This is a genomic window from Tenacibaculum litoreum, from assembly GCF_964513915.1.
Taxonomy (GTDB): domain Bacteria; phylum Bacteroidota; class Bacteroidia; order Flavobacteriales; family Flavobacteriaceae; genus Polaribacter; species Polaribacter litoreum.
This window is the reverse complement of sequence record NZ_CAZEQS010000003.1, coordinates 1,151,371-1,243,151: the sequence shown is the minus strand read 5'-3', so window position 1 is coordinate 1,243,151 and position 91,781 is coordinate 1,151,371. Positions and strand designations below refer to the sequence as shown.

Annotated in this window: 61 protein-coding genes and 3 tRNA genes (1 of these 64 running past the window's edge); 28 read left to right on the top strand and 36 right to left on the bottom strand. The window is 32.5% G+C overall.

Features of this window, described 5'->3' with window-relative positions:
- The first annotated feature begins 14 nt into the window (after positions 1-14).
- From ACKTTR_RS11590 to ACKTTR_RS11570, 5 genes are all read left to right on the top strand, one after another.
- Positions 15-6,587: an amino acid adenylation domain-containing protein gene (locus ACKTTR_RS11590; RefSeq protein WP_408028009.1), complete on the top strand. Its 6,573-nt coding sequence runs from the start codon at positions 15-17 to the stop codon at positions 6,585-6,587.
- A gap of 90 nt (positions 6,588-6,677) precedes the next feature.
- Complete coding sequence (locus tag ACKTTR_RS11585) at positions 6,678-6,860, top strand: hypothetical protein (protein ID WP_408027988.1); 183 nt, start codon at positions 6,678-6,680, stop codon at positions 6,858-6,860.
- Positions 6,861-7,005: 145 nt separating this feature from the next.
- Positions 7,006-10,065, top strand: a complete 3,060-nt coding sequence (locus ACKTTR_RS11580; protein WP_408027987.1) for a cyclic peptide export ABC transporter — start codon at positions 7,006-7,008, stop codon at positions 10,063-10,065.
- A gap of 8 nt (positions 10,066-10,073) precedes the next feature.
- Positions 10,074-10,790, top strand: coding sequence for a thioesterase II family protein (locus tag ACKTTR_RS11575; protein WP_408027986.1), 717 nt, complete (start codon positions 10,074-10,076; stop codon positions 10,788-10,790).
- A gap of 31 nt (positions 10,791-10,821) precedes the next feature.
- Positions 10,822-11,529, top strand: a complete 708-nt coding sequence (locus ACKTTR_RS11570; protein WP_408027985.1) for a 4'-phosphopantetheinyl transferase family protein — start codon at positions 10,822-10,824, stop codon at positions 11,527-11,529.
- Here the strand turns inward: ACKTTR_RS11570 and ACKTTR_RS11565 are convergent.
- Complete coding sequence (locus tag ACKTTR_RS11565) at positions 11,518-12,867, bottom strand: sensor histidine kinase (RefSeq protein WP_408027984.1); 1,350 nt, start codon at positions 12,865-12,867, stop codon at positions 11,518-11,520. The two genes, ACKTTR_RS11570 and ACKTTR_RS11565, sit on opposite strands and share 12 nt — an antisense overlap.
- Positions 12,857-14,236: a sigma-54-dependent transcriptional regulator gene (locus ACKTTR_RS11560; RefSeq protein WP_408027983.1), complete on the bottom strand. Its 1,380-nt coding sequence runs from the start codon at positions 14,234-14,236 to the stop codon at positions 12,857-12,859. The genes ACKTTR_RS11565 and ACKTTR_RS11560 overlap by 11 nt, the downstream gene beginning before the upstream one ends.
- 200 nt (positions 14,237-14,436) lie before the next feature.
- Here ACKTTR_RS11560 and ACKTTR_RS11555 point away from each other — a divergent pair, with 200 nt between their 5' ends.
- The 5 genes from ACKTTR_RS11555 to ACKTTR_RS11535 all read left to right on the top strand — a co-directional run bounded on the left by ACKTTR_RS11555 (position 14,437) and on the right by ACKTTR_RS11535 (position 21,174).
- Positions 14,437-15,804: a TolC family protein gene (locus ACKTTR_RS11555; RefSeq protein ID WP_408027982.1), complete on the top strand. Its 1,368-nt coding sequence runs from the start codon at positions 14,437-14,439 to the stop codon at positions 15,802-15,804.
- On the top strand, positions 15,804-17,057 hold the full coding sequence (locus ACKTTR_RS11550) for an efflux RND transporter periplasmic adaptor subunit (RefSeq protein ID WP_408027981.1): 1,254 nt from the start codon (positions 15,804-15,806) through the stop codon (positions 17,055-17,057). The genes ACKTTR_RS11555 and ACKTTR_RS11550 overlap by 1 nt, the downstream gene beginning before the upstream one ends.
- 23 nt (positions 17,058-17,080) lie before the next feature.
- Positions 17,081-17,788: an ABC transporter ATP-binding protein gene (locus ACKTTR_RS11545; protein WP_408027980.1), complete on the top strand. Its 708-nt coding sequence runs from the start codon at positions 17,081-17,083 to the stop codon at positions 17,786-17,788.
- A 21-nt stretch (positions 17,789-17,809) separates the two neighbouring features.
- Positions 17,810-20,167: an ABC transporter permease gene (locus ACKTTR_RS11540; RefSeq protein WP_408027979.1), complete on the top strand. Its 2,358-nt coding sequence runs from the start codon at positions 17,810-17,812 to the stop codon at positions 20,165-20,167.
- A 68-nt stretch (positions 20,168-20,235) separates the two neighbouring features.
- Positions 20,236-21,174, top strand: a complete 939-nt coding sequence (locus tag ACKTTR_RS11535) for an ornithine carbamoyltransferase (protein WP_408027978.1) — start codon at positions 20,236-20,238, stop codon at positions 21,172-21,174.
- A gap of 133 nt (positions 21,175-21,307) precedes the next feature.
- Here the strand turns inward: ACKTTR_RS11535 and ACKTTR_RS11530 are convergent, their stop codons facing one another.
- From ACKTTR_RS11530 to ACKTTR_RS11440, 19 genes are all read right to left on the bottom strand, one after another.
- Positions 21,308-21,985 carry an SGNH/GDSL hydrolase family protein gene (locus tag ACKTTR_RS11530; RefSeq protein WP_408027977.1) on the bottom strand — a complete coding sequence of 226 codons (678 nt, stop codon included), beginning with the start codon at positions 21,983-21,985 and terminating at the stop codon, positions 21,308-21,310.
- 18 nt (positions 21,986-22,003) lie between these two features.
- Complete coding sequence (locus tag ACKTTR_RS11525; protein ID WP_408028008.1) at positions 22,004-22,654, bottom strand: ArsR/SmtB family transcription factor; 651 nt, start codon at positions 22,652-22,654, stop codon at positions 22,004-22,006.
- 61 nt (positions 22,655-22,715) lie between these two features.
- Positions 22,716-23,186, bottom strand: coding sequence for a DinB family protein (locus ACKTTR_RS11520; protein ID WP_408027976.1), 471 nt, complete (start codon positions 23,184-23,186; stop codon positions 22,716-22,718).
- A 178-nt stretch (positions 23,187-23,364) separates the two neighbouring features.
- Positions 23,365-24,000 (bottom strand): nitroreductase family protein, encoded by a 636-nt coding sequence (locus ACKTTR_RS11515; RefSeq protein ID WP_408027975.1) that lies wholly within the window; start codon positions 23,998-24,000, stop codon positions 23,365-23,367.
- An 11-nt stretch (positions 24,001-24,011) separates the two neighbouring features.
- Positions 24,012-24,434, bottom strand: a complete 423-nt coding sequence (locus ACKTTR_RS11510) for an organic hydroperoxide resistance protein (protein ID WP_125344596.1) — start codon at positions 24,432-24,434, stop codon at positions 24,012-24,014.
- Positions 24,418-24,864 (bottom strand): MarR family winged helix-turn-helix transcriptional regulator, encoded by a 447-nt coding sequence (locus tag ACKTTR_RS11505; protein ID WP_408027974.1) that lies wholly within the window; start codon positions 24,862-24,864, stop codon positions 24,418-24,420. Before ACKTTR_RS11505 ends, ACKTTR_RS11510 begins: the two co-directional genes overlap by 17 nt.
- Positions 24,865-24,981: 117 nt before the next feature.
- On the bottom strand, positions 24,982-25,674 hold the full coding sequence (locus ACKTTR_RS11500; protein WP_408027973.1) for a hypothetical protein: 693 nt from the start codon (positions 25,672-25,674) through the stop codon (positions 24,982-24,984).
- Between the two features lie 172 nt (positions 25,675-25,846).
- Positions 25,847-26,317, bottom strand: coding sequence for an OsmC family protein (locus ACKTTR_RS11495; protein WP_408027972.1), 471 nt, complete (start codon positions 26,315-26,317; stop codon positions 25,847-25,849).
- Between the two features lie 8 nt (positions 26,318-26,325).
- The gene (locus tag ACKTTR_RS11490; RefSeq protein ID WP_408027971.1) at positions 26,326-26,805 is read right to left on the bottom strand and encodes a MarR family transcriptional regulator; all 480 of its coding nucleotides are present in this window, start codon (positions 26,803-26,805) and stop codon (positions 26,326-26,328) included.
- 218 nt (positions 26,806-27,023) lie between these two features.
- Positions 27,024-30,860, bottom strand: a complete 3,837-nt coding sequence (locus ACKTTR_RS11485) for an nSTAND3 domain-containing NTPase (RefSeq protein ID WP_408027970.1) — start codon at positions 30,858-30,860, stop codon at positions 27,024-27,026.
- Between the two features lie 242 nt (positions 30,861-31,102).
- The gene (locus ACKTTR_RS11480; protein WP_408027969.1) at positions 31,103-33,433 is read right to left on the bottom strand and encodes a discoidin domain-containing protein; all 2,331 of its coding nucleotides are present in this window, start codon (positions 33,431-33,433) and stop codon (positions 31,103-31,105) included.
- Positions 33,434-33,641: 208 nt separating this feature from the next.
- Positions 33,642-34,610 carry an aldo/keto reductase gene (locus tag ACKTTR_RS11475; protein WP_408027968.1) on the bottom strand — a complete coding sequence of 323 codons (969 nt, stop codon included), beginning with the start codon at positions 34,608-34,610 and terminating at the stop codon, positions 33,642-33,644.
- A 12-nt stretch (positions 34,611-34,622) separates the two neighbouring features.
- Positions 34,623-35,435: a hypothetical protein gene (locus tag ACKTTR_RS11470; RefSeq protein WP_408027967.1), complete on the bottom strand. Its 813-nt coding sequence runs from the start codon at positions 35,433-35,435 to the stop codon at positions 34,623-34,625.
- Between the two features lie 14 nt (positions 35,436-35,449).
- On the bottom strand, positions 35,450-36,352 hold the full coding sequence (locus ACKTTR_RS11465) for a PhzF family isomerase (RefSeq protein ID WP_408027966.1): 903 nt from the start codon (positions 36,350-36,352) through the stop codon (positions 35,450-35,452).
- An 18-nt stretch (positions 36,353-36,370) separates the two neighbouring features.
- Entirely contained in the window at positions 36,371-37,372 is a 1,002-nt protein-coding gene (locus ACKTTR_RS11460; RefSeq protein WP_408027965.1) for a zinc-dependent alcohol dehydrogenase family protein, read from the bottom strand.
- A 92-nt stretch (positions 37,373-37,464) separates the two neighbouring features.
- Positions 37,465-37,992 (bottom strand): sigma-70 family RNA polymerase sigma factor, encoded by a 528-nt coding sequence (locus ACKTTR_RS11455; protein WP_408027964.1) that lies wholly within the window; start codon positions 37,990-37,992, stop codon positions 37,465-37,467.
- Positions 37,993-38,114: 122 nt separating this feature from the next.
- Entirely contained in the window at positions 38,115-38,735 is a 621-nt protein-coding gene (locus tag ACKTTR_RS11450) for a hypothetical protein (protein ID WP_408027963.1), read from the bottom strand.
- A gap of 17 nt (positions 38,736-38,752) precedes the next feature.
- Positions 38,753-39,130: a nuclear transport factor 2 family protein gene (locus ACKTTR_RS11445; RefSeq protein WP_408027962.1), complete on the bottom strand. Its 378-nt coding sequence runs from the start codon at positions 39,128-39,130 to the stop codon at positions 38,753-38,755.
- A 27-nt stretch (positions 39,131-39,157) separates the two neighbouring features.
- Positions 39,158-39,643 (bottom strand): GNAT family N-acetyltransferase, encoded by a 486-nt coding sequence (locus ACKTTR_RS11440; RefSeq protein ID WP_408027961.1) that lies wholly within the window; start codon positions 39,641-39,643, stop codon positions 39,158-39,160.
- 184 nt (positions 39,644-39,827) lie between these two features.
- On the opposite strand from ACKTTR_RS11440, the gene ACKTTR_RS11435 reads away from it, so the two are divergent.
- Together ACKTTR_RS11435 and ACKTTR_RS11430 are read left to right on the top strand one after the other, a co-directional pair.
- Positions 39,828-40,427: a leucine-rich repeat domain-containing protein gene (locus ACKTTR_RS11435; protein ID WP_408027960.1), complete on the top strand. Its 600-nt coding sequence runs from the start codon at positions 39,828-39,830 to the stop codon at positions 40,425-40,427.
- Between the two features lie 208 nt (positions 40,428-40,635).
- Positions 40,636-40,815: a hypothetical protein gene (locus ACKTTR_RS11430; protein ID WP_408027959.1), complete on the top strand. Its 180-nt coding sequence runs from the start codon at positions 40,636-40,638 to the stop codon at positions 40,813-40,815.
- Positions 40,816-40,988: 173 nt separating this feature from the next.
- Here ACKTTR_RS11430 and ACKTTR_RS11425 read toward each other — a convergent pair whose 3' ends face one another.
- The 11 genes from ACKTTR_RS11425 to ACKTTR_RS11375 form a co-directional block, all read right to left on the bottom strand.
- Entirely contained in the window at positions 40,989-41,138 is a 150-nt protein-coding gene (locus ACKTTR_RS11425; RefSeq protein WP_408027958.1) for a hypothetical protein, read from the bottom strand.
- Positions 41,139-41,345: 207 nt separating this feature from the next.
- Positions 41,346-41,507, bottom strand: a complete 162-nt coding sequence (locus ACKTTR_RS11420) for a hypothetical protein (protein WP_408027957.1) — start codon at positions 41,505-41,507, stop codon at positions 41,346-41,348.
- Positions 41,508-41,738: 231 nt separating this feature from the next.
- Entirely contained in the window at positions 41,739-42,323 is a 585-nt protein-coding gene (locus tag ACKTTR_RS11415; protein ID WP_408027956.1) for a hypothetical protein, read from the bottom strand.
- Between the two features lie 133 nt (positions 42,324-42,456).
- A complete protein-coding gene (locus tag ACKTTR_RS11410) occupies positions 42,457-43,209 on the bottom strand; it encodes a hypothetical protein (RefSeq protein WP_408027955.1) in 753 nt (250 codons plus the stop codon).
- A gap of 471 nt (positions 43,210-43,680) precedes the next feature.
- Positions 43,681-44,631, bottom strand: coding sequence for a cation diffusion facilitator family transporter (locus ACKTTR_RS11405; RefSeq protein WP_408027954.1), 951 nt, complete (start codon positions 44,629-44,631; stop codon positions 43,681-43,683).
- Positions 44,632-44,642: 11 nt separating this feature from the next.
- Entirely contained in the window at positions 44,643-44,864 is a 222-nt protein-coding gene (locus ACKTTR_RS11400; protein WP_408027953.1) for a heavy-metal-associated domain-containing protein, read from the bottom strand.
- Between the two features lie 156 nt (positions 44,865-45,020).
- On the bottom strand, positions 45,021-47,438 hold the full coding sequence (locus tag ACKTTR_RS11395) for a heavy metal translocating P-type ATPase (RefSeq protein ID WP_408027952.1): 2,418 nt from the start codon (positions 47,436-47,438) through the stop codon (positions 45,021-45,023).
- 86 nt (positions 47,439-47,524) lie between these two features.
- A complete protein-coding gene (locus tag ACKTTR_RS11390; RefSeq protein ID WP_408027951.1) occupies positions 47,525-48,085 on the bottom strand; it encodes a helix-turn-helix domain-containing protein in 561 nt (186 codons plus the stop codon).
- A gap of 51 nt (positions 48,086-48,136) precedes the next feature.
- Positions 48,137-49,093 carry an MBL fold metallo-hydrolase gene (locus ACKTTR_RS11385; protein WP_408027950.1) on the bottom strand — a complete coding sequence of 319 codons (957 nt, stop codon included), beginning with the start codon at positions 49,091-49,093 and terminating at the stop codon, positions 48,137-48,139.
- A gap of 188 nt (positions 49,094-49,281) precedes the next feature.
- A complete protein-coding gene (locus ACKTTR_RS11380) occupies positions 49,282-50,319 on the bottom strand; it encodes a methyltransferase (RefSeq protein ID WP_408027949.1) in 1,038 nt (345 codons plus the stop codon).
- A gap of 141 nt (positions 50,320-50,460) precedes the next feature.
- The gene (locus tag ACKTTR_RS11375) at positions 50,461-53,022 is read right to left on the bottom strand and encodes an ATP-dependent Clp protease ATP-binding subunit (RefSeq protein ID WP_408027948.1); all 2,562 of its coding nucleotides are present in this window, start codon (positions 53,020-53,022) and stop codon (positions 50,461-50,463) included.
- 307 nt (positions 53,023-53,329) lie between these two features.
- Here ACKTTR_RS11375 and gyrA point away from each other — a divergent pair, with 307 nt between their 5' ends.
- The gene (gene gyrA, locus ACKTTR_RS11370) at positions 53,330-55,831 is read left to right on the top strand and encodes a DNA gyrase subunit A (protein WP_408027947.1); all 2,502 of its coding nucleotides are present in this window, start codon (positions 53,330-53,332) and stop codon (positions 55,829-55,831) included.
- 17 nt (positions 55,832-55,848) lie between these two features.
- Positions 55,849-57,087, top strand: a complete 1,239-nt coding sequence (locus ACKTTR_RS11365; RefSeq protein ID WP_408027946.1) for a tetratricopeptide repeat protein — start codon at positions 55,849-55,851, stop codon at positions 57,085-57,087.
- A gap of 68 nt (positions 57,088-57,155) precedes the next feature.
- Here the strand turns inward: ACKTTR_RS11365 and ACKTTR_RS11360 are convergent, their stop codons facing one another.
- Positions 57,156-57,929 (bottom strand): C40 family peptidase, encoded by a 774-nt coding sequence (locus ACKTTR_RS11360; protein WP_408027945.1) that lies wholly within the window; start codon positions 57,927-57,929, stop codon positions 57,156-57,158.
- Positions 57,930-57,954: 25 nt separating this feature from the next.
- Positions 57,955-59,130 (bottom strand): acetyl-CoA C-acyltransferase, encoded by a 1,176-nt coding sequence (locus ACKTTR_RS11355; RefSeq protein ID WP_408027944.1) that lies wholly within the window; start codon positions 59,128-59,130, stop codon positions 57,955-57,957.
- Between the two features lie 207 nt (positions 59,131-59,337).
- On the opposite strand from ACKTTR_RS11355, the gene ACKTTR_RS11350 reads away from it, so the two are divergent.
- The 7 genes from ACKTTR_RS11350 (at position 59,338) to ACKTTR_RS11320 (ending at position 68,809) form a co-directional block, all read left to right on the top strand.
- Positions 59,338-61,380 carry an HD family phosphohydrolase gene (locus ACKTTR_RS11350; protein ID WP_408027943.1) on the top strand — a complete coding sequence of 681 codons (2,043 nt, stop codon included), beginning with the start codon at positions 59,338-59,340 and terminating at the stop codon, positions 61,378-61,380.
- Between the two features lie 91 nt (positions 61,381-61,471).
- Positions 61,472-61,553, top strand: a tRNA-Ser gene (locus ACKTTR_RS11345).
- Positions 61,554-61,578: 25 nt separating this feature from the next.
- Positions 61,579-61,653 (top strand) — tRNA-Pro (locus ACKTTR_RS11340).
- 6 nt (positions 61,654-61,659) lie between these two features.
- A tRNA-Arg gene (locus tag ACKTTR_RS11335) sits at positions 61,660-61,733 on the top strand.
- 387 nt (positions 61,734-62,120) lie between these two features.
- The gene (locus tag ACKTTR_RS11330; protein ID WP_408027942.1) at positions 62,121-66,641 is read left to right on the top strand and encodes a beta strand repeat-containing protein; all 4,521 of its coding nucleotides are present in this window, start codon (positions 62,121-62,123) and stop codon (positions 66,639-66,641) included.
- Between the two features lie 10 nt (positions 66,642-66,651).
- On the top strand, positions 66,652-67,881 hold the full coding sequence (locus tag ACKTTR_RS11325) for a gliding motility-associated C-terminal domain-containing protein (protein ID WP_408027941.1): 1,230 nt from the start codon (positions 66,652-66,654) through the stop codon (positions 67,879-67,881).
- A gap of 4 nt (positions 67,882-67,885) precedes the next feature.
- Positions 67,886-68,809, top strand: coding sequence for a PorP/SprF family type IX secretion system membrane protein (locus ACKTTR_RS11320; RefSeq protein ID WP_408027940.1), 924 nt, complete (start codon positions 67,886-67,888; stop codon positions 68,807-68,809).
- Positions 68,810-68,892: 83 nt separating this feature from the next.
- On the opposite strand, the gene ACKTTR_RS11315 is transcribed toward ACKTTR_RS11320, so the two are convergent.
- Positions 68,893-69,060, bottom strand: a complete 168-nt coding sequence (locus ACKTTR_RS11315; RefSeq protein WP_408027939.1) for a hypothetical protein — start codon at positions 69,058-69,060, stop codon at positions 68,893-68,895.
- A 323-nt stretch (positions 69,061-69,383) separates the two neighbouring features.
- Between ACKTTR_RS11315 and ACKTTR_RS11310 the strand changes: the two genes are divergently transcribed.
- The 5 genes from ACKTTR_RS11310 (at position 69,384) to ACKTTR_RS11290 (ending at position 86,072) form a co-directional block, all read left to right on the top strand.
- Positions 69,384-69,743, top strand: coding sequence for a hypothetical protein (locus tag ACKTTR_RS11310; protein ID WP_408027938.1), 360 nt, complete (start codon positions 69,384-69,386; stop codon positions 69,741-69,743).
- A complete protein-coding gene (locus ACKTTR_RS11305; RefSeq protein ID WP_408027937.1) occupies positions 69,700-70,137 on the top strand; it encodes a hypothetical protein in 438 nt (145 codons plus the stop codon). The genes ACKTTR_RS11310 and ACKTTR_RS11305 overlap by 44 nt, the downstream gene beginning before the upstream one ends.
- 114 nt (positions 70,138-70,251) lie before the next feature.
- A complete protein-coding gene (locus tag ACKTTR_RS11300; protein WP_408027936.1) occupies positions 70,252-73,935 on the top strand; it encodes a hypothetical protein in 3,684 nt (1,227 codons plus the stop codon).
- A gap of 3 nt (positions 73,936-73,938) precedes the next feature.
- A complete protein-coding gene (locus ACKTTR_RS11295) occupies positions 73,939-75,300 on the top strand; it encodes a hypothetical protein (RefSeq protein ID WP_408027935.1) in 1,362 nt (453 codons plus the stop codon).
- 20 nt (positions 75,301-75,320) lie between these two features.
- A complete protein-coding gene (locus tag ACKTTR_RS11290) occupies positions 75,321-86,072 on the top strand; it encodes a LysM peptidoglycan-binding domain-containing protein (protein WP_408027934.1) in 10,752 nt (3,583 codons plus the stop codon).
- A gap of 60 nt (positions 86,073-86,132) precedes the next feature.
- Here ACKTTR_RS11290 and ACKTTR_RS11285 read toward each other — a convergent pair whose 3' ends face one another.
- Complete coding sequence (locus ACKTTR_RS11285; protein ID WP_408027933.1) at positions 86,133-86,309, bottom strand: hypothetical protein; 177 nt, start codon at positions 86,307-86,309, stop codon at positions 86,133-86,135.
- A 271-nt stretch (positions 86,310-86,580) separates the two neighbouring features.
- Between ACKTTR_RS11285 and ACKTTR_RS11280 the strand changes: the two genes are divergently transcribed.
- Positions 86,581-90,291 (top strand): two-component regulator propeller domain-containing protein, encoded by a 3,711-nt coding sequence (locus ACKTTR_RS11280; protein ID WP_408027932.1) that lies wholly within the window; start codon positions 86,581-86,583, stop codon positions 90,289-90,291.
- 176 nt (positions 90,292-90,467) lie between these two features.
- Positions 90,468-91,781: the beginning of a SusC/RagA family TonB-linked outer membrane protein gene (locus ACKTTR_RS11275; RefSeq protein WP_408027931.1), read on the top strand. 1,755 nt of this gene lie beyond the right edge of the window; the window shows 1,314 of its 3,069 coding nt (coding positions 1-1,314); it begins with the start codon at positions 90,468-90,470; its stop codon lies beyond the right edge, outside the window.

Here is a 91,781-nt window from a genome sequence, read left to right as displayed (position 1 = left end):
GAGTTTCCCATAGTATCTTGTTAGAAGAGTTTGCTTGTTTATACGAAGGAGAAGCTTTACCAGAAGTATCGTTACACTATAAAGATTATGCAGAATGGCAACAGAGTGAGGTTCACAAAGAACAACAAGCAAAAGACAAGGAGTATTGGTTGTCGTTATATTCAGAAGAAGTAAGTGTTTTAAACTTGCCGTATGATTATGATAGGCCTCAGGTAAAAGAAACTTTAGGCTCTCATGTATCCATAGACTTAAGTGCATCACAGTTATCAGGATTACGTTCTTTAAGCTTAGCAGAAGATAGTACGATTTATATGATTATGCTATCACTTTATAAGATACTGCTAAGTAAGCTAAGCAATCAAGAGGATGTTATAGTTGGAACGCCTACCTCAGGAAGAAGCAATGCGTCTGTAGAGCAAATGGTTGGGATGTTTGTCAATACCTTGGCGCTTCGCAGTACTCCAAGTGGAGAAAAACGTTATGTAGATTACTTATCGGAAGTAAAGGAATTGGTTTTATCAAGTTTTGAACACGAAGGGTATCAGTATGAAGATTTGATAGATAGCTTATCAATAGAGCGCGATACAAGCCGCAATCCTTTGTTTGATGTAATGTTCTCTTACTTTAAAGGAGAAAATTTAGAAGCTAAAACATTAAATACTCTAATCAGCTCTTATGAAGATCCAGAACGAGCTGTGGTTTCGAAGTTTGATATGACAATGGTTGTTGTAGATAGTTCAGAAGGCATGAGTGTTGCATTAAACTACAGTACAGGCTTGTTTACCGAGTTAAGAGCAAAACAATTCTTAGGTTATTTCGAGCGTTTAATAAACGCAGTACTCTTAAATTTAAATGTTGCTATAGGTAGTATAGGTTTATTGAATAAAGAAGAGGAAGAATATCAAGTATCAGCACTGAAAGGGGACTTGATAGGATACGATAGCACGATGACATTTTTAGATTTGTTCCGTACACAAGTAGCTAATCATCCTGAAGGAGAAGCAATAGTAATAGACGAAGAAACACTAAGTTACTCAGAGTTAGATAGGCTTTCAGATACAATGGCAAGCTATTTAATAAAACGAGAAGGACTCACAGCAGGGAAGAGTGTAGGAGTATCACTAGCTCGTGGAAGTTGGCTTATTGTAAGTTCGTTATCAATTTTAAAAGCAGGAGGAGTTTATGTTCCAGTAGACCCATCACTTCCAGAGCAACGTAAATCCTATATTGCTAAAGACAGTGGTTGTCGTGTTTTAATAGATGAGAAATATATAAGAAAGTATAAAGCAGTAGGCAACTTAGAAGAAGCGGTTGGAGCTGGTTTTATAGAACCTTTAGTAAAAGAAGAGGATATAGCCTATATCATTTATACCTCAGGCTCAACAGGGAAGCCTAAGGGAGTAAAAGTCAGCCATGGAAACTTATTACATTTATGTATTTGGTTTAAGGGGTATTATGAATTGAACAAAGAAACACGAAGTACCTTGTATTCAGGTATTGGTTTTGATGCATCGATATTCGAGATTTATCCACAGCTTTCAAGTGGATCAAGTATTTACCCTATAAACAGAGACTCTATTCGTTTGGATGCAGATCGTTTATATGACTTTTTACAAGAGCATAAGATTAGTCATAGTTTCTTACCAACAGTAATGTGTCATGAATTTATAGATAAAGAAAAGAGACTAGAGAATATAAAAATTCTTACAGGAGGAGAAGCGTTGAACTTACAAAAAGAGGCCTGTTTTAAACTATATAATAATTACGGTCCTACAGAAGCTACAGTAGTAGCTACCAATTACGCTTTACAAGATGGAGATATAGGAAAGATATCGATAGGAAAAGGAATACCAAATTCAGAAATTTATCTACTAGACCCTTATGGGAATATGGTTCCTCAAGGAGTTGTAGGAGAGCTTTATATAGGAGGTTTAGGAGTTGCTAAAGGGTATGTAAACAGACCAGAGCTAACCAAAGAATACTTTGTGTCGAATCGTTTCAGAGCAGGGGAAACGATGTATCGAACTGGAGATCTAGGTAAATGGTTGCCAGATGGAAATATAGAGTTCTTAGGTAGAAAAGATACGCAGGTTAAAATTCGTGGATACCGTATAGAGTTAGGAGAGATTATCAACCAAGCGACATCTTATCCAGAGGTAGCACAGAGTGTAGTTCAGGTACAAGGAGCAGAAAATGACAAGTACCTAGTTTGTTATTATACGAGTCCAGCAGGGATAGAGTCGAGAGAGTTAGAGGAGTATTTACAAGGAGTTTTACCAGAGTACATGGTTCCGAGTGTGTATGTTTTACTAGAGAAGTTTCCACTTACTCCAAATGGTAAGATAGCTTATAGAAGTTTACCAGCAGCTAGTAGAGTATCAACAGCTTCTTATGTCCCTGCTTCTGGCTCATTAGAAAACTCATTGGTTGGAATTTGGTCATCAATATTACAAGTTGCAGAATCAGAGTTAAGTGTTACAGAGAGTTTTTTCCGTATGGGAGGTCACTCATTAAAGGCAATAAGTTTGATTAATAGCTTGAATAAGGAGTTGGATTTAGGTCTAAGTCTTCGAGACATTTTTACCTATCAAGACATTCGATCATTATCACGTTATATAAACGGTATTGAAAAAGCAGGAGTTAGTTATAAGAGCATTCCGAGAACAGAAGAGAAGGAGCAATATGTATTATCATCAGCTCAAAAGCGTATGTACTTTTTATATGAGTTTGATAAGGGGTCAACGAGCTACAACATGCCGTCTTTTTATCGATTGGATTCAAGCTTGGAATTAGACCGATTATCCTCGGTTTTCAAAGACTTGGTTGCCCGTCATGAGAGTTTACGTACCCGTTTTGTACTTGAGGGTAGCGAAGTGTATCAAGAGGTATTGGAGGGATCAGATTTTGAGGTATCCTATATAGAAGGCAAGGAAACGATAGGAGGGTATATTGAATCATTTGTACGTCCATTTGATTTAAACAAAGATTATCCTTTTAGAGTAGGTATTGTACGAGATATAGAGGGAGGTCATTTGTTGTTGATAGACATGCACCATATAATTAGCGACGGAGTTTCCCATAGCATCTTGTTAGAAGAGTTTACTCGTTTATACGAAGGAGAAGCTTTACCAGAAGTATCGTTACACTATAAAGACTATGCAGAATGGCAACAGAGTGAGGTTCACAAAGAACAACAAGCAAAAGACAAGGAGTATTGGGAGAAAATGTATGTAAATAAAGTAACACCATTAACGTTGTCTTATGATTATATGCGACCAAGGGTTAAAAACGATCTAGGATCCTCTACAGGTATAACTCTTACGGCAGAATTGACAAAAAAGATAAGAAACTTATTAGAGTCAAAAGATGTAACGATGTTTATGTTTTTACTGTCTATTCACAAAATAGTATTGAGTAAATTAAGTGGTCAAGAAGACATAGTTATAGGTACTCCTACCTCAGGAAGAAGCCATGCAGATGTAGAGCAAATGGTTGGGATGTTTGTCAATACCTTGGCACTTCGCAGTACTCCAAGTGGAGAAAAACGTTATGTAGATTACTTATCGGAAGTAAAGGAATTGGTTTTATCAAGTTTTGAACACGAAGAATATCAATATGAAGATTTGATAGAAAGCCTTTCGTTATCTAGAGATGCTAGTCGTAATCCGTTATTTGATGTGATGTTTACATATCAATACGAAGAGGAAGTAGGAGACAAAGTAGAAAAAGGAGCAATTGAGTCATACCAATCAGGCAAAAATACAGTCTCTAAATTTGATTTAGAATTTAATGCTTCAGACAACGGGAAAGAAATAGCTTTATCCGTTACCTATTGTACAGCTTTATTTAAAGAAAGCACCATTCAAAATTATATAAAATATGTTGAAAATTGTATTCATCAGGTTTTAAATAGTGCGGAAAAGAAGCTTATAAATCTTGAAATTATAACTCAAGAAGATAAGGAAAGACTGGTAAATAATGTAGGAAAAGGTATTGTAAATACTTATTATAAAGAGAGTTCTTTCTTAGAGTTATTTAAAAAACAAGTTAAGTTAAACCCCGATTCTATAGCAATAGCTTATGAAGAAAAAGAATTAAGCTATAAAGAATTAGATTATTGTTCAACAGAGGTCGCATTAATGCTACAAGAACAAGGAATAAGACCTCATGATTTTGTAGGACTTTATGTAGAAAGAAATATCTCTATTCCTATAGGTATTTTAGGGATTTTAAAAGTGGGAGGAGTATATGTGCCAATAGACATAGAGTATCCAGAAGAAAGAGTAAACTTTATAATTTCGGATTCTCAAATAAAATGTTTAATTGCGAATGATTCTAAAAAATTGGAAGCGCTCAGTTTAGAAAAAACAAAAGTTCTTTCAATTGCAACCGACAAACAACACTCTCTTCTAAAAATAAAAAACTTTAATGTACCTAACATAGTTAATGAGGACTTAGCTTATATGATTTATACCTCAGGAACAACAGGAAGACCAAAAGGAGTAATGACTTCACATAGAGCCTTGTCAGATTATGTACATACAGTGATTGGATATTTTGGGTTAAAACCAACAGATAGTATTTTACAACAATCCAGTATTTCGTTTGACACTTCAATAGAAGAAATATTTCCAATATTAGGAGTTGGAGGAAAGCTAGTTATTACAGAAGAACGAAGAGATTTTGAAAAAGTGTTGTTGGATTGTTTAAAGCATAATATTACTGTTCTAAGTACTAACCCATATTTATTAGAGTATGTAAATGAAAATATAGAAGATTATGAACTTTCGTTAAGAATTTTAATAAGTGGAGGAGATACGTTGAAGTGGAGCCAAGTAAATAACCTGATTTCTAAATTTTCGGTATATAATACCTATGGACCTACAGAAACTACAGTATGTGCAACGTACTATAAAGTAGAAAAACAATTAGAACGTCTTCCTATAGGTAAACCTATATGGAATAGGGAAGTATATATTTTAGATAAAAACTTAAAGTTACAACCAGAAGGAGTTGTAGGGGATATTTATATTGGAGGAGCAGGAATTGCAGAAGGTTATTTAAATAGGCCTGAGTTGACAGATAAACATTTTGTAGTTAATCCATTTAGAGAAAAGAAGAAAATGTATCGAACTGGAGATGTAGGTAAATGGTTGCCAGATGGAAATATAGAATTTTTAGGTAGAAAAGATACTCAGGTTAAGATTCGAGGGTATCGTATAGAGTTGGAAGAAATAGAAAACAAGCTCATTGAAATTGAAGGAGTAAGACAGGCGAAAGTTATTGTTGTAAACCATAAGGAAACAAAACAATTAGTTGCTTATGTAGTTTCAGAAAATCTAAATAAAGAAACAATAAGAACAGAATTAGTAAATCATTTACCAAACTATATGATTCCTGTAAGGTATCATTTCATAGAAAATATTTTATTAACAGAAAATGGAAAAGTAGATGTAAAAGCATTACCAGCTCCTGAAATTAATGAAAAAAAATCTGAATACATCGCTCCTAGAAATGAAAATGAACGCAAGCTTGCTACTATATGGGAAGGTCTTTTGCATTGCGATAAGATTAGTATAAAAGACAACTTTTTTGAGTTAGGAGGTCACTCATTACTACTAATAAAACTTAAAGTAGCAATTAAAAAAGAATTAGGCTTGCAAGAGTTAGAACTTCAGATGTTATTTAAGTATCCAACGATTGAAGAGTTTAGTAAAGCTGTGAGCCAATATGTACCTAGTACCAAACAAAAGAATAGTAGGCTAAAGCAATTAAGTTTGGGAGGAGAGTGGTCTCCAATTTACATTATACCAGGGCTATATGGTATGGTTGACTATTATTATGATTTGGCACAAATGTTAGGAGAAAACAGAGCCGTTTATGGAATAGAAGCTTATGGTATGCAAGGAGAGGAAATACCTCTGTCAAGTGTTGAAGAAATTGCACGAAAAAACATTGAAGAAATTCGAAAAGTACAATCTAAAGGACCGTATGCTATTGTAGGACATTCGGATGGTGGAATCATAGCCTTAGAAATGAAAAGACAATTGGACGCAGAAAAGGAACCAGTAATTTTAACAATGTTAGATTCTCAATTAGGAATTCAACCAGTGAAAGAAGAACAAATAGGGAAACATCTGTTTTTCTTATTAGAACGTTATTTACTAGAAGAATTCTTTACCCCTAAAGAAGGGTACAAAAGAGAGAATATTGAAAAAGAGTTTTTTAAAATGAAAAATAATATTTCTAAAAAAGGAATTAGCTCAGTAGTATTTAATTTTTTAGAAACTTATTTTGAAATTGATGATTACATGGAAACCTTTAAAAAATTATTTAAGGTGTGCTTAACAAACTTAAAATTAGATTATGAAATAGTAAATGATAATTATGAAGCACTTTTAATACAGGCAGAATCACATAATCATGAGTTTAAAGATAGAAATGTAAAGCGCTGGAAATCAAGGAATAAAAAAATAATCTTTGAAACAAGTTCTGGAGATCACTTTACTATGGTTCAGAAAGAAAATGTAGAGGAACTTTCCAAGAAAATTCTGGCTTTTATGACCACAGAGATTATCATTGAGTAAAAAATTGAGAAAACTAAAGAAAAACAATTAAAAAATAGTGGAAGCCGAAAAGCTATACGAGTAGGCAATAATTTAAATAATTAAAAAACTATGTGTAAATCAACTTTAAAAGAATTAAAAAAAGGAAAAAATGAAATACTTCCTAACGAAAAAATGAAATCTATTTCAGCAGGTTCTCTATCTATTTCAGGAGATTCTAATTGGTGTGAAATTTGTTACCCAGCATGTTGTAGTCAAATAGCGCATGATCTTGCAGAAGGGAAGAAAAATTAAATTTAATAATGGTGTCTTAACTAAAATTAGTAACTATTTTAAGCGTGTAAAACACTTACTTAATGTTGTATTTTATAGCTTAAAATAGTTATTATTAATAAATCAAAAACTCTTAATAAATCTACACCAAATAACTAGAATTCAGATGTACAAAAAAAACATACGTTATGCTATTACCTTATTAGTCATTTTTTTATATTCAGGAATTATATTTGGACAAAAAGAATCTCTTTTTTCTAAAGAAATGATTTCTGAAATAGAAACATTAATAGAAGATGGAGATATTCCAGGTATAGCTATTGGTATTGTCAAGGGCAATCATAAAGAAATAAAAACATTAGGGTATCAAACTACAAATAATGATAAAGAAATAACCAATCATACCCTTTTTGAACTGGGTTCTACTACAAAGGCATACACAGCTTTGGCTGTACTAAAATTAGTTGAAGAAAAGAAAATAGATTTAGATAAAAATGTATCAGATTATTTTCCATGGTTCATTGTTACTTTTGAAGAGAAAGAAACACCAATTACAATAAAACAATTACTTCACCATACAAGTGGAATACCTTGGGAAACATTATCTCTAATTCCTGAAGATAGAAGTGAAAAAGCATTAAGAAATACTGTAGATAAAATTAATGGAATTGAGTTAAATACGGCTCCTGGAACTAGTTATGAATACGCTACAATAAACTATGACATCTTAGGGTTATTAATTGAGAAAGTATCAAAAATGCCTTACGATGTGTATGTTGAAAATGAGGTGTTGTTTCCCTTAGAACTCAAAGATACGTATGTAGGTTCTGATGAAGTTAAAGACAGAATGAGTATTGGAAATAAAATTAGTTTCTTTAAAGCCAGACCTTATGAAGCTCCAATTTATAAAGGGAATGAGCCTGCTGGGTATATTGTTTCCGATATTGACGACATGACGAAATGGTTGCAATATCAAATGGGGATAAAGAATAACCAATTTCAAGATATAATTACAAAATCGCATACAAGGGATCAATCGGTAAAACCACACGGATTAGCATCTTATGCTTATGGTTGGGAAGTTTCTTTAAGAGGAGATGATGCAGTTTATCATGGGGGAATGAATCCTAACTTTTCTTCTTTTGTAGGTTTTAGAAAAAGAGAAAATGTTGGAATTGTATTGCTAGCGAATGCAAATAGTGATTATACACAAATTTTAGGAGATCGTTTACTTAAATTAGCAGCAGGAGATAAAATTAACTCATTAGAACTGCAGGCATCACAAGATAAAAGTTTTTCTGTAGTATCAATTTTAATAGGAATATATCTTTTGGGAGTATTATTTTTTATAGGATATATTCTTTATGATATCCTTAAAGGAAGACGCTCTTTTGAGAAGGTAACCCTAAGAAAAGTTAAAGATTTATTAGTATCGTTACTAGCTTTTATTCCATTTTTAGCAGGAATTTATTTACTGCCAACCGCTATGGCTAATTTCACATGGGAATCTGCCTTGGTTTGGACCTCTTTTAGTTTTGCAGCAGTAGCTTTATTGGCAGTAACAGGTATGCTGTTAAGTTATATAGCACTAATAATGGCTACTATTTTTCCTGAAAAAAATGAGTACAAAAGAGTGGCCCCTAAGGTAATTGTTCTGAGTGTAATTTCAGGTTTAGCAAATATGGTAGTTATCGTACTAATTACATCTTCTTTTCAAAGTAATATGGAATTAAAATATATGCTGTTTTATTTTGCTTTGGCTGCTGGTACTTATTTGTTAATGAGGAAGATAGTCCAAGTTAGGATGGTTTATGTTACTAAAAATATCATTTACGATTTGCGTATAAGTATGATAGATAAAGTTTTTCTCACTTCTTTTGAAAAATTTGAAAAAATAGATAGAGGTAGGGTGTATTCTGTAATGGATGATGATATTGGCACAATTGGTCAATCTGCAGATACATTTGTAAGTATTACAACAAACATAATTACAGCTTTTGGAGCGTTTACTTATATGGCAATTCTGAATATGTGGATAACCTTAGTAACTGTTTTAATGATTGGTGTTATTACTTCAATTTATTATGTAGTTAGTAATAGAGCCAAAGGGTTATTCGATATCGCAAGAGAAACAAAGACGGTTTATCTAGAACTTCTTAATGGAATGATAGATGGGTATAAAGAATTAAGTATAAATAAAAAGAAAAAAGAAAATTACAAAGAAGACCTCAAATATAGTACAGAGGAGTTTAGAGATAAGAGCACTAAAGCAAATATTAAATTTATAAATGCGTTTCTTGTAGGAGAGTCATTATTAATTGTACTATTAGGGGTGACAGCTTTTGGAATTCCAGAATTCTTCCCTCATGTACAAGACGGACTTGTATTGAGTTTTGTTGTAATTTTATTATATCTTATAGGACCTATCAATGGTATTTTTAATGCGATACCACAGTTAATTCATTTACAAATTGCTTGGAAGAGGATTCAGAATTTATTAAATGATATTACTTTAGAAACAGAGAAGGGTGTAATTCCAAACACTATAAACGTTCCTACAATACTAGAATCTTTTCAAGCTGATTCTCTAGAGTTTGAATATGGTAACGGATTTTCTGTTGGTCCTATAAACTTAAAGGTAAAAAGAGGAGAAGTTCTTTTTATTATAGGAGGAAATGGAAGTGGAAAAACAACATTGTCTAGATTATTAACAGGTTTATATACTCCACAATCAGGTGAAGTTCTTATAAATGGAGAAAGGGTAAGTACGAGAGGATTAGGAGAATATTATAGCGCTGTATTCAATCCATTTTATCTTTTTCAAAAGATATATGCAGAAGACATAAATTTAGATGAAAATAAAATAAAGGAACTTTTAGAAGTATTACAACTTCAAGAAAAAGTAAATATAGAAGACGGCAAGTTTAGTACTATTTCTCTTTCGGGTGGACAATTAAAAAGATTGGCATTACTACAATGTTACCTTGAAGATAAACCAATTTACCTTTTTGATGAATGGGCAGCAGATCAAGATCCAGTATTTAGAAAATATTTTTACAGAGAATTATTACCAAAAATGAAAGAGCAAGGGAAAATTATAATAGCAATATCTCATGATGATCAATATTTTGATGTAGCCGATAAAATTTTAAAATTAGATTTTGGTAAAGGAGAATATGTAAAAGAATATGAATTAATAAATGATAAAAATTTTTTACAAATTTGATAAAGAATATGAATAAAATAAAACTTTTTTGCTTTCCTTACGCTGGAGGTTCAGCGATGATTTATAACAAATGGGAACCTTTTTTAGATGGTAGTATTATATTAAAACCTATTGAATTACCAGGTAGAGGAAAACGAATTAAAGAAAAACCAATGACTTCTTTAGATGAAATCATAGAAGATATATTAAACACAATTGAAAGTGATATAAAAGTAGGAGAACCTTACGCACTATTTGGGCATAGTATGGGAGGTTTAATAGTACATCAATTATTAGAAAAAATACAGACAAACAAAATGCCATTACCTATGCATGCTTTTTTTTCAGGGAAAGGAGTTCCGCACATCGAAAGAAAGAAAAAAAATTATCACTTAATGGATGACGATACTTTTAAGAAAGAAATAATGAATTTAGGAGGAACTCCACCAAATTTTTTTGAATATCCAGAGTTAGTTGACATATTTTTACCGTTACTAAGAAACGATTTCAGTATCGCAGATACAGAAATTCATACTCAAAAATATGAACAAAGAACGATTAATATTACAGCGATGTTTGGAAAAGAAGAAGAGTTTTGTGAAGAAAAAAGAAATGGATGGAAGAATTATACAATAGGAAGTTGTACTTTAAAATATTTTAAAGGAGGACATTTTTTTATTCACGATGAAACCAAAGAAATCGTAAAAGTAATTAACAATGAATTAGTAACGTTTGCAAAAGCTTAAGCTTTTGCAAATTAATATAAAAAAAAAGTAATTGCACACAGTTTATATTTTATACTCAACCTTTCCAGAAAGCCTATCTTCTGAAATATATAATGAGTATGTACAGTTTTTATCTGAAGAATTAAAAGAAAAGAATAAGCTTTATAAACGTTGGGAAGATCAACATTCAAATTTATTTGGTAAGTTGCTTTTACAACTAGGATATAATAAATTAGGTTACAAAGCTTATATATTAAATAAAATAAAATACGGAGACAATCTAAAACCTTACCTAGAAGAAGATATAAAATTCAATATTTCTCACTCAGGAGAATATGTGTTATGTTGTCTTTCAGAGACAGTAAGATTAGGAATAGATATAGAAGAAATAAAAGACATAGGATTCAAAGATTTTAAACAAGTAATGAATGAAGAGCAATGGAAGAACATTTCAGATGCTCCAAATCCTTTAAAACAGTTTTTTACCTATTGGGTAATAAAAGAGAGTGTAGTTAAAGCAGATGGTCGAGGTTTTTCGCTCTCGCTTCCAGAGATTCACATTTTTGACGAAAAAGCTATTTGTAAAGAAAAAATATGGTACTTAAAAGAAATTCATTTAGCAGAAAATTATAAAACCTATGTTGCTACGAATGTTGAAAAGGTAAATATAGAACTTATAAATATAGATTTTTATAATGACACTGATAAAAGGAACATTCTTGAAAAATTAGAAAATAGTTTAGATTATTTAAAACAATAAAGTAAAAGAAGTACCGTCATTTTCTTTAGAATGAAGTAAAATATTTCCATCATGTAAATGCATTATTTGTTTAGATAAACTAAGACCGATACCCGTTCCCTGTTCTTTGGTGGTAAAAAAGGGTACAAAAATATCATCAATAAACTCTTCAGGAACCCCCGGGCCATTGTCTGTAACACGTATGAATTTTTTGTTTGAAGAATGTATACCAGCTTCAATAGTTATTTTACAAGGAATGGTATTGTTTGTTTTTAGTGCTTGTATCGAATTTTGAACTAAATTAATCAATACTTGGTTTATTTGTTGTCTGTCTGCAAAAAGTTCTAACTCTGTAGGAGTTGATGTCACTGAAAAAGAAACTCCTTTTTTGTTGGCCTCAGGTAGCATTAAGTTATGAACTTCAACTAAAAGTGTATGTACTTTAAAAATACTTTTTTCAGGAAGGGGAACACTAATATAACTACGGTACGAATCAACAAAGCGCAATAAGTTTTTACTTTGAGTCTTTATAACATTCAATCCTTTAGAAATATTCGTTTGTTCAGTTTCTGAAAAATTTTGGATAGGAGAAGTGTTGGTAGGTTCGTAATAACGTAACAAGGAGTCTGCAATTGAAGTTATTGGAGCTACAGAATTCATAATTTCATGAGTCATAACTTTAATAAGACGCATCCAAGAATCGGTTTTATTTTTGTCTAATTCCTGTTTAATATCTTGAACTGTAATTAGTTTAATTGTATTGGTAAATGATTTAAAAGGAGCAATTTTTACAATTAATTGCACGGTTTCTCTTTCGTTCGTAAACTCTATTAATGTTTTATTAGAATTTTTAGAAGTGTCAATAAAGTGAAATAAATATTCATTTAAACTTTTAATTTGACGAATATTATTTAAAGAGGAGTAATTTAGAAGTTCTTTAAGTTTTGAATTTTTAAAAAGAATGGTCCCTTCTTCGTTAACAGTGAAAATACCAATATTAGCCTGATTTAGTAAGGTTTTGTAATAATTTTCTTGAGCGCTATTTTCTGCGTGAATACGCTCAATTTTTCGATTAAAAGCGTTGATGTTTTTAGTTAAATTATCTAAAATACTTCCTGAAGAGTACTCCGGGAAATTTAAACTAAAATCATCGTTTTTTAGAGCCTCGAAAAAAAAAGCAATTTTTTTATTAACTTGATTTATATAAGAAATTAGAAAAACTGTTTGCAAAATTAGAAAGGCTATTAATATTGAAGTTCCAAAAAATGAATCGTGAAAAACAAGAGAAACTCCTAAACAAGTAAGGCTAATCAAAGATATTCGTATAATTATTTGTAAAAAATAAGACTTACTTACCATGAGCGTTTATTTTTTTTAGTTTATTATAAAGTGTTTGTCTTGTAATGCCTAATTTTTTTGCAGCTTCTGTAAAATTTCCTAGAGAAAGAGACAAGGCTTTGTTAATCAGTTTTGTTTCCATTTCCTCAAGAGTAAAAATAGAAGAGTCGTCCAATCCTTTTTTTTCAGTACTATTTATAATGAAATCATTAGGTGTTAACATAGTAGAATCACTCAAAATTACAGCGCGTTCCATGGTATGTTGTAATTCCCTAACATTTCCAGGCCAAGAATGTTCTAGTAGCTTTGTTTTTGCTTTTTCACTTATGGTACAAGGAGGTTTGTTATATTTTACTGCAAGAGTGTTTAAAAAATGCTCTGCTAATAAAATAATATCATTACCTCTCTGACGAAGTGGAGGTGAGCTTACATGTATCGTATTAATTCTATAAAGTAAATCCTCACGAAAAGCACCTTCTAAAACCATTTGATCTAAGTTACAATTTGTTGCACAAACTAAGCGAATGTCAACAGGAATAGGAGTATTTGACCCCACTTTAATAATAGTTTTATTTTGTATAGCCGATAAGAGTTTGGCTTGCATAGAGAGTGATAGGTTTCCAATTTCATCAAGAAATAAGGTGCCAGATTCAGCAGCTTCAAATTTACCGATGCGGTCTTCTTTTGCATCAGTAAATGCACCTTTTAAATGACCAAAAAGCTCACTTTCAAATAAAGTCTCAGAAATAGATCCCATATCAACAGAAATAAAGACCTCATTTTTTCTAGAAGATTTTGCATGAAGCGTTTTAGCAATCATTTCTTTACCGGTTCCATTTTCGCCAGTGATGAGTACATTAACATCAGTGCTGGCAACTTTATCAACTAAGTCTAGTACTTCTTTTAGAGCTTCAGACTTACCTATGATAGCGTTGTTGTTGTATTGTGTTATTATTTTTTTGAGTTGTACAGTTTTATTTTTAAGCTTATGAATTTCAACTTTCGATCGCTTGAGTTCCATGGCAGATTTAACCATTGTTAATAGCTTTTCATTATTCCATGGTTTTAATATAAAATCGTAAGCTTGTTCTTTTAAGGCTTTAACAGCAAGTTCTATATCACCATAAGCAGTCATCATTATAACAGCAGTATCAGGAGAGAGTTCCTTAAGTTTTCTTAACCAAAAAAGACCTTCATTTCCCGAGTTTATTCCTGCAGAAAAATTCATGTCTAGTAAAATAACATCATAACTCTTAATATTAGGAAAAGAAGTGATTAGATTAGGATTGCTAATAGAATCTACAGTATTATATTCAGATTGTAGCATGATTTCTAAAGCGCTAAGGACGCTTTTATTATCATCAATTACTAATATTTTCCCAGGGTTCATAGCCTATAAATTTGTTTAGTAAAGATATTAAAATGATAAACCTTGTAAAAATATTTGTCAAAAAAATTGACATCAAGTGTAAATATTTTTTACATCACTAACTATTTTTTTATTTGCTTTACTTGGTTAAATGCTGTTTATCAATTGGTTGTATTTGTTGGCACCATCTTGGTATGTAGCAAACTAACAATTTAATTACGATGATACAAAAAAATATTTTATACGCATTGATTTTTGTTTTCTTGAATCCAATGTTATTATTAGCACAGAAAAGTTGGTCTTTAGATGAATGTATCAATTATGCAATAGAAAATAATCTTTCAATAAAAGATTTTAAATACAGTCAAGATTCAGGATTGGAAACCAAAAGACAAGCTTACAGAAATTTATTTCCAAGAGTTTCAGGTAATGTAGGATATTCAATACAATACGGAAGATCAGTCGATCCTAATAATAACACTTTTGTAAGTACAGATTTTTTTTCTAATAACTATTCAATAAATGCTTCTGTAGATATTTTTAACGGATGGCAAAAACTAAACACTATAGCTTCTGCTAAATTTATTCACAAAGCACTTTCTGAAGAAACGCTTCAAGAAAAGTATATGTTGGCCTTTAGAGTTATGGAACAATATTACAATGTGTTGTATTTTAAGAAATCGGTGGAGATTTTTAAAGCACAAGAGCACATTTCTAAAACAAATTACACTTTTGTTAAGCGACAAAAGGATATGGGTATTAAAGCAGGAGCAGATGTTTATACCGCTGAATCTGCTTTAATGACAGATAAATTAAAATTAACACAAGCCATAAATAATTTACAGTTAGCGAAACTTCAGTTAGCTCAGGAAATGAATTTAGAAAATCCATCAGAAATTAGAATAAATGATATTCCAGCTTTTGGGTGGAAAGAAAAAGAAAACGATTCTATTCACTCTGTAAAACACATATATAACAAGGCAACCTTTTTTATTCCTTCTATCAAGGCAAGTAAAGCTAGGGTAGCATCAGCTAAAAAAGAGTTGGCAATATCAAGAGGAGCTTTAGCACCAATGTTATCTTTTTCGTTGGGTTATGGTACAGGGTATTATGAAACAAATGTAGATGATACAGGTAAGATAATACCTTTTAATAAACAGTTAAAAGATAATGCCTCTACATCCGTAGGTGTTAATTTACGTATACCTATTTTTCAAGCTTGGAGTAGAAGATCTAACGTAAAGCAAAAGAAGATAGCATTATTACAAGCTGAAAATAATTTTGAGTTGGAAAAACAAGAGCTTAGAAAAATTATTGAACAATTAATTCAAGATTATAAATCTTCTATTTCCGAATATGAACAAACACAACAGCAAGAAAAAGCAAGAGAGTTATCATTTAAGATAGCTCAAAAAAAGTACAATAATGGTTTAATTAATGCAATAGACCTCAATACAGAAAAAAATCTCTATGCTACAGCTCAAAACGAGAACTTACAGGTACAGTTAAAATTAAAGGTTCAAGAACAAACATTGTTATTTTATAGAGGAATTCAGGTGTTTAATATTAAAAAAACAAACAAAAGATAATGGATATTCAATTAGAAACAAAAAAAGGGATAAAAAAGAAGCATATTGCAATAGCAATTGGTGTAATCACAGCTCTTTTTATAATATGGAAATTATTATTTGGATACAGTAAAGCTACTTTTAAAACAGATAAAAATCGTTTAAGTATTGCAAAAGTAAAACAAGGAGAATTCGATGATTATATATCTATAAGTGGTTCTGTAGCTCCCATCACTACAATTTATATGGATGCTTATGAAGGAGGAAGAGTGGTGGAAAAAAAAGTAGAAGAAGGAGCGATGGTTAAAAAAGGAGATATTATTTTAAGGTTAGAGAATCAGAATTTATATGAAAGAATTCTCGCAAGTGAGAATAACTTAGCTTTAAAGCAAAATGATTTGAGAAGTACAAGATTAAATTTTGATGCTCGCCAAATTGAAGGACAGAAAAGTTTAGCACAATCAGATTATGAGCTTATTCAAAAAAAGAGAGCATATAATCAGAACAAAACCTTATTTGAAGAAGAATTGATAGCAAAAGAGGAATATTTAAAAGCAAAAGAAGGATATGAGTTAGCTAAACGAAATAATCAAATTGTGCTTAAGCAAACTGAACAAGATAATAAACTGAGAACAGCAACGATGAGCGAGTTAAATTCTGATTTGGCTCGAATGCGTAAAACATTATCAATGGTATACGATCGAATAGACCATTTAAATGTAAGAGCTCCTGCCGATGGACAACTGGGTTACTTAGATGCAGAAATAGGCCAGAGTATTGATGAAGGAGAGCGAATAGGTCAAATTAACGTGTTAACTGATTTTAAAATTGAAGCAGCAATTGATGAACATTATATAGATCGTGTACAGAGAAACCTTAAAGCTATTATTGAACGAAATGGAAAGACATATCCGCTTCGATTACGAAAAATATTTCCAGAAGTAAGAAACGGTAAGTTTCGTGTAGATTTAGTATTTACGGACAAAAAACCAGAAACAATAAGAACAGGCCAAAATTACACCTTAAAGTTACAGTTAGGAGAATCAAACGAAGCATTATTAATACCAAGGGGAGGATTTTATCAAAGTAGTGGAGGACAGTATGTGTTTGTTTTGGATGAGGAAGAGGCTTACGCAGTTAAAAGACCAATTCGTTTAGGGAAACAAAATTCACAATACTTTGAAGTAATTGAAGGATTAAAACCTAATGAAAAAATAATAACATCGAGTTATAATGGTTTTGGAAATGCAGAAAAAATAGTGATAACTAATTAATAACCAAAAAACAAATAGAAAACATGATAAAGTTAAAAAATTTAAAAAGAAGTTTTAGAACTGAAAATGTAGAAACCTTAGCAATAAATGATGTCTCATTACATATTAGAGAAAACGAGTTTGTAGCGATAATGGGACCATCAGGATGTGGAAAGTCCACATTGTTAAACACTCTTGGGCTTTTAGATCAGCCTTCTTCAGGCTCATATATGTTTGGAGGATATGAGGTGTCAAAGCTTTCAGACGATCAACGTGCTCAAATAAGGAAAGGAAATTTAGGATTTATTTTTCAAAACTTTAATTTAATTGATACGCTAACTGTATTTGAAAATGTAGAGCTACCACTATTGTTCATGAAAGTTCCAAAACATGAGCGAAAACAAAAAGTAGAAGCTGTGTTGGAGAGAATGAAAATAGGTCATCGAGCAAAACATTATCCACAACAACTTTCAGGAGGACAACAACAAAGGGTAGCCATAGCCAGAGCTGTAGTTACAAGTCCTAAAGTTATTTTAGCAGATGAGCCAACAGGAAATCTTGATTCGAAGAATGGACAGGAGGTAATGAATCTTCTATCAGAACTTAGTCAAGAAGGAGCTACTATTGTAATGGTAACACACTCCGATTATGATGCTCAGTTTGCACATCGAATAATTAATTTGTTCGATGGAAAAATAGTTTCAGAAACTATGAATGAACCAGTTGAAATGAAGACAGAGATGTTAAATTAATTATAACAATCAAGAAAAATTATGATAATCAATAACTTAAAATTGTTTTTTAGAAATGCATTACGTTATAAAAGTGTATCTCTAATTAATATTATAGGATTAAGTGCTGGTTTAGCATGTGCATTATTCATTTGTTTATGGATTTATGAAGAATGGACTGTAGACAAATTTCATGAAAATGAAAAGGAATTATACCAGGCAATGGTAAGGTCTAAAGAAAGTAATGGAGTGTCTGTTTATGAAAACACCCCTCCTGTATTGCCGCAAGCCATTAAAAATGATATCCCAGAAGTAAAAAATGTAATACCTTATATTTATGATTTTGCTAAAAATGTAATTTCAGTAGAAAATACAGGTTTTAAACTTCAAGGAATATATGTAGGAGATGAATTTTTTGAAATGTTCTCATACAACCTTACACAAGGTAATCCACAAACAGCTTTAAAAGACATAAATAACATTGTTATCTCAAAAGAGATGGCCGTTAACCTCTTTGGAACTGACGAAGGAATCTTAGGAAAAAGTGTTAGGTTTAACAATGAACACGTAAAACAGATTTCAGGAGTGTTTGATATGACTGGATTGAATAGCTCTGTTCAATTTGATTATGTATTGCCATTTGAGTCTTTATATGTACATATTCCAAGAGTAAAGAAAAATTGGAATAACAGTTATGTATATACTTATATTGAACTTAATGAAGGTGTTTCTCCAGAGTTAGTAGCGTCTAAAATAGAAAATATTATAGCCAAAAATTCAAATAATGAAACAGCATCTCTATTCTTACGACCGTTTTCAAGTAAATATTTATACGATAAATATGAGGAAGGAGTGCAAGTTGGTGGGAGAGTTGATTATGTGAAAATATTCGGAATTATAGTATTCTTTATTTTACTCATAGCTTGCATTAATTTTATTAACCTATCAACAGCGAATGCATCTAGAAGAATGAGAGAAATAGGTATAAAAAAATCTATGGGAGCTAAAACTAAAGAATTAAGAATGCAGTTCTTTGGAGAATCAATGTTAACTGTATGTATAGCAGGAATTATTGCTTTATTACTTGTTGTTCTATTGCTTCCACAGTTTAATGCTATATCTGGTAAACAAATAACTCTTTCACTGAATACTACATTATTAGGAATCTTTCTTGGTATGATTGTTTTGACTGGTATTTTAGCAGGAAGTTATCCAGCAATTTATCTTTCAAAATTAAACGCGGTAGAGGTTTTAAAAGGAAAGTTAAGCACAAGTTTTAGCGAATTATTAATGCGTAAAGGATTGGTAATCTTTCAGTTTACATTGTCTGTTATTTTAATTGTTGCAGTAATGGTTGTTTATCAACAAATGAAATTTATTCAAAATAAAGACTTAGGATATAATAAGGATAATGTTATAGCCTTTAAAGCTGAAGGAAAAGCAATTACACAATTGGATGACTTTTTGCTAGCATTAGATAGAATACCTGGAGTTAAAAATGCTTCAAGCATGTTTAATGAATTTGTAGGAAAAGCAAACTCTACAGGAGATTTAATTTGGCCAGGGAAAGAACCTGACAAGATTGTTGACATGCAGTATATGCGTGTAAATTATGATATGTTAGAGTTATTAGGTATTAAGATGAAGAAAGGTAGATCTTTTTCAAGAAATTTTAGTGCAGACAGTCTTAAAATTATTTTCAATGAAAAAGCAATTGATTTAATTGGAATAGAGGAACCAATTGGTAAAACTGTAGATCTCTGGGGAGATAAATATGAAATATTAGGAATAGCTAAAGATTTTCATACTGAGTCGCTACAACAACAAGTAAAACCCATGTTTATTATATGTAATACCCAAAGAACAAGTACTATAATGGTTAAAATTAAAGCAGGAGAGCTTCAAGGAACAATCAAAGAAATAGAAAGTTTTTATAGAGATTATAATGCTGGGTTTCCATTTGAGTATAGGTTTGTTGATGAAGATTTTGATGCCTTATATAAATCAGAGCAGCGAATAGCCGCTTTATCAAAATATTTTGCAGGTTTAGCCATACTTATTTCTTGTTTAGGACTATTTGGTTTAGCAATATTTACATCTGAGAATAGAAAAAAAGAAGTAGGGATTAGAAGAGCATTAGGCCAAAAAAAATCTCAAATAATTTTATTATTAACTTCTGAGTTTGCAAAACTTGTAGGGTTAGCAATCCTTATAGGCTTACCAATAGCTTATCTTTTAACAAGAGATTGGTTGACTGGTTTTGCATACAGGGTAGATTTAAATGTAATATACTTTTTATTGGCAGGTTTTATAGCTATGACTATAGCACTTCTAACAGTTGGCTATCAAGCAATTCAAGCAGCGTATAAGAATCCGGTGGAAGCGTTGAGAGATGAATAGTATTTTAAAACTAAATGTAAATAAAAAACGCAAACTGTTCTGTTAGCAGTGAATAAAATTAAGTTATAATGAGTATTACAATCAAAAAGACAAAAAAACATATAGTTTCTTTAAAAGATTTATCTCCAGAAGAAATTATAGAAATAATAAACAGAGGGGTGTCACATATAAATGGAGAGGTGCCTCTTGGAAGCCAATTAAAAGGAAAAGTTATTGGAATATATTTTACCAAAACTTCTACAAGAACAAGAACTTCTTTTTCAACGGCAGCTCTTCGTTTAGGCGCACAAATAGTAACATACGGACCCAATGATTTACAGTTAAATACTGGAGAAAGTGTAAGTGATACAATGAATGTTCTTTCTCGAATGTTAGATGGGTTAGTCGCTAGAACAGCAAGCAACCCTGAAGTGATTAGAACTTTTTCGAATCAAGATAGAATGGCTGTAATAAATGCTATGACTTCAGATGAGCACCCAACTCAAGCGTTAGCAGATTTGACCACAATGAAACATTATTTTGGGGAATTATCTGGTTTAGAAATAATTTATTTAGGAGAAGGAAATAATACGGCTGTAGCTCTTGCTTTGGCAATAGCTAAAATTCCTAACATGAAGATTAGTTTTTTTACACCGCCAAATTATGGAATAGATCCTCTTGCATTGAACTATGCGAAAGAATTGGGAGAGAAAATAAATACTGTAATAAATGAGTATAGTGACTTAAAATATCTTCCAAATCATGCTAATATAGTATACACAACACGTTGGCAAACAACAGGAACTCAAAAGTTAGATTCGAACTGGCGAAAGTCATTTGAACCATTTACAGTTAGCCAAGAACTTATGGATAAGTATTCCGAAGCTATTTTTATGCATGATTTACCTGCTCATATAGGAGACGAAGTAGAAGAGTCGGTAATTAATGGAACAAAAAGTATTGTGTTTAATCAAGCTGAGAATAAAATGCACAGTGCAAAGGCAGTACTTGAATGGTGCATGCAGTAAAATATTACTAGGGTTGAATAAACACAAAGAGCTTAGTTTGAAAAATAGAGTTCAATAAATATGAGGCTGAATTATTAATTATAGTTCCGTTTTCTAAAGAGCAGTTTTATTTAATCATAGTAAGTATAAGCTCTTAATACTTTTCTACTAACTGAACTAACAAGTTAAAAGAATCTTCATCAACTACCCATTTTTTATATTTTTTAAAAGGGAGTTGTTGAAGGTTTTTTGTTGGATATAATTGATGAAAAATAGTAAGAGCAGCTGCAAAACTTCCAGCAGTAGAAGGATGGAAGTTGTCTAGACCGTATAAAGATTCTTTATCTTTATAGGTATTGTATTCTTTCCATATATTTCCCGCAGGAAACAAAAAAGCATTGTTCTGTTTGGCGGCAGATTTGTAATTCTCTATTACTTTATCAAAAGTATGGTAATATCTAACGGATGGCCATACCATAAAGTAACTAAGTTTGGTGTTATATTTCTCACAAAGTGCCTGTATAGTAGCTCCGTCTTGTATTAACATTCTTTTTCCTTCTGCTTGTGAGGAAGGACCTTGTTGAATAATTAGATAATCAAATTGTTTTTTAGCTAGTAGTTTTTGAAGCTTACCTTCGTTAATATGATCAATAATAGCATAGTTAGGAAAACATAAGCTCTTGGTTTTAATAGTAACACCATGTTGTTTTCCAATATACTCCAACATTTTAGGCATGTTGTTCGTATAGGTTAAACTATTTCCAACAAACAAGATTTGTTGCGCTTGAACAGAAAGTTGAAGAAAGAGAAGTAAGTAAAGTAGTTTTTTCAAAGAAGTTAGTATTATGTTTTACACCTCTAAATTTAACTTATTTTTTAATTGGATTCTTCCAATAGAGGTAATAATAATTTCTCTAGAGTTTGGTTTTTTACGTAACCAATCTTTTTTAATCATAGCTTCGAGAAGAGAAGCTCCTAATGCTCCTGCAATGTGATGTTTTCTTTCACTCCAATCCAAACATTGATGAGCAAAAGAACGTTTTTTCTGCTGGATAGCATTAATACTTACTCCAACCTCATTAAACCACTCTTCCCCGTATTTAGTAACAACATAATTTTTATCAGAAATTTTAATGATTTTATTAGTAAGTAATGCTGTTGTTATTTTCACACCAAGGTTACCTGCTAAATGATCGTAGCAAGTTCTGGCATAGGTAAAATCATTTAGTTTAGGAGTTTTAATTTTCTTGTAATCATTATCTATAGAAATTAAACTAGCCATTGATTCTATAACCTGTGCAACTTCATCGTTAGTAAATTTAAAGTAGCGATGCCTTCCTTGTTTTTCAACTGATAAGATGTTTGCGGAAACCAATTTTTTTAAATGATTGCTTGCCGATTGTAACGATATATTTGCACTTGTAGCTAATTCTGTTGCGGTATAGGCTCTACCATCCAGTAAATTCCACAAGATGATAGCGCGAGACTTATCTCCTAAAATAGCAGCAATTTTACTAAACTGATGTTCTAACTCTTCGATAGTAGTAAATTTTTATATTTTTTTAATCCCATATTAGAGGTCGTTCAATATCAAGTGTTCTTAAATATCCTAATAGTTGACCAGTATGAACAGCTTCATGATACACCATTCTGTTTAAATAATCTCCTAATGTTTTACTTTGATTAACTTCTTTTCGTACAATGCGTATATTCTCTAAATCAACTTCATTAAGTGTTTTTACCATCTCTATAAAACTGTTACGATATTTTTCAGCAAAGCTAAGTTCATTTTTTAAATCAGAAAAAGCTAAATTTTCCCAAGGAGATTTATAATTTCCTAAATCACCTCTGTTTTCAATAACTGTATGAAATAAGTGTTCTCCTTCAAGAGTATGTCTTATCATTTCAATAATTGAGAAGGCTTCTGCATCAGGTTTCCAATTTAAAAATTCATCAGGAATGCCTTTCCATAGTTTTATGCTTCGTCTTCTTGTTTCTGAAAAGTTTAATAGTATGTTTTCTATAGCGTTCATAGTTACTTATGTGTTTATTTGAGTGTAAAAGTACACGACGCTTTTATATTCTATTTCATTTTAAAATGAAGTATGGAATTTACATCAATTAAAAAACAAATGCTTTTCTATAAACAGACAAAGCTGCAAGAAAAGCATTTAGTTAAGTGTTTTAAACTTTAAGTTAAAACGATGTTGATTATTTTACATCAATTACGAATTCATCTCTAGGAATTCTAACTTTTTTCATTGGCTTAATCCAGTCCTTTTCATCATCGGCATACCCAATGTACATTAATGATACACTTTTTAAGCCCATTTTGTTCAATTCTAAAACTTCATCAACCACTTTATTGTCAAATCCTTCAGCAGGACAAGTGTCTATTTTTAACTCTGCTGCTTGTGCTAAAGCTAAACCTAAAGCAATATAAGTTTGTCTTGATGTGTGTGCAAAGTTAACTTCATCAGGAAGGTTTAAGTAAGCTTTTTTAAGCATATCTGTATAGCTGCTAAATCTACCTCTTGGTAAACCTCTTTCATCTGTGGTAAAATCATATACTTTATCTATTCTTTCTGCGGTATAGTTATCCCAAGCGGCAAAAACTAATACGTGTGAGCAGTCTTTCATAGATTCAGGATTTAAAGCTCCTTTTACTAGTTTTTCTTTAACTTCCTGATTTGATATTGAAATAACTCTAAATTGTTGTAACCCCGATGAGGTTGGTGCTAATCTAGCAGCTTCAATAATTTTTTCTATATTTTCTTCATTTACTTTTTTATTTGGATCAAAAGCTTTTACTGCATGTCTCCAGTTAAGGTTTTCTATTAATGACATTATATTAATATTTAATTATTTGTTGTATTTAATTTTACTTCAATATTTCCTCTTGTAGCATTTGAATAAGGACAAACTTGATGAGCTTTTTCAGTTAAGGTTTTTGCTTCTTCTAAAGAAACATCAGGAATATTTACATCTAATGCTACTGCAAGTCCAAAACCACCATTTTCTATTTGACCAATACTTACTGTTGCTTTAACAGTAGTTGTACCAGTATTGATTTTAGATTTTTTGATGACTAGGTTCAAAGCACTATCAAAACAAGCTGAATATCCTGCTGCAAAAAGCATTTCAGGATTTGGGTAATCGTCATTAGCTCCTCCCAGCGCTTTCGGGTGTCTAACATCAAGTTCTAAAACTCCGTTTTCACTTTTTACATGTCCGTTTCTTCCGCCAGTTGCTTTGGCGCTAATATTATAAATTGGTTTCATCTTTTTTATTAATCTGATTTAAGATATGTTCTATTATATTTTTAAGTTCTGTTAATTTGTCGGCAGAAATATTTAAAGAAGTCATAATTTGACTAGGAACACATTCTGCTTTTTTTTTTGTGTTTTTTCCCAGTTCTGTTAAATTAATTTTTACAACACGCTCGTCTGTTACTTCTCTTTTTCTTTCTAGAAGTTTCTTTTGCTCTAGTCTTTTAAGTAAAGGAGTAAGCGTACCACTATCTAAATTAAGTTTAGCGCCTATTTCTGAAACATTTTGATCTCCTTCTTCCCATAAAACTAGCATTACTAAATATTGAGGGTATGTTAAATCTAGCTCTTTTAGTATAGGACGGTATAAACTAATTACTTCTTTTGCCAGCGTATAAACTGGAAAGCATACTTGATTGGTTAATTTTAATTGTTCTGACATAATTTACTTAAATAACAATACAAATATATTGCGCAATTAAATTGTGTACAATTTAATTGTTATAAAATTATGTGAAAATTATTTTGAGAATGTTAATTCGCTTATTTTACTGAATGATTAACTGTTTAATGACGTATTGAAATTTTGGTATTCGTAGGTTATTGCTTGGGTATAAAGTTGCATTGCTAATTTTTCATCTATAGGATTTTCTTTCTGGTACTCAGCTAAAAAATTCCCCATAGCGTAAGCTCCACTAGGATCGTTGTTAGCAGTAATCCAAGGAGCATAAAGGTTTTTTGATGAAGAAGGAGATAGCTGTTCCGCTAACCAAGCCCATAAATATTCACAAGGTATCATGACTATAAGTGCGTAAATGGGCTCTTGATGGGAGGCTACCATCGACTCAAATTTAGAATACAACTTACAAACCTCACTAGGTACAATCCCCTCCGCATCTTTAATACGCCATGTTTTTGGAAACGTATCATTGTATTTTTGATAGCTATTATATTTTTTGTGTAAAAATGCCTTAAGAGTTGGGTTTGAAGCTCTGTCCATTGCATTTAGATAATCTTGCGCTCCCTTAAAACAGAAGTAAGCGTCACTAATGTTAAATCCTCCATAATGTACAGGGTTGAGCGTTCCCGATTTAATCTCTTGAATAAATTGAGTATTCAATGCTTTATTAGCAATGCCTTCACAAGCATTCCACATTTTCCAGAATAAAGCATCTGGTGGTGGTGGAGCGGTTGATAATTTGTGCTCCGTTAAAAAAGCAGAATCTAGTTGAGTAGCTCTATTATTTCTCATATAGTTGAGAGGTGTTTTTTCTTTTTTATGATAGCGATTTTGTATAACCGTTAATTGTCGGATTAAAGATACCTTAATTTTCTGTTTATTGCTAGCATAAAAAAATCCGAATAAATTCGGATGTGCTCGAACCTATTCGGAATTACAATTATACATTGTTACTAGTTGGTTTTTACCCCACCAATGTGTTTGGATTATGTCCTATTTTGAAGTTACAAGAATTAGCAATAAAACACATTTTGTTTGCTTCTTTGTGTAGTTCGTTCGCTTTAGGAATCATATTTTCGTCAATGATTTTCACGATTGGATTGAGGGTAACCTCCGTAAATTTTCCACTTCCATTTTCAGTCTCTTCCATAACTCCTGTAGCATTGTCCACATAGTCAGTTACGATGATTTTGTGAACTGAACATAAATGCAAATACCAAAGCATATGACAAGCCGATAAGGAAGATAAAAAAAGGTCTTCTGGATTATATCTTGTCTGGTCTCCTAAAAAGGAAGGGTCAGATGAACCCTTTATTGCATCATATTTTCCGGGTGCTATAATTTTATGGTTCCTATTATACGACTTATAATTCAAGGTTCCGTTACCTTCATTTCCTGTCCATTCAACTTTTATTTCGTAGTTGTGTTTTTTCATATGAATTGTTAGTTGTTTTTTTCTAGTATTCTTTCGCCAAAGGATGCTTTTTCGAGGTTTGATTCTAATATTTCTAAATATTCAAGGATGGATATATCTTCGTTGAGTAACTCATAGATTACTTCTTTACCATAGCCCCATATTTGTTCTATTTTAGGAAGAATTTCGATAGCCTTTTGGTTTAAATTAAAAACTGTTTTTCTCTTATCTTTTTCGTCTTTTGAAACTTGTAAATACTCTTTTTTTACCATTTTATTGGTAATGGTAATTACTGACTGATGTGTAAATCCTAATTTTTCAGCAATGCCCATTACTGAAATGTTTGGGGTTTGCTGTACGATTATTAAAACTAAATACCAGTTAGGTTCAATATCAATATTTAAGTTTCGATACATTAACCGCGTACTATGGGTCATTTTATCACTAATTCGCTTTAGTCTTGTTGCTAAAGCGATATATCCCATTTCTCTTACTAAATCATTGTTCATATGAATCTTTTGGTCAAATATAAATAAAATACGCAGTTAACTGCGTATTTTATTTTAAAAAATAATATTCATAAAGTAGATAGGTTTAAAAGAAGTTTTTTGAGTTTGTTGGAACGTATTTGTGTATGGTTTTTTGCGAGAAAAGGAGACAAGCCATTTTTTCGTTGAAGTCTAAAGGAAATTCAATTGTATTTATACATACTGTTGTGCTTAGCTATTTAATTTATTCCAATCCAATCATCTAATTTGTATTCTTTTATAGAGGGGAAATTATCTAATTCACTTTCTCCTGTTATATCAATAACGTTTGGTAAAGAATTTAAAATATGTGTTAATTTTTCTGAAACCTTATCTTTCTTTATAGAATTATTTATATAATTAAATGTACCAAAAAATCGAACATTATTTTTTTCAGATAAAACAACAAGTTCCTCTAGTTTTTCTTCTTGTTCTCTTATTGATGATTTAAGCAAATTAAAAATATAATAGTCAAGAGGTAATTTTTTTAATATTTTTAAAATAAAATTTTCATCAAAAATTTTGAAAATATCATCCTTATGACCAGTTTGCTGAAATAACTCAAAATTTTGAACTATATATTCAAGCAATTCATTTTCTCGCTCAAGCAATTTATAACTATTAATTAGAATAGACCAAAGTTTATTAGTATATGTAAGATTGCAAGTACATTCAGCCGTATTATACAATAATGTTTTGGTCAATAAATGCTTATTTTTAGCATTTGTACAAAGCTCCAACCATATTTCTTCCCAATCATTCCATTCATGCCCAAAACCGTTAACACCATGACCTAAAAATTCTTGAAGACAAATATCAAAACCAGTATTATTTTCATTCTTTAAAATAAGTCTTATAATTTTATCCCAAAACTCCCGGTTGTGATGATGGACGGCAAGCCACCATAACGGTTGAGGAAAACCACAATAGACATTTAAGCAATCCCTTATTAGTTGTTTAGGGAAAACCATATAAACTTCATTTATATTTTCAGTGTTTAATTCATTAATTCCTAATATTGAATATGTTAATTCTTTTGGAGGTGTAGAATATGAATTTAGAATCACAGCCTTTATCCATCTTAAATCTACTCTTTCACTATAAATCAATTTAATTATTTGTTCTTTCTCACTTTTATGTAAATCTTCCCAATATTCAATTATCCATTTTAGATTTGATAATAAAAAACTGGTGTCGTTATAACCAACTAATTCTGAGAATATATTCTTTCTGATATTGTAATTATTTTGGGTTAGTTTCATTAAACTATCAGCTATAGACATTTCATATTCATCTAGAATTTTATTATTTTTTATTTGATAATCAATTCTTTTATACCAAGAACTTAAGACCTTTATCCCTGTTTCTAAGTTCAAATATTTCAAGGAATCATCCATTGTTGAACCAAAACGGGCAGAATTTATATGTACACCAAGAGGGACAGCTTTCATACAAATCGGGTACAATTCCCCCCAGATTTTCCAGAGTTCATTTTTTTGAGAATCATTAAATTCTCTTCTTAAAATTGACTCATGTCCATAATCAATAGAATATGTAGATATTAAATTAAATGCTCTAATGGCAACTTGTTTTTTACTAATAGAAATACACATTAATTTTAAGATACTATCTTTAATTTCTTCAGTAAAAGAAAACCAATTAAGTAAAGAAGCTCTTATAGCACTAAAAATGATCGTTGGGTGTTCATCATTGAAAAGTTCTTTTATGTTTTTATTATTTAAGGTTTTAGGTCTTTTAAAAATTTCGTAAATTACTTTTTCTCTAATAAAAGCTTCATTAAATTGAAGAAGCAAATGTAGTTTTTCAAATGAAATATTATCTTTCTTTTTTAATGTGCCAATATAAATCCAAGCATCATGTTTATTTGGCAAGATATTGTTTGACAATTGCTTTTCCACCTTGTTTATAATAGTTAAATCTATTTCATCAAATACCTTAGAAAAACTACTTTCATTAGAAATAAATGGTGTATTGTTTTGCCAATGAATATAGGAACTACTTGTTCCACCCTTTTGAATTTTCCAAATTAATTTATTGTAATATTCTTCATCTAAATCAAGAATATAATTCATTAAAAATATTATAGAATTATCTTCAACAGAAGGAAAAATAGAATCCATACCTAAAAATGCAATATCAAATATTTCTTTTTTAAAGTCTTCTCTAATTTTATCGTGAATAAAAAAGTAATTTTTTGATGCTTGATATGCTGTAGAAGTGTTCAGGCATGCTATACATTTTCTATAAATATTTAGTTTTTCTTTTTGCTTTAAGGAACCTCTTTCAAAAAAAAGATATCTTCCGGCTTCATAATAGTTTGGATGGGTTAATATAAGCGAATCATTAACAATATAAATAAATCCTCTTTCTTCCAAATAGTTAAGAGCATTTGAGGTGTCTTGATTAAGAGTTGTATTTGTAGGGTATTTAGGGAAAAGAGGTGATTTGTTATCAATGAACCTACTAGTAAAAACTTCCTTATTTGTAATTGAAACTAGTTCGGTAGAATCAGAGAGTATATAAGCTAAATCTGAAATGAATAATTTATGAATAGTGTTTGAACAAATGCTAATATATGAGAGAATATCTGCTGATAAATGATTCGATTTTTTTAGATTTTCTGCTATTTCTTTTGAATCTCTTCTTGCAATATGTTCTAGGTCACTAAATTTTTTGTTCGTTAGACGCACAACCTCTTCATTAGCCAGATAGTTTAATTGACCGATTTGTAATAAACTATCCTCTTCGGTCTCTAAAATTCCATTACTTACAATATTTATTATTTCTTTAGGTATAGATTGTTCTTCAGATATTATTTTCCAAAATGAATTTACTATTTCATTATTTTTAATTGTTAAGTCTATCCAATCAGTATTTTTTATTTTACAATCTGTAATGTTTTTAGTGTCAAATTGATTATATAATAAATCTAAGCGAGAAGAAACAATTAAATAATGATGTTTTTCTTTATTCGAAAGTACTTCTGTTAGGCTACGTAAGACATCAATGTGGTTTTCTTTTAACGTAATATGACCAAAAGGGTCTTCTAAGATTGTAATCTTATTATCTGAAGTATTTGAATTGAGAAAACGCTTTAACTCTGATATATTATCATGAATTTGATAATCATATCCTAAATTGACAAAATGATTAGATATTGTTTTTGCTAACTCAGTCTTTCCACATTGAGAAGTTCCTGTTAAAAGTAATATGCCTTTCTCTTCAATTCTTTTAATTAAATCTGGTTCTTCTAGTCTTGTTTTATAGTGAGCATCAATTATTGGTATTCCAATTTTATTCGATTTAATACTTTCCATAATATTCGAGAAAATATCATTGCCTGTATTTCTACCAATTTTGACAATTTCAAGTAGTTCTAAATAGACAATACTTACTCTAGATTGGGCAATATTATATTGATTATTTAGAATTGATATTATGTGGTTATCTACTACTTCATCTGTAAATTCTTCAAGAATTTGACAATTTTTAAGTGTAGATGTTAATTCAGCTTTTGTCTTAAAAATATCAGATTGTTGTTTGCAAAAAGATTCTCGTTCTTTCATTAATGTCGTTTTACCGAACTTTTGATTCTTTAGAACATTTTTAAATTCTTTAAAAAAATCTGTCGAAATTGAAATAGAATTTTGATTAATTAAATTTTGTAAAGACGTTCTAAATTTCACTGTACTATCAGAACATCTTGAATGTGTTATAAATAATGCGGAACAGTTATTATCAATTACTTTTTGCAGTAAATTGTTGTCTGATTTTCTTTCTTGAAAATGACTTAGCCAATTAATTAGTTTTGGAATATCAATAAGATTGTTTTCTCTTTTTACTTGTATTTCAATATTTTTCTTAACGCCTTTGTTTTCAGTTACTAACAATGCATCCTCACTGCCTTCAATCTCAACAAATAAATTGATTTTATCAGCATTAGAAAGCAATGCTATCAAAAGTGTAACTTTATATTGATATTCATAACCTTTAACGCCATCAATGGTGATACTCATATTTTTTTATTTGTGGCGAACTGTTTGAGGGAAGTTCGGATTTTTAATTGGTTACAACCAGTTTATATACAGAATAAACTTACCATTATACTCCTTTTTTGGCAGGCTAAGCGGAAGTTATAGCAATTTTATTTCTTTTTAATTTTTTGAGAACTAAATATAGTAAAAAATCCCAAGCTACTAACTTGGGATTTTATGGTGTCAATAATTATCTATTTCTGTAGTAGTTTCTTAGAGACGTTTTATTCTTTTATAATTTTATAGGTAAGAGTTTTTTTCTTGGTTTTAATATCAAAAAAATACATTCCTTTAGGGGCTGATTTTAAATTGATATTTACGTTATTTTGCGTAGCGGTTTGCTGTAAAATGGTTTGTCCTACAAAGTTTCGTACTGTATAGGTAAACGGAGCACAGTCTTCACACTTGATATTAACCATCCCTTTTGTAGGGTTTGGATATACACTAAAGGTATCATCAGTTTGTGAAGTGGTATCAGTTGTTTCAAACATTCTATCAGCTGTATTTGCAGATAGGTTAATCACAGCACTTACCCCTTTATGGTCAGAAGGCCACGGTAGTTGGTTTGCTTCAAACGTATCGTTTTGGGTGTTTGCAGTACTCGATACATTGTTAACATAGGAAGCTTTTGGCCCCACAATAGCAGCGCTGGTTGCAGAAAGGGTAGTACCTCGGTAAAAAATATAGTCAATACGATCTCTTTCGTCAGCTTCTGGTGTCCAGCTAGTACTTCCAACTCCTGTTGCTACAGAAGGCCATGTGATACCAGGGTTAGCAACTTCATCAGGATATACTTCTCTAAAAGCATCAACAAAACCATTATTTTCTAGAGTTTTGGTCGTGTGCCAAGGAAATACCACTCCGTGGTGGTCAAACATATTGGCTTGTCTAGTTGTCCAGTCTAAGTGCGAAGGTTCGTTAAAATCCCCCACTAAAATTACTGGGCGAGTTTCATTTTTTATATGATTGATAAACGCAGCAATCTGCTCATCTCTTCGTGAACCTAAATTTTGTTCTGAAATAATAGCAGGATCGGTTACTGGTTGCGGATCTTGGTTTGCAGCTCCTATTTTACTCCATCCTGTATAAGGTGAAGAACCTCCACAGTTGTATCCTCTTGGAAGATAGGTAGCATAGTAAGTATAATCTAAGTGTGCCGTTGCTACCACTACACTTTGTCCGTTAACATCTACCTCAAAAACCGAAATTGCACCAAGGTTGGTACCTGATGAGGTGATAGGGTATTTGCTAATGATAGAAACATCACCATAAGCATAACCTCTGTGATAGTTTAAACCAATAGCTGCAAGGTTGTTTACAATTTTGGTCGTCCAATCGCCCGTATAGTTTCTTACTTCGCTAAAACATACAATATCTGGATTTACGTTGGCAATGACATCTCTAATATAGGTCATTCCGTTTGGTACTGAAGTTCCTTCTTGCCAAATATTAAATTGCAATACTTTAAGGCTGTTGGTGTTGCGTACGGTAACATAGCCTGTTTTAGTAATGGTATTGCTGCCCGTAGTATTGCTTGCTGTTAAAGTAACATTATAAGTTCCTTCGGTGTTGTAGGTTACTATCGGGTTTTGAGCAGTACTCGTAGCAGGTGTTCCTCCTTCAAATGTCCAGTTCCAAGAGGTAGGATTGTTCGTAGAACTATCTGTAAAAGAAATTTGTTGTCCTGAAATGATAGAAGTGGTGTTTGAAGTGAAGTTAGCTACTGGAGCTCCCGATTGAATTAAAGTTCCTCCAATATTAATCTCCGCAGCTGAGGTATAATTTCCACTGTTGATATCCGAAGTAGCAACTAAGCGCACATATTGTCCTTGTTTCTTAGGAAAACTAACGGTTTTTTCTGTTTGATTGGAAGCAAAGATTCCCGTCGCAACGGCTGTTCCCCAATTAGAAGGGGTATCACTTACATAAATTTGATAATCGGCAATTGTACCATTGGTTCCTGTTTGACGTGGTAAGTATTTTAGCTCACAAACATCGTAGATGCCGTTTAAGTTAATTTGAATTTCATGCGGGTGCGTAGGTTGACTAGCACTCCATTCGGTATGCCAAATAGTTGATGTGTCGCCATCAAAGGCATTGGTAGCTACTCCGTTTTCACCTGATGTTTCTTGACTGTCTACATACTGTAAACTCCATCCAGATTGTGAAATAGGAGCACAGGTTGGAGTTTCTGTACCAACCGTAAAGCTTGAAGAAGCTAATACTGTGTATCCGTCATTTTTAAAAAAATACACTTTATAAGTTCCAGTATTTGGTAAACCAGCTGAAAAGATAACCGTACCATTTTTAAGTTTTTTGGTAGCACTTTGTTTTCCGTTTACATATAACCAATCAATAGAGCTTACAAGACCAGGTGTATCATTTTGATTATAAATACCAATCCAGTCTTTTGCATTGCCAGGACCGTCAGAAAAATTGACAGTAATGGCTTCATTAGGTGTATAAGTGGTTTTTGAAGGATTTACACTTTGTGCGTGTAATTTGATAAGGCTTCCTACTAATAAGAAGCAGATAAAAATAATAGTTTTTCTCATGGGGGTTAAATTAGTTTGATGTTGTATAAATTCTTATAGAATCTCATCTACAGAAATAGTTAATTGATTAACTATCAAATTTATAAACTAATTGTTTTTATGAGTGAAGAGAGCGTAAACGGTTTGTTAAGACATTGTTATTTTTGCGATTAATGTTCTTAGGGAAGTTTTTGTTTAAGTTAGTTTACGCTCTTTTAAATGGAAAGAGTTAGCTTCTTTCACCTTTTTTATGTCCAGTAGCTAATACCATTTCAGGAGATAAGTCTGTTATTTTTGTTCTTAACTCTTCTGTCATATGTATATCTAGTGAAGCCAAAGCAGGTTTTAGTTGTTCTAAATTTCGGGCGCCAATTAAAGGTGCAGTTATTGCTTTGTGCGCTTTTACCCAAGCAATGGCAAGGCTAACTGGGTTTAAATTGTTTTGATTGGCAAAATCAACATAACTATCAACTGTTTTATAGGTGATTTCATCATTGTATCGTTTTTGATACATTGTGCTTTCAGCAAAACGACCTTCTTTTTTATCTGTTTTATATTTTCCAGTTAGTAACCCTCCACCAAGTGGACTATAAGAGGCTACTCCTAAACCTTCACTTAAAGCCATTGTTAATAATTCTGATTCGCACTGACGTTTTACTAAATTATACATGGGCTGAATAACAGAGATAGGAGTGTAGTTATTTTGTTGGGTAACAGCAATAGCTTTCATTACTTGCCAAGCAGCAAAGTTACTCAGACCTAAATATCTTACTTTTCCTTGTTTTACAAAATTATCGAATGTAGCTAAGGTTTCTTCTAAAGGTGTGTTTTCATCAAAAGCATGTGCATAATAAAGATCAATATAATCAGTATTTAAGCGTTTCAAACTATCGTCTAAAGCTTTTATTAAGTGACCTCTTCCTAAGCCTTTGTCGTTTACACCTTCTCCTGTAGGAAAATAGGCTTTTGTAGCAATAACTACTTCATCACGATGTTCATGTATTAGTTTTCCTAAAATTTTTTCAGAAGTTCCATTGTTGTATATGTTAGCTGTATCAAAAAAGTTAATTCCTTTATCTTTTGCTGCATGGTATATGGCTTTTGAAGTTGCTTCATCTGCTTCTCCTCCAAAGGTCATAGTACCTAGGCATAATGTTGAAACTTTTAATCCAGAGTTTCCTAAAGTTTTATATTCCATCTTGTAGTTGTATTAGTGTATAATTGTGTTTAAGGTATTGGTAAAGTTGTTTAAAAAAAGGTTTTGAGAAGTTTTACTTGCACGTTGTAGTGATAAGAAAGGATTTAAATCTTCTAGTTCAACAAGTAAAAGCGATCCATCTTTAAGTCGGCAAGCATCTACCCGAGTAATACCTTGAGATAGGGGATTCCATTCAATAAATTTGTTTGCAAATTCAAGATCTTTTGAAGTTACTGCTATTTCTTCTAGCTCCCATCGTTTTGATTTATCAGGGGCATACAAAGCATATTGGAATTCTTTGTTGATATAATAAAATGATATTTCGTATTCAAAATCTACAAAAGGTTGTATAATTTTATTTTCAAGGTCAGCCTTTTCTAATTCATTTTTGCTTACTATTTTCATACCAATGGAGTCCGCACCATTTTTAAGCTTTATGATGTATTGTTCAGGATTTCCTAATAATGAAATATCAGAAATGTTTTCTATAGTTGGTATTACAGGAAAGTTAAGTTGAGTTAACTCCATTAAATAGTCTTTACCTACCATATCTGCTTTTCCATCAAAAGAATTAAAAGTGTGTATGTTTTGTTTTTTAACTTCTGAAACAAATTTTCTATAGTAATTTTCATAGCCCAAAACTGCTCCTGTATTTCTATAAACTATCAAGTCTGCTATATGTAGGTTTTCAATAGCTTGTTGTGGGTGACCAATAATTATATTAAAATGTTTCTTTAGTTTTGAAATAATAAATAGGTCTTCTTCGTAATAATTTCTTCCGTTAGCTTTATAAAATAAATCGGTTATATATAAGATACGTTTCATAGTTGCGTTTTGAATTACATTTCTATTTTTGTTCTAAAAACAGGTACAGCACTACCTTTTATTTGTATTTTAGTAGGGATGTTTTTTGTTGTTTCTACTCGAACAAAAATATTTCCTGAACGTTGCATTTTTTCGCCTTGCCTACCTGTGAATTCAAAAATACTTCCGTTAAAATCAATTATTTTATTTTGAACCAAATAACCGCCTAAAGGTCCATTTGCGTTTCCTGTAACAGGATCTTCTTGTATTCCAATGGCAGGCGCAAACATTCGTCCGTTTGTTAAAGTATTTTCACTGTCTGTGTTTAGTGTAAATACAAAATAACCATTGCAGTTTATTTGCTTGCTTAGTGTTTTTAGGGCATCCATATTTGGAACTAGTTGATTGAGTTTTTCATTACTTTTAATACCAATCATTACTTTAGAATGACCAGTTGAAGCAATTTGAATAGGATATCTTTTATCTCTATCAGAGTTTTGTAACCCCAAAGCATTTAGCAGTTTTTTTGTTGTAGTTGCATCAAATTCTGGACTTAATTCAAACTTACCTTGTGTCATGATAATTTGATAATTGGAGTTGTTTTTTACAACTTCAATAGGTAAAATACCAATACTGGTTTTCATGTTTAAAACACAAGAGTTTAATTGTTCTTCTAATGCCTTTACATAAATAGCAGCTATGGTTGCATGTCCGCAAATAGGAACTTCGGTTGTGGGAGTAAAATATCGAATGATTCCATCATAATCTTTCGAGTTTGATGAGAGGATAAATGCAGTTTCAGAATTATTAAGTTCTCTGGCTATTAGTTGCATTTCTGTATCTGATAATCCGTCGGCATTTACTACAACTCCAGCAGGGTTTCCTTTAAACTTTTCTGTAGTAAAAACGTCTATTTGATATGTGATGTATGATTTCATTGGAAGAGTTTTGGTTATTTATAATACAATGCTAATTTTTCCCATGTGTTGTGCTTTTTTTAAGTAAGCAAAAGCATCTAAAGTATCATCAAAAGCAAATGTTTTATCAATTACAGGATGAATTTCGTGCAATTGAAAAGCACGTAACATATTGTTATACATTTCTGTTGATCCTGTTTCAATACCTTGTATTCTTGCTGCTTTCATCATAATAGTTCCTGTGTCTATTACTCCACTGGTGCCATCAATAACACCTACCATACTTACTGTACCTTCACTTTTTACACATTGTAAAGATTGGCTAATATGTGAGCCTCCTACAACATCTATAACTTGATCAACTCCTTTGTTATTGGTTAGTTTTAGTACTTCTTTAATCCAGTTTTCAGTTGTTTTATAGTTGATGGTATGGTGCGCTCCTAATGCTGTTGCTTTTTGTAGTTTTTCATCACTACTTGAGGTTATAATAACTCGGTAACCAGCTAATTTTGCAAATTGTAATGCAAATAAAGAAACACCTCCTGTGCCTATGAGGAGTATAGTATCGCCTAATTTTAGGTTAGATTGTTCTACTACAGCATTCCAAGCTGTAAGTGCTGCTACTGGTAATGTTGCTGCTTCTTCAAAGGATAAATAGTTAGGAAATTTATGAAGAGCGTTTTCGGGGAAGACTACATATTCAGCCATAATACCGTCTCTATCTGACCCTCCTAAAGAGTCTTTTAGTTTATCAGTATTTAATTTTCCTGTTTCCCAATTGGGCAAAATTAAAGAGGTAACATTATCACCCTCTTTAAAATTAGTTACTTTATTACCTATTTTTATAACCTTACCAGCGGCGTCAGAACCAGGAATTCTATTTTCGGTTGGTTTCCATTTTCCTGAACCTTCAGTAACAAGGATATCACGATAGTTTAATGAGATAGCTTTTATTTTGACTAATACTTCATTAGGTTTTATTTCAGGAATTTCTGTAGTCGTTGCTTGTAATTTTCCGTTAGAGATTTTGAATAATTTCATCTGTTTTCTGTTTTTGTATTTACCGTAAACGATACTTTAAATGTGCTTTTGTGATCGATAGACGGGAAGGGTAGAAAAAAGACGCAAAAAAATTATTCTAGAAAATCAATAATTTTACCGTTGGTATCAGTTACAACATTAGGACAGTCTAAAATATCTTCTTTTAATAGGTTTTTGGCGCGTTGTACTCTTGATTTGGCTCCTGAATAAGATATGTTTTTGTCGTGAGCAAGTTGTAATTGTGAATAATCTTTAAAAGAAGTAAGTAATATAGCTTCTTTATATTTTTCTGAAAGACTACTTATTTTACCATTGATACAAGTAGAAAGTTTGGTATAGGTATTATCTTCTTTAGCCTCTTCAGGAAATTCTATATCAATATGATCTTCTTTAAGGGTTTGTTTTTTTCTGAAGTAGTCCAAAACCACATTTCTACATATTTGATATACCCATGATGTTAGTTTAGAGGTGTCTTTAAGTGTATCTATTTTTGTAAGGGCTTTAATAAAAACTTCTTGTAAAATATCTTTTGAGTCTTCTTCGTTTTTTACTCTACTTAAAATGAAACGATAAAGTTCTTGGTGAAGGTCATCCCAAAGTATTTTTATGTCTTTGTTCATTTTAGTTGTTTTAAGATTACAGAAGTACACTCAAATTTACTACTTTTTTTATCAAGTTTAAAGCTGTAGATAGTTTATTAAGTGTTGAATAACAGAGGAGGAGAGTAGCGGTTAGGTGTGGTTTATCCTTTTCTGAGTTCAATTTCCATAGCTTTTTTATAAAATTCAGTAAACTCTTTTTCGTTATACTTAACTCTCATGGCAGCTAAAACATCTGGTAAGCCCAAACTAAACCAATCCCAAAGCATGGTGTCAAAATTGTATTTATACATTTGCTTTTCTACTTCTGCTCTTATTTTCATTATTTCAGAGTCAGAAAAACCATGTTTATTAAGTAGTTGGTTTATTTTAATAATTTCTTCCGGAGTATTTTCTGTATCAAGGTAAGGTTCTAGTAACCAGTTCCAGTTTTTTGTTTCTTTAAAAGTAGTTATGTTATTTCTTTCAGTGAATTCTCTAAGAGATTTGGAATGTTCTCTTGAAATAAATATAACCTCATTTCTAAGTTTAATTAAAGGAGGATACGACTGGTAACAGATAGCAGTTATTTCAGAGGCTTTAATTTTTTTATTAGGGAACACAACTGACGGTTTAAATGGGTATGCTAAAACTTCAATTTCAGTTTCTAAGATTTTAGCTTTTCCAATGCCACAAATCATATTGTTCATTTCATAGCTTGTGGCCCCAAAAAAGGCTCCTTTTTTAGTCTTTTTACCAAATATTTTCTTTAAAAGATTCAGCATTTTTGATTGGTTTAGCTTTACTCATTTAAGTCATTGACTAACTTTCTAGAAATAACTGTGTCGTAAATTATTTTTAGCTTGGTTATTTTGTTTTCAGAATCAAGTTCAATAATATCAACAACATCAAACTCTACTTTTTCATTGTTTTTTAAAGTCCATTTATAGGTAAAGTAGAGAGCTAGGTTATTAGATTCATTCTGTTCAAAAATTCCTTTTAGAATAAGTTCTGAATTAGAAGTGTCATTATTTAATTCACGATAAAATTCGTCTGCTTTTTTAATTCCATAGATAGGAGACTCAACAATTCCGTTATTACTAAATAGATTAATAACCTTTTCTATATTTCCTTTTTCTAGGTGTTCTAGGTATTTTTTTGCTATTTGACTTTTATTCATAGTTAAAAAAAATAGTTAAAATCACATTTATAAATTCAATTCTAGGATTTCTCCAGGTAAACCGTCAAAATCTTTAAACTCTTTTGAGTAGAATCCATTGTTCGTTAAAACTTTTCTTGAAGGAATATTTTTAGGATCTATTATTGCAAAAATTCTTTTTAAAGAGTTTTGTTTTTTGCCTGTTTCAATTAACTTTTTTCCTACAGTACTAGCAATTCCCTTTCCCCAGTGTTCAGGCAAAATCATATAACCAAGTTCTGCTTCTGTATTAGAGATTTTTGTTATTTCTAATTTTGCTAATCCTAAAAATTCACTAGCATCCTCGTTAATAATTTTAAAATTCCCGAAGCTTGGTGCAAGTTTATTATTTTCTATTAGTTTTTTAAAGTCGTTTTTGGCTTCCTCCAATTCTATTGCTCTTTCAGTAATCATTTTCATAACCTTTTCATTATTCACAAGTTTGAAATAATTAGGGAAGTCGGCTTCGGTAAATTTTTCCAGTGTTATTTTCATACAGTATTTTTTAGAACGATAGTAATTAGAGCAATTTATGTACAATTGAATAACAAAAAGTATTGGCTAGCGAGACTACGAATATAAAAACAATCGCTACGAAAACAAACTACTTTTTATAGGCTACTATCTACCGTATACATTTGATACTTGTAATTATTAATAAAACATTATATCAAAAAAAATGGAAGAGCAAGTTGCTATTTTAAAAAATGAGGATTATTCTTTTAGAGAACTTAATGGAGGTATTGCAATTTTAGATTACATAGGAAAGTCTACTGACGTTGTTATACCTGATAATATTAACAATAAATCTGTAAAGTATATATTAAGGGAAGCTTTTGATAACAAAGGACTGAAAGCTGTAGTTTTACCAAAATTTTTAGAGTATATAGATGAGGATGCTTTTTATAAAAATGAAATTAAAGAACTGGTAATTCCTTCAAAAGTTACAGAAATTAGAGGAGGGGCTTTTGGAAGAAATAAAATTGAAAAACTTGTTATTGAAGCACCAATTACAACGATTCATATGTTTTGTTTTGTAGGAAATGCGCTTACAAGTATAGATTTACCAGAATCGGTAACTACATTGTATAACGATTGTTTTGCAGAAAATAATTTTGAAGAACTTACAATTCCAGAAAACATAACAACCCTAGGGAGCGATTCTTTTAAAGATAGTAAGAAGTTAAAGAAGGTAATTTTGCCTCAAAAATTAGAGGGTAGTATTACTGGAGCTTTTAGAGGATCAGATATTGAGAATATTGATTTTGTGTTGTACTAGGTAGTGTTGATTGGAGTTAACAAAAAAACTAGTGGGTTTAAAGAGTTTGTAAAACATGTTTTATGTTTTGGAATATTTAAATGTTCTGGTTTGTAGTCTTTTATATTGTTTTTTACTTATTTTTAGAATAATTTTTCGCGGAGAATTGGCATATGCTGTGAGTGCCATTAAATGTTCACAGATTAAAATAATTGTTAAAATTTTTAGTATGAAAAATTTAATAACATTAGGAAAAGCTCTAAATAAGTTTGAACAAAAACAAATTAAAGGAAGTAACGGTAGTGAGTGCTATGAATGTCTACCTGATGCTCCTCCAGGAAGTGGTTTGGCATGTGCGGGAACTGATGTATGTCAGGTTATGCCTGATGGATGTCATATATGTGTGTAAGAAAGATTTAAAAACTAGCGGGCTTCGGTTCGCTTTTTCTTTTTATTGTGCTTTAAATTGTGTTTAGTTATTTAGAAGTCTTTTCGAAAAACAATTTTAGGAGTACATATAAATATATAAACTCTTTCCAAAAAAATAGCGAACCGAAGTTCGCTAATAAATTTTTGTTATATCTACTTAAGTACACACCTACAGTTTTCATCAAATTCATGATCTTCATCGCAAGGGTAAGGGATAAAACGACATTCAGTTGTTCCACCATTAATAAATTGTTGTTCCTGTTTGTTTAAAACAGCACCTAAGTTTGAAATGTTCTTTAACATAATTTTGAGTTTAAAATTTAATCAAAACTAGGTATAAATAAAAATGAAAGAACCTTTAAAACCGTAATAAAGGTAAGGTAATTCCTTACTTAACTAAAATTAACAAATGGTTGTTGTAGAAAAGAGTTAATAATGTTTTGTAGAAGGAATTCTAGTGTTAAAAAAGTAGAGAATTAAAAAGTCCTCGATAGCCGAGGACTGATAATATTAATGAACACAATCATCAAAGGGAGCACTAGCTATATGTGTGCAACCGCCACTCCAATTTAAGCAATATCCTGAAGGACAAGATGTTTCTCCTTTACCATTAATAGATTGTTGTTCCTGTTTGTTTAAAACAGCACCTAAGTTTGAAATGTTCTTTAACATAATTTTGAGTTTTAAATTTATCAAACTTATGAATAAATAAAAATGAAAAAACGAAATAAACCGTAATAAAAGTACGGTAAAACCTTATTTAACAGAAGTTAACAATTAGCTAGAATTTAAAAATATAAGTGAGGTTAACAAGTTATCATTTTTTACTTAGAAACTCAAATTGGCTATTACGGTCCAGATTACAAGAGGTTATGCTATTTATTTTATTGTTTATTACGTTTTTTAATCACCTTTAATTACTACTATGTTTTTAGTAGAATATTTATCTTCAATTAATTTTTTTTCTAGTTCGAATATCGACTCTAATTCATTGATGTCTATTTCATCTTTTAGCAACTCTATTTCTAGGTCTAAATTAAGCATCATTTCTTCCAATAATTTAAGATAATATTCAGCGGTTTCATATTGGGATAATTTTCTAAGATTAATTAAATTGTTATAAATAGAATTATGAGAGTATTCCGATACGTTTTTAGATATTAATTCATTTGATATTATTGTTTCTAATAAATCAGGATATGGAATAGGGTTGTTTGCTTTCACAGATTCTAACTTTTCTTTCGTATAGTTAACAGTATCCTGTTCAAATTCAAGTATTGTTTTATTTAGATTATTAGAATATTCACTTGTATTAGCTAAAATTAATTTAGCAGTATGTAAAAGTTTTATAGTGTCTTCTTTTTCTTTGTTTCTAATACCTGAATTAGTAAGCCAAATAGCAATTAAAACACCCGCTAGGGTTGCTATTAAAGTTAGAATAAATGAAATCCATTCGTTTTTACTGATTCTTATTAATTTAATTTTCATTAATTTTTATTGTTTTTTATAAAGTATAAGGATTGTTACTTGTTTTGGGCGTCTAATTTAGTAAATGTAAACTGAATATATTCAGAAGTAGGCGAGTACGAGTAACTATTTATAGCCAATGTTACAGTAATTATTATTCAGATGTTGCAAATAGTCCTTTATTCCCAAACATAGAAAATGAATATCCTAAAATGTTTTCATAATTATTTTTGTCAATACTTTTTGGAATAGGATGTGGAACATTATACCCTAAAATATGACTATGAATTAAAAACTCTACAACCTTAAAATCAAAAAATGGATCTTCTTGGTCAATTTTATTATCATCTAAAACTATGAGATTAACATTGAAACCCTTTTCGGTAGGAATATAGTTTGAAAAATAAACCAAATCTCCAGTCCAACTACGAACAAAAAAAAGAAAATTTGCGTATTTATAGATATCCCATTTTTCTTCCATTTTAGAGGCTTTATAAATTATGCCGTCTGGAATTTGTTTACCTTGAGTATTAAACTTTAAGTCAACTTCACATTTAGCTCCATTTTCAGGGAACTTGCCAATATATTCTTTCCCATCACTTTTTCTTAAGCTTAAGAAATTAGCCGCAATTCTTGGGTCTTGAGTTGTTGAAGTCATTTTTAGAGCATATTCTCTACAGTCAAATATCTCAATGTTGTATGGGTTTTCATTAGGATTTAGCCATTTAGAGTCGTATACTTTTTCTTCCTCTTTTGGATTTCCAAAGCTTATTGTATCTCCAACTTTTAAATTAACTAAATCAGAAGCAGACATTGTTGCTGTTTTATAGGAAGTATCATTTTTTGATTTAACGTCTTTCTTTTCTTCTTTTGATTTTCCTTTGAATAGTCTTTTAAATATACTCATGTATTGTTTATATCATTACTTAATTACTGTTTACTATATCCACATAATAAACTTACCAATACATTTCTTAGAAAGTAGAATAAGTAGAAGACATAGCAATTTTATTAACACTCTCAAATATAAAAAAAAAGTAAGATAAAAAAGTGTAACTTTTTTATCGGGTCGACACCCCAAGCCTAATCGGGTCGACACCCCAAGCCTAATCGGGTCGACACCCCAAGCCTAATCGGGTCGACACCCCAAGCCTAATCGGGTCGACACTTCTTGCCTAAGGGGAGTGACACTCCCTCGGTAAGGGGAACGATGCTCCCTGCCTAAGGGGAGCAACTTCAAACAACAAAAAAGGTAAAATATTCGTATTGTGTAGAAAAATGTTTGTTAGGTGCTGTGGTGTATAAAGAAACCATTTTAAAAAACAAATACACCCCAAAGAGGAGTGTATTTAAGTGTAAAGTTTTATAAACAGTTAACTTAACAGCTAACAAAAGCACAGGTATTCTCGTTTGTTTCAATTTGTACCGTTGGGTGTTGTATGTTAAAACCTTGCATAAGCTTAACAATATTATTCATAACCTCTTGTTTTGCTGTTGCAGAGTTGTTGTTAATAACAGCATGTAGTGAGCCTACATTATAGCTACCATCAAGCGTCCAAACATGTACATCGTGTATGTTACTAACACCTTTAAGGTTTTGCAATTCGCTTTTAAGTTGCGCAATATTTACATTTTCGGGTACCGATTGTAACAATACTTTTAAGGTGTTAAGTAAGTTTTTAACAGCGTTGTACCCAATAAATAAAGCAATACCAATAGCTAAAATACCATCAATCCAATTCCAACCCGTAAAGTAAATAATTACCGAACCAATTAAAACCGCAGTCCAACCCAACACATCTTCTAATAAATGTAGCATGATTGATTCACTATTGTGGTTGTGTCCATGACTATGCCCGTGATGGTGATGCCCGTGTCCACCATTTTTAATTCTAAGAAAAGCGGCACCATTTACAGCAAGTCCTAAAACAGCTAACCATAACATACCCAAACTATGTACTTCTTTTGGATTTACAAACGAGTTATAAGCAGCCACAATCATTCCAATAGATCCAGACAACAAAAAAGTGGATAGTATTAATGCAGACAAGAGTGAAAAACGTTTGTATCCGTACGAAAATGTTGCTGTACGTTTTTTACCCGATATTTTCTCCATAAGTATTGCTAGTCCTATAGCTCCAGCATCCATAAAATCATGAAAAGCATCGGCAATAATAGCGGTAGAGTTGGTAAAAATTCCACCAATTAACTCAACTATTGAAAAGAAGAGGTTGAGCCAAAAGGCAAAAGACAATCCGTTTTTATCAGAACGATTGTGTGCTGCATGCTCATGACCATTGCAGCTGCTGTGTTCTTTAGAGTGTGCCATGTACTTGCTTTTTATACTAAAGGCTCAGCTTTAAAACCTTTACTCTTTACAATAGCAATTACTTCATCTGCTGTAATTCCTTTAGAACTTACGGTAAGAATTTTATCATCAAAATTGGTGTCTACATTCCAATGGCAAATACCTTCAGCATTGTCTAAATCAGCTTGTACTTTTGATACACATCCTCCGCAGTTAAGGTTTGTTTTGAATTTTAACTCTTTATTATTTTCCATTATATTAAAAATTTATTTGTTATTGAATACTGCAAATTTCAGCACAACAGGAGTGTTTGTTGTTGTACAATTTTAAGATTGATTTGTGAGATTTACAGATTTACTTATTAAGTGAGATTTAAAATGTTCCAACACTTGCTAGTGCCGAAACACTTGTTACTTTTTCCATTTTAAACGTAAGCTATTGGTAACTACACTAACACTACTCATAGCCATAGCTGCACCAGCAATCATAGGGTTTAATAAGAAACCATTAAATGGATATAAAATACCAGCTGCAATAGGAATACCAATAAGGTTGTAAATAAATGCCCAAAACAGGTTTTGTTTAATGGTAGCTACCGTTTGTTTTGAAAGCTTTATAGCTTGTGGTATTTTACTTAGGTCAGATGATATAATGGTCATTTTAGCAACATCCATCGCAATATCACTACCTTTTCCCATGGCAATACTTACATCGGCAGTAGCTAGGGCAGTACTGTCGTTAATACCATCACCCACCATAGCAACGGTTTTTCCTTGTTGCTGTAACTCTTTTACAAAATCAGCTTTGTGTTGTGGTAATACTTCAGCTTTGTAATGTTGAATACCTGTTTCTTCTGCAATAGATTTTGCGGTAGCTTCGTTATCACCTGTAAGCATGTATAATTCAATATCCATAGCTTGTAGTTCCTTAATAGCTTGTACTGAGGTTTCTTTTATTTTGTCTGAAATAGCAAGTACAGAAAGTGCCTCTTTGCTATTAGCAAACCAAATAACGGTTTTAGCCTGTTTACTCCATTTACCAGCCTGTTTTAAAAGTTCGTCCGCTATGGTAACCTTATTTTCAGCCAATAACTTTTTATTACCAACAAAAAAGGTTTCTCCGTTATAATCAGCCTTAGCACCTTTACCTGTAATACTGTCGAAATTTGTTAGTGGGGTAGTGGCAGTATCTCCTAAAAACTTTACAACTGCTTCTGCTAATGGATGTTCAGATTTTTTCTCAATACTTAAAAGAATGTTTTTAGCGGTATCATTATTCTGTAACCAAGATATACCTGTAACCTCTGGTTTTCCTTCGGTAATAGTTCCTGTTTTATCTAAAATAATGGCGTTTACTTTTTTAGCTAATTCAAGACTTTCAGCATCTTTAATTAAAATACCTTTTTCTGCACCTTTACCAACACCCACCATAATAGCGGTAGGAGTAGCCAGTCCTAAAGCACAAGGACATGCAATAACCAATACGGTGATGGCAGCTAATAATCCTTGAACCACTCCGTTATCACCACCTAAAATAAACCATATAATAAATGTAATAACAGCAATACTCATTACTACAGGTACGAAAATACCTGCAATTTTATCAACCAATTTCTGTACAGGAGCTTTACTACCTTGTGCATCTTGTACCATTTTAATAATTTGAGCCAGCATGGTTTCTTTGCCAACCTTAACGGCTTTGAATTGGAAACTTCCTTTCTGATTAATGGTTCCTGCAAATACTTTTTCATTTTCTTTTTTTAGTACCGGAACAGGTTCACCACTTAACATACTTTCATCTACATACGAGCTTCCTGTGGTAACAATACCGTCTACCGCAATTTTTTCTCCTGGTTTAACAAGAATAGTATCATTTACGTTCACATTTTCAATAGCAGTTTGCTTTTCCGTTCCGTCAGGTTGTATCACAACAACGGTTTTAGGTTGTAGCCCCATCAATTTTTTAATGGCAGAAGAGGTGTTTCCTTTGGCTTTTTCTTCTAATAGTTTTCCTAACAGAATAAATGCGATAATAACCGCAGCTGCCTCAAAATATACATGTGCTTCTAATCCTCTAGATTCCCAAAATTTTGGGAATAACATATTGAATACACTAAATATGTACGCTATACCTGTACTTAAAGCGACCAAAGTGTCCATGTTTGCGGAACGATGTTTGGCTTGCTTCCATGCATTGATAAAAAAGTCTTTTCCAAACCATAATAATACGGGGGTAGAGAAGGCCCACATAATAAGGTTGGCGTAAGGCATGTTCATAAAAAACATTCCAATAACAACTACAGGCAATGAAAGTATTACCGACCACATGGTTTTGGTCTTTAGTTGCTTGAACTTCTTTTCATGAATAGCTTCGAGTGTTTCTTGTTGTTTGGTTTCATCTTCAATTAACAAATCATAACCCGCACCTTGTACTGCTTTTTGCAGTTTTGTAGCATTGGTCATGTTTGGAAGATATTCTACCGTTAAATTTCCATTAGCAAAATTTACCGAAGCATTTACTACACCTGGTTCGTAGCTAACAATACTTTCAGCACTTCCTGCACAAGAGGCGCAAGTCATACCTAATACTGGAAACACTTTTTTAACAGTGGTAACACCATAGCCAAGGTCTTTTATAGCAGTAACGGCGTTTGCAAGAACTTCTTCATTAGTAACTGTAATAGCAGCTCTTTGGTTGTTTAGTTCTACTTTGTGGGTTTCAATTCCCTCAACATGTGCTAATCCTTTTTCAACGATTAAAGCACAGTGCTCACTTTCCACACCTTCTAGAGGTAGGTAAATGATTTCTTTATTGTTATTTGTTGCCATTTTTTTACTGTATTAATTGTACAATACAAAGTTGGCATTAAGTTAAAGAAAATTTATTGTGGAATTTTGGAATTGATTTATAAGATTTACACCTCGTCTAATGGTTTTCTTCTGTCTTTACTGATTTTTTTAAAGTGACTCGGCGTTAATCCTGTAACTTTTTTAAACTGATTGCTTAAATATGCTACGCTTGAATAGTGCAAACGAAAGGCAATTTCACTTAATGATAATTCATCGTAAACGAGTAATTCTTTTACCTTTTCTATTTTTTGAGCAATAAAATACTTTTCTATGGTAGTGCCTTCTACTTCAGAGAAAAGGTTGGATAAGTAATTGTAATCATGATGAAGCTCGTTGCTTAACAAATCAGATAAGTTAACTTTTGTCTCACTATCTTGATGGTGTACCAAATTGATAATTAAGTTTTTTATCTTTTCAATAATGCGACTTTTTTTATCATCAATAATTTCGAAGCCTAAATCAAGTAAAATCTTATCTAGACGTTTTTTTTCATCTGAAGTAAGTTCTTTTTCGAGTATAACCTCACCCAATTTAATGCTTTTTACACCAACACCTAATTTGTCTAATTCATTTTGAATTACTAGGATACAGCGATTGCAAACCATGTTTTTAATAGTGAGCGTCATAGTGTTTTTATTATAGTTTGTTAGGTTTACAAAGATAGAAATAAGTGATTGCTATAAATCAAAAACGGTTTCAATTTCTGCAATTCTATACCCTTGAGATTTTACAAACTCACTTTCTTCACTGGTTGGGTTTATTATAGGGTTTGTATGGTTGAAGTGAATAAAGATAATTTTGTTCTTTTCTTGTTTACTTAAATCTTTAAACTTATCTAAACTCTCAACAATAAAAGGGTGCGGTATCTGGCTAATATCTCTACTATTTATTTCTTTTCCACTATAAAATGTAGCATCCAAAAAAGCATAGTCTACTTTTTTAATTTCATCAATAATGTTTTTATCCCATTTTTCCCATTTGTCAATATCAGGAATAAACAAAGCGCTTTTATTGGGCCCCATTATTCGGTAGCCGACGGTTTCAGAATACTCGTCTCTATGAGGAACAATAAGCGGAGTAACCTTAATGTTTTTGGTTAGTTCAATTGGTTTTTCATCTTCTATTGGATGAAGTACTATGTTTTTTCGCGTGATTAATTGATCCCAAGGTCCGTTTTCAGACAAGAATTCTTTCATTCTAGGCATAGTGTACACAGGTACATTATCAGCATCCATAGCTTCTTTACCTAAAAACATTAAACCAGTATAGTGCCCTATGTGGGCATGAGTTAAAAAGATTCCATCTGCAACTTCTTTATTACTTTTATCTTCTAGCTTAGTAAGAGTTTTCATTTGTGTGGGAATATCAGGAGTTGCTTCAAACAAATAAGTTTTATGGTGTTGCTTGTCAATTACCCCCAATGAGGTTACCTGTCTTTTTTTATCAGGATTCCTAAAAAGGTTAGCACAACACTCTTTTTTACATGCAATTTGTGGAGAACCTGCATCTTGAATAGTTCCTAAAATAACAATAGAGGTATTGCTCGTATTTGTTTTGAATGTTTTCTCTGAAGATTTATTACCAGAACATGAAAGGATGAAGAGAGCAATGAAAAGAATACAGTATTTATTCATATTATAGCTTGTTGGTAATGATATGTTTTAATTATCAGTTAAAAGTACAAATTTTAATACTATAAAAAAGAAGGGAGACCTAATACTCTTGATAAGGAGATGGATATAGAATAAAAAATCCCAAGCGTTATTTACTTGGGATTTTTATTTTATTAATCTTCGGTTATTTCGGTATGATATTTTTAGAATTATTTAACGGCGATAATGGCACTCGAAGGACCAGTTAAATGCATCATTCTAGTATTGCTAAAACCTACCTCTTTAGCCCATTTGTTAAAATCTGAGAGGGTAAAATCATAGCCTTCATCTGTTTCAATAATCATGTTTAGTGACATCATTAAACCAAAAGCATTTTTATTTCTTTCATCATCAATTATATTTTCAATAATGATTAATGCTCCTTCTTTAGGTAGGGCGTTATAAGCTTTTTTTATAAGTATTAACTTATCTTTTGTACCCCAATCATGAAGAATGTTTCCCATAGTAATAACATCTGCTTTGGGTAATTCATCAACAAAGAAATCACCTGAGTGAATTTCTATTCTGTCGTTTAAATCAAAACGGGTTACATTTTCTTTTGCTATTGGTTCAACAGCAGGAAGGTCAAAAGAGATACATTTTATATGCGGATTACTTTTTGCAATTTGTATTGATAAATCTGCTCCAGAACCACCAACATCACATAACGTATTGTATTTAGAAAAATCAAGATCACGAGCTAACTTTATAAAATTTCCAGCTTGAACACCTGACATTCCATATATAAATTCTCGGAGTTTATTTTCATCTGCGTAAATTGCCTCAAATATTGGCTTGCCACCATTTTTTGTCTCGTTTTGTGGTTTTCCAGTAATTAAAGCTTCTTCTAAATCGTTCCAAAAAGGATACAATCTGTTGTTAGACATTTCCAATATGCCTCCCATATAACTTGGTTTGTTTTTGTCTAAAAACAAGTTGGAGTCTTCAGAGTTACTATATATAGCACTTTCTTTTAGCCCGGAACGCTGTAAGAAACCTAAAGCAACTAATGTGTCAAGAAAGTCAAAAAGAGATCTATCATGAAGTTTGAGTTTATCTTGAATTTCTTTTCCTGATAGCCCCCCTTTGGCTAAATGCGTGAATAACCCCATTTTAACTGCAGTAAGTAAGGTTTTTGAAGCCCAAAAACCCATGCCTACTTCCATGATTCTTGAAGGGGTAATTTGGTTTTCGTTTGTTGAGTTCATAGTTTAGTTGTTATAGTTAATAATTAATCTTTTTAGTTTTATTAAGCTCAATTATTAGGGATAAATGAAACTAGTTTATGAGTAGGGGTAAAATCAAGAGGATAAAAAAATCCCAAGCGTTATTTACTTGGGATTTTTATTTTATTGGTCTTCGTCTATTTCGGTACGAGACTCTTTTGGTTTTTCACCTTTTTCTATTTTAATGATGAGCTTTTTGTCTTTCTCATCTAAATCCATAAAGATGGCATCACCTTCACTTAGTTTAGAGTTGACAATTTCTTCAGCTAATGCATCTTCAATGTATTTCTGAATGGCTCTTTTTAATGGGCGAGCACCGTATTGTTTGTCAAAACCTTTGTCAGCAATATAATCTTTGGCTTTTTCACTTAACGTAAGTTTGTAACCTAAATCATCAATACGTCTTAGTAATTTATCTAATTCAATATCAATAATCTTATGAATGTCTTCACGCTCTAAAGAGTTGAAGATTACAACATCATCAATACGATTTAAAAATTCAGGTGCAAATGATTTCTTTAAAGCACCTTCAATAATGCTTTTAGCATGTGCATCTTCTTGTTCTTTTTTAGAAGCAGTTCCGAAACCAACACCACCACCAAAATCTTTTAATTTACGAGCTCCAATGTTTGAAGTCATAATAATAATGGTGTTTCTAAAATCTATTTTACGACCTAAACTATCTGTTATATGTCCATCATCTAACACCTGTAATAACATGTTAAATACATCAGGATGCGCTTTTTCAATCTCGTCTAATAAGATTACAGAATAAGGTTTACGACGCACTTTTTCGGTTAATTGTCCACCTTCTTCATAACCAACGTATCCTGGAGGTGCACCAATTAAACGAGAAATAGCAAATTTCTCCATATATTCACTCATATCAATTCTAATTAAAGAATCTTCAGAGTCAAATAGCTCACGTGCTAGTACTTTTGCTAACTGTGTTTTACCAACACCAGTTGAACCTAAGAAAATAAAAGAACCAATTGGTTTGTTAGGATCTTTTAATCCAACACGGTTACGTTGTATAGCTTTTACTACTTTGGTAACGGCTTCATCTTGACCAATTACTTTACCTTTTATTAATTGAGGTAATTCTGCTAAACGGCTACTTTCTGCTTCCGCAACACGATTTACAGGAATTCCTGTCATCATCGATACTACTTCAGCTACATTATCTTCAGTAACAGTTTCTCTATGTAGTTTAGAATCTTCTTCCCATTGGTGTTGAGCTGATTCTAAAGCTGTTTCTATATTTTTTTCGTCATCACGAAGCTTTGCAGCTTCTTCATATTTTTGCCCGCTTACCGCTTTAGTTTTACGTCCTCTAATTTCTTCTAGTTTAGCTTCTAATTCTAAAATTTGTTGAGGAACCACAATATTAGTAATATGAATTCTCGATCCAGCTTCATCTAAAGCATCAATAGCTTTGTCTGGTAAAAAGCGATCAGTCATATAACGGTTGGTTAATTTTACACAAGCATCAATAGCTTCATCAGTAAAGGTAACATGATGGTGTGATTCGTATTTACCTTTAATATTATGTAAAATTTGAATAGTTTCTTCAACTGTAGTAGGATCTACAATTACTTTTTGAAAACGACGCTCTAATGCACCGTCTTTTTCAATATTAGTTCTGTACTCATCTAAAGTAGTAGCACCAATACATTGAATTTCTCCTCTTGCTAAGGCAGGTTTTAACATGTTAGAAGCATCTAACGAACCAGTAGCTCCACCGGCACCAACAATTGTATGAATCTCATCAATAAATAAAATGATATCATCATTTTTTTCAAGTTCGTTCATTAACGCTTTCATACGTTCTTCAAACTGACCTCTATATTTTGTACCAGCAACTAAGCTTGCTAAGTCAAGAGAAACAATACGTTTATCGAATAAAATTCGAGATACCTTTCTATCTACAATACGTAAGGCCAATCCTTCAGCAATGGCAGATTTACCAACACCTGGTTCACCAATAAGCATTGGGTTATTCTTTTTTCGTCTACTTAAAATTTGAGAAACACGCTCAATTTCTTTTAAACGGCCTACAACAGGATCTAACTTTCCTGCAACTGCTAACGCTGTTAAATCACGTCCGAAATTGTCTAAAACAGGGGTTTTAGATTTTTTAACTTGCTTTCCTTTTTGAGGTTGTTGCCCGTAAGGGTTTGACTTTTCGTCAGCAAATTCATCATCTGAAGGAGTTTCTCCTATTGGTGAAATAAACGTGTCATCATCTACGTGTAACTCTTTGTACAAGTTTTTGGCCTGCTCATAATCTACATCATACTTTTGAAGTAGTTTTGTTGTAGGGTCATTCTCGTTACGTAAGATACACAGTAATAAATGTGCAGTATCTATAGCGTTACTTTGGTATAATTTAGCTTCTAAAAACGTTGTTTTTATAGCTTTCTCTGCTTGTCTGGTAAGGTGTAAGCTCTTCCTTTGAGGGCTTGAAAAAGATGGAGTTGTCGGATTTAGTTTTTCTAGTTTATTACGCACTAAATCTAAATCAACATCAAAAGTCGTCAATATTTCAATGGCTTTTCCATCACCTTTTCTAATCAAACCCAACAAAAGATGTTCTGTTCCAATAAAGTCATGTCCTAGTCGTAAGGCTTCCTCTTTACTGAAAGTAATCACATCTCTAACCTGTGGTGAAAAATTATCGTCCATAAATTTATTTTCTATCTCTGTAAAGTTAGTAAGTTTTTTTCTTAAAAATTACAAAAAAGGTGCCAATAGTTTTTAACTGACATTCTGACGAGCAAAATAAGGTGTTTAAATGTTTAATAACCTTATAAAATTGTTAATAAATAACACAAAACAGTCAGTATATTTTTTGTGTAAAACTGAGGGTTGTAGTATCTTGCAATGTTTTAGAAAATGCAGAGAACTAGAAAGCATTTTAAAAGTGAGTTTTATCAAGTGTAAAATTCACTTTTTTGACGAAAATAAATACTAATATTTTAAAAGAAAATATATGGCAGATGGCGAAAAGTTGATCCCTATCAACATTGAAGAGCAAATGAAGTCCGCATACATCGATTATTCAATGTCGGTGATAGTATCCAGAGCATTACCAGATGTAAGAGATGGGTTAAAACCAGTGCATAGAAGAGTTTTGTTTGGTATGCACGAATTAGGAATTAAAGCTACTGGAGCATATAAAAAATCTGCAAGAATTGTAGGGGAAGTATTAGGTAAGTATCACCCACACGGAGATACTTCGGTATATGACTCTATGGTACGTATGGCGCAAGATTGGAGTGTGCGTTATATGATGGTTGATGGACAAGGGAACTTTGGTTCGGTTGATGGTGATAGTCCAGCAGCAATGCGTTATACCGAGGTACGTATGCAGAAAATATCAGAAGAAATGTTATCTGATATTGAAAAAGATACTGTAGATCACAAGTTAAACTTTGATGATACTTTACAAGAACCAACTGTATTACCAACACGTATTCCTAACTTATTAGTTAATGGAGCATCGGGGATTGCAGTAGGTATGGCAACAAACATGGCACCACATAACTTAACCGAAGTTATCAATGGTACCATCGCATACATAGACAATCGTGATATTGAAATTGATGAGTTAATGCAACACATCAAAGCTCCTGATTTTCCTACAGGAGGAATTATTTATGGTTACGATGGAGTAAGAGATGCTTTCCATACTGGTCGTGGACGTATTGTTATGCGTGCCAAAGCTACTATTGAAGAGGTAAAAGGTCGTGAATGTATCGTTGTAACTGAGATTCCTTACCAAGTTAATAAAGCAGAAATGATTAAAAAAACTGCTGATTTGGTTAATGAAAAGAAATTAGAAGGAATTGCGAGTATTCGTGATGAATCTGACCGTAAAGGGATGCGTATTGTTTACGTATTAAAGCGTGATGCAATTCCTAATATTATTCTAAATAAATTATTTAAGTATACACAATTACAAACATCGTTTAGTGTAAATAATATTGCGTTAGTAAAAGGTCGTCCAGAGCAACTAAACTTAAAGCAGTTAATTCATTACTTTGTAGAACATAGACATGAAGTAGTTGTTCGTAGAACAGAGTTCGAATTAAAGAAAGCAGAAGCTCGCGCACATATTTTAGAAGGATTAATTATTGCTTCTGATAACATTGATGAGGTTATTGCAATTATTAGAGGTTCTTCAAATGCTGATGAAGCACGTGAAAAATTAATGGAGCGTTTCGAGTTAACAGAAATTCAAGCACGTGCCATTGTTGAAATGCGTTTACGTCAGTTAACAGGACTGGAGCAAGATAAGTTACGTTCTGAGTATGATGAAATCATTAAGACTATTGCAGATTTGAAAGATATTCTTGCTAATGAACCGAGACGTTACCAAATTATTAAAGATGAATTGCTTCATATTAAAGAAAAATATGGTGATGATCGTCGTTCAGTAATTGAGTATGCAGGTGGAGATATGCGAATCGAAGATATGATTCCTAACTCTAAAGTAGTTGTTACTATTTCGCATGCGGGTTATGTAAAGCGTACAAACTTAGATGAATATAAGGTTCAAAATAGAGGAGGACGTGGACAAAAAGGTGCAACTACTCGTAATGAAGATTTCTTAGAACACTTATTTGTAGGTACAAACCACCAGTATATGTTATTCTTTACTCAAAAAGGAAAAGTATTCTGGATGCGTGTATATGAAGTTCCAGAAGGAGGAAAGAATACGAAAGGTAGAGCGATTCAAAACTTAATAAATATTGAGCAAGACGATAAAGTAAAAGCGTTCTTAGTAACAGGTGATTTAAAAGATGAAGACTACATCAACAATCATTATGTTATCATGGCAACAAAACGTGGCCAAGTTAAGAAAACACCTTTAGAGCAATATTCTCGTCCAAGAGCTAATGGTATTAATGCAATTACCATTAAAGAAGGTGATGAGTTATTAGAAGCGAAGTTAACTACTGGAGATAGCCAAGTTATGTTAGCGCTTAAATCTGGAAAAGCAATTCGTTTTGAAGAAGCTAAAACACGCCCAATGGGAAGAACAGCTTCTGGAGTTCGTGGTATTACACTATCACATGAAAATGATGAGGTAATCGGTATGGTAGCTGTTAATGATATGGAAAGTAATATCTTAGTAGTTTCAGAAAAAGGATACGGAAAACGTTCTAATTTAGAAGATTACCGTATAACGAACCGCGGAGGTAAAGGAGTTAAAACGTTGAATATATCAGAAAAAACTGGTAATTTAGTGGCTATGAAGAATGTTGATGACTCTAACGACTTGATGATTATTAATAAATCAGGGTTAACTATCAGAATGGCTGTAGAAGATTTACGAGTTATGGGTAGAGCAACACAGGGGGTTAAACTAATCAATATTAAGGATAATGATGATATTGCTGCAGTAGCAAAAGTTATGCATGAAAAAGACGAAGAAGAAAATGGCATGGAAATTGAAAATGAAACAAACGAAAGTCAAGAACAACAATAAATAAATCATAACTAAAAATGAAAAATCAAATTTTAGCCCTTTCTTTAGGATTAATGTCGTTAGGGGCGGTGGCTCAGAAATCGGAATTAAAAGATGCTGAAAAAGCGATAAAAAAACAAGATTTTACTACTGCATTAAGTACTCTTAACGCGATTGAGGGGTCTTTAATGATGAATGGTGAAGATAAATATAAGTCTAAATTTTACTTCTTAAAAGGTAAAGCATTAGCTGCTAAAAAAGATTATAAAAAGGCAGGAGAAGCTTTGAACGCATTATTAGCGATGGGTGAGAATAAGTATACAGATGAAGCTAAGCCTATCTTAAATCAAATGATTCAAGAAGTTTCAAAAAAAGCAGTTGACTTATATAACAATAAAAAAGATTATAAGGGGGCTGCTGAGGATTTCTATTTAACATATGTGTTAAGTCCTACAGATACTTCTTTTGCATACAATGCGGCTGTTTCGGCTACTCAAGCTAAAGATTATGATAAGGCAATTGAGTACTACAGAGAATTACAAAAAATAGGTTATACAGGTGTTGAAAAGCAATATGTAGCTACTGATAAAGCAACTGGTAAAGTAGAGAGCTTTGGTAATGATAAAGCAAGAAGAGATTTAATGGTGAAATCAGGAAGTTATGTAAAGCCTGAAACTAAGTCTTCTGAGTCAAAATCAGCAACAATTGTTAAAAACGTAGCTTTAATATTAAAAGAGCAAGGAAAAACCGATGAGGCTATTGCTGCTTTTAAAGATGCTCGTGCTTCTAATCCGAAAGATTTAAATTTAATCTTGAACGAAGCTCAATTGTATGTTGACATGGGGAAAATGGATAAGTTTGGAGAGTTAATGAATGAAGCTGTAGCTTTAGATCCAGAAAACCCAACTTTATACTATAATTTAGGTGTTGTAAACTTTAATGAAGGTAGAATGGATGATGCTAAAAAGTATTATGCCAAAGCTGTAGAGTTAAAACCAGATTATGCTGATGCTTACATGAATTTAGCAGTAGTAGTTTTAGATAAAGAAAAAGCGATTGTAGAAGAGATGAATAAAAACTTATCAAACTTTAAAAAGTATGATGAGTTAGCTGCAAAGCAAAAAGAAGTTTATAAAGAGGCTATTCCATTTTTAGAAAAAGCTGATAGTTTAAACAGAAATGTAGAAACTGTTAAAACTTTAATGAACTTATATGAAGTTTTAGAAATGAGTGGTAAGGCTTCAGAATACAGAGAATTATATCAATCAATGAAATAAGAAATTATTCAAGTATAAAAAAAACCGAAACTTTTAAGTTTCGGTTTTTTTTGTGTTATAAAAGTTGGTTATTCAACTAAACGTTTAATAACTCTAAGTTTATGAGTGTGTTGCTGCGTATCAACATTATAAATACCGCTATGGTCTAATTTATCAATACGAACTTTTCCGTGAGCATGTATAATGTTGTAATCATTCATAATAATTCCAACATGAGTAATAATACCTTCTTCATTATCAAAAAACGCTAAATCACCGGGTTCACTTTCTTCAATAAAACTTAATACTTCGCCTTGAGTTGCTTGTTGTTTAGCATCGCGTAGAAGATTATATCCACATAGTTTATATACTGTTTGGGTAAAACCTGAACAATCAATACCAAAAGGTGATTTACCTCCCCACAAATAAGGAACATTTAAGAATAAAAAAGCAGTTTCTACAATTGCAGATTTGGCCAATTTACTATTACATACTTTGCCTTCATATAAAAAAGAGGTGTTGTTAATATTGATTTTATTATTTTTGAATAATGGAAGGCGAGCTCCCATAGGAATAGTGGTTAAATTACTATTATTATCAGTAATAAAATCAATTAATTCACCTGCATAGTGCTTTTTCTCTTTAGATAAAAGAATATGTATTTCTTCTGAAATTTCTTCGTATTGTTTATTATCTATATATCCTTCATAATCATCGAAAGCTAAACGAATTTTACTCCATTTTTTAGTTTTTTCTAAGACTTCAAAGTGCTCACCAAAAACAACTTGATTTACCATTTCTGAAGCATCAGAAGGCTCTAATCGAAGAGGAACAATACTTAAATTACAAATTCCGAAAGACATCTACTACTTGGGGCTTTTAAAACAATTAAATTCTTTCAATAACCATTGCACTAGCACCACCACCACCATTACAAATACCAGCAGCACCAATTTTAGCGTTGTTTTGTTTTAAAATTGAAGTTAAAGCAATAATAATTCTAGCTCCAGAAACTCCTAATGGATGTCCTAATGAAACGGCACCACCATTAACATTTACTTTATCAGCAGATAATCCTAAGATTTTCATATTTGCTAAACCAACTACAGAAAAAGCTTCGTTTAACTCAAAATAATCAACATCATCAATAGAAACTCCAGCTTTAGCTAAAGCTTTTGGTAATGCTTTTGCAGGAGCTGTTGTAAACCATTTTGGTTCATGAGCAGCATCAGCATATCCTTTAATTTTTGCTAATGGAGTTAATCCTAATTCAGCAGCTTTATCAACAGACATTAATACTAAAGCAGCCCCACCATCATTAATAGTTGATGCATTAGCGGCAGTTACTGTACCCTCTTTCGTAAACGCAGGACGTAAAGCAGGAATCTTTTCCATTTTTACATTCTTATACTCTTCATCTTCAGAAAAGATGATAGGTTCTCCACGACGTTGAGGTATTTCAACAGGAACAACTTCATCTGCAAATTTTCCTTCGCTCCAAGCTTTAGCAGAACGGTTGTATGATTCAACAGCAAAAGCATCTTGATCTTCTCTTGAGAATTCATATTCAACAGCACATTCATCAGCACAAACTCCCATGGCTACTTGTTCGTAAGCATCAACTAATCCATCTTTTTGCATTCCATCCTCCATTTTGATAGGACCAAATTTACTGCCAGTTCTAGCATGTTGATAATGAGGAATCATACTCATGTTCTCCATACCACCAGCCACAACGATTTCGGCATCACCTAAAGCGATGGCCTGTGTAGCTAACATGATAGATTTCATTCCAGATGAACAAACTTTATTTACAGTAGTACATGGTACAGTATCTGGTATTCCTGCAAAAATTGCAGCTTGACGAGCTGGTGCTTGTCCTAAACCTGCTGAAACTACATTACCCATAAAAACCTCTTCAACCATTTCTGGTTTTAAGTTAATTTTGTCTAAAGCTCCTTTAATGGCTACAGCACCTAATTTTGGTGCAGGTGTAGTTGATAATGTTCCTAAAAAACTACCAATTGGAGTTCTTGCAACCGATACTATTACTACTTCTTTCATGTGCTACTATTTGTTAAATTTTATTTATCCCAATAACCAAAAGTGACTAAAATAATAAAGCTGTTAAGTGCTTAATAATTATTTTCCTACTATTGATTTCATGTATTGGGTGAATTGTATTAAGATTTGTTTTGCGAAAATAACCATTTTATAACAAGTACTCAAATAATAGAGAAAGGTTATATTTACATTTTATAAACATCAAAAATGAACGATTTAATCAACAGACTGTACAAGAATAACACGATAATTTACAAAGTGTTGTTGTTCTTAATAACAGTAATTGCTATTGTATACTTGTTCCCAAAGGGAGGACAGTTTAAGTATGATTTTCCACAAGGAAAACCCTGGCAATATGATAATCTATATGCTCCTTTTGATTTTGCTATTCAAAAAACTCCAGAAGAAATAGCAGAAGAGAAAAAAGAACTTGAAAATAGTTCAAAAAAATATTTTGTAGTTGATACATCGATAAAAACAGAGGTATTACGTTCATTTACTAATCAAGTTACAAATCTAGATTCTTTATCAACTAGTGCTATTAGAGATTTAGTTAGAGAAGGAGAGAAACTCATTGATAAGATATACCTGTATGGTTTTCTAGATGATGCAAGCATTGATAAAGCTATTAGAGGAGATGTAATAATATTACGAAAAGGAAACTCTATTGATGATGTTCCATTTTCAAGATTAGTACAATCAAAAGATATTTTAAGCTTTTTACGAACCAATACAGAAGGGCTTCAGTATTATAAACAACGCCTGTTAATAAACTATTTATCAAGTAATTTGCGTCCTAATGTAACGTACGATTATAAATTCAGTGAAAAGGAGTTAAATGAACGTTTACAAGGTATTTCTTATGCGAAAGGAAAAGTTTCAAAAGGAGAATTAATTATTTTAAAAGGAGATATTGTTGAAGGAAGAAAGTATAATGTTTTAAAATCGTATGAAGTAGCATCAAGCTCTAGAATTTGGACAAAATCTAATTATAATTGGATTGTATTCGGATACACAATTTTAGTAGCCCTAGCATTGTTGATGTTATTATTGTTTTTAGAAAGATATAGGTTTGAAACTTTTAATGATAATAATAAAGTAACCTTTATTTTCTTCAATATCTTTTTAATGATTTTTGTACAAACGATGGTGGTAAAATACAATTCTGATTATTTGTATGTTGTTCCGTTAAGTATTTTACCAATTGTACTGAAAGCTTTTTTTGATGCTCGATTAGGTTTATTTACTCATGTACTTACCGTATTGTTATTAGGTTTTATTGTGCCAAATAGCTTCGAGTTTATTTACTTACACATTATTGCCGGAATTGTAACCATATTAACGGTTTCTGAACTGTATAAAAGAGCTAGTTTATTTATGTCTATAGGACAAATTACGTTAATTTATATGGTTACCTATTTAGCCTTTTCTATTTTAAAAGAAGGAAATGCAGACAAAATAAATTGGATGTATTTTGGGTTGTTTGCTGCCAATGGGTTATTATCGTTCTTAGCAGTATTTTTTATCTATTTTTATGAAAAGCTTTTCGGATTGGTTTCTGATGTAACTTTATTAGAGCTTTCTAATACAAATTCAAAATTATTAAGAGATTTAAATGAAAAAGCACCAGGAACGTTCCAACATTCTATGCAGGTGGCTAATTTAGCTGAAGCAGCAGCAAACGAAATAGGAGCGAACTCTATGTTAGTAAGAACAGGAGCTTTGTATCACGACATTGGTAAAATGGTAAATCCAATGTATTTTACCGAAAATCAATCTACAGGAGTTAATCCACATAACGATTTGTTACCAGTAGATAGTGCACGTATTATTTTAGATCACGTAATTAACGGAATTGAAATAGCTAAAAAGAATAAATTACCAGATAGGATAATAGACTTTATCCGTACACATCACGGAACAAGCGTTACGTATTACTTTTATAAACAAGAGCAAGAAAATAATCCAGATGTTGATATTCAGAAGTTTCAATATCCAGGGCCAATTCCGTTTTCAAAAGAAACTGCAATTTTAATGATGTGTGATGCAGCAGAAGCAGCTTCTAAAAGTTTGAAAAATCCGACAGCACAATCGGTAGATGTGTTAATTGATAGAATTATAGACAAGCAAAAAAACGATAATCAGTTCATAAATTCTGATATTACTTTTAGAGAAATAGAAAAAATTAAAAAAATTATTAAGAATAAGTTAATGAATATCTACCACTTACGAGTTGAGTATCCAGAGTAGGTAATTTTTTTAGCAAAAAAGTTTGTAGAAACGTATATATAGTTATACATTTGCACTCGCAATTTTTAGTTCACGCTTCGGCAAGAATTAAGGAGAGGTGGCAGAGTGGTAATGCAGCAGCCTGCTAAGCTGTCATCCTTCGGGATGCCCGGGTTCGAATCCCGGTCTCTCCGCAAAAAAGTTGTAGATGACACTAATCGGGGTGTAGCGTAGCCCGGTCATCGCGCCTGCTTTGGGAGCAGGAGGTCGCAGGTTCGAATCCTGCCACCCCGACACAATGGTCGCGTAGCTCAGCTGGATAGAGCATCTGCCTTCTAAGCAGACGGTCACAGGTTCGAATCCTGTCGCGATCACAATAAGCCTTACTAGTTTTAGTAAGGCTTTTTTGTTGTTTAATGTTTCCGTTTTGTAATTATTAAACTACTCTAAACCACTTAAAAAGCCTAATTATTTCTATATATAAAAAAGAGTTGTTTCTAGAGGACTTTACCTAATAATTAAGAAGAATAAAAAAAGGATTTACCAAAATCAATATTTTTTTACTAAATTGTAAGAGGTTAGTGTGTTGTAAATCAGTTTGTTTTAGGTGTTTCTTCAAATCTATCGCCTTTTAGCTATGAAGACAGTGCTGATATAATGCCTTTACTTACTCGATAGAACATCTAAATTTAATTTATTAATAAAATTTAATTAAATGTAATACATGATTACAATGAAGTCCCACCAAAACAAAGAAACTAATGAAAAAAGTAACTACCCTCGTACTCTTAATTTTAAGCGTAACTATTACTGCACAAGTAGGAATAGGAACCCTGACACCTAATCTATCTGCTCAGTTAGATATTAAGTCAGATACCAAAGGCTTATTAATACCCAGATTGAATATTGACAATTTAAGCACAGCTTCACCAGTAAGTAGTGACACAATTAATGAAAGCTTATTAGTCTATAATACTAACGATACTTCAGGAAAAGGATTTTATTATTGGAATGGAATGCTATGGGAACAATTAGTAGATATAACTACAGTCTCAAATCTTATTGCTACACAAGCAGATAATCAACAAATAAAAAATTTCTTTTTAAACAGCTCTAATATTCTTACTCTCGAGTTAGAAAATGCAAGTTCAAAGTCAGTTGATTTATCATCTCTTTTGGGAGAGAATGAGTTATTAACCGGCACAGGATCTCCTATTAGTAACTCTGTAGACCCTGTTACAGGTGCTTTATATGTAGATACTAATTCTGGAGAGGTTTATAGTTCGGATGGTAGCTCATGGAGTTCAGTTGCATCGTCAGGAGCTGACGGAAAATCAGCGTATCAAACGTGGTTAGATGCAGGAAACAGTGGAACCGAAGCAGACTTTATCACTTCTTTAAAAGGAGACATCGGAGCAACGGGAACCAATGGAACTGACGGAAAATCAGCGTATCAAACGTGGTTAGATGCAGGAAACAGTGGAACCGAAGCAGACTTTATCACTTCTTTAAAAGGAGACACCGGAGCAACGGGAACGAATGGAACCGATGGAGCAGACGGAAAATCAGCCTATCAAACGTGGTTAGATGCAGGAAACAGTGGAACCGAAGCCGACTTTATCACTTCTTTAAAAGGAGACACCGGAGCAACGGGAACCAATGGAACCGATGGAACTGACGGAAAATCTGCCTATCAAACGTGGTTAGATGCAGGAAACAGCGGAACCGAAGCCGATTTTATTACCTCTTTAAAAGGAGATACCGGAGCAACGGGAACCAATGGAACCGATGGAGTAGATGGAAAGTCTGCGTATCAAACGTGGTTAGATGCAGGAAACAGCGGAACCGAAGCCGACTTTATCACTTCATTAAAAGGAGATACCGGAGCAACGGGAACCAATGGAACTGACGGAAAATCAGCGTATCAAACGTGGTTAGATGCAGGAAACAGTGGAACCGAAGCTGATTTTATTACCTCTTTAAAAGGAGATACCGGAGCAACGGGAACCAATGGAACCGATGGAACTGACGGAAAATCAGCTTATCAAATATGGTTAGATGCAGGAAACAGTGGAACCGAAGCCGACTTTATTACCTCTTTAAAAGGAGACACTGGAGCAACGGGAACCAATGGAACCGATGGAGCAGACGGAAAATCAGCGTATCAAATGTGGTTAGATGCAGGAAACAGTGGAACCGAAGCAGACTTTATCACTTCTTTAAAAGGAGACACCGGAGCAACGGGAACGAATGGAACCGATGGAGCTGATGGAAAATCTGCCTATCAAACGTGGTTAGATGCAGGAAACAGTGGAACCGAAGCCGATTTTATTACTTCTTTAAAAGGAGACACCGGAGCAACGGGAACCAATGGAACTGATGGAGCAGACGGAAAATCAGCGTATCAAACGTGGTTAGATGCAGGAAACAGCGGAACCGAAGCCGATTTTATCACTTCATTAAAAGGAGACACTGGAGCAACGGGAACCAATGGAACTGACGGAAAATCTGCCTATCAAACGTGGCTAGATGCAGGAAACAGCGGAACCGAAGCTGATTTTATCACCTCTTTAAAAGGAGATACTGGAGCAACGGGAGCTAATGGAACTAACGGGAAATCAGCCTATCAAACGTGGTTGGATGCAGGAAATAGCGGAACCGAAGCTGACTTTATTACTTCTTTAAAAGGGGATACTGGAGCAACGGGAACCAATGGAACCGATGGAGCAGACGGAAAATCTGCGTATCAAACGTGGTTGGATGCAGGAAACAGTGGAACCGAAGCCGACTTTATTACCTCTTTAAAAGGAGACACTGGAGCAACGGGAACCAATGGAACCGATGGAGCAGACGGAAAATCAGCGTATCAAACGTGGTTAGATGCAGGAAACAGTGGAACCGAAGCCGATTTTATTACCTCTTTAAAAGGAGACACCGGAGCAACAGGAGCTAATGGAACCGATGGAGCTGATGGAAAATCAGCGTATCAAACATGGTTAGATGCAGGAAACAGTGGAACCGAAGCCGATTTTATCACCTCTTTAAAAGGAGATACTGGAGCAACGGGAACGAATGGAACCGATGGAGCAGACGGAAAATCTGCCTATCAAACGTGGTTAGATGCAGGAAACAGTGGAACCGAAGCAGACTTTATCACTTCTTTAAAAGGAGACACCGGAGCAACGGGAACGAATGGAACCGATGGAGCAGATGGAAAATCAGCGTATCAAACGTGGTTAGATGCAGGAAACAGCGGAACCGAAGCCGACTTTATCACTTCATTAAAAGGAGATACCGGAGCAACGGGAACCAATGGAACCGATGGAACTGACGGAAAATCAGCTTATCAAATATGGTTAGATGCAGGAAACAGTGGAACCGAAGCCGACTTTATCACTTCTTTAAAAGGAGACACCGGAGCAACGGGAACCAATGGAACCGATGGAGCAGACGGAAAATCAGCGTATCAAACGTGGTTAGATGGAGGAAACAGTGGAACCGAAGCTGATTTTATCACTTCATTAAAAGGAGATACTGGAGCAACGGGAGCGAATGGAACCGATGGAGCAGACGGAAAATCAGCGTATCAAACGTGGTTAGATGCAGGAAACAGTGGAACCGAAGCCGATTTTATTACCTCTTTAAAAGGAGACACCGGAGCAACAGGAGCTAATGGAACCGATGGAGCTGATGGAAAATCAGCGTATCAAACATGGTTAGATGCAGGAAACAGTGGAACCGAAGCCGACTTTATCACCTCTTTAAAAGGAGACACCGGAGCAACGGGAGTGAATGGAACCGATGGAGCAGACGGAAAATCAGCGTATCAAACGTGGTTAGATGCAGGAAACAGTGGAACCGAAGCCGATTTTATTACCTCTTTAAAAGGAGACACCGGAGCAACAGGAGCTAATGGAACCGATGGAGCTGATGGAAAATCAGCGTATCAAACATGGTTAGATGCAGGAAACAGTGGAACCGAAGCCGACTTTATCACCTCTTTAAAAGGAGACACCGGAGCAACGGGAACCAATGGAACCGATGGAGTAGATGGAAAGTCTGCGTATCAAACGTGGTTAGATGCAGGAAACAGTGGAACCGAAGCCGATTTTATTACCTCTTTAAAAGGAGATACCGGAGCAACGGGAACCAATGGAACCGATGGAGCAGACGGAAAATCTGCGTATCAAACGTGGTTGGATGCAGGAAATAGCGGAACCGAAGCTGACTTTATTACTTCTTTAAAAGGGGATACTGGAGCAACGGGAACCAATGGAACCGATGGAACTGACGGAAAATCTGCGTATCAAACGTGGTTAGATGCAGGAAATAGCGGAACCGAAGCTGATTTTATTACCTCTTTAAAAGGAGACACTGGAGCAACGGGAACCAATGGAACTGACGGAAAATCTGCCTATCAAACGTGGTTAGATGCAGGAAACAGCGGAACCGAAGCCGATTTTATTACCTCTTTAAAAGGAGATACCGGAGCAACGGGAACCAATGGAACCGATGGAGTAGATGGAAAGTCTGCGTATCAAACATGGTTAGATGCAGGAAACAGTGGAACCGAAGCAGACTTTATCACTTCTTTAAAAGGAGATACTGGAGAAGCAGGACAGGATGCTACTTTATCAGGAACGGGAGATCCTAATGGAGCTGTTACAGGTGTTGCTGGTCAAGTTTATACGGATACAGCTTCAGGAATATTATATAAAACTAGTGATGGAACAACATGGGTTGTTGTAGATTCAGATACACAAGACCTAAGCTTGAGTGGAAATACCATTAGTTTAGTTAATGGAGGGTCTGTTGATATAGGAGCTTCTTCTTTAGCTGGAAATGTTGCAGGGAATAATGTTTTAGCAACAACTAACCAAACAGATATTTCAACTATTAACACATCTTTAACCAGGTTAAATAATATAAGAATTGTTACAAACCCAACTTCAAGCACAACTATTGATAATACAGATGGTACGGTAATAATAGAGCAAACAGGATTAATAAGTCTTGGGTTGGGAGCAGATATAACTATACCAACACCCGATAGTAGTAATTTAGGGAATAAGCTAGTAATTGTAAATAGAGCAGGTAATGGAACTTTACTTGGTCTTTCAGTAGCATTAAACTTAAATATTACAGGAGGGACTACTATAAAAGGATCAGGGATAGTTACAGGAGTGTCTACTTTAGGAATGAACTCTTCTATAACAATTCAATGTGGTTTTGATGGTGCAGACTATTATTGGTATAAAATTGATGGAACTTCTTTACAATAAGTTGATAATTATGAAAGAAAAAATATTCTCATCAATAATTATGTGTTTTGTTATATCAGTAAAAGCTCAGACTACAAACACAGGAACTCTTTATATTTCTGAAAATACATTGGTAAGTGTTCATGAAGATATACTTATAAAAGATTATGGAGCAATTACAAATGATGGCGATTTGTATGTGTTGAAAAACTTTACAAATAATGGAAAGTTTAAGTTTTCTAACAATAAAATAACTGGATTTACAAGTTTTGTAGGTAATGAAAATCAAACTATTTCAGGAAGGGGAACCTCTAGCTTTATGTTTGTAGAATTCGACAACCAGTCAGCAGGTTTAGCTTTTAACATAGATAAAGAAATAGAAATAGTAGGAACTACGTTTTTTGAAAATGGTATTTTGAAAGCTGAAGAAAATGGAATGGTTACTTATTTAAATGGAGCAACGAATACAGGAGTTAGTAATAAGAGTTATGTGAATAATAAAGTACAAAAAAGAGGAAATGAAGGTTTTACTTTTCCTGTTGGAGACTATAAATCGCAAACTTTTGTTCCTAGGGTTGTAACTATATCACCTCCTTCAGATCCAGATACAAATTTTTATGTCTGTTTTAATTGGGAAAAGGCAAATATTGATTTCGATAAAAAAGAAGAAGATATTGGTTTAATAAATATGAATGAGTTCTGGGAAATTCAAAATAAATCTAATGAAGAATTGGTGGAGTTAACTTTAACATGGAGTAGTGTAACGACACCAGAAATTTTTTATTCAGACCCAAGTAAACTAATGATAGTACGATGGAATGGAGAAGAGTGGGTTAAAGAAAGAGAAAATGTATACATAGATACTCATAGTAAAAGTATAACAGCAAAAGCTTCAGGATATGGTATTTTTACATTAGCATGTGAAAAGAAAAGAGGAACTATTGATCCTGTTATAGACTTTTCTGCTTCAAATTCTTTTTCTCCAGACGGAGATGGTGTTAACGATGAATTTGTAATACCAGGTTTGTCAGAAGCATATCCTAAATTTAAAATAAAAATATACAATAGGTATGGTAATGTAGTCTATGACTATAGTAATAATAATGAGTTAAATCCAACATGGTGGGATGGGAAGTCGCATGGTAGGTTAACATTAACAGGAGACCAAAAAGCAATGCCAGCGGCCACATATTGGTATGTAGTAGATTTTAATGATGGCATAACAAAACCATACCAAGGCTGGTTATATTTAAATAAATAGCTATATGAAAAAGAAAATATATATAATACTACTAGTTTTACTAGTAAGTATAAGTAGTAAAGTATTTGCTCAACAAGATCCTCAATACACTCAATATATTTATAATATGGCGGTTATTAACCCAGCTTATGCAGGTAGTAAAGAAGGAATAAGTTTAGGATTACTAGCACGATCACAATGGGTAGGTGTTAGTGGAGCACCAAAGACATTTAGTGGGTTTATACATAGTCCAGTAAGTAGAAAAGTAGGGTTGGGGTTATCTTTAATTCATGATAAAATAGGTCCCGTAAGTGAAACACATGCTTATGCCGACTTTTCTTTTACTATAAATACATCAGAGAAAGCTAAGTTAGCTTTTGGGTTAAAAGGAGGAGCAACTTTTCAACAAATAGGGCTGTTAACGTTAAATCAAGTAGAATCGAATGATCCTAAATTTAACCAGAACAGTAATAAAACACATCCAAATTTTGGTGTAGGAGCATTTTATTACCAAGAAAAATTTTATCTAGGAATTTCTATACCTAACTTATTAGAAACATTACATTTTGAAAGGTCGAATGGAAAAATAACCAAAGCATCCGAAAAGATGCACAGTTTTTTAACAGCAGGATATGTGATAGATTTAAAGAATAAATTTCAGTTAAAACCATCAACACTAGTTAAGTACGCAGATTCAGCACCTTTGTCATTGGATTTATCATTAAATTTATTATGGAATAATAAAGTGGAATTCGGAGTGTCTCATAGATTAGATGATTCATGGAGTGGAATAGTTAATTTTAAAATTAAGAAAAATCTACAATTAGGTTACGCTTATGACTACACTGTATCTAACTTAGGAGAGTTTAGTTCTGGTTCACATGAATTTTTACTATTGTTTGATTTTAAATCAGGAGAAGATACCTATAAACAACCAAGGTTTTTTTAAATTTAAGAAGACTTTATATCTCAAATTTTTAACTGTAGAAAACTATAAAAGCTGTTTTTAAACAGCTTTTATAGTTTTTAGTTTTAGGCCCATAAACCACAACACTCACCACTAATAGGCATAAGACAAGTAGTAGCTTCTCTAGGAGCAGGAATGCATAAATCTGTAACAGGATCATCACCACCTCCATTGATAAATTGTTGCTCATTTTTGTTTAAGATAGAACCTAAGTTCAAAATGTTTTTAATCATAACTTTAGTTTTTAGAATCTAAAAATAATAAGTCAATAGAAGGAAACTGCGTAAATAACCGTAAAATAAGTAAGGTGTTCTCGTACTTTATATAATAAAATGAGCTTGAAGCAAATAAGATTAAAATTATTATAAGAACACTTGTTTGTAATTTGTTTTATTTCAGTGTATTATGTTTTTTTTGTTAGTAAAGCGATAAGAAAACACTTGTATCAAAATTATAGTCATTAATACTTGGTATTATTACGTTCGTAGTTTTTTTAAAAAAACAAAGTAAATAAGAACTTAACTTCGTTACCACTAACTAATTAAACTTTTAAATTATGTCAACAACGGCAACACAAAACCCAGTAATTAACCAACAAGGTTCAGCAGCTATAGATTCAGGTCAATTTGCAACTTGGAATACAGCAAATGGTTCACAATCTACTCTTACTATTACAAATTCTAGTAGAGCTAATACACTAACTTTTACAATAGCAGGTGCGCCTGCAGGTGTTACTTGTTATGATAATGGAGCTACCAAACCTGCTAATGGATTATTTAATATTCCGCCAAATTCACCTTCTTATAGTGTGGTGTGTAATGGGAATTTTGCAGGTGCGCAGGTAACCATTTCTAATATTACTAACGCTCAGAATGATGCAACTGCAGAAATTCAGGCGCAAACAACACAAGGTTAATAAAAAAAAAGGATTGTATATAAAGTATACAATCCTTGCTTTTTTTGTATTTGCGAGTAGTACAGTATCTTCTCAAAGTATTACAAAATCCAAACTGGATACGATTGTACTTTTAAAGAATGAATATGCTGTATTAGACACCAATAACGGGTCTCAATGTATTTGTTATATTAATAATATTAGTAAAGCTCAGCAGGCTACTGTTGTTAATACAGGAGATACTAATAATGTAAAATTTAACGATAGCACCTCGTTTAATGGTATTCATATTTTAAAGATTAGACAGCAGCTAATAGCTGTAGCTGATTTTAAAGGGAGTCAACTAATTGTATCCAATTTATCACCCTATGATGTAATAGTGATTGTTTCCATATTATGTCCTAAGGATGATTAGTTCTAAGAGTATCATAATGCTTTTTTTAGCAGAGTGTTTTCTATTTCTCATTTTTGATACTTATACTTTATTGTACTGCCAAGCTATTTTTTACACACAAATTATTTTATTACTATGGGATCAACTCTACAAGATACCGAGGGCATTATATTTAGTAATGCGAGCTCTGGAGATTCGTCATTGTATACTAACTTAACTCCAGAACTTAATGAATGGTCTGCCATAGTACTACCAGAAGATTCAACCTATAAAGAATCTACACTTACTTTATCAAAAGCAAAAAACCTTTCTGTTTATTTTCTTTTTGCTGAAAAAGCTCCTGATGATGAAAATATTACTAAATATATAAACGAAGTAAGAGCTTATTTACAAAAGTATAGAGAAAACTTTTCAAATAATATAACTACAGCTTGGTTGTTAGATGTAAACTCAAAACCAACGGGTGAAAATGTTATAGCAATTAACTTTTATGTGAACTCTCAGAATGTAATCAAGGTTAGCCAAACTTTTAATTATACCATGGGAAATGGTTTTGCAACATTATCTATTAGAAATAATACTGAAGTAGCTTTTATTCCAGATGGAGCAGCTACACAAATACAATTAAGTTACGATTTAAACAGTCCCAATATATCTTTTAATAGTAAAGAATTTGGAAGTGATACGTTGCTTAATAAAGACATAGCTATAGCATTTACTCAATATAATTGTGGTGCATTTAGTTTTCCAATAGGATTTAATTTAGAAAGTGATTTTAAGGCTTTTTATTCAGAAACTTGTTACTACCATACAGAACCAACAGACAAGAGTATTGAAAAATATAGTTATCCTATTTTCAAACCTCAATCTGATGTAGAGTATGCAATGACTCAAGCGGCTATTGATCCTTTAGATATAGGAAATAAAAAAGGGTTAAATACTTATTTTGCGTTTACAGGAAGCATTTTTAATAGTAGTTCAGGAAAATCGACATCTTGCTACTTACCTAGCTTTTTTTCAATAAATACAGGACATTCTATTACTTTATGGCCAAAAATCAATTTAATTGAAAACACGAATCCTTCTAACAACTTAACTCCATTGCCTAATAGTTCCTTATTACTTATTTCTCCCAGAGATATTAATGAAACAGAGCGATTTTACTTACAACCTGAAGGTGATTTTTTTCTAGATCCAGAATCAGACCAAGTAGATGAAAATGGTCAATTTGATTTTCTACCAGGGTTGTCGGGAACAGAAACTATCTCCTTTACACCTTATTCCATTAAAGATGGAACTCCTGTTGGAGATGTATTACGATTTAAAAGTAAACAACCAGCTTACGCTCCAAATTTTCCTGCACAAGAACTTTCTCTGGTAAATCCAGGAACCAATAATCCAACTTTAGAAAATAAATATTTAACAGGATGGTGTAATATTATATCTGATGTAGCTGAGAATGTTCAATATGTTTCTCAGCCTGAAGGGGCTTCTTTATTTGCTAAAGATCATGGAGTAAGTCAGGTCATTATGGGTAAATCTAATTTACTAGGGTTTTATGAACCTAGTGTAGACATGCCTCAACAAGATTTTTATGTCCCTATTGTTCCATACTTGGCAGTTGAAGCGGATTCTCAAAAACCAGGAAACGATAATTTAACTAGTTTTGAATCTGAAGTACTTAGTAAAGAACGAAAAACACTTATAGCAGCACAATTAACTACGCAAAGAGCATCAAAAAGTGCAAGTAAAAGAAAAAGACTTTTGAGTAACGTAGATGGTAGTTATACAAGTTCTACAACTCCGCAAGGATTAATAGCAAATGTAAATAACAATGGAGCTTGGAGTTTACTCAACTTAGGACAAAATGATATTCATCAGGGGGCTACACCTGAATATATGTATCCTGAAAACCAAATACCAACTGCGCCTGCTCAATACCAGATGAGCTTTGTTAATCTATCTACTACATTACAAAGTGCTTTTTTAACCAATCAGCAGTTTTTAGTAGCAACTCAAAACAATCATTTGGGAGCACTATTTTCTAAAAGTGGAGAACAAGGAGGGCAAACTACAGCAGAAGCAATATTTAATAATAAAATGTCAATTGAAGATTGGCCATTTGATATTAATGTAGGAACAACAAACACTTATGCCGATTATAATAATGTAGTTATTTTTAAATTTTGTAAAGGCACATTAATAGATAGAGTTAAAGACCCAAAGACTTGGACACAACCTAACACTTTTAATACAGAAGGAGTAGAAGATCCAGCGAATGCATATCAGCAGTTAATTGCAATATCTTCATGGGTACAGGATTATATAGCAGAAGCAGAAAAAGCTTATCAATATGGGTTAGAACACCCAGAAAGTAATCAGGCAATTCTGTATGAAAAGTTCCATAATATTATAAACAATAAAGATTGGAACGGAATATTGGTGCTCAAAGCCGATATTGATTTACAAGAATTTCCTCAACAATTAAAAGGATTGATTTCTGGTATTGACTTGACTAGATTTAATGCACATCATTTTGGAATAGAAGTCAATAAAGTAAATGCTGAAGATAAAATTCAAATGCAAAAAAAGAGTTCTCTTTTCGGACTCATTAATTATCTAGATACAGCTTATCAGCAACAATTATTACAAGGGTTAAATATAAATAAACCTGTACCTCCTTTAGCTGGAGCTACTTATAACTTTAAAGTGCTTCAGTTACAAGTTCTTTTTGAAAATACAGCGATAAAATTTTTCCAAAGTAAGGTGCAATTAACGATGAACAATTTATTTTCTGATACCGTTATAGGTACCAATAATAAATATGGTTCTAAAACTTTAAATACAGTAGTGCTTGATGGTACATACCAAGATCATGATGGCACACCAGTATATGTGTTTGAAAATAAAGATGATAACTTGTTTTATTTTGATAGCAACCTTCTTAAAAATGTAGAAATTACCAAAATTCAGTTTAATACATTAACAACCGATCCAAAAGCAACTTATATAGAATCTAGTTTTGCAATGTGGGGGTATTTAAACTATGCAGTAATGCAAACAACCACACCTGCAACAAATGAAACTGAAGAAAAAACAATTGTTATGGATGCTTTTTCTTTTGGTAATGGTGATGGTAAAGATACAGACATCATAGATGGTTTAAGTTATAGCAACTTATATATTGATATGGCTTTTGATATCAGTACACCAACAGTAGTAGACTACGCTTTTGATGCTTCAAAAATAGTATTTAACTCAGATCTTAGTACGACTAGGCAGCTAAGTTTATATCCTAATTTTGCATTACAAATTAATAATCTTGTTAGTGGAGATAAGGACACTAAACCTTCTAGTTTAGGATATCTTAATTTAAGTTTGCCAGGAATCAATACTACTGGGCTTTCAGAAGATTGGTATGGACTAGAAATGACTTTAAATATGGGAACTCCCGGTGAATTAGCGGCGTCATTAGATTTTAATGCTAGTTTACTGATTGCATGGAGCCCAGGGAATAAAGCTACCGATACTTCCTATAACGCATTTGTAGGAATAAAACTCCCAGGAACCAGCAGTAATGCTAAACTTCTTAGTCTACAAGGAGTCTTAAAATTATCTATTGATACTTTAAAATTAGAATATGTAGAAGCTCAACAATCATATTTAATGACATTGAGTAAAATAGCATTAAAATTTTTAGGAATTCTCAAACTACCACCAGGAGGAAGTACCAATTTTTTACTTTTTGGAAACCCAAATCCAGGTGCTACTGCCAAAAGTTTAGGATGGTACGCTGCATATAATAAAACTAAATCATAGATCATGGCAAGAGTACTCTATTGGAATATACAGCAGTTTGGTATTAATAAAATTAATAATCCTTTTTTTAATAGAAGACAGATAGGTAGCACAATTAATATGCAGCAAGCTTCTACTCAAAGAGCACAATTAATATTGGATACAATGACATCAAATATTCCAGATATTTTTGTGGTAATAGAAACATCAACAGGAGGTGGAGTAGAAGGTTCTTTGATAACAGCAGGAGGGCAGCAAGGAGCTTTAGATTTATTAGCAAAAATAAGAGCAAATGCAGTATTAGGAGCAAATTGGATGCTAGTACCTCCGCTTATATTAGGTCAAGGAGGAGTAAGTGAAGGTATTTCTGTGTTTTATAACAGTGCTAATTTAAGCTTTACTGGTCCATGGGGTTGGCAAGGAGCTGCAAATCCTTCTGATTCGGTAGCCAATATCGGAATAGGAAACTTAGTCGGATATGCAGCTCCCTGGAATAATTGTTTACCAGCAGTAGCTGTCCCAGGAGGGTCAAATATTAATCCAGGAATTAATTCTAACCAACTTGCTGGTCAATGGCTTTTTACAGATAATGCCATGCCTCCTAACAGATTACAGTTTCCAGGAATTGGAAATCGACCACCATATTTAACCACATTTTGGGATGCAGCTAATGCCAGAACTATTAAGCTATTAGCATATCATGCCCCTCCAAATTTTGGTCCTGCTGCTAATGGAACCAATCAACTCTCTAATGTCAGAGAAATGACAAACAACCTTGCGGCCAATGAAGCAGGAGTAATTGTAGGAGATTTTAATGTGAATATTTTCAATGCTTACTTTGAGCCTATTGCATATAATAATCTAACAGGAGCTGCTGGGTATACTCGTCAAATCAACCCCACTGCAGCAGTCTTTCCAGATCAAGGATATGTTTTTACTCATATGAAACATAAATACAAAAATGGAGCGACTCCTTGGGAGACCAATGGATATCCAGCGTATGGTTATTTGGGAAGTAATAATCATTTTGCTGGCTATGATAGCATCGATAACGTATTAACACGGTATGGAGCTGCTGCAGGAGGACCTGCTGCCAATATCACCATTGTTAACAGAATAACTGGATCTCCATACAATGCAGTAATGCCTACTCCTGGTGGAGCCCCTCCGGGTCATTATGCTTATACTACAGGAATGGCTCAAATACCTGTTGGTATGGCTAATGCAGGATCTCCAGTAGCCTTACCATTGCCCCCTAATGGGCCTAATGGAGATGGAGGTTATACTCCAGGGAATATAGGAGCTTTAAGAAGGTTTCTAGGATGGGATAATTATGGTAAAATAAGAAGTGCCAGCGATCATCTTCCTTTAATTATAGATATATAACAATATACACACCTTGTATTATGAGTCTTTCTAATTTAACAACCACTTTTAGAGATCAGGCAGCTGCTAATAATGGAAACATCACTATTAATGCTGCTACTTTTTCTGCTTCTCAATTAACACCTCCAGAAAATTTAGATGAGTTATTATCTAAAGGATATCAGTTAGCTGAAGGAACTTTTTTATTGATAGATACGTCAGAAACATCTATTCCAGATCCAGCAGGGGATACATTGACCATAAGTAATGCTAAAGCAAACGTTTTAAATGTAGAAAAAACTAATACAGATGTTATTTTAAAGGTTGTTGTTAACGAGAAAGGAGAAGCTCAGTTTACTATACAAATCGCATTAAGTGATTGGACTTTTAAGACTAGTTGGGAATATATGACAGGTGGTGTTTTTGATGGTTTACCCTATACTTCACCAGCTTTTGTGTTTAGTACAGAACAAAAGGATAATTTTAAATGGCAAAATTCAGACATCCCTTTAGTTGAAGGGCAGAATTTCTCTGCTATGATAACTCTTACAGATTGGTTAGCTAATGTTGTTGATTTTTTAACATCATGGTCGGTAAGTACAAAACTTCCTTTAACAGGGATGTTAGATCCATCAAAAGTAGACAATGAGCAGTATTTATATCCTGATATGGATCTTATTGTACCTATAGATGTTACTCCTATATCCTTATTATTTTTAGAAGTAAGTGATCCTGCCGTAGGTTTCAAGATAGAATCTGTTGAAGAAACCACAGAGGAAGATTCTGAACCAATAACAGAAGTACAACAAACACCTCTTTTATATTTTCAATTACAATTACATTTAGGAGAAAATATCCAAATGGATTTTACAACAAGCATAGCTCCCAAAACTAATACTTTTGATATTGCTGTGGCTTCAACTCCTCAAAAACCACTTACACCATTAAATATGTTTTCATTAATGGCTGGAAATAATTGGTTCAGTAATATCCCTCCAACATTGCAACAGTATTTAAATAGTATTGCATTCAAAGGGTTTACAACTTCCTTAAACTTTACTAATGGGGTACAAATAAATAGTGTTTCAGCACAAGTGGGGTCAGTTGGTACATGGAACCTCTTTGATAATTTTTCGGTTGAAGAGTTTGATGTAAACTGGTGGATATTAGGACCAGGAACAATCAATGCTCAGAGTATCTTTTTCTCATCAAGAGTAAATTTTTTTCCAACCATATTCAAAGGAGGTTTTGATGTAGAAATTACTTCTGATCTTACTTTATCAGCAGCTTTTGATGGAACTGTTTCAATTAATGATTTATTAGCAGCCATAACAGGCGGTTTTATAAAAATACCAGAAAGTTTGGTAAGTGTAGTATTTACAGGGTTTGGTATTGATATGGATATCAATAGTAAATACTATGCATTTTTTGCATCAGGAGATATTGAAATGAACCTTATTACCAATATATCATTAACTGATGCAGCATTACAACTTACCTCTACTTCTCCAGTAACAGGAACAGGTTCAAATGTATATACAGCTGCTATTAGTGGTCTTTTCTCTATAGGAGATTTAAGATTGCAATCAGCAGTAAATTATAATTCTTCAGCAGAAGATGGTGGGTGGGATTTAAGTATAAACATGCCTGCAGGTGACAAGTTAAACTTAGGGCAATTGATGGATGGATTGTTTAAAAAAGTGGGCTTTGAGTTGCCTACTAGTTTTTTACCAGCAGATTTGTCAATTACTAGTTTTGATTTAACCGCAGATATTCCAAATGGAGAGGAAAAAGGTTCTTATGAAGTTAAAACGAGCATAGAGTGGAAGTTCACTTTCCCTATAATTAATCAGAGAATTGATATTGCTGCAGCGTTAGCCTTAAAGTTTGATGCAACCAAAGCAGCAGGAAAACAATATTCTGGTGGTGTAATGGGAAGTGTTTTACTTGAATATTTTAATGCAGAAGTTAAGATTGGTTATAATTTTGATGGTGATGACCAATTATTAATGATTGAATGGGAAGGATTTATAGCGAAATATAATGTTGCGGGAGAAAGTAGAACGATCATTTTTGAGATTAAAAACTGGAGTGTAGGGTCGTTACTAACTTCATTTATGAAGATGTTGTTCGATCCTAACTTTGAATTAGATGCTCCATGGGATATACTCAATAAAATAAGTTTAGACGGATTTAAGGTTACTTATGATTTAGATACTAAGGAGGTAGTAGTAGATTATAAATTACCAAAAAGCCTTGATTTAATATTCATTACAATTAATGGTATTAAGCTAACAAAAAATGCACAAGGCGTTCAAATAGCATTTGATGGTAGTTCAGTAGTACCTGCTATTAACGACAGTAATGTCTTTAACAAAGAAAAAGGACAAGATGTAAAAGATATGCCAGAAGTTCCAGGTCAAGGAACACAGTATTTTGAGTTACGCTTATTAGCAATGGGACAACATGTTGAGCTAAATAATGCAGCTCAATACCAATCAATAAAAGAAGTTACAGATGCTATGGAGAAAGCATTTGATACTCCAGAAAAAGGCAAAGTACCTATTGGTCCTGGTTCAGGAAACTCGTTACTTTCATTTAATGAAAATTCAAATTGGTTAATAGGTACCGATTTTGGAATCCTTAATGTAGGTACCAAAGAAAAACCAGTATGGACATTAGAAATGCAAGCGGTATTCAACGACCCCAACTTATACGGTTTACGAATTGCCATGGCGGGTGACAAAGCTAAAATTTTTGCAGGCTTGGATTTTGAGATTATGTATAAAAAAATCTCAGATGGTGTAGGTGTATATCAAATAGCGCTTACACTACCAGACGCTTTGAGATATTTGCAGTTCGGAGCAGTTAATATTACACTTCCTTCTATTGCTTTAGCTATTTATACCAATGGTGATTTTATGGTAGATATAGGATTTCCGTATAAACTTGATTTTTCAAGATCCTTTACCATACAAGCTATTGTACCACCAGGAATTCCAGCAATGGGATCAGGAGGTTTTTACTTCGGAAAATTAAGCAGTGCTACTACCAAAAAGGTACCACAAACTAATTATGGTAATTTTAATCCAGTAATTGTTTTTGGAATTGGTTTACAGGTAGGTGTTGGTTATAGCGTTAATTACGGAGTGTTAAAAGCAGGATTTAGTATTACAATTTTTGGTATTTTAGAAGGAGTAATTGCTACATATCATCCATATCAAGGAGCTCTTCAAGAGAACAATAAGACAGAAGTAGAAACTTCTTACTACTATTGGTTACAAGGAACTCTTGGGTTAATTGGTAAACTGTATGGTTCTTTAGATTTTGGAATTATTTCGGCATCTGTAAATATTACCATAAAAATATATGCTCAAGCAACTTTAGAAGCTTATAACAAAATGCCTCTGGCTATTGTAGCTTCAGTAGATGTACAAGTCTCAGCAAAAATAAATTTAGGATTATTCTCTATTAAAATTAACTTTAGCTTCAAGGCAGAAATACGAACAGATCTTACTATTGGTACAGATCAAACAAGTATGGCTCCATGGAACAGGCAACTTTCAGAATCTGTTGATGGTAGAGCTTTGGTATATGCAGCAAAATCAAGCCTACTGTCGGAGTTACCGATCAAAGACATGCATTACAGCTCTAAATTAATGGTAAGTATAGAAGAGAAGTCACCTAGACTAAATATCTATTTTATTCCACACTTAACTGTTGCTGGATCAGAAAGCGGGGATTTAAAGAGTCAAACAGCTCAGTATGTCACTTCACTTTGGATTGATGCTCCTGATGCAGAAAATCCAGATAGTACTGTTACTTCGTCGTTTGAATATTTAAGTCAAGACTTTTTTAGATGGTTAATACAAAACTATGCAGATGAAACAGCTACAGAAAGTACGAGAGCTACGGCAGACGAATTAGCAGTTTCTGCGGCCGATTTACAGCTATTACTAGCTCTGTTATCAAATGAAGATACTCCATTACCAATTCCTACAGATAAACTATTATCATTCCTTGAAGATACATTTGAGGCAGTGAACATTCAAAACGTTACAGAAAGTACAAAACCCGAAACAGCAGCCGTATTCCCAATGTTTTTCGATTTAGAATTATCTGTTCCAGATGCAGGAGTTGATGTTGATTTTAGCACGTATAATATGGCAACAGATGAGTATTTATCTGAAGTTAAAAAATGGTTTAATGAATTAGCTGTAAAAGTATCTGAAGAAAATACTGACGCAGCCCTGAAAAAAAGTGCATCAGTAGAACATTCTTTATCAACATTTGTTTTTGAAGACTATTTTGTACTTATAGGAAAGCAACTTATAGGGTACGCAGAAGATGCATTAAAAAATTACACATATCCATTATCTAAAGGTAACAGTCTAAATGCCATGGCAAACTGGGCTAATAGTATAAGTACTTCTGATGGAACAACCAATGCTGTTGAGGTAAGTGACCTTTCTAAGGCCAACCAATCTCACCCTTTAAATGGTGGAATTGATATTCAAATTACAGGAGTAATGTACACTATTCTTAATGGTGATAATTTTGTTTCTATTGGAGCTAAATACGCCCTAGAAACAGCATTACTGATTACACAAAATACAACCATCCCAGGATTATTACAGGTTCAAGAAATTACGTATGACGCTAAGACTTATACAGTAAAAGCAACTGATACTATTGACGAGGTAGCTACAGGATTGCAAACTACCGTAGCAGATTTAGCAAATGATTCAAGTTTTCAGAAAAATACACTTTTAACTACGGAGGCAAACTTGATTATTGCAGCTGCAAATTATACAGCAAAAAGTGAAGATACCTTTACTAATATAGCTAGTACTATATTTAATAATATTTCAGTTTCAGACTTATTACTACAAAACCAATCTGTTCCAGGACTATTTATATCAGGTAATTCATTTGTTTATGATAATATTACTTATGAAATTGTACCTGGAGATACTTTAACAGGTATAGCAAAAAAACTAAGTACTCCTGATAATACAGTAACAGTAAATGATCTTGCTAATGATGCAGAAGTTCAATCATTGCAAGTACAACCATTGGGGGTATTATTAATTCAACCTTTCGTTCATATAACTGCTACTTTTAGTAATCCAGATGATGCAGAAACCTTAGGTAAAATAGCTCAAAAATATAACACAACCTCTAAGGTTTTAGGAACAAGTTATCATAACCAACAGGTCAATAATTTATTTTATGATTCTGATAATTACAGTACAGCAAACATACCAGAATTAAGATGCTTAGATGTACAAAGTATATTAGATTATTTCAAAGCAAAACAATCATATACACAATTATCAGGTATGGTATCGAGATACCAACTTCATGGAATGAGGTTGCCAACTACCTTACCAGGTTTAACACTCAATGCAAACTCTCCATGTGCAGGTGATGATTGTGCATTATATAGATTAACAGGACAGCAATTTGAAATACCAAGTGATGTTAAAGAAGGATTTACGATTAATTTAATCAATACTACATTAGATTGGTTACAATTTAACGGAGAGGTTCCTTCAGGAGATCCTAAAAAAGCTACACTACCAATACAGTTAACTCCAGAAGATATATCACAAATAGCTACTGTGGTTACTTATGCTCAACAAACAGGTATTGAGCCAGATATTTTAAAACTGGCAGCTATGAAGCCTTATAATTTGATTCCTGTTCAATATACATTTCAAACAGTTACGCAATGGAGTACCTCAGGAGAGGTAAACCTTCCATATGGTAGTTTGGGAGGACAAACTGAAATATCTCCACTAATTTGGAATTTCCCATCAGGTCTTTTACAACAGATAGCGATACCTAAAAGAGCTGGCTCAGCTATGGATATTCAAATAGGAACGTATAATGCCACAACTGGAGTTATGGATTATAAAAACTCTGAGTATTATGGATGGTCTACACTTCTAGAAATAGACATTAAAAAGCAGGCTGACGACACTGCTCCAGGTACAAGTGCATTTACTTATGAGTTAATAGGAGCGAATGAATCAGGAACACAGGTTTTAGAAAGGTTATTAAGAGTTTTAGATCCTGATTATTCTAGAAGTAATAATAATCAAGGAGTAATTGAAGATATACAGTGGTTGTATGAAGGAAGTGATGGATTACTTTCTGTTGGAAACCTAAATATGAAAACGTTTATTGTTCAATCTAATTTATCAACAGAAACAAATCCAGTACAATTAAAATCATCACAGGAGGGTCGATTAATAGAAGAGGAGTCTGAAAAACCTAACGGAGTTTTAAATTCATTGTACGATTTTGTAAAACTATTATGGGAATGTAGTATTACGAGGTCTGGAGGATACTATTTATTATATAACGAAATTGAAGGAAATACAGGGTTCCCTGATACTATTTTTGACAGTTCAGGAAATGGAACAATTTCACTATTAGTTACTTATAGCAATTCATATAATAATGTTCTTAAAGATTTTATGAACTGTGCTATAACGGGAGATAAAATTGATACGTCATCTTCTATTGTTTATGCAGAGTCTAAAGCTCAAAAAGATTTAACTTATACAACGACTTCAGCAAATGAAACGCTACAAAGCATTTCATCTCAATACAATATATTAATTAGTGAGCTCGCTAACCTTAATGAAACAGATGTAAAACTTAATACCTCAGCAAAACCAATTGTATTGGACGGATTGCAATATGAGGTTGGTCTTTCATCAGGTACACCTTCTAATAATTTAACTGCCATTGCAGAATATTTTAATGTAAATCCAGATGATGTTAAGAGCCTTAATCCAAATATTGACAATTGGGATAGTTTACCTGTGTGGCAATTGATAGAAATTCCTACAGTTACTTATCAAATAACAACAGATGAGGGTACACCAGGTAATACGATGCAGAGCATTGCTAATTATTATTTTATAGATGTTGATACATTATCTTTTATAATTAAAGATGCAGCTGTTTTTAATGTCAATACAACATTTAATATAATTGATCAGGTAGTTCATAAAGTATCATCAATACAGCAAGGTACAGCAGGTTTTGAGTTAAGTAGAACAAATCCGGGAACTCCTCCAGATAATCCAAGTGATGCTGGATATGCAGAAACCTATTTGAATAACTTATACAATTTATTAAGCTACCAGGTAGTTGCTAACAGATATTTTAACAAAAGTATTGTAGGTTTACCTTCTGGTCCGGCAAATAATAAAGACCAAAACGAAGAGAATACTAATTCGCCTTGGACTTATAATCAAGTAATTCCTATAGCACAGTATGCGATTGATAATCCTAACAACTCTTATCCAGAAGGATTCCCTCAAAAAGAAGACAATCCATATAGAGGTATAGGTAACACATTACAAATACATTTTGATTGGGTTGATTATTATGGAAATGAAACGGTAACACCGTTTAACAATCCAGAGTTGAATACAAAATCACCTCTTAATAATCCACCAGTAGCGGTAGGGTATCTTGATGAGTTAAAGGGGTTCTCACAATGGCCAAGTTTATTTATTACCTATGATGTAAGATTAGAGAATGATACTGATCGAGAATTATTATTGAATTTCTCTTTTGATGTTACACGATACCAAAGTACAGATGGTAAACCTTGTGTTTCTGACCCTAATAATCCAGATGCACCAGAGTATCAAAAAAATGCATTACATGACTTAGCTGTATATACCAACATATACTATCAAATTAATCAATTTAATCCTTATGTAGAAGATCAAAATACGGTTACACTTTCATTAAGCACTTCATTGCTACCAGGAATTGAAACAGATGTAGACTTAGCACCAATCAATAATTTTGTAAAAGAAATTTACGCTTATTTATATGCTATTGCTTATTGTCAAACAGTACCTACAGCTCCAACAATGAGTTCAATAAAACAACCAGTTGCAATAGAAAACTTGGAAACAGCTTCTATTTTTGAGCTAACAGTGGGATTACGTATGGAAAGAGACCTTTCTTTTGTTAACAACGATTTTAAAGATAGTCCATCGGTTACTTCAACTAATACAGTTGTTCAGCCTAATACTTATGTTCCTAATCTACAACAAGAAAATAGTGCAGGCGAGAAAGTTCAAAACCACTCATTAACAAAATTTGCGGTCAATTTTGAAAAAACATTCTATCAAGAAAATGAATACGTACTTAAAATAGCTACAGGTATAGATAAAGAGTTGGTTGGAAGTCAGAAAAATGAAGCGATTTACATTGTAAGAATGGGACTAAAACCAGGTAATGGTATTTATTGGAATGTTGAGCCAGCAGGTTCTTATGAACTTACAAACGATTCAATTTCTAAACTACCAAAATCAGGAGTTCCAGATTCTGTAATAGATAAACTTACTCCGTTAGTAGGAACTGTATATATGAGTAAAGCTAGTTTTGATGAAGCATTACAAGGAGTTCTTACCCAAGAAGAGTTTACCACATATAAGATACAGATCTATACTTATAGTTTATTAAATGCATCTTTTTATGCGCCTTTACCAATTTCTACTAGCTTAGTATCTAAAAAGGATGTTCCAATATGTTCTTATGTTACAGGTAAAGGGTTAGATTGTGAAAAAGGTACAGTAAAGAATTTTACTGATGTAGATATGGATATTTGGGGAAAACAATGTTTAGATGCAATTGACCTTTTCTTAAGTTCAGAATATGCGGTACCAGCATTTTTGGTAGACGAATTAAAATCTGAAGAAGAAAAAGAGTTTTTAAGATCTTTAAAAAGTGATGCTACATCTTACCTTGAAGCCATAACCAAAGCTAAATCATTACTGGCAGAAACTATTTCAACTAAGGTAGAGCCAATTCTTACAGCACCAGAAGTAAGTGAAACAAGAAAATTAAATGCTCAAGAAAAGTTTAAACAACAACTACTTATTCAGTTAGGAAATACTTATTCTGTTAATGCAGTGGTACAAATGGAAGTTACTGCCGAATCAGGAATAGCAAGAGAAGGCCAAAATCAGATAGCTCCTCGTTTATATGGTACCCCAAGTATTGTTAATAGTACAGAAGGAGATAGTAAACTGTATTCAATTTCTAATGCTAAAATACAGTTAGATTACGAAGATGGAGAAAAAACATCCGATATGTCTTTTATCTTTTCTACTAAAAACACAAAAGAGTTTACGACAGTACCTCTAGGAATGGATTATCAAATTACTCATGTTGAATTTGATATTACAGATGTGCCAGATGTAAAAGGATATCAAGCATCAAAATGGTTAACATTTATAGTACCTGTTAATTTAGCTGAAACAGTAGAACCTGATTTTGATAAATCTCCACTACAGCAGTCTTTAGGTACTGTAGATATTCCTATAGTTCTTCGTAATTATCCAAAACCACCAACGCTAACAACTCAAGAAGGTAAAGCAGTGTCAATAGTAGGTGATACAACGAAAGAAGTTCTTGAAAAAGCTTCAGAATGGAATTTCACGTACACTTACTCTGAAGATCAAGCAGCACAAGACCAAATTTATTCTGATATTAGGTTTAATACTTTTGATGGTCAAGATAATAACATACAAGCTAAAGGTAGCACTCGAGATTTATTCAACGATATGGCCCAAATGGTAAGCGTATGGTCATCAGTGTTAAATGATATGACTAAGTATTTAACTCTTATATCTCCTACATCTGATGATACTGATCCAAATCTTGACAAAGCATTTTACGCAATGCAAGCTATGGTGCAGTTAACTAATAATTTATCATTAGCTTGGGGTGAACACAACAAAAAAGCAATGCTATATAAAGCTTCTCAAGAGGAGGATATAGAAACTACAAGTGCTTATAATTTTATTATACAACAAAAAGAAGATCCACATTTTACTACTACTTGTGATTGCCAAGGAGGTGAAGAGTGTAAGCGTTTGGTAGTAAGTATAGTGCTTCCTCAAGATATGTCTGAAATAGATAAGCAGTTATTTATGAGTGAGTTTAAGCTGGCGGAGATTCCTAGTGCTCCATTAATTAACATAAATAATTATACAAGAGTACAAGCAACGGATGAATCTGGAACACCAATTGAAAATTCGTATTGGTACGTAAAAGACCCTAAAGCCAAAGTAAAGGAGTATTTAGGATATCCTTGTTCTTTCGAAATACCAAATAGAACAGTTGAGGTAAACGGATTAAATGTATTACAGTTCCAAAATACATGGGCAGGAATTGCTATAATTAGAAATGAAGGGTTGGTTGAAGATAACCCTACAAATCCAAAATTCATTTACAGAACCCCTTTAATTAGATTTTCTAACAAACTAATACCGTTGTTAAGTAATAATACTAAAATTAATATAGCTAAAATTTTAGATGAGAATGGAAGTAGTGTGTCTTTGTCAGAACATTTGGCAACATTCTTTAAAACATTTTTTACGTACGATCAATTACATCAACAAACAATTAAGGTAACAGGCTATTGGAATTACTATTTACAAGAAACAGCTAAAAGTGATTTACCACCGGTTCAATTACCAGTACTATTATACACACCTTTTTCTTTTAAAATTCCAGAAGATTATACAATACCAACTGTGGGATGTTCAGAAGAAATTACTTCTGATACACCTTTCGTATGTCAGTTAGCAAAAGCATTAGAAAAATGGTATGAAGATAAAAAGCCAACAACAACAGAAGCCTATTTTTCATTTGATTTGTCTGTATTCTCTGAAGTAACCGAAACACAGTTACCACTAATACAACTATCAAATTTAGTACTACCTTACAAGTACATAAAAAACTTATAAGAAAAGTATTTTAAAAAGATGTAGATAAAAGAAAAGCGGACGAAAGTCCGCTTTTAAAATTTAACAAAGCTCTTGTTTACAATCATAAAAACAAGCACTAAACTCTTCTTTAGTCTGAAAGTTTTGAGATCTACAATAATCAAAGCACACTGTACATGTTGGTAGTGCACCACCTTGAACAAGTTTTTGTTCTTTTTTAGTTAATGTCAATCCTAAGGTTGAAATGTTTTGTAACATAATTAGTTGTTTTAAATTTCTTAAAAATAGGATATTAGTACTCTTTAATCTTTTTAAAAACCGTAAAATAAGTAAGGCTTTCCCTTTTTTATATCTATATGAAAAAGTGCTGAAATTCAGTATTAGTATAATTTATAATTAGCTAATAAACCCTAGTTATATGGTAGGTTGAAATATTAACATTTAGGTAATCAAAACTTAATTTTACTATAGTTAATCTGTGTTCTCTCTAAAGTAGTTTTGTCAGTTATAAAAGATGAAATTGTTTGGTATGAGGTTGTTTTTTTTCTTTTTTTTAATTGTTACTACCAGTCTTGGTCAATCTTTAAAATTTAAAACATTAACTACAAAAGATGGACTCTCCAATAATTCAGTAAATGATATTATAAGTGATGTTAAAGGACGACTATGGATTGCCACTTGGGATGGACTTAATCGTTATGACGGTAAAGATTTTAAAGTTTTCAAACATATAAATAACGACTCAACTTCTCTTGCAGGAAATGTAATTTATAGTCTACAAAGAGATGGATCTAAAACAATTTGGTGTTTAACAGATAATAATACCGTAAGTAGGTTCGTAAATCAATCAGTCTTTCAAAACTTTTATTTTTCTGAAACGCCCGTTAACCTAAAGCTATCAAAGAAAAATAATCTTGTAGTAGAAACTAAAAGCGGACAGTATTTAGAGTTTGATGGAACGAGTTTCTTAAACGTAAACGAAGCACAAGTAAAAACAAACAAACAACTAATTAATGATCAATTATTACTCAATAAATTTCCTGAAGTAATTATTAATGAATCTTATCAAGACAGAAAAGGAAATATATGGTATGCTACAAGAAAAAGTGGGCTTTATGTAATAAGAAATAATCAGGTAAATATTCACGAAACAAAAATAGAGCACTATACCTACGATTTATATAACCCTTACAGTTTTACAGGAAATGAAATTGAAAAAATTTATGAAGACAGCTTTGGTAACATCTGGTTAGGTCATAAAGATGGAGGATTAAGTATGGCTTACGTTGGGTCTGAACATATAAACACTATTGCTCCTCATCCTGTAGAATATAGGCATTTGCCTAATGAAACTGTAAGAGCTATAACAATGGACGATGATAATAATCTTTGGTTAGGTTACTATACCAAAGGATTATATAAATATAGTAAGTCAGACAAATGTTTTATTAAAAAACGATTAGAGAAAGCAAAAGAAAATAAAGATTGGGAAAGAATACGTAGTTTATATACAGCAACAGACGGTTCTATTTGGGTTGGTACCTATGCAGGACTAATTCACATAAATAAAACTAAAGTATCTTATTACGGTGCAAAAGAGTATCCTTTACTACCAGCAAATAGGATTTATGCAATGACAGAAACTAACGATGGTAGAATTTGGTTTGCTTGTTGGGGAGGAATAGCAGTGTTCAACATAAAAGAAAATAAGTTTGAAAATGTTGAAGGAAGCGAGTTTTTAAAAACATACCATATTCGAGATGTTTTTGTTAATGGTGAAGAACTGGCTTTAGCAACCGAAAATCATGGAATGGTTCTATTTAATAGAAATAATGGAGAAAAACATCACCTTACTACAGAAAATGGTTTAACAGGTAATAGTGTATATAGTATTGATAAAGATGAAGAAACAGGGTTGTATTGGATAGCAACTTTGGGGGGAGTAACAGTTTTTGATCGTCAAAAAGGAGTAGTAAAAACTATTTCAGAAAAAGAAAACTTACCAAGTCATATGGTTTACAGTGTGATTCCTAAAGGAAAACACATATGGGTGAGTACAACTAAAGGTCTTGCTTCAATAAATAAAGAAAACTATAAAGTAAATGTCTTACATCCAGATGAAGGATGGCAAGCACCAGAGTTTTCAGAAGGAGCTTATTATAAAGATAACAAGGGAGCGTTGTATTTTGGAGGTATTAATGGAGTTAATTACTTCGCTCCTGAATTAATAGAGTTTAATAAGAATCTCCCTCAATTAGTTGTAGAAATAGATGGAGTAGAAAATAATGATCATGTAGTAGAAAAAACATTTTCAGAAAATAATATCAGCCTAGATATAACTCCTGTAGCATACCGAAAAAATCATGAAAATTTAATTTTATACAAGTTAAAAGGCTTTGATAAAGATTGGAGAGTGTATAGAACAAGCCCTATTTTATATAAGAAAATACCACATGGAGAATATGTATTAGAAGTAAAAAATAGTTTAAGTACTTCTAAAACAAATATGTTTTCTATAAAAATAGTAATAGCTCCACCCTTTTATAAAACCTCTTGGTTTGCATGGAGTTTAGCATCAGGAGGGGTAATTATACTTATTTTAAGCTTAGGGTATAAAGTTCGTAAGGATAAAATTTACCAAGAAAAACTTAAACAAAAAATTAATGAACGAACAGCTATAATTAATAAGCAGAAGAAAGACTTAATAAAAGCTAATGTAAAGCTCGAAGACCAAAACCGAAAAATTATCAAACAAAAAGAAGAAGTGCTGGCTTTACATCACAAATTAAAAAACGAAGATTTTGAAATAGATAAATTTAAAACGTTTGTACTGGCAGAATTTAAAAAACCATTAATGCAAATGCTACAATATAGTCAGCAAAATAGTATTCCAAACGAAATACAAACAAAATTAGTTAGTCAAGCGCAAACCATGATAGATGTACTAACGGAGTGGGATTTTCTAGAGCAAGTAAACCGTATAAATACTACAGAAAAATCAGTAATAAAAATCAATACATTTTTACATGATTTAACCCAAAATTTAGAACGAAAATTACTACAATCAGGAATAAACCTCAGCTATCAAACCCAAGTAGAAGACAAGTGGATAACCATTGATTTACTGCGCTTTAAACTTTTTTATAAATATATTTTCAATGACTTTATAAAGTATAGTAATCAAGGCAGTAACATACAAATGACCTATACAGAAAAAGAAAACAAACTAATACTAAAAGTAAATTCAGATAGTGGCATTTTAGCTAATAATATAAAAAGTTTACAACGCTACAGTCCCTATTTTAAAGCAGCGAAAGATTTACTATTAGAACTAAATGGAAAGTTGGATATAAATAATTCTGAAGAAGGAATTATTTCAATAAAGGTAGAAGTACCATTTCATAAAGTAACCTCAGAAAAAGCCTCAATGGTACAGTGGAATCATTTAGGGATGATAAATGAGCTTCCACAAGGCAAGCATAAAGTGTTGGTATTGACTAGTGAAATGAACTATGGCATATTACAATCATTATTGGGAGAAGAAACTTATCATTTAATATTTGAAAACAACGTAGATAAATTATTCTCAGCACTTTCAAGCCTCAATGTAGACACTATAGTATTTTATGATGTAAAACTTACAAATAAAGTAGTACAGTTCTTAGAAAACCGTAAAGAAAATATAAAACTATCTAACTGTCCTATATTATACCTATCAGAAGAAATAGGCTACTTTCAAATGGAAGAAATTACTAAATTAGGAATAGATGTTACCATTCAACTTCCAGTAAGTAAAACCTTTTTACAAGCAAAGCTAACCAACTTATTAAGTAGTAGAAAAAACCTGTTTGAAACAAAAAATCACATCGGTTGGATTGAGAGTCATAAAGACGAGCAATTACTATCACCAAACGAAAAGCTAGTAAAAAAGGCACTTACTTATATGCATGAGTGCTTGCACGATCATACTTTTAATATTGAAAGCCTTCAAGAAAAATTAGAAATATCTAAAGTAAAATGCTACCGTGTTTTTAAAGAAATACTCAAACAATCTCCTTCAGAAGTGTTAATTAACCTAAGACTTCAAAAAGCACAACACCTATTAAGTCAAAATGTATTAAACATTTCAGAAATTAGTTTTGAGTGCGGTTTTGCCAGTCCAAAATACTTTAGCAGACAATTTAAAAAGCATTTTAATATGAGTCCTAAAACTTACAAAGAACAAAAAGTAGTAGCATGAAAGTTAGCTTCAGATTAGGCTAATGTTAGCAGAAGGTTACTGAAACAAAAGTGTAAGAATTAAGGTGTTTTTATGAGGCTTTTTGAAATATAAGTACCCCTTTTTGAAACCATTTGCCCCCTTTTAAAAAGCATCTTGAAATAGATTCGTCTCAGAATCAAAACCTAAATTATCAAATGAAAAAACACTATTTATTTATGTTGTTATTATGTTTCGGAGTAGTCTCCGGAACGGTAGCACAAACTATTTTAAAAGGTACCGTTGTGTCTAAAACAGACGGAGAACCCATTCCCGGAGCAACTGTTCTTATTAAAGAGCAAAGTAAGAATGGAGCAGCTACCGATTTTGATGGTAAGTTTACGCTAAGTGTAAATAAAGATCAAGGAACCTTAGTAGTTTCTTTTATAGGGTTTCAAACACTAGAACTTCCTTTTTCGGGAAGCCAAGAGTTTTCAATAGCGCTTAATGAAGAGTCAAGCGTTTTAGATGAGGTAGTACTAATTGGTTATGGTAGCGCAAAAAAAGGAGATCTTACTTCAGCAATTTCAACAGTAGAAAACATAGAGTCTATGTCTAGTAGGTCAGTATCTACGTTAAATGATTTTTTACAAGGAAGTGTATCTGGTGTAACTGTTTTACAACAAGGAGGAGATCCATCTGAAGACGGTAAAGTAGTAATTAGAGGGTACGGTTCTTTTGCGAATGAAGAACCTCTTACAGTTGTAGATGGTGTACCGTATTACGGACCAGCTATTAACCCTAACGACATAGCATCGGTATCTATTTTAAAAGATGCAGCAGCAGCTGCAATATACGGAGCACAAGCAGCTTCTGGTGTTATTGTAATTGAAACTAAAAAAGGAAAAAAAGGAAAACCAAGAATTAGTTTTGACTTTTACAGTGGTGTGCAATCAGCAGCTAAATTACCTACGCCTTTAAATGCAAAGCAACAAGCAGATGTGTACAATATGGCAGCAGATAATGCAGGTGCTCCAAGGCAATCTGCTCACGATGCAGAACAAAATCCATGGGGTCAAGTAACACGTACCAACTGGATGGATGCTATTTTTAGATCAGGAGCTATGTACAACACCAATATGAATATAAGTGGTGCTACTGATAAGATGAATTATATGACATCTTTTGGTTATCATAAAAAAGAAGGATTATTATTAAATACCTATTCAGAGCGTTTTTCTTTTAGAGTAAAAACAGACATACACCTTACAGATAATATTACAGTGGGTGAAAATGTGTATTATTCAAGAAGTGAAGCAGTAGGTACAAATTCAACAAGTTCTTATTCAGGTAGTATTGTAAATGCATTATACATGCCATCATCAGCACCAATACGTGATGTGAATGGAAACTTTAGCGGAGTAGTACCAGAAAATTTATCAAATTATGCAGGAGCTTACGGAGACGTATATAATCCTGTAGCCTTGTTGTTACGTCCAGATATTAATAACCCAGTTAACTATTTAAATGCG

Bases quoted from the DNA above. Each gene is read 5' to 3' on its own strand.
- ACKTTR_RS11585 (WP_408027988.1), top strand. From the start codon at position 6,678: ATGTGTAAATCAACTTTAAAAGAATTAAAAAAAGGAAAAAATGAAATA.
- ACKTTR_RS11580 (WP_408027987.1), top strand. From the start codon at position 7,006: ATGTACAAAAAAAACATACGTTATGCTATTACCTTATTAGTCATTTTT.
- ACKTTR_RS11575 (WP_408027986.1), top strand. From the start codon at position 10,074: ATGAATAAAATAAAACTTTTTTGCTTTCCTTACGCTGGAGGTTCAGCG.
- ACKTTR_RS11565 (WP_408027984.1), bottom strand. From the start codon at position 12,867: ATGGTAAGTAAGTCTTATTTTTTACAAATAATTATACGAATATCTTTG.
- ACKTTR_RS11560 (WP_408027983.1), bottom strand. From the start codon at position 14,236: ATGAACCCTGGGAAAATATTAGTAATTGATGATAATAAAAGCGTCCTT.
- ACKTTR_RS11555 (WP_408027982.1), top strand. From the start codon at position 14,437: ATGATACAAAAAAATATTTTATACGCATTGATTTTTGTTTTCTTGAAT.
- ACKTTR_RS11550 (WP_408027981.1), top strand. From the start codon at position 15,804: ATGGATATTCAATTAGAAACAAAAAAAGGGATAAAAAAGAAGCATATT.
- ACKTTR_RS11545 (WP_408027980.1), top strand. From the start codon at position 17,081: ATGATAAAGTTAAAAAATTTAAAAAGAAGTTTTAGAACTGAAAATGTA.
- ACKTTR_RS11540 (WP_408027979.1), top strand. From the start codon at position 17,810: ATGATAATCAATAACTTAAAATTGTTTTTTAGAAATGCATTACGTTAT.
- ACKTTR_RS11535 (WP_408027978.1), top strand. From the start codon at position 20,236: ATGAGTATTACAATCAAAAAGACAAAAAAACATATAGTTTCTTTAAAA.
- ACKTTR_RS11520 (WP_408027976.1), bottom strand. From the start codon at position 23,186: ATGAACGCTATAGAAAACATACTATTAAACTTTTCAGAAACAAGAAGA.
- ACKTTR_RS11515 (WP_408027975.1), bottom strand. From the start codon at position 24,000: ATGTCATTAATAGAAAACCTTAACTGGAGACATGCAGTAAAAGCTTTT.
- ACKTTR_RS11510 (WP_125344596.1), bottom strand. From the start codon at position 24,434: ATGAAACCAATTTATAATATTAGCGCCAAAGCAACTGGCGGAAGAAAC.
- ACKTTR_RS11505 (WP_408027974.1), bottom strand. From the start codon at position 24,864: ATGTCAGAACAATTAAAATTAACCAATCAAGTATGCTTTCCAGTTTAT.
- ACKTTR_RS11500 (WP_408027973.1), bottom strand. From the start codon at position 25,674: ATGAGAAATAATAGAGCTACTCAACTAGATTCTGCTTTTTTAACGGAG.
- ACKTTR_RS11495 (WP_408027972.1), bottom strand. From the start codon at position 26,317: ATGAAAAAACACAACTACGAAATAAAAGTTGAATGGACAGGAAATGAA.
- ACKTTR_RS11490 (WP_408027971.1), bottom strand. From the start codon at position 26,805: ATGAACAATGATTTAGTAAGAGAAATGGGATATATCGCTTTAGCAACA.
- ACKTTR_RS11485 (WP_408027970.1), bottom strand. From the start codon at position 30,860: ATGAGTATCACCATTGATGGCGTTAAAGGTTATGAATATCAATATAAA.
- ACKTTR_RS11480 (WP_408027969.1), bottom strand. From the start codon at position 33,433: ATGAGAAAAACTATTATTTTTATCTGCTTCTTATTAGTAGGAAGCCTT.
- ACKTTR_RS11475 (WP_408027968.1), bottom strand. From the start codon at position 34,610: ATGGAATATAAAACTTTAGGAAACTCTGGATTAAAAGTTTCAACATTA.
- ACKTTR_RS11470 (WP_408027967.1), bottom strand. From the start codon at position 35,435: ATGAAACGTATCTTATATATAACCGATTTATTTTATAAAGCTAACGGA.
- ACKTTR_RS11465 (WP_408027966.1), bottom strand. From the start codon at position 36,352: ATGAAATCATACATCACATATCAAATAGACGTTTTTACTACAGAAAAG.
- ACKTTR_RS11460 (WP_408027965.1), bottom strand. From the start codon at position 37,372: ATGAAATTATTCAAAATCTCTAACGGAAAATTACAAGCAACGACTACA.
- ACKTTR_RS11455 (WP_408027964.1), bottom strand. From the start codon at position 37,992: ATGAACAAAGACATAAAAATACTTTGGGATGACCTTCACCAAGAACTT.
- ACKTTR_RS11450 (WP_408027963.1), bottom strand. From the start codon at position 38,735: ATGCTGAATCTTTTAAAGAAAATATTTGGTAAAAAGACTAAAAAAGGA.
- ACKTTR_RS11445 (WP_408027962.1), bottom strand. From the start codon at position 39,130: ATGAATAAAAGTCAAATAGCAAAAAAATACCTAGAACACCTAGAAAAA.
- ACKTTR_RS11440 (WP_408027961.1), bottom strand. From the start codon at position 39,643: ATGAAAATAACACTGGAAAAATTTACCGAAGCCGACTTCCCTAATTAT.
- ACKTTR_RS11435 (WP_408027960.1), top strand. From the start codon at position 39,828: ATGGAAGAGCAAGTTGCTATTTTAAAAAATGAGGATTATTCTTTTAGA.
- ACKTTR_RS11430 (WP_408027959.1), top strand. From the start codon at position 40,636: ATGAAAAATTTAATAACATTAGGAAAAGCTCTAAATAAGTTTGAACAA.
- ACKTTR_RS11425 (WP_408027958.1), bottom strand. From the start codon at position 41,138: ATGTTAAAGAACATTTCAAACTTAGGTGCTGTTTTAAACAAACAGGAA.
- ACKTTR_RS11420 (WP_408027957.1), bottom strand. From the start codon at position 41,507: ATGTTAAAGAACATTTCAAACTTAGGTGCTGTTTTAAACAAACAGGAA.
- ACKTTR_RS11415 (WP_408027956.1), bottom strand. From the start codon at position 42,323: ATGAAAATTAAATTAATAAGAATCAGTAAAAACGAATGGATTTCATTT.
- ACKTTR_RS11410 (WP_408027955.1), bottom strand. From the start codon at position 43,209: ATGAGTATATTTAAAAGACTATTCAAAGGAAAATCAAAAGAAGAAAAG.
- ACKTTR_RS11405 (WP_408027954.1), bottom strand. From the start codon at position 44,631: ATGGCACACTCTAAAGAACACAGCAGCTGCAATGGTCATGAGCATGCA.
- ACKTTR_RS11400 (WP_408027953.1), bottom strand. From the start codon at position 44,864: ATGGAAAATAATAAAGAGTTAAAATTCAAAACAAACCTTAACTGCGGA.
- ACKTTR_RS11395 (WP_408027952.1), bottom strand. From the start codon at position 47,438: ATGGCAACAAATAACAATAAAGAAATCATTTACCTACCTCTAGAAGGT.
- ACKTTR_RS11390 (WP_408027951.1), bottom strand. From the start codon at position 48,085: ATGACGCTCACTATTAAAAACATGGTTTGCAATCGCTGTATCCTAGTA.
- ACKTTR_RS11385 (WP_408027950.1), bottom strand. From the start codon at position 49,093: ATGAATAAATACTGTATTCTTTTCATTGCTCTCTTCATCCTTTCATGT.
- ACKTTR_RS11380 (WP_408027949.1), bottom strand. From the start codon at position 50,319: ATGAACTCAACAAACGAAAACCAAATTACCCCTTCAAGAATCATGGAA.
- ACKTTR_RS11375 (WP_408027948.1), bottom strand. From the start codon at position 53,022: ATGGACGATAATTTTTCACCACAGGTTAGAGATGTGATTACTTTCAGT.
- gyrA (WP_408027947.1), top strand. From the start codon at position 53,330: ATGGCAGATGGCGAAAAGTTGATCCCTATCAACATTGAAGAGCAAATG.
- ACKTTR_RS11365 (WP_408027946.1), top strand. From the start codon at position 55,849: ATGAAAAATCAAATTTTAGCCCTTTCTTTAGGATTAATGTCGTTAGGG.
- ACKTTR_RS11360 (WP_408027945.1), bottom strand. From the start codon at position 57,929: ATGTCTTTCGGAATTTGTAATTTAAGTATTGTTCCTCTTCGATTAGAG.
- ACKTTR_RS11355 (WP_408027944.1), bottom strand. From the start codon at position 59,130: ATGAAAGAAGTAGTAATAGTATCGGTTGCAAGAACTCCAATTGGTAGT.
- ACKTTR_RS11350 (WP_408027943.1), top strand. From the start codon at position 59,338: ATGAACGATTTAATCAACAGACTGTACAAGAATAACACGATAATTTAC.
- ACKTTR_RS11330 (WP_408027942.1), top strand. From the start codon at position 62,121: ATGAAAAAAGTAACTACCCTCGTACTCTTAATTTTAAGCGTAACTATT.
- ACKTTR_RS11325 (WP_408027941.1), top strand. From the start codon at position 66,652: ATGAAAGAAAAAATATTCTCATCAATAATTATGTGTTTTGTTATATCA.
- ACKTTR_RS11320 (WP_408027940.1), top strand. From the start codon at position 67,886: ATGAAAAAGAAAATATATATAATACTACTAGTTTTACTAGTAAGTATA.
- ACKTTR_RS11315 (WP_408027939.1), bottom strand. From the start codon at position 69,060: ATGATTAAAAACATTTTGAACTTAGGTTCTATCTTAAACAAAAATGAG.
- ACKTTR_RS11310 (WP_408027938.1), top strand. From the start codon at position 69,384: ATGTCAACAACGGCAACACAAAACCCAGTAATTAACCAACAAGGTTCA.
- ACKTTR_RS11305 (WP_408027937.1), top strand. From the start codon at position 69,700: ATGATGCAACTGCAGAAATTCAGGCGCAAACAACACAAGGTTAATAAA.
- ACKTTR_RS11300 (WP_408027936.1), top strand. From the start codon at position 70,252: ATGGGATCAACTCTACAAGATACCGAGGGCATTATATTTAGTAATGCG.
- ACKTTR_RS11295 (WP_408027935.1), top strand. From the start codon at position 73,939: ATGGCAAGAGTACTCTATTGGAATATACAGCAGTTTGGTATTAATAAA.
- ACKTTR_RS11290 (WP_408027934.1), top strand. From the start codon at position 75,321: ATGAGTCTTTCTAATTTAACAACCACTTTTAGAGATCAGGCAGCTGCT.
- ACKTTR_RS11285 (WP_408027933.1), bottom strand. From the start codon at position 86,309: ATGTTACAAAACATTTCAACCTTAGGATTGACATTAACTAAAAAAGAA.
- ACKTTR_RS11280 (WP_408027932.1), top strand. From the start codon at position 86,581: ATGAGGTTGTTTTTTTTCTTTTTTTTAATTGTTACTACCAGTCTTGGT.